General features: G+C 39.8%; 103 protein-coding genes (2 of these 103 running past the window's edge). 54 read left to right on the top strand and 49 right to left on the bottom strand.

The annotated features are described in order from the left end of the window. From QNI22_RS25740 to QNI22_RS25725, 4 genes are all read left to right on the top strand, one after another. Window positions 1-2,789, top strand: the 3' portion of a protein-coding gene (locus QNI22_RS25740) for an amidohydrolase family protein (RefSeq protein ID WP_314515048.1). The gene continues 274 nt to the left of window position 1, outside the view; the window shows 2,789 of its 3,063 coding nt (coding positions 275-3,063); its start codon lies off the left edge, out of view; it ends in the stop codon at window positions 2,787-2,789. Window positions 2,790-2,935: 146 nt separating this feature from the next. Further along, entirely contained in the window at window positions 2,936-3,754 is an 819-nt protein-coding gene (locus tag QNI22_RS25735) for a sterol desaturase family protein (RefSeq protein WP_314515045.1), read from the top strand. A gap of 26 nt (window positions 3,755-3,780) precedes the next feature. Then, window positions 3,781-4,296, top strand: a complete 516-nt coding sequence (locus QNI22_RS25730; protein ID WP_314515043.1) for an O-acetyl-ADP-ribose deacetylase — start codon at window positions 3,781-3,783, stop codon at window positions 4,294-4,296. 75 nt (window positions 4,297-4,371) lie between these two features. Continuing rightward, window positions 4,372-5,658, top strand: coding sequence for an amidohydrolase family protein (locus QNI22_RS25725; protein WP_314515041.1), 1,287 nt, complete (start codon window positions 4,372-4,374; stop codon window positions 5,656-5,658). Window positions 5,659-5,737: 79 nt separating this feature from the next. On the opposite strand, the gene QNI22_RS25720 is transcribed toward QNI22_RS25725, so the two are convergent. The 3 genes from QNI22_RS25720 to QNI22_RS25710 all read right to left on the bottom strand — a co-directional run bounded on the left by QNI22_RS25720 (window position 5,738) and on the right by QNI22_RS25710 (window position 11,173). Beyond that, a complete protein-coding gene (locus QNI22_RS25720; protein WP_314515038.1) occupies window positions 5,738-6,526 on the bottom strand; it encodes a proline and serine-rich protein 1 family protein in 789 nt (262 codons plus the stop codon). A 212-nt stretch (window positions 6,527-6,738) separates the two neighbouring features. Then, a complete protein-coding gene (locus QNI22_RS25715) occupies window positions 6,739-9,480 on the bottom strand; it encodes a non-ribosomal peptide synthetase (protein WP_314515037.1) in 2,742 nt (913 codons plus the stop codon). A 364-nt stretch (window positions 9,481-9,844) separates the two neighbouring features. Next, complete coding sequence (locus QNI22_RS25710; RefSeq protein WP_314515034.1) at window positions 9,845-11,173, bottom strand: glycoside hydrolase family 140 protein; 1,329 nt, start codon at window positions 11,171-11,173, stop codon at window positions 9,845-9,847. Window positions 11,174-11,391: 218 nt separating this feature from the next. Here QNI22_RS25710 and ispE point away from each other — a divergent pair, with 218 nt between their 5' ends. From ispE to recG, 5 genes are all read left to right on the top strand, one after another. After that, complete coding sequence (ispE, locus tag QNI22_RS25705; protein WP_314515032.1) at window positions 11,392-12,207, top strand: 4-(cytidine 5'-diphospho)-2-C-methyl-D-erythritol kinase; 816 nt, start codon at window positions 11,392-11,394, stop codon at window positions 12,205-12,207. A 144-nt stretch (window positions 12,208-12,351) separates the two neighbouring features. After that, the gene (gene lpxK, locus QNI22_RS25700) at window positions 12,352-13,419 is read left to right on the top strand and encodes a tetraacyldisaccharide 4'-kinase (protein WP_314515031.1); all 1,068 of its coding nucleotides are present in this window, start codon (window positions 12,352-12,354) and stop codon (window positions 13,417-13,419) included. 15 nt (window positions 13,420-13,434) lie between these two features. After that, window positions 13,435-14,331: a PhzF family phenazine biosynthesis protein gene (locus QNI22_RS25695; protein WP_314515028.1), complete on the top strand. Its 897-nt coding sequence runs from the start codon at window positions 13,435-13,437 to the stop codon at window positions 14,329-14,331. A gap of 43 nt (window positions 14,332-14,374) precedes the next feature. Next, window positions 14,375-15,439, top strand: coding sequence for a magnesium/cobalt transporter CorA (gene corA / locus QNI22_RS25690; RefSeq protein ID WP_314515026.1), 1,065 nt, complete (start codon window positions 14,375-14,377; stop codon window positions 15,437-15,439). A 321-nt stretch (window positions 15,440-15,760) separates the two neighbouring features. After that, on the top strand, window positions 15,761-17,905 hold the full coding sequence (gene recG, locus QNI22_RS25685) for an ATP-dependent DNA helicase RecG (RefSeq protein WP_314515023.1): 2,145 nt from the start codon (window positions 15,761-15,763) through the stop codon (window positions 17,903-17,905). 34 nt (window positions 17,906-17,939) lie between these two features. Here the strand turns inward: recG and QNI22_RS25680 are convergent, their stop codons facing one another. Then, window positions 17,940-18,941, bottom strand: a complete 1,002-nt coding sequence (locus tag QNI22_RS25680; protein WP_314515020.1) for a glycosyltransferase family 61 protein — start codon at window positions 18,939-18,941, stop codon at window positions 17,940-17,942. Between the two features lie 33 nt (window positions 18,942-18,974). Between QNI22_RS25680 and QNI22_RS25675 the strand changes: the two genes are divergently transcribed. Genes QNI22_RS25675 through QNI22_RS25665 form a run of 3 tightly spaced genes read left to right on the top strand, consistent with a single transcriptional unit; the run spans window position 18,975 to window position 22,286 of the window. Then, window positions 18,975-19,976: a glycosyltransferase family 2 protein gene (locus QNI22_RS25675; protein WP_314515019.1), complete on the top strand. Its 1,002-nt coding sequence runs from the start codon at window positions 18,975-18,977 to the stop codon at window positions 19,974-19,976. Further along, on the top strand, window positions 19,973-20,890 hold the full coding sequence (locus tag QNI22_RS25670) for a glycosyltransferase family 2 protein (protein WP_314515018.1): 918 nt from the start codon (window positions 19,973-19,975) through the stop codon (window positions 20,888-20,890). Before QNI22_RS25675 ends, QNI22_RS25670 begins: the two co-directional genes overlap by 4 nt. Then, window positions 20,865-22,286, top strand: coding sequence for a hypothetical protein (locus QNI22_RS25665; RefSeq protein ID WP_314515017.1), 1,422 nt, complete (start codon window positions 20,865-20,867; stop codon window positions 22,284-22,286). Before QNI22_RS25670 ends, QNI22_RS25665 begins: the two co-directional genes overlap by 26 nt. Window positions 22,287-22,299: 13 nt before the next feature. Here the strand turns inward: QNI22_RS25665 and QNI22_RS25660 are convergent, their stop codons facing one another. The 3 genes from QNI22_RS25660 to QNI22_RS25650 all read right to left on the bottom strand — a co-directional run bounded on the left by QNI22_RS25660 (window position 22,300) and on the right by QNI22_RS25650 (window position 24,837). Beyond that, complete coding sequence (locus QNI22_RS25660; RefSeq protein WP_314515016.1) at window positions 22,300-23,481, bottom strand: aspartate aminotransferase family protein; 1,182 nt, start codon at window positions 23,479-23,481, stop codon at window positions 22,300-22,302. 71 nt (window positions 23,482-23,552) lie between these two features. Next, window positions 23,553-24,314 carry a DUF6048 family protein gene (locus QNI22_RS25655; protein ID WP_314515015.1) on the bottom strand — a complete coding sequence of 254 codons (762 nt, stop codon included), beginning with the start codon at window positions 24,312-24,314 and terminating at the stop codon, window positions 23,553-23,555. Next, the gene (locus QNI22_RS25650; RefSeq protein WP_314515014.1) at window positions 24,262-24,837 is read right to left on the bottom strand and encodes a DUF6452 family protein; all 576 of its coding nucleotides are present in this window, start codon (window positions 24,835-24,837) and stop codon (window positions 24,262-24,264) included. Before QNI22_RS25650 ends, QNI22_RS25655 begins: the two co-directional genes overlap by 53 nt. Before the next feature lie 208 nt (window positions 24,838-25,045). Here QNI22_RS25650 and fbaA point away from each other — a divergent pair, with 208 nt between their 5' ends. The 4 genes from fbaA (at window position 25,046) to QNI22_RS25630 (ending at window position 29,260) form a co-directional block, all read left to right on the top strand. Next, window positions 25,046-26,119, top strand: coding sequence for a class II fructose-bisphosphate aldolase (fbaA, locus tag QNI22_RS25645; protein WP_313977024.1), 1,074 nt, complete (start codon window positions 25,046-25,048; stop codon window positions 26,117-26,119). Between the two features lie 208 nt (window positions 26,120-26,327). Next, entirely contained in the window at window positions 26,328-27,437 is a 1,110-nt protein-coding gene (locus QNI22_RS25640) for a sensor histidine kinase (RefSeq protein WP_314515011.1), read from the top strand. Between the two features lie 329 nt (window positions 27,438-27,766). Next, the gene (locus QNI22_RS25635; protein WP_314515007.1) at window positions 27,767-28,114 is read left to right on the top strand and encodes a hypothetical protein; all 348 of its coding nucleotides are present in this window, start codon (window positions 27,767-27,769) and stop codon (window positions 28,112-28,114) included. A 747-nt stretch (window positions 28,115-28,861) separates the two neighbouring features. Next, window positions 28,862-29,260 (top strand): nuclear transport factor 2 family protein, encoded by a 399-nt coding sequence (locus QNI22_RS25630; RefSeq protein WP_314515004.1) that lies wholly within the window; start codon window positions 28,862-28,864, stop codon window positions 29,258-29,260. 80 nt (window positions 29,261-29,340) lie between these two features. On the opposite strand, the gene QNI22_RS25625 is transcribed toward QNI22_RS25630, so the two are convergent. Both QNI22_RS25625 and QNI22_RS25620 read right to left on the bottom strand, forming a co-directional pair. Continuing rightward, window positions 29,341-29,730, bottom strand: coding sequence for a hypothetical protein (locus QNI22_RS25625; RefSeq protein ID WP_314515001.1), 390 nt, complete (start codon window positions 29,728-29,730; stop codon window positions 29,341-29,343). Window positions 29,731-29,752: 22 nt separating this feature from the next. Then, complete coding sequence (locus QNI22_RS25620; protein ID WP_314514998.1) at window positions 29,753-32,788, bottom strand: FAD-binding and (Fe-S)-binding domain-containing protein; 3,036 nt, start codon at window positions 32,786-32,788, stop codon at window positions 29,753-29,755. Between the two features lie 257 nt (window positions 32,789-33,045). On the opposite strand from QNI22_RS25620, the gene QNI22_RS25615 reads away from it, so the two are divergent. The 6 genes from QNI22_RS25615 to hemC all read left to right on the top strand — a co-directional run bounded on the left by QNI22_RS25615 (window position 33,046) and on the right by hemC (window position 39,854). Further along, window positions 33,046-33,693 carry a cysteine hydrolase family protein gene (locus QNI22_RS25615; protein WP_314514995.1) on the top strand — a complete coding sequence of 216 codons (648 nt, stop codon included), beginning with the start codon at window positions 33,046-33,048 and terminating at the stop codon, window positions 33,691-33,693. A 337-nt stretch (window positions 33,694-34,030) separates the two neighbouring features. Further along, window positions 34,031-35,206 carry a homogentisate 1,2-dioxygenase gene (locus QNI22_RS25610; RefSeq protein WP_314514993.1) on the top strand — a complete coding sequence of 392 codons (1,176 nt, stop codon included), beginning with the start codon at window positions 34,031-34,033 and terminating at the stop codon, window positions 35,204-35,206. 41 nt (window positions 35,207-35,247) lie between these two features. Continuing rightward, window positions 35,248-36,387 (top strand): 4-hydroxyphenylpyruvate dioxygenase, encoded by a 1,140-nt coding sequence (gene hppD / locus QNI22_RS25605; protein ID WP_314514991.1) that lies wholly within the window; start codon window positions 35,248-35,250, stop codon window positions 36,385-36,387. 193 nt (window positions 36,388-36,580) lie between these two features. Further along, window positions 36,581-37,819: a fumarylacetoacetase gene (gene fahA, locus QNI22_RS25600; RefSeq protein ID WP_314514989.1), complete on the top strand. Its 1,239-nt coding sequence runs from the start codon at window positions 36,581-36,583 to the stop codon at window positions 37,817-37,819. Between the two features lie 15 nt (window positions 37,820-37,834). Next, window positions 37,835-38,734 carry a flavin reductase family protein gene (locus QNI22_RS25595; protein ID WP_314514987.1) on the top strand — a complete coding sequence of 300 codons (900 nt, stop codon included), beginning with the start codon at window positions 37,835-37,837 and terminating at the stop codon, window positions 38,732-38,734. A 172-nt stretch (window positions 38,735-38,906) separates the two neighbouring features. Beyond that, on the top strand, window positions 38,907-39,854 hold the full coding sequence (hemC, locus tag QNI22_RS25590; RefSeq protein WP_314514986.1) for a hydroxymethylbilane synthase: 948 nt from the start codon (window positions 38,907-38,909) through the stop codon (window positions 39,852-39,854). Between the two features lie 48 nt (window positions 39,855-39,902). Here the strand turns inward: hemC and QNI22_RS25585 are convergent, their stop codons facing one another. The 4 genes from QNI22_RS25585 to QNI22_RS25570 form a co-directional block, all read right to left on the bottom strand. Then, window positions 39,903-40,379, bottom strand: coding sequence for a WbuC family cupin fold metalloprotein (locus QNI22_RS25585; RefSeq protein ID WP_314514985.1), 477 nt, complete (start codon window positions 40,377-40,379; stop codon window positions 39,903-39,905). 141 nt (window positions 40,380-40,520) lie between these two features. Further along, a complete protein-coding gene (gene alr, locus QNI22_RS25580) occupies window positions 40,521-42,911 on the bottom strand; it encodes an alanine racemase (RefSeq protein ID WP_314514982.1) in 2,391 nt (796 codons plus the stop codon). An 81-nt stretch (window positions 42,912-42,992) separates the two neighbouring features. Continuing rightward, on the bottom strand, window positions 42,993-44,735 hold the full coding sequence (locus tag QNI22_RS25575) for a M56 family metallopeptidase (RefSeq protein WP_314514979.1): 1,743 nt from the start codon (window positions 44,733-44,735) through the stop codon (window positions 42,993-42,995). A 36-nt stretch (window positions 44,736-44,771) separates the two neighbouring features. After that, window positions 44,772-45,131 carry a BlaI/MecI/CopY family transcriptional regulator gene (locus tag QNI22_RS25570; protein ID WP_314514976.1) on the bottom strand — a complete coding sequence of 120 codons (360 nt, stop codon included), beginning with the start codon at window positions 45,129-45,131 and terminating at the stop codon, window positions 44,772-44,774. Window positions 45,132-45,396: 265 nt separating this feature from the next. Here QNI22_RS25570 and QNI22_RS25565 point away from each other — a divergent pair, with 265 nt between their 5' ends. The 8 genes from QNI22_RS25565 (at window position 45,397) to QNI22_RS25530 (ending at window position 52,142) form a co-directional block, all read left to right on the top strand. Beyond that, entirely contained in the window at window positions 45,397-46,152 is a 756-nt protein-coding gene (locus QNI22_RS25565) for a TerC family protein (protein ID WP_314514973.1), read from the top strand. 168 nt (window positions 46,153-46,320) lie between these two features. After that, window positions 46,321-48,474: a TonB-dependent receptor gene (locus QNI22_RS25560; RefSeq protein ID WP_314514971.1), complete on the top strand. Its 2,154-nt coding sequence runs from the start codon at window positions 46,321-46,323 to the stop codon at window positions 48,472-48,474. Window positions 48,475-48,492: 18 nt separating this feature from the next. Continuing rightward, window positions 48,493-48,738: a hypothetical protein gene (locus QNI22_RS25555; protein ID WP_314514970.1), complete on the top strand. Its 246-nt coding sequence runs from the start codon at window positions 48,493-48,495 to the stop codon at window positions 48,736-48,738. A 44-nt stretch (window positions 48,739-48,782) separates the two neighbouring features. Beyond that, window positions 48,783-49,415: a hypothetical protein gene (locus QNI22_RS25550; protein WP_314514968.1), complete on the top strand. Its 633-nt coding sequence runs from the start codon at window positions 48,783-48,785 to the stop codon at window positions 49,413-49,415. A 33-nt stretch (window positions 49,416-49,448) separates the two neighbouring features. Then, window positions 49,449-49,658 carry a hypothetical protein gene (locus QNI22_RS25545; RefSeq protein WP_314514966.1) on the top strand — a complete coding sequence of 70 codons (210 nt, stop codon included), beginning with the start codon at window positions 49,449-49,451 and terminating at the stop codon, window positions 49,656-49,658. A 47-nt stretch (window positions 49,659-49,705) separates the two neighbouring features. After that, window positions 49,706-50,122 (top strand): hypothetical protein, encoded by a 417-nt coding sequence (locus QNI22_RS25540; protein WP_314514965.1) that lies wholly within the window; start codon window positions 49,706-49,708, stop codon window positions 50,120-50,122. Window positions 50,123-50,175: 53 nt separating this feature from the next. Further along, window positions 50,176-51,342 carry a sensor histidine kinase gene (locus tag QNI22_RS25535; protein ID WP_314514963.1) on the top strand — a complete coding sequence of 389 codons (1,167 nt, stop codon included), beginning with the start codon at window positions 50,176-50,178 and terminating at the stop codon, window positions 51,340-51,342. Between the two features lie 56 nt (window positions 51,343-51,398). Next, a complete protein-coding gene (locus QNI22_RS25530; RefSeq protein WP_314514959.1) occupies window positions 51,399-52,142 on the top strand; it encodes a LytR/AlgR family response regulator transcription factor in 744 nt (247 codons plus the stop codon). Between the two features lie 129 nt (window positions 52,143-52,271). Here the strand turns inward: QNI22_RS25530 and QNI22_RS25525 are convergent, their stop codons facing one another. The 18 genes from QNI22_RS25525 to QNI22_RS25440 all read right to left on the bottom strand — a co-directional run bounded on the left by QNI22_RS25525 (window position 52,272) and on the right by QNI22_RS25440 (window position 72,459). Further along, on the bottom strand, window positions 52,272-53,252 hold the full coding sequence (locus tag QNI22_RS25525) for a 3-oxoacyl-ACP synthase III family protein (RefSeq protein ID WP_314514958.1): 981 nt from the start codon (window positions 53,250-53,252) through the stop codon (window positions 52,272-52,274). A gap of 42 nt (window positions 53,253-53,294) precedes the next feature. Then, window positions 53,295-54,584, bottom strand: a complete 1,290-nt coding sequence (locus QNI22_RS25520) for a F390 synthetase-related protein (RefSeq protein ID WP_314514956.1) — start codon at window positions 54,582-54,584, stop codon at window positions 53,295-53,297. 20 nt (window positions 54,585-54,604) lie between these two features. Then, complete coding sequence (locus QNI22_RS25515; protein WP_314514954.1) at window positions 54,605-55,465, bottom strand: MBL fold metallo-hydrolase; 861 nt, start codon at window positions 55,463-55,465, stop codon at window positions 54,605-54,607. Next, entirely contained in the window at window positions 55,438-56,451 is a 1,014-nt protein-coding gene (locus QNI22_RS25510) for an NAD-dependent epimerase/dehydratase family protein (protein WP_314514952.1), read from the bottom strand. Before QNI22_RS25510 ends, QNI22_RS25515 begins: the two co-directional genes overlap by 28 nt. A gap of 114 nt (window positions 56,452-56,565) precedes the next feature. Beyond that, the gene (fbp, locus tag QNI22_RS25505) at window positions 56,566-57,591 is read right to left on the bottom strand and encodes a class 1 fructose-bisphosphatase (protein WP_314514950.1); all 1,026 of its coding nucleotides are present in this window, start codon (window positions 57,589-57,591) and stop codon (window positions 56,566-56,568) included. Window positions 57,592-57,827: 236 nt separating this feature from the next. Next, complete coding sequence (locus tag QNI22_RS25500; protein WP_313976765.1) at window positions 57,828-58,244, bottom strand: nuclear transport factor 2 family protein; 417 nt, start codon at window positions 58,242-58,244, stop codon at window positions 57,828-57,830. A gap of 45 nt (window positions 58,245-58,289) precedes the next feature. Continuing rightward, window positions 58,290-58,604, bottom strand: a complete 315-nt coding sequence (gene rhaM / locus QNI22_RS25495) for an L-rhamnose mutarotase (RefSeq protein ID WP_313976766.1) — start codon at window positions 58,602-58,604, stop codon at window positions 58,290-58,292. Window positions 58,605-58,627: 23 nt separating this feature from the next. Then, complete coding sequence (locus QNI22_RS25490; protein WP_314514949.1) at window positions 58,628-59,947, bottom strand: MFS transporter; 1,320 nt, start codon at window positions 59,945-59,947, stop codon at window positions 58,628-58,630. A 3-nt stretch (window positions 59,948-59,950) separates the two neighbouring features. Then, window positions 59,951-60,616: a beta/alpha barrel domain-containing protein gene (locus tag QNI22_RS25485; protein ID WP_314514948.1), complete on the bottom strand. Its 666-nt coding sequence runs from the start codon at window positions 60,614-60,616 to the stop codon at window positions 59,951-59,953. 144 nt (window positions 60,617-60,760) lie between these two features. Next, the gene (locus QNI22_RS25480) at window positions 60,761-61,771 is read right to left on the bottom strand and encodes a PfkB family carbohydrate kinase (protein WP_314514946.1); all 1,011 of its coding nucleotides are present in this window, start codon (window positions 61,769-61,771) and stop codon (window positions 60,761-60,763) included. 1 nt (window position 61,772) lies between these two features. Beyond that, complete coding sequence (gene uxaC / locus QNI22_RS25475; RefSeq protein ID WP_314514944.1) at window positions 61,773-63,173, bottom strand: glucuronate isomerase; 1,401 nt, start codon at window positions 63,171-63,173, stop codon at window positions 61,773-61,775. A 117-nt stretch (window positions 63,174-63,290) separates the two neighbouring features. After that, window positions 63,291-64,820 carry a tagaturonate reductase gene (locus tag QNI22_RS25470; protein ID WP_314514942.1) on the bottom strand — a complete coding sequence of 510 codons (1,530 nt, stop codon included), beginning with the start codon at window positions 64,818-64,820 and terminating at the stop codon, window positions 63,291-63,293. A gap of 12 nt (window positions 64,821-64,832) precedes the next feature. Then, on the bottom strand, window positions 64,833-65,918 hold the full coding sequence (locus QNI22_RS25465) for a pectinesterase family protein (protein ID WP_314514940.1): 1,086 nt from the start codon (window positions 65,916-65,918) through the stop codon (window positions 64,833-64,835). A 38-nt stretch (window positions 65,919-65,956) separates the two neighbouring features. Next, entirely contained in the window at window positions 65,957-67,876 is a 1,920-nt protein-coding gene (locus QNI22_RS25460) for a DUF4350 domain-containing protein (RefSeq protein WP_314514938.1), read from the bottom strand. 71 nt (window positions 67,877-67,947) lie between these two features. Then, window positions 67,948-68,295, bottom strand: a complete 348-nt coding sequence (locus QNI22_RS25455; protein WP_313999698.1) for a cupin domain-containing protein — start codon at window positions 68,293-68,295, stop codon at window positions 67,948-67,950. Window positions 68,296-68,319: 24 nt separating this feature from the next. Next, a complete protein-coding gene (locus tag QNI22_RS25450) occupies window positions 68,320-70,653 on the bottom strand; it encodes a glycosyl hydrolase family 28 protein (protein WP_314514936.1) in 2,334 nt (777 codons plus the stop codon). Between the two features lie 138 nt (window positions 70,654-70,791). Beyond that, window positions 70,792-71,622: a 5-dehydro-4-deoxy-D-glucuronate isomerase gene (gene kduI, locus QNI22_RS25445; protein WP_314514934.1), complete on the bottom strand. Its 831-nt coding sequence runs from the start codon at window positions 71,620-71,622 to the stop codon at window positions 70,792-70,794. A 66-nt stretch (window positions 71,623-71,688) separates the two neighbouring features. Continuing rightward, window positions 71,689-72,459: an SDR family NAD(P)-dependent oxidoreductase gene (locus tag QNI22_RS25440; protein WP_313999692.1), complete on the bottom strand. Its 771-nt coding sequence runs from the start codon at window positions 72,457-72,459 to the stop codon at window positions 71,689-71,691. A gap of 391 nt (window positions 72,460-72,850) precedes the next feature. On the opposite strand from QNI22_RS25440, the gene QNI22_RS25435 reads away from it, so the two are divergent. Together QNI22_RS25435 and QNI22_RS25430 are read left to right on the top strand one after the other, a co-directional pair. Further along, the gene (locus tag QNI22_RS25435) at window positions 72,851-73,858 is read left to right on the top strand and encodes a LacI family DNA-binding transcriptional regulator (protein WP_314514932.1); all 1,008 of its coding nucleotides are present in this window, start codon (window positions 72,851-72,853) and stop codon (window positions 73,856-73,858) included. A 251-nt stretch (window positions 73,859-74,109) separates the two neighbouring features. Beyond that, window positions 74,110-75,570 carry an amidohydrolase gene (locus QNI22_RS25430; RefSeq protein ID WP_314514930.1) on the top strand — a complete coding sequence of 487 codons (1,461 nt, stop codon included), beginning with the start codon at window positions 74,110-74,112 and terminating at the stop codon, window positions 75,568-75,570. Window positions 75,571-75,971: 401 nt separating this feature from the next. On the opposite strand, the gene QNI22_RS25425 is transcribed toward QNI22_RS25430, so the two are convergent. Beyond that, a complete protein-coding gene (locus QNI22_RS25425) occupies window positions 75,972-78,353 on the bottom strand; it encodes an ABC transporter permease (RefSeq protein WP_314514928.1) in 2,382 nt (793 codons plus the stop codon). Between the two features lie 295 nt (window positions 78,354-78,648). Here QNI22_RS25425 and QNI22_RS25420 point away from each other — a divergent pair, with 295 nt between their 5' ends. The 4 genes from QNI22_RS25420 to QNI22_RS25405 all read left to right on the top strand — a co-directional run bounded on the left by QNI22_RS25420 (window position 78,649) and on the right by QNI22_RS25405 (window position 80,604). Continuing rightward, window positions 78,649-78,972 carry an ArsR/SmtB family transcription factor gene (locus QNI22_RS25420; protein WP_314514926.1) on the top strand — a complete coding sequence of 108 codons (324 nt, stop codon included), beginning with the start codon at window positions 78,649-78,651 and terminating at the stop codon, window positions 78,970-78,972. 6 nt (window positions 78,973-78,978) lie between these two features. Beyond that, window positions 78,979-79,458 carry an SRPBCC family protein gene (locus tag QNI22_RS25415; RefSeq protein ID WP_314514924.1) on the top strand — a complete coding sequence of 160 codons (480 nt, stop codon included), beginning with the start codon at window positions 78,979-78,981 and terminating at the stop codon, window positions 79,456-79,458. Further along, complete coding sequence (locus QNI22_RS25410; protein WP_313999682.1) at window positions 79,455-79,838, top strand: DoxX family protein; 384 nt, start codon at window positions 79,455-79,457, stop codon at window positions 79,836-79,838. Before QNI22_RS25415 ends, QNI22_RS25410 begins: the two co-directional genes overlap by 4 nt. Window positions 79,839-80,028: 190 nt before the next feature. Continuing rightward, the gene (locus QNI22_RS25405; RefSeq protein ID WP_314514922.1) at window positions 80,029-80,604 is read left to right on the top strand and encodes a DUF4256 domain-containing protein; all 576 of its coding nucleotides are present in this window, start codon (window positions 80,029-80,031) and stop codon (window positions 80,602-80,604) included. 459 nt (window positions 80,605-81,063) lie between these two features. Here QNI22_RS25405 and QNI22_RS25400 read toward each other — a convergent pair whose 3' ends face one another. Continuing rightward, window positions 81,064-81,480, bottom strand: a complete 417-nt coding sequence (locus tag QNI22_RS25400) for a hypothetical protein (protein ID WP_314001267.1) — start codon at window positions 81,478-81,480, stop codon at window positions 81,064-81,066. A gap of 360 nt (window positions 81,481-81,840) precedes the next feature. Between QNI22_RS25400 and QNI22_RS25395 the strand changes: the two genes are divergently transcribed. The 3 genes from QNI22_RS25395 (at window position 81,841) to QNI22_RS25385 (ending at window position 83,866) form a co-directional block, all read left to right on the top strand. Further along, window positions 81,841-82,515 carry a hypothetical protein gene (locus QNI22_RS25395; RefSeq protein WP_314514920.1) on the top strand — a complete coding sequence of 225 codons (675 nt, stop codon included), beginning with the start codon at window positions 81,841-81,843 and terminating at the stop codon, window positions 82,513-82,515. An 18-nt stretch (window positions 82,516-82,533) separates the two neighbouring features. Then, window positions 82,534-83,130, top strand: a complete 597-nt coding sequence (locus QNI22_RS25390; protein WP_314514918.1) for a hypothetical protein — start codon at window positions 82,534-82,536, stop codon at window positions 83,128-83,130. 67 nt (window positions 83,131-83,197) lie between these two features. Continuing rightward, a complete protein-coding gene (locus QNI22_RS25385; protein ID WP_314514916.1) occupies window positions 83,198-83,866 on the top strand; it encodes a hypothetical protein in 669 nt (222 codons plus the stop codon). 66 nt (window positions 83,867-83,932) lie between these two features. On the opposite strand, the gene QNI22_RS25380 is transcribed toward QNI22_RS25385, so the two are convergent. Both QNI22_RS25380 and QNI22_RS25375 read right to left on the bottom strand, forming a co-directional pair. Next, window positions 83,933-84,316 carry an MmcQ/YjbR family DNA-binding protein gene (locus QNI22_RS25380; RefSeq protein WP_313976788.1) on the bottom strand — a complete coding sequence of 128 codons (384 nt, stop codon included), beginning with the start codon at window positions 84,314-84,316 and terminating at the stop codon, window positions 83,933-83,935. Continuing rightward, a complete protein-coding gene (locus tag QNI22_RS25375; protein ID WP_314514915.1) occupies window positions 84,316-84,711 on the bottom strand; it encodes a VOC family protein in 396 nt (131 codons plus the stop codon). The genes QNI22_RS25380 and QNI22_RS25375 overlap by 1 nt, the downstream gene beginning before the upstream one ends. Window positions 84,712-84,910: 199 nt before the next feature. Between QNI22_RS25375 and QNI22_RS25370 the strand changes: the two genes are divergently transcribed. The 5 genes from QNI22_RS25370 (at window position 84,911) to QNI22_RS25350 (ending at window position 89,327) form a co-directional block, all read left to right on the top strand. Continuing rightward, a complete protein-coding gene (locus QNI22_RS25370; protein ID WP_314514912.1) occupies window positions 84,911-85,933 on the top strand; it encodes a hypothetical protein in 1,023 nt (340 codons plus the stop codon). Window positions 85,934-85,948: 15 nt separating this feature from the next. After that, window positions 85,949-86,383 (top strand): SMI1/KNR4 family protein, encoded by a 435-nt coding sequence (locus QNI22_RS25365; protein WP_314514909.1) that lies wholly within the window; start codon window positions 85,949-85,951, stop codon window positions 86,381-86,383. A 554-nt stretch (window positions 86,384-86,937) separates the two neighbouring features. Further along, entirely contained in the window at window positions 86,938-87,426 is a 489-nt protein-coding gene (locus tag QNI22_RS25360) for a DUF4288 domain-containing protein (RefSeq protein WP_314514908.1), read from the top strand. A 160-nt stretch (window positions 87,427-87,586) separates the two neighbouring features. Next, window positions 87,587-88,465 (top strand): helix-turn-helix domain-containing protein, encoded by an 879-nt coding sequence (locus QNI22_RS25355; RefSeq protein WP_314514906.1) that lies wholly within the window; start codon window positions 87,587-87,589, stop codon window positions 88,463-88,465. A 124-nt stretch (window positions 88,466-88,589) separates the two neighbouring features. Further along, the gene (locus QNI22_RS25350; RefSeq protein ID WP_314514905.1) at window positions 88,590-89,327 is read left to right on the top strand and encodes an SDR family oxidoreductase; all 738 of its coding nucleotides are present in this window, start codon (window positions 88,590-88,592) and stop codon (window positions 89,325-89,327) included. Between the two features lie 366 nt (window positions 89,328-89,693). On the opposite strand, the gene QNI22_RS25345 is transcribed toward QNI22_RS25350, so the two are convergent. The 3 genes from QNI22_RS25345 to QNI22_RS25335 all read right to left on the bottom strand — a co-directional run bounded on the left by QNI22_RS25345 (window position 89,694) and on the right by QNI22_RS25335 (window position 92,669). Next, entirely contained in the window at window positions 89,694-90,659 is a 966-nt protein-coding gene (locus tag QNI22_RS25345) for an NAD-dependent epimerase/dehydratase family protein (protein WP_314514903.1), read from the bottom strand. Between the two features lie 76 nt (window positions 90,660-90,735). Then, entirely contained in the window at window positions 90,736-91,314 is a 579-nt protein-coding gene (locus tag QNI22_RS25340) for a Crp/Fnr family transcriptional regulator (protein ID WP_314514901.1), read from the bottom strand. 353 nt (window positions 91,315-91,667) lie between these two features. Beyond that, the gene (locus QNI22_RS25335; RefSeq protein ID WP_314514899.1) at window positions 91,668-92,669 is read right to left on the bottom strand and encodes a hypothetical protein; all 1,002 of its coding nucleotides are present in this window, start codon (window positions 92,667-92,669) and stop codon (window positions 91,668-91,670) included. Window positions 92,670-92,904: 235 nt separating this feature from the next. Between QNI22_RS25335 and QNI22_RS25330 the strand changes: the two genes are divergently transcribed. Continuing rightward, window positions 92,905-93,423 carry a hypothetical protein gene (locus tag QNI22_RS25330; protein WP_314514898.1) on the top strand — a complete coding sequence of 173 codons (519 nt, stop codon included), beginning with the start codon at window positions 92,905-92,907 and terminating at the stop codon, window positions 93,421-93,423. A 125-nt stretch (window positions 93,424-93,548) separates the two neighbouring features. On the opposite strand, the gene QNI22_RS25325 is transcribed toward QNI22_RS25330, so the two are convergent. The 5 genes from QNI22_RS25325 to QNI22_RS25305 all read right to left on the bottom strand — a co-directional run bounded on the left by QNI22_RS25325 (window position 93,549) and on the right by QNI22_RS25305 (window position 99,994). After that, window positions 93,549-93,794 carry a helix-turn-helix domain-containing protein gene (locus tag QNI22_RS25325; RefSeq protein ID WP_313976797.1) on the bottom strand — a complete coding sequence of 82 codons (246 nt, stop codon included), beginning with the start codon at window positions 93,792-93,794 and terminating at the stop codon, window positions 93,549-93,551. A 608-nt stretch (window positions 93,795-94,402) separates the two neighbouring features. Beyond that, window positions 94,403-95,560: an AAA family ATPase gene (locus QNI22_RS25320; protein WP_314514894.1), complete on the bottom strand. Its 1,158-nt coding sequence runs from the start codon at window positions 95,558-95,560 to the stop codon at window positions 94,403-94,405. A gap of 100 nt (window positions 95,561-95,660) precedes the next feature. Continuing rightward, complete coding sequence (locus QNI22_RS25315; RefSeq protein ID WP_314514892.1) at window positions 95,661-95,942, bottom strand: helix-turn-helix domain-containing protein; 282 nt, start codon at window positions 95,940-95,942, stop codon at window positions 95,661-95,663. A 2,064-nt stretch (window positions 95,943-98,006) separates the two neighbouring features. Continuing rightward, complete coding sequence (locus QNI22_RS25310; RefSeq protein WP_314514891.1) at window positions 98,007-99,398, bottom strand: alkaline phosphatase family protein; 1,392 nt, start codon at window positions 99,396-99,398, stop codon at window positions 98,007-98,009. Between the two features lie 107 nt (window positions 99,399-99,505). Continuing rightward, window positions 99,506-99,994: a hypothetical protein gene (locus QNI22_RS25305; protein WP_314514888.1), complete on the bottom strand. Its 489-nt coding sequence runs from the start codon at window positions 99,992-99,994 to the stop codon at window positions 99,506-99,508. Window positions 99,995-100,280: 286 nt separating this feature from the next. Between QNI22_RS25305 and QNI22_RS25300 the strand changes: the two genes are divergently transcribed. Both QNI22_RS25300 and QNI22_RS25295 read left to right on the top strand, forming a co-directional pair. Next, window positions 100,281-100,421, top strand: coding sequence for a hypothetical protein (locus QNI22_RS25300; RefSeq protein ID WP_314514885.1), 141 nt, complete (start codon window positions 100,281-100,283; stop codon window positions 100,419-100,421). 18 nt (window positions 100,422-100,439) lie between these two features. Next, window positions 100,440-100,718, top strand: coding sequence for a hypothetical protein (locus QNI22_RS25295; RefSeq protein ID WP_314514882.1), 279 nt, complete (start codon window positions 100,440-100,442; stop codon window positions 100,716-100,718). 372 nt (window positions 100,719-101,090) lie between these two features. Here QNI22_RS25295 and QNI22_RS25290 read toward each other — a convergent pair whose 3' ends face one another. Together QNI22_RS25290 and QNI22_RS25285 are read right to left on the bottom strand one after the other, a co-directional pair. After that, window positions 101,091-101,720, bottom strand: a complete 630-nt coding sequence (locus QNI22_RS25290) for a hypothetical protein (protein ID WP_314514880.1) — start codon at window positions 101,718-101,720, stop codon at window positions 101,091-101,093. Window positions 101,721-102,431: 711 nt separating this feature from the next. Further along, window positions 102,432-102,578 (bottom strand): hypothetical protein, encoded by a 147-nt coding sequence (locus QNI22_RS25285; protein ID WP_313977453.1) that lies wholly within the window; start codon window positions 102,576-102,578, stop codon window positions 102,432-102,434. Window positions 102,579-102,636: 58 nt separating this feature from the next. Here QNI22_RS25285 and QNI22_RS25280 point away from each other — a divergent pair, with 58 nt between their 5' ends. The 6 genes from QNI22_RS25280 to QNI22_RS25255 all read left to right on the top strand — a co-directional run bounded on the left by QNI22_RS25280 (window position 102,637) and on the right by QNI22_RS25255 (window position 111,135). Continuing rightward, the gene (locus QNI22_RS25280; RefSeq protein ID WP_336620947.1) at window positions 102,637-102,765 is read left to right on the top strand and encodes a hypothetical protein; all 129 of its coding nucleotides are present in this window, start codon (window positions 102,637-102,639) and stop codon (window positions 102,763-102,765) included. A 236-nt stretch (window positions 102,766-103,001) separates the two neighbouring features. After that, complete coding sequence (locus tag QNI22_RS25275) at window positions 103,002-104,111, top strand: sensor histidine kinase (protein WP_314514876.1); 1,110 nt, start codon at window positions 103,002-103,004, stop codon at window positions 104,109-104,111. Then, a complete protein-coding gene (locus QNI22_RS25270; protein ID WP_314032019.1) occupies window positions 104,108-104,872 on the top strand; it encodes a LytR/AlgR family response regulator transcription factor in 765 nt (254 codons plus the stop codon). Before QNI22_RS25275 ends, QNI22_RS25270 begins: the two co-directional genes overlap by 4 nt. A 129-nt stretch (window positions 104,873-105,001) precedes the next feature. Further along, entirely contained in the window at window positions 105,002-107,641 is a 2,640-nt protein-coding gene (locus QNI22_RS25265) for a TonB-dependent receptor (RefSeq protein WP_314514874.1), read from the top strand. Between the two features lie 196 nt (window positions 107,642-107,837). After that, the gene (locus tag QNI22_RS25260) at window positions 107,838-108,050 is read left to right on the top strand and encodes a hypothetical protein (protein WP_314001316.1); all 213 of its coding nucleotides are present in this window, start codon (window positions 107,838-107,840) and stop codon (window positions 108,048-108,050) included. Window positions 108,051-108,279: 229 nt separating this feature from the next. Then, entirely contained in the window at window positions 108,280-111,135 is a 2,856-nt protein-coding gene (locus tag QNI22_RS25255) for a PQQ-dependent sugar dehydrogenase (protein WP_314514872.1), read from the top strand. Window positions 111,136-111,229: 94 nt separating this feature from the next. Here QNI22_RS25255 and QNI22_RS25250 read toward each other — a convergent pair whose 3' ends face one another. From QNI22_RS25250 to QNI22_RS25240, 3 genes are all read right to left on the bottom strand, one after another. Then, window positions 111,230-112,198, bottom strand: a complete 969-nt coding sequence (locus QNI22_RS25250) for a 5-oxoprolinase subunit C family protein (RefSeq protein ID WP_314514870.1) — start codon at window positions 112,196-112,198, stop codon at window positions 111,230-111,232. Window positions 112,199-112,286: 88 nt separating this feature from the next. Further along, window positions 112,287-113,012: a 5-oxoprolinase subunit PxpB gene (gene pxpB / locus QNI22_RS25245; RefSeq protein ID WP_314514869.1), complete on the bottom strand. Its 726-nt coding sequence runs from the start codon at window positions 113,010-113,012 to the stop codon at window positions 112,287-112,289. 50 nt (window positions 113,013-113,062) lie between these two features. After that, the gene (locus tag QNI22_RS25240; protein ID WP_314514867.1) at window positions 113,063-113,830 is read right to left on the bottom strand and encodes a glycosyltransferase family 2 protein; all 768 of its coding nucleotides are present in this window, start codon (window positions 113,828-113,830) and stop codon (window positions 113,063-113,065) included. Between the two features lie 207 nt (window positions 113,831-114,037). Between QNI22_RS25240 and QNI22_RS25235 the strand changes: the two genes are divergently transcribed. After that, window positions 114,038-114,661, top strand: coding sequence for a hypothetical protein (locus QNI22_RS25235; RefSeq protein ID WP_314514865.1), 624 nt, complete (start codon window positions 114,038-114,040; stop codon window positions 114,659-114,661). A gap of 47 nt (window positions 114,662-114,708) precedes the next feature. On the opposite strand, the gene QNI22_RS25230 is transcribed toward QNI22_RS25235, so the two are convergent. Continuing rightward, on the bottom strand, window positions 114,709-115,343 hold the 3' portion of the coding sequence (locus tag QNI22_RS25230) for an amidase (protein ID WP_314514863.1). 1,042 nt of this gene lie beyond the right edge of the window; only the last 635 of its 1,677 coding nucleotides appear in the window; its start codon lies beyond the right edge, outside the window; the stop codon is at window positions 114,709-114,711.

Below are 115,343 nucleotides of genomic sequence, written 5' to 3'. Positions count from 1 at the left end.
TGGTTGATATTTACTCAGATTATGGAATGCCTGAAGTCAAAAAGGAAGGATTTAGTTGGGGTGCATTCTACCTTCGTCCACCTCAGTATGATTCTGGCAAAAAAGGAGCTTATAACTGGAATGAAGCGATAAGACCTGAAAATTCTGCTGCAGACATATTTGCCATAGATGCAAAGAAGGCAGAAGAATTGAGAAAGCTGGGTTTTGGTGCTGCTTTAATTCATAATCCCGATGGTATTGCCCGAGGAACAGGAGCTGTAGTACATCTGGGAGCAGGAAAAGAAAATGAGGTGTTATTAAAATCAAATGCATCAACCCATTTCTCTTTTGATAAAGGCTCTTCCAAACAAATTTATCCGGTTGCATTGATGGGATCTATTGCTTTGATTCGCCAAACGTATCTGGATGCAGACTGGTATAAAAAGGGTGGCAATAAAGTGGAAAGGAATTTGTCTCTGGATGCCTTTAACCAACAACGGGCTTTACCTGCTTTCTTTGAAGCTAATACACGACTCAATATTTTACGAGCCGATAAAATTGGAGATGAATTTGGTGTTCAATACATTATTAAAACAAAAGGTGATGAGTATGCCCGTCTGGATGAGGTAAAAGCAACGAATGCACCGTTGGTTGTTTCATTGGATTTTCCTAAACCATTTGATGTAGAAGATCCGCTGGATATGGTAATGGTCCCTTATGAAGATATGAAACATTGGGAACTTGCACCCTCCAATCCTGCAGCATTGGCAAAAGCAGGTATCCCTTTTGCTCTTACTGCCGCAGACCTGAAAAATAAAGCCGACTTCTGGGCCAATCTTCGAAAAGCTATAGAATATGGACTGGATGAAAAAATAGCATTAAAAGCTCTTACAATTACTCCAGCAACACTCCTGAAAATGGATAATCAGATCGGCTCTTTGAAAAAAGGAATGCTAGCTAACTTTCTGATTACTTCGGATAACTTGTTTGGCAAAACCACTATTATTTATGACAACTATATAGCAGGAAACCGTTATACAGTTACAGGTATGCCAGATGTTGATATTCGGGGTGAGTATAATCTGGCTGTAGGTGGTCAGAATTATAAAATGACCATTGCAGGCATGCCAGAGAAACCAGAAGTAAAAATTGGGGTAGCAGATACTGGTAAAGCTGTCGCAAAAGCCATACTAAACAATTCTCTGATTTCTATTTCTTTCAAAGCAGATAAAAAAGACAAAGCTGAAATCCGCCTTACTGGATGGCTTACAGGAAACAATCTGAAAGGTGAAGGGATGCTGACAGATGGTAAAGCTGTAAAATGGGTAGCCACCTACAGTGGAGCTGTAAAACCTGAAGCACCAAAAGAAAATAAGGCAGACACAAAGAGTGCTGTCGCTGATTTAGGAAAAGTAGTATATCCGTTTATTGCTTTTGGCGTAGAAAATAAGCTGAAGGCAGAGGATATGCTGATCAAAAATGCTACAGTGTGGACCAATGAGGCAGAAGGAAAACTGGAAAATGCAGATGTATTGATAAAAGGAGGTAAGATAGCTCAGGTTGGAAAAAACTTATCTGCCGCTGGAGTGAAGGTTATCGATGGTACAGGTAAACATTTGACGGCAGGGATCATTGATGAACACTCTCACATTGCTACAGAGTCAGTTAATGAACTTCAGGCAAGTACAGCAGAAGTACGTATTGGTGATAATGTAGATTCTGAAGATATTAATATTTATCGCCAATTGGCTGGTGGTGTTACTACTTCTCAAATCCTGCATGGATCTGCAAATCCTATTGGAGGGCAATCTGCTTTGATCAAGCTTAAGTGGGGAGAAGGTCCTGAAGAACTGAAGATTAAGAATGCTGATGGATTTATCAAATTTGCCTTGGGTGAAAATGTGAAGCAGTCTTCTTCTATGACATCCACTCGTTTCCCCCAAACACGTATGGGAGTTGAACAAGTGATGATGGATGCCTTTATACGTGCCAAAGAGTATGATCAGGCTCTGAAGAAATACAATCCAAAAGATCCAAATGCCGTACCGGTCCGCCGTGATCTGGAACTGGACGCACTAGCTGAAATTCTGAATCAAAAACGCTTCATTACCTGCCACAGTTATGTCCAGTCAGAAATCAATATGCTAATGCATGTAGCAGATTCTTTAGGGTTCAAAATCAATACATTTACTCATATTCTGGAGGGATATAAAGTTGCGGACAAGATGAAATCCCGTAATATCAATGCATCAACTTTTGCAGACTGGTGGGCATACAAGATGGAGGTGCAGGATGCCATTGCTTATAGTCCTACATTGATGAATAAGGTTGGTTTGAATGTAGGAATCAATTCTGATGATGCAGAGATGGCACGTCGACTGAATCAGGAAGCTGCTAAAACTGTAAAGTATGGTGGCACAACGGAAGAGGATGCTTTGAAAATGGTAACATTAAATCCTGCTAGAATGCTACATCTGGAAAATCGTATAGGAAGTATTAAAGCAGGTAAAGATGCCGATCTGGTGTTATGGAATGGCAATCCATTATCTATTTACTCCCGTCCAGAAAAAACCATTATTGAAGGTACAATTTACTATGACCTGGAGCGTGATATCAAAATGCGTGAAGAACTGCAGAAAGATAGAGCACGCATTGCAACCAAAATGCTTGCCGCTAAAGCAAGTAATCCACAAGGTGCCCAGATGCCAACACCTAAAGTAATGCGTCACTACCATTGTGATAGTTTATTCGGAAATGAAGGTACTTGTGGAAAGGCAAAAACATTTATGGAAGTGCATTTCTCAGAATAATAGAAACAGGCTAATGGCTATTAATTTATTCATTAGCCTGTTTTGCTTTTTTAGAAGTAAGTTCTACAGAAAATTAACTATTTAAAGATCGTTTTTTAGAATATTTTTGGGTTTTAAAATCACCACCGTTTTAAAAGATACCCAATATGGAAGTTAAATTATTATCGTACACAGTACCCTTATTTGCATTCTTTATTGTATTAGAAATGGTCATTAGTGCATGGCTAGGCTATCGGGCTTACCGCACCAAAGACACGATTGTGAATCTTGCCTGTACATCATTGAATTTTGGCTTTGATGTATTGATGAGAGGTGTTCAACTAGCAGTGCTTACGTTTGTGGCTATCTATTCTCCTTTTCACTGGCAAAAAAACTGGCAGTATTGGATATTGCTTTTTCTTGCAGAAGATCTGGCTTATTATACTTTGCATGTGGTAGACCATTATTGTCGGTTTTTCTGGGCTATTCATATTACCCATCATTCTTCAGAACAGTTTAACTTGACAGTAGCTATCCGTTCTTCTGTATTTCAGCCTTTGTATCGCTTTTTCTACTTTATCCCGTTAGCTCTGGTAGGTTTTGAGGCGTTGGATATATTATTTATGTATGCGGTGAGTCAGACATATGGCTTCTTCGTACATACGGAAATGGTTGGTAAACTGGGTATATTGGAATACATACTGGTTACCCCTTCACATCATCGGGTGCATCATGCTTCTAATGAAAAATACTTGGACAAAAATATGGGTATGGTATTGATTATTTGGGACAGGATTTTTGGGACATTCAGAGAAGAAGAAGAAAAGCCCGTTTATGGAATTACTACCAAAATGGAGTCAGATAATCTGTATGAGGTAGTCACCTATGAATGGAAACATATGTTGAAAGATCTACAACAGGATATTTCCTGGAAGCAAAAACTAAAATATATTTTTGGAAGACCCGGCTGGCGACATGATAAGTAATCAGATTAAACGATTCTAAATTTTATATGACTATCGAACTTCTCAAAGGTGATATTACAACAATACCTGTTGATGTCATTGTAAATGCTGCCAACAGTTCATTATTGGGAGGTGGAGGAGTAGATGGGGCTATTCATAGAAAAGGAGGCAAAGCTATTCTGGAAGAATGTATACAGATTCGGAATCGTCAGGGAGGCTGTGCTACAGGTGAAGCGGTATACACAACAGCAGGTAATCTTCCTGCAAGGTATGTCATTCATACGGTAGGACCTGTATGGAATGGTGGAAGCAATAACGAAAGCCTGTTATTGGAAAGCTGTTATCTTAATTCACTACGTATTGCCAATGAACTTACTCTAAAAAGCATTGCATTTCCTAACATCAGTACAGGAATCTATCATTATCCCAAACAACAGGCGGCAGAAATAGCTATACATGCCGTACAGACGTTTGGAGAAGAGGAAAGTTCTTTGGAACAAGTGTTCTTTGTGTGTTTTGACGACGAAAATTATCAAATATATCAAAAGATATTATCAAAATAGGGTTGTGTCGGAGATAGTCAGTCAACTAATATTATACATAATTGCCTAACCTAACATACTTAAACCAATACAATCATGAAGAAAATTTATCTTTTGCTTTGCTCTGGATTGTTGTGTGCTGCATCTCTTCAGGCACAGCCCCCTATTATCGCAAAACCACAATCTAAAGCTATTGCTTTGAAAGGAGCCACTATACACATAGGCAATGGTCAGGTTGTAGAGAATGGAGTTGTCGTGTTTGAGAATGGGAAAATTACAGCAGTTGGTAATGCACAGACAAGTACTGGAAGTGCAGAAGTGATAGATGCAGCAGGTAAACATATTTATCCGGGAGTGATAGCTCCCAATACCAATCTCGGCCTTGACGAAGTTAGTGCAGTGAAAGCAACTCAGGACAAAGTAGAAACAGGAATGCTGAATCCAAATGTACGTTCTTTGATTTCGTACAATACAGATTCTGAACATATTTATGTTACAAGAGATAATGGCGTCTTGATCGCTCAGACAGTACCTGAAGGCGGGGTGATCTCAGGGACATCTTCTGTAGTGCAGTTGGATGCCTGGAACTGGGAAGATGCTGCTTACCGCAAAGACGACGGAATCTGGATGACTTGGCCTGCCATGTTTTCGATGGGAGGACGACTTGAAGCGGGCACAGTCAAAAAAAATGATAAACGTGGAGAAGTTATGGGTGAGTTGGATCGTACATTTAAAGATGCTTATGGTTACTCACAGATTAAAAATCCAAGTCCTCTAAATCTGAAATTGGAAGCTATGAAGGGATTGTATGATGGTACAAAAACCTTATTTATTCATACTGATTATGCAAAAGAGATTGTTGAGGCTGTCAACTTTGCCAAATCTCATAATGTGAAGAAATATGTAATAGTAGGAGGAGATGACGCATACCTGATTATCGATTTTCTGAAAGAGAATAATGTACCTGTATTGTTAAATTCCCTTCATCGTTTGCCAGGTCGTACAGAAGAGGATGTAGATATGCCTTATAAATTACCAGCTATCTTGCACAAAGCAGGTATTCTGGTAGGGTTGGCTTACGAAGAAACACCTTACAACTACCGGAATGTACCTTTTATTGCTGGCCAGGCTGCCGGTCATGGACTTTCTAAAGAAGAAGCACTACAAATTGTGACACTTAACAATGCTAAAATTCTGGGGATAGACACTCGTACAGGTACTCTTGAAACAGGAAAGGATGCCAATATTGTTGTTTCTACTGGTGATTTACTGGATATGCGTACCAATAACGTAATACAGGCATTTATTCAGGGACGCCAGATAGTGCTGGATGATAAGCAAAAGCGTTTGTATAAACGCTTTAGTGAGAAATATGGGAAATAGTATTTGAGAATTCTATTCTAACAAAAGAGCCTACTTGTAATCCACAAGTAGGCTCTTTTGTTACATACAGATGCAAGTTCTATCTATACATCTGCAGATAACGTTGTAGTTCACGGGCATTAGAAGAGAAATCAAATGCAGAAGATACCATGTAATAGTTTTGCTTGTCACAGGTCCGTTCATATACACGTTTGGCAAATTTTAATCGGTTATGGTCAAAGCTTAGTAACCGCATCAAGTCTCTCACATCTACTGACATAATATTGGATCGCATAAGGGCAGTATGTATAATGGCAAGTTTGTCTTCATCAAAAGAAGTTTGCTGCACAGTTGTCTTTAGACGGGTAGCTTCCCCTGGAGATAGAACAGGGAAAGGGTTATTACAATCACAAACAATAGTTCCTGGACGAGGATAACCGTTTTGCGAAGGTTGTTGGTTATAATTTGGTTCCTGAGAATATCTTTGCTGTCCATACCGTTCTAGATTACGCAAACTCATCTCCTCATCTGTATAGGTTTGGTTGCGGGATATTGGTTGAGTTGTTATGATTTCTGTTTCGTTAGCCCAGTGGATCTGTGCTGTTTTATTGACAACAATGATAAAGTAACTTGTTTCTCTTTGGTTAAGCAAGGAGACATTACTCTGCATATTGTATACTTCTCCATTTATAGTAGCTGTAATGCGAACAGTATAGGTTCCTGCATTTAAGTTTACGAAGCGAACGTATTGCTCATCTTCCAAAGTCTGGTTATTAATAACAACTTTCAATTTATAACCAGCAGGTGCAGCGAAGGTTACATTCGCCTGACCAAAAGCAGTATAACCTGATACAAAAAATATACATAGGAAAGTAATAAAGAGTCTCATAGTTTATCAGATTTTATCGGTAGATTCTGATATAGATTAAATCAAAGCATATGCCAATTTGTATGAATGAAGACTCTTTTCCAGATATTAAATGCCTAAAATAGATGATTGTACACAAAATGTAGATCACCACTTACAATTCTTATATAAACAAAGAGTCTGTCTCACAAAGACAGACTCTGATAAAGCTGATCTATTTAGCTGGCAATAGCTTATGCCAGTTGTTTCGAATACGTATTTTCCTGAGTTTTTATACTATTATCGAGGTACTTCTGTACAATCTGCGCTGTCATCTTTGTTGTATGGTCATGCAGGAATAGATCAAAATGATCAGCAGGAACATCATGTATAGAAAGTTTCCCTTTTACCAGTTTATTCCAGCCAAAACTTACATTCTTTAACAAACGAGTCTCATTATTCAGTGAACGAAACAACACCAGATCACCTTTATAAGGTTGCATCCGATAATTATAATGAGCTACATAACAAGCTGTACGTATCTTGTCTTCTGTTTCTACCAGCTTTTCATTTAATTCGTCTGATTGCATGTGTTCAGCTTTCATTACTGTAACTGGCTGCTTATTCAGTTTTGCATCTACTTTCTTTTTTAACTCATGAGTAATTGAACCTATTTCTTCCTGCATTACCTTCCATTTGTTCGTGTCTTTATAATAGGTTTTATCTAATGGATTTGTAAGGAACAAAAGAGCATTTTTGGCCAGATATGGTAACTGTACACGTGAATTAAATGGAAATCTGGCAGGAGGATAAGTATCAAACATAAAGAGTTGGTTTACTTCATATCCACGAGCTGTTAAGATTTGAGCCATTGCATAGGCAACAGATCCTCCTGAAGAATATCCGGCAAGGTTATATGGTCCTTGTGGTTGCACTTCCAGAATCTGTTCAATAAAATATTCCGCCATTTCTTCATTTGAATTTAATGGCTCTGTTTTTCCATCCAGCCCTACTGCCTGCAAGCCATATACTGGCTGATCAGGGTCCAGATATTCTGCTAAACGATATACATATTCAATTCCTCCGGAATTGGGATGTGTACAATAGATGGGAATTTTGGAACCTTCTTTTCGAACAGGTACAAGACATTTCCACGCATCACTTAAACTCTGATTGAAAATGAGCTTCTTCAGATCTGCGATTGTTGGATGAGAGAATAAGATGGAGGTAGGCAGGCGATTACCTGTTTGACGCTCAATTTCTCCAATAACACGAGCCGCCAGCAGGGAATTGCCTCCTATCATAAAGAAGTTATCATGAATGCTAATGTGCTCCAGCTTCAATACACTTTTCCAGATTTCCCGAATTACATATCCAATAAAGGTTTTCGGCTCTACATGATTGCCTTCATGTGTAGTCAGTTCTTCTGCTGTTGGAGGTATGACTTTTCCATCAGCATCCAGTAATCCCAGTAGTGAAGGTAACAAGCGTCTCTGAACCTTGCCTGTAGGACCTTTAGGTATCTGATCAACAAAAATAACCCGTCCAGGCACTTTATAGTGAGCAAAATGCTGTGCAACAAAGGCTTTTACATCCATTGCTGTCAGTATTCTACCTTCTCTTTTTACAATAGCTACTGCAACATCTTCACCCAGTAATTCATGGGGGATTGAAAAGGCTGCAACTTCTGCCACACTTCCATGTGTGATTAACAAATCATCCAGTTCTCTGGGTGATACCTTTTCGCCTGCTCTGTTAATGATTTCCTTGATACGACCGGTGATAAAGAAATACCCATCTTCATCAAAATAACCCTGATCACCTGTTCTAAACCATCCATTGATAAATGCAGATGCATTTGCTTCAGGATTATCAGCATATCCTTTGGTTACATTTAATCCTTTTGCTACAATCTCTCCAGTTTGTCCGGCAGACAAAAAGTTTCCGTTTTCATCCATTATGGCCACTTCTGTACCTGCAGGAATCCCTACAGATCCTATCTTACGAGCCATTGGTGGCATAGGGTTAGAGAGAATATGTGAAGCCTCTGATAGTCCATATGATTCAATTAATGGGACTCTAAACGTACTTTCTATCGCATTTAAAACACTTGGACTTAGACTTGCAGAGGCTGAGCGAATAAATTTCAATGTATGATTTTTAACGATATCTGGGTACACACTAGCTCTCTCCAGAATAGCCTGGTGTACTGTTGGTCCTGCTGTATACCAGGTTGGATATGTATCACGCAGATACTCAAAGAATGTATCTACTTCAAATCCATTTGTACAGATAATTGTACCACCATGTACCAAAGTTGTAAACAGAACGCCAATTAGTCCATGTACGTGAAATAGCGGTAAGACATTTAATGATCTGTCTTCTGATGTAAGCTTCAGTGTTTGTGTTGTGTTCCAACCTGCCAGATAAATATTCCGGTGTGTTAAAGGTACGATCTTAGGACGAGAAGTAGTACCAGATGTATGTAGTACCATAGCCACATCTTCCAGACCTGCATAAGGAGCTGCTTCTGTTATCCAATCTATGTTTACAAAATCAAAGGCTCCGGCAGGTGCAGTTGAGTTAGCTTTAATCTCAATAATAGGAATATTTTTTTCCTGTGCTACCTGGCGAGCTACTGTATCAAAACCTTCATAGGTAAATAACGCCTTTACGTTGAGATCTGTGAAAAAGAACTCGAACTCTGAATACCTGTATGAAGGATTCATAGGGGCACAGGTTGCTACCATTGTTAATGCCAGGAAAGCCAGTTTGGTTTCTGGTGTTGTTGGCATAATCATAGCAACACGATCATTATGCCGGATTCCCAGGGAGTACAGAACATCCGCAGCTTTCCTGGAATGCAGATAAGCCTGCTGATATGTTAGTGACTCTCGATTACGTGCAAATAAAAAAACTTTGTTAGGTTGATAGCTTGCTTGATGTTTTAGCAGATTTTCTACAGACAATGCTGTCGCAACAGTTTCAGATTTCATAATCAAAGTTTAAGGGCGTTAGACGGGTGTGGTTACACAAATAAGTAACTTATCAAGAGTAAATCTATCTGTCTATTTAAGAGAAGCTAAGCTGGAAGTAGTAGTTAGAAACAATACATTTTCACTTTCTAGTGAATCCGCATTTTTGTCAGCGTAAAATCAATTCTGATGAAATAAGATCTTATATTATTTTTTTAGTAAACGCTTGAAAATTAAGTGTAAGAAATACCACTAATTAATATACTGAAGCTTGTTTAGGTAAACACTTTCGATGCAAAAAGTGAAAAGATCTTTGAAATCTTACATTGTTATTGTCTGGAATATAAAAATAGGTAGGTAATGACGTTTGTCTATCGTCTTCCAATCACAGTTTTATACCTGGTACTCCAAAACCTCTGGTATAATCATCAATTACCAATACCCAGTCATTACTTCTGAATAATTCTCCTGGGGCTTTGAACATTCTAAAGTTCTGGCCAAAAACTTTTCCAATAGAAGTCGCAATTCCTGTCTTGGGATTATACCACCAGGCAACTAATTGTTGGCTTGAAAGCCTGGTCATGTTCATCGTTATGGATTCACCATTCGGAACATACACAAAAGCAAAACTTCCATCTGAAGCCAAGGCGGCTTTTACGTGACCAATTTGTGAATCAATTAAACCAACAATTGTTTGGTCTGGTAGTAGTAATTGCCAGGGACGAGATTCAAATAGCTGACGCATATATCCTAGTTGAGAGGCACCTGGATGTTTTAATGCCTCATTCCATGACGTACGAGCTGCTGATATAGGTTTTCTATCTATCTGCCAGAATTGCCAGATATTGTGATTTCCATAAGTGTGTCCACATGCACCTGATAACATAGACCAGTAGGCTGCCTGTCGGATATCAAAGTCATCGAAATATCCATTCTCTATCCGCCAGTTTACAGGATGATCTTCATAACGGGGCTCTCCATCCAGTACAGGTTTTGTGGGTGTTTTGTGGTAATCATTTAGAGTAAACTTGTAGTTAGGAAGGTTTCTGGTAACATGGCCAGATTGAAACATATTAAAGTCGAGCCAAAGATCATTATGAAACACTTCGGAAGACGTATGATCGCCCATAGGATGAAAGGTCATAAGTTGTGTATTACCTGTTACACTGCGAATTCCTTCTGCCATTGCACAAATAACTTCTTTATGATTTTCAGTTTCTATAGGACGATCTCCACCAAGTATCCATATAATTGGATAATTTTTATAGCGATTGGCAATCCATATTCCGTATAACCGGGCATTCTCAACTGTAAATATTTCAGGTCCTGCACCCCATTTTTTATTCCATTTATCTCCCCAGGTAGGTAATAGTCCTGTAAACAAACCAAGTGAAGCTGCCTTCTGTATTATGTAGTCAACATGCTCAAAATATTTCTCGTTGACTTTTGTAGGATCTTTGTCAATTAATGGGAACTCTCCGTAGGGATTTGATACAGTAAGTCCATCCAATTCTGCCAAAGCAACTGCCTGTATAACTGTGAAACCTTTACTGGCACGATCTTGCAGATACAAATCTGCTTCATTTCTGGTTAATCTGTGAAACAGTTCCCATGCAGTGTCCCCAAGATAAAAAAATGGTTCACCGTTATCGTAAGTCAAAAAACGCTTGGTTGTATTAACTTTTAAACGCTGGGAGTTTTCTAAAAATGACATGTTTACTAAGGGATGATTATCTGAAATGGGATCAGAACAGATTGGCTCGGAATGGTATGAAACAAAATGATTTATCTGATGATAGAATGCAATTCATATAAATTTACCATTTTTCATAGCATTTGTTTCCTCAATCCATATTTTAGTTCTTTGTATGAATTATTTACTATCTTACTAAGATACCATTTTCTTGCCAATTAAGAATATACTATAATCTGATGTTATCTTTTCCAAATGCTAAAATTAATCTGGGTCTTCATATTACAGAAAAAAGACCTGATGGCTACCATAACCTTGAATCCTGTTTTTATTCTGTTGGATGGACAGATGTACTTGAGATCATAGAATCTGACAAGCTAACTTTTACCAGTTCCGGTATCTCAATTCCAGGCAACCCAGACAGCAACTTATGTTTAAAAGCTTATAATGCTCTGAAAAAAGACTTTGATTTGCCTTCTGTACATATTCACTTGCATAAAGTTATTCCAATTGGTGCCGGATTAGGGGGAGGGTCGGCAGATGCTGCGTTTACGATTAAACTGCTAAATGAAAAGTTTAATCTGAAGCTTAGCCCTTCACAAATGGAAGACTATATACGACCTATTGGAAGCGATTGTGCCTTCTTCATTCAGAACTATCCCCGTTATTGTTATAATAAAGGTGATCAGTTTGAAGATATATCAGTATCTATTAAAGGATATTATATAATATTAGTCTATCCTGCTATCCATGTATCTACCGGGGAAGCATATGCAGGTATAAAACCTCAAAAGCCCGTTATACCTTTAAAAGAAGTACTTGAACAACCAGTAAGTAGCTGGAAAGATACACTGGTTAATGATTTTGAGGATGGGGTTTTTGCCCGTTATCCTGTCTTAGCAACTTTAAAACAAACACTTTATGATAAAGGCGCCCTTTATGCAACTATGTCAGGTTCTGGCTCCACTGTTTTTGGCATCTTTGAAAAAGAAATCTCTGTTGAAGAAATATTTCCATCGGAATACCTCGTATGGAGCGGATTTCTTCAACAATAATCTATTCCAGAGTACGGAGTTTATTTAAGGTCTGGATTACTACTGATTACAATTGTAACTTAGATAAAATTTGTGAAGTATTTCAATGGATTTGAGAGGAATCAAAATGCATAATTTACTGATTATCTGTATCCATACAGCCTAATGAAAAAACTTTTTGTATTACTACGCTGGTTGTTATTTCCTGTAGCCTGTATCTATGCAACAGTCACAACACTTCGTAATTGGCTTTATTCCAAAGGAATATTCCGCTCCCATTCATTCCCTGTCCCTACTATTGTGGTTGGTAATTTAACAGTTGGTGGTACCGGAAAAACTCCTCACACAGAGTATTTAATCCGATTATTGAAGGATACTCATACATTAATAACTCTAAGCAGGGGATATGGGCGTAAAACAAAAGGATTCCTTATTGCAGATGAGAATACGAAACCACAGCAAATTGGTGATGAGCCCATGCAGTTTTTTCGCAAGTTTGGTAAAGAAATTACAGTGACAGTAGGAGAAGATCGGGTTGCGGCTATTGGAAAAATTTATCGCTGGATAAAGCAAACTGTTAGAAATACCCAACACAGGGTGCTGAATTCTCCACTTATTTTGCTGGATGATGCTTTTCAGCATAGACCTGTCAAACCGTCTTTCTCTATCCTGTTAACAGATTATAATCGCTTGTTTTATAATGATCTGTTATTGCCAACAGGTAATTTGCGAGAAACCCGAATAGGCGCACGCAGAGCTGATGTTGTAATTGTAAGCAAGTGTCCTCCTGATTTGCCCGATTCTGTCCGACAACAGATTTCCTCAAAAATCCGCAAATACACAAAGCTTACCACCCCTGTCTTTTTCTCCAGCATTCGTTATAGTGCTCCTCTGCCATTTTCAGAATTTATACAGAATACATTTTTGAATCAACTTATACTTGTATCAGGAATTGCCCAATCTCATATTCTTGAAGAGTACGTAAAACAGCATTTTGATTGTAGAGTGCATCTAGATTTTAAGGATCACCACGATTATACACAAGCAGATATCAAGACTATACAATCTGCTTGTCAGAAAGCGGGTGTTTCAACAGTATTGACAACAGAAAAGGATTTTGTCAAATTATCACAACTGGAGTTGCCACCTGAAATTTCCTTTTTCTATTTGCCTATTGAGATCTACTTTTTATTTGAAGAAAAAGAAACTTTCAATCAATTGATCATTAATTAAATATCCTGTCAGTTTATGCAAATCCCTTTTCACATTGTGGATGTATTTGCCGAAAAGAAATATGAAGGTAATCAGCTTGCTGTTTTTGAGCACGAAGGGCAACTCAACAAGATACAGATGCTTGCTATAGCAAAGGAAATCAACTTTGCTGAAACTACCTTTATCAATCGGGCAGCAGATAGTTCGTATGGCTTTGAAGTTAGAATATTTACACCTGATCAGGAGTTGCCATTTGCCGGACATCCTACGCTTGGTACCGCTTATATCATTCGCGAAGAAATTTTAAAGCAACCAGTGGCACAAATTATGTTATCCCTAAAGATAGGCGCTATTCCAGTTGATTTTACCGATAATGTGCTTTGGATGCAACAAATAAATCCCAGCTTTGGTCAGACTTATTCAAAAGATGAAGTAGCTGATTTTCTGGGTTTGACCCCTGATGATATTTTATCAGACTTTCCTGTAGAAGAAGTATCAACAGGAATCTTGTTTCAGATTGTACCATTGCGTAGTCTGGCAGCATTGAAATCTATTCAGGTCGATCTGGCAAAGTTTCTGAAATTTCTGCAACATTATAACCGTCACATGGGTTCTAGCAGAATGGGTTGTATGGTATTTACTCAGGAAACCTACGAACCAGATAATCATATTAGTAGCAGAATGTTTTACCCTATGAATAACAGCATGGTAGAGGATGCTGCTACAGGTAGTGCTAACGGTTGTTTATTAGCCTATTTACTTAAGAATCAAGTATTGAGTAATGATTCTCTGCAAATCCGTGTAGAACAGGGGTATGCTATGTCCCGACCATCTTTGCTTTACCATGATGGAAAACGATTGGGCAGAGACCAATATACTATTCGTATTGGGGGAAAAGTACAAAAAGTCTCACATGGATGGTGGGAGGTATGAGGTAAGAAGCAGTAGAATTTTTAAGATTTATCAAGTCACAACTATGTCACAGAAACTGCATCATAATACACAGTGGGTAGGAACTCCTCCGGGAACACTGATCTACATTGGGGATAAACCTGTAGGAAATGTTCGGATAAGTATACATACATATAATCAGGATCGTTTTCAGGTAACCGAAGTTACACATTTGGAGCAATGTTTTCCCAATCATGAAAAAGGGCTTGTGAAATGGGTAGATATGGATGGAATACAGAAAGTAGAGGTAGTAAAAGAAGTAGGAAATGCCTATGGTCTGCATAATCTGGTATTGGAAGATATTTTAAACTCCCAGCTTCGTCCTAAGATAGAGTTCTTTGATAATTACGTTTTTGTATTATGCAAAATGCTGTCTTATGATGATAAAAAGGGTGAAGTGCTTATTGAGCAGGTTAGTTTTGTATTAGGAGATCACTATGTGCTATCTCTACAGGAGGTACCAGGAGATGTCTTCGATCCCATACGGGAACGGATTAAATCCAATGGTAGTAGAATCCGTCGGGGAGGGGCTGATTTTTTACTGTATTCATTATTGGATGTAATCATTGATAATTATTTTCTGGTACTTGAAAAGATTGGTGAGAAGCTGGAAGGCCTGGAAGAAGAGATAAGCCAGTCTCCTTCACGTCAGAATCTGGCTATATTGTATCAGCTAAAACGAGAATTGATTTTTGTACGGAAGGCAGTATGGCCTATGCGTGAGATTATCAATACATTATATCAGGACGAAGGCCCTCTTATTGAGCAAGAGACAAGGAAGTATCTGCGTGATGCCTATGATCATACTATCCAGGTAATTGATACACTGGAATCGTATCGAGATATAGCTGCTGGTTTACTGGATGTTTATTTATCTGGTCTGAGTAATAAGACCAATGATACCATGAAGGTCCTGACTATTATCTCCACTATATTTATGCCTTTGACATTTATTGCAGGTGTATATGGAATGAACTTTGACAATATGCCTGAATTACACTTACGCTACGGCTATTTCTGGACTTTAGGTGTAATGTTTGTTTGCTGTCTTTGTATGATTGCCTGGTTTCGAAAGAAGAACTGGTTATAATAGAATGAGTTAATCCACTTTTCCGAATAACAATGATACTTTCATTGCATATACTTTGATGCCTGTTGTTTTTTACATCAATGTGTAACCTCCTATATATGATTAAGATGAATATAGCTAAAGACTGTTCTTGCTGTTAGGTGTGCATAGTAAACTAATCTATCCAAAATGCGTTTTAAGAGAAGTGAATGCCTGCACCATCTATTTAAAATAGTATGGGCAAAGTACTGGCATAAACTCTTCAGATAGTTATTCGTCTTTAGTTTTGAAAAGATATTAATTTTGTAGCGTGATACTATAAAGCGGTAATCTGAAAATGAAATGATGCAAACTGAAACCATACCCAGCCAGAATGTCAGACGAAGCTTCTTCGATACCAAAATCGAATTCCTTAAAGGTGTAGGTCCTCAAAAAGCTGCTATACTTAATACTGAACTGCGCATATTCACATATGGTGATGTCATTCAGTATTATCCCTTCAGACATGAAGATCGTACGAAATTCTATACAATTCGTGAGATGTATGAAGGAATGCCATATGTACAGATACGAGGCAAGGTTGATTACGTAGAGGAAACAGGAGAAGGAAGCAAAAAACGTTTGATCGCCTATTTTGTTGACAGTACAGGTGAGATAGAATTATTGTGGTTTCAGGGTATTCAGTGGCAAGCCAAAAATTTAAAAGTTAAACAGGAATATGTCATTTTTGGCAAACCTCAGTTTTTTAACGGGAAATATAGCGTTCTACATCCTGAGATGGAACTCTACGACCCTAAAGCTGTACAGCCAAGCGGAGGGCTGCAACCTGTCTACAATCTGACAGAGAAGTTGCGCAAGAAGTTTGTAGGAAGTAAGCAAATAGGGCAAATGGTGAGGCAGGTACTGGACCAGGCAGGTAATCACTTACGGGAAACTCTACCAGAGAATATAATTCAGCATCGCCAACTGATATCTAAGTTGGAAGCGATGGAGAGTATTCATTTTCCTAAGACGGTACATGCATTGGAACAAGCAAAGAACCGACTCAAATTTGAAGAACTTTTTTATATTCAGTTAAAGCTGTTAAAACAAAAGCTAATTCGCAAAGTTGAGTTTCCTGGACAAATATTCAAAAATTCACCAGAAGGGGATACATTCCTGAATGTCTTTTATCGCAAACATATTCCCTTTGATCTGACAGATGCACAGAAAAAAGTGATTCGTGAAATTTACAGGGATATGAGTTCTGGTAAGCAGATGAACCGCCTTTTACAGGGAGATGTAGGTAGTGGAAAAACCATTGTTGCCTTTATCTGTATGTTGATGGCAATAGATAATGGCGCCCAAGCCTGTATGATGGCACCAACGGAGATCTTAGCGGACCAGCATTATAATGGACTGAAACAGTTTGCAGATATGTTGGGTATTCGCATCGGTTGTCTGACAGGATCTACGCGTGCTGCTGCCCGACGTGATATTCATCAGCAGTTGCAGCTGGGAATGATGAAAATTCTTGTAGGAACTCATGCTTTGCTGGAAGATGTAGTACAATTTAAAAACCTTGGCCTTGCGGTTATTGATGAGCAACACCGTTTTGGTGTAGCCCAGCGTGCCCGTCTTTGGCAGAAAAATGACAGCACTCCGCCTCATGTACTGGTGATGACCGCAACGCCAATTCCCCGTACTCTGGCAATGACACTGTATGGAGATCTGGATGTTTCTGTGATAGATCAGCTTCCTGCCGGACGCAAGCCTATTAAGACTGTACATCGGTATGATGCACACCGCTTGCGGGTATTTGGGTTTATGCGGGAGCAATTACAACTGGGACGTCAAGTATACATTGTCTATCCATTGATTGAAGAGTCTGAGAAAATGTCATACAAGAATCTGATGGATGGATATGAGAGTATTGCAAGAGCTTTTCCAGAGTATCAGATTAGTATTGTACACGGAAGCATGAATTCTGGAGATAAAGACTATGAGATGCAACGCTTTCTAAAACATGAGACACACATCATGGTTGCAACTACTGTAATTGAAGTAGGAGTAAATGTGCCTAATGCCAGTGTAATGGTAATAGAAAGTGCAGAGAAATTTGGACTGGCACAATTGCATCAGCTTCGGGGACGTGTAGGTCGGGGAGCAGAGCAAAGTTATTGTGTATTGATGACTGACTATAAGTTAAGCAAAGAAGCACGTACCCGTATTGAAACCATGGTACGTACTACAGATGGCTTTGAGATTTCGGAAGTTGACCTTCAATTGAGAGGGCCTGGCGATCTTTCGGGGACACAGCAAAGTGGTGTGCTGGATTTATTAATTGCAGATTTAGCTAAGGATCAATATATCTTACAGGAAGCACGAGATGCAGCAACACAGGTATTAGAGGCTGATCCTGATCTTTCTTCACCTCAAAATCAACCTATCCGCCGCCATATTGAATCACTTCGCAAAGAAGAAACCAATTGGAGCAGAATAAGTTAAAAGCAGGAAGAGATCAATCTCTTCCTATATACTATCAAGCTAGGAGTGGTTGATATTTTTCCAGTTGTTTAATATCTACAATAATATCATCTGTGCCGCAATAGCTTTCTTTTCCGGTTCCCTTGCATTCTATGCGCAGATAGTCAACATTCATAGCATCAGCAAGATTATAGAAGGCATCCTGCTGATGTTCCTGATGAATAATATCTGTCAGTAAGGTTGCCTGAGAGGAATATAGAAGGTTGCTAAAGCCTGCTCCATGAATGCCTGCTATCTTAGAAGCATTAGTAAATAATTGTATTTGATCTTTTAGTGTAAGATCTTCCAGATATGTTTTTTCGTAACTTAGTTGCTCAAAAAACTCAAATACCTCTGCTTCATTGATAGCACGTCTGTACTTTGCTTTCTCCCTGCTGATGAATATTTTCTTTGTTGTCTTTTGAGGTTGTATTCCTGCCTGACTACGAATCCAGTGTCCTAGTTGTTTAACGACAGCTAATCGATGTGCAAGCCCTCGGGCTGTATGCATAGGTAGCCAAAGCTTTTTTGCCCATACAATCTCATCATCTTTTATTCGTACAATCTCACGAAAGGAAAAAAAACGAAGGTACTCGTCAATAAAACGTGGTGTTTTTTCGTGAATGAGTAAAGTAAGATTAGGTGCTTTTTCCCGAATACTAAATAAACGAGGCAATGCTTCTGTAGTCCAGTGATAATAATTGTCATAGTATGCGTTATGTGCAATCACACAATCTGCTGATACACGTTTGACCTTACCTAAGAGCAGCTTTTTATAAAAAGTAAGAGCATTCTTGTTTTGGGTAAACATAGAGTATACCGACTCCTGTATAATATGTCCATTTTTGAATGCAATCCCATAGGGAGAAATGAGTGTATTGTTCAATTCACATAAATAACAAATAGGTAGTGTTTCTTCCAATCGGATGAAAGGCTCCTCTGATTGTGAAATTTCTTTGTAATTTAGCGGTGAACGACGAGTAATGGTTTCAGCCTCGTATACTACTGTTTTTTTCAAGTCTCAAAACTTTAAATTTTATCTTCAAATACGTTGTCACTTCCGTCTATCAGTATTATTACACCATCCTATAATCAAGGCAATTACCTTGAACAGACTATAGAATCTGTTTTAAGTCAGGGCTATCCTAAGCTTGAATATATTATCATTGATGGTGGCAGTACAGACAACTCTGTCAAAATTATTAAAAAATATGAGAAGCACCTTGCTTTCTGGATTAGCGAAAAAGATAACGGGCAAAGTGATGCAATAAATAAGGGTCTGCAGAAAGCAACAGGAGAGGTTGTGAATTGGTTGAATTCTGACGATTACTATCAGCCTGATACCTTACAAAAAGTAGGTGTAGCTTTTATGAATCCTGATACGTTGGTGCTTAGTGGGCAAGGTAGAGTATTTGATGATTCTGGATTTACCCGTCATTATACAAAAGGAGTAGATGTATATAGTAACAATCTTGCGAAGACAATAGGGTGGGCCAGAATGGATCAGCCAGAAACCTTTTTCAGACACGATGTAATTCGGCATATAGGGCTGCTGGATACTCGCCTGCATTATCTGATGGATCGGGATTGGTGGATCAAGTATTTATTTAGTTATGGATTAAAGGGCATTGTTCAAATATCAGATGTGTTGGTCAATTTTCGTCTTCATCAGAATTCAAAAACTGTCTCACAAAATGCCGCCTTTCAGATAGAACATGATTCTTTTTTTTATGCTCTCGCCAATCAATTTGGATTTACAGATGAGAAGGAGCTAATAGAGAAATGTTTTTCGGTTAAGAAAGATTTTCAGATTCAGATTGTAGACAACTATAGCGCCGAACTTGTAAAACAAGCCTTGCAGTATTATCTTTTATTTAGGGCCGATGAGTCATATGCTGGATTCAGTAATGCGAAAGCCAGACTATTGTTGTCCAATGTAAATCATCAATTACTAACAGATACTGAAAGGGTACTCCTGCGCAAACTGAAACTTCGTACAACTGAACCGTTCGCTACTTTTTTATCTCTGATTCGTAAACTTCGTTCGTCTTGAAACTCAGTATAATTATACCAACAAAAGATCGGCCACAGCTTGTGATTGAAACACTGACTGCTGTTGTCAGAGCAGTGAAAAAAGTCGACAATGAAATTCTTGTAGTAAATGACTCAGAAAAGCCTCTTATTTTACCTGATGCCTTAACCAATGTAGTAACTGTTTTGCGTAATCCTAAGGCAGGAGTGGCATCTGCACGCAATTTTGGTGCAAAGAATGCTATAGGAGAGTTGTTGCTTTTTATTGATGATGATATGCTTATACAAGCAGAAGATATACAAACAACACTCGGTCTGCATCAGAAATATCAACGTTGCTGTATTAATCTGAACTGGATTTATCCGCCAGAGAGAAGTGCCCGGATCGCCCAAACATCTTTTGGCCGATACTTAATTCATTATGGATTTACTTCGTTAAAAGGTTGGAATCGTGGCAATGACTGGAATGATGAAGAAATTTTTGTGACTCATGGAATAACAAGCCAGTATCTTTCCATGACTAAGAAAGATTTTGAAGAGTCTGGAGGATACAATGAGATATTTCCTCATGCAGGCTTTGAAGATTATGAATTTGCAAAAAGACTTCAGGCTTTAGGTTTTATATTTTATATTTATCCAAAAAGCAGATTATTTCATAACGAATCAGATCGTCTGGATCTCAATGCATGGTTGGATAGACGCAGAAGGGGAGGAGCTACCCGAAAAGTAGCTGTAGGATTGGGTTATCAGGAAGTCGCTATTTATTATTCTTTTACCAAAAAAATAATTTTGAATGTATTATCCTTTTCTTCTCCTTTACTTCAATTTGTTGTTAGAATACTTCCCAATAAACCAGCTTTTGATTCAATACATTTCAGAATTGTAAATATTCTCCTTGCCGTTGCTATTTATGAAGGATATAATTCCAAAAAGTGATATCACGAAGATTTGTATTTGCCTTGTTTTACTTAAATGTCTGGTAATAATTTTTAGTGATTGTAATCAGTCAGGACCTAACTCTCCTTTTGCGGAATATCCATTTCAATATTCCCTTAATGTAAATCCAGATGAGATAGACATCGCAACTATAGCTAAAAATTATAACGATGGGTATGGGTTTGCAGCTAATAAGGGGTACTATGCCCGCAAAGATAAACAGATAACAGCATGGAGAACCAGTTTTCCAATATTTATACATATTATTTGCCAGAGAGCTTATACTGTTGCTTATCATAAAAATATAGAATTGACTCCTGCAGATCCCTATTTTAAGGCATATGCTGCTATGATACAGATAATTTCTATTCTATTTTTTGGAGCATCTGTATATTCATTTCATAGAATAGCTAGTTTATTCCTGCAAAATGAAAAGCTGGCCAGCCTTACTACAATTGTATATGGCTTACATCCTGTTGTTTTGTATTATGTAGGTTCTATGACATGCTATGAAAACATTGCATTACCAATTGTTATTATAGTTGTTGGAGTTTATTATAGATATATAAATTTCCAGGAAGACCCATCATTGCGTCTACTGATTGGGACATGTGTGTTGGCCTCATTTGCGACGTTGATTCGTCCTCATACAACCCTTATTTTTTATGGATTAGGAGGAATAGTAATCCTATCCGCTTTAAGTAAAAGAAAGAAAATAAGGTTTTATTTTAGCAATAAAGTTTTTCTTTATCTAGTCATAGGGACTTGGCTGTTAATGATTATAGTTCAGATTCCTATATTCTATAAAAACTACGCTTTATTTGGTAAAATCTTTATCTCTAATCAGGCAGGCTTTAATTTATTACTGGGACATAATGAATATGCAAGAGGATCGTGGTTAGGTAATTCTGGTGTAGGTACTTCCTGGGATGCTTATGTAGTACGACAGATACCCAACATTGCTGAGTTAAATGAATACCAGGAAGCACAGGCTCGGAAAAAAATTGCTTTGGATTGGATAGCTACTAATCCAACCAAGGAAATAGAACTTTCATTACGAAAGATCGCAATCTTCTTTTTGCCCGATAACTATTTACATCCTAAAGAGGTTAATCTTGCTATGACCTTTACAGGGTTAATACACGCTTTATTTTTTATAGGATTATTCATCTATTCATACAACTTGATAAGATCCCGATTTGGCTATGAAATACTCACACAGGTAATGCCTTTTCTTGTAGTTATAGTTACTCTTCTTTTCTCTATTATTTTCTTTGTGGATCATAGATGGCGCTATTATGCAGATCCTTTTATGTTATTAATTGCTATTCATACCTTATTTATCTTCAAGGCCAAGTTCCTGAATAAAGAAAAAGCAAAGTATAATAGTGTGTAATAGTATTATACTATTACTCTATACAATCTAATATAATCATACATGCTTGTTCAATTTGTTCTTCTGTAATGGTAAGAGGGGGGGCTATGCGCATAGAATTATCGCAATGTAAAAACCAATCTGTGATAACTCCGTTCTGGATTGCCTTATCAATAATAGGTTTTAAGACTTCAAACGATTCAAACTCAACAGCTATCATTAGTCCTTTGCTGCGAATACTGCGGATTTTATGATGGATAAGTAATTGTTTGAAGAGTTGTTCCTTCTTTGCAATACTTTCCAATAGGTTATCTTGCTCAATCACTTGTAATGTAGCCAGTGCTGCGGCACAGCTCACCGGATGTCCGCCAAAGGTAGTGAGATGTCCAAGGATAGGATTGTTAGCTAATGCGAACATTATTTCTTTGGATGAAATAAATGCACCAATCGGCATTCCTCCTCCCATGCCTTTGGCACATACAACAATATCAGGAACTACATTATATTGTTCAAATCCCCAGAAAGTGCCTGTACGTCCAAAGCCTGTCTGTATTTCATCCAGAATAAGGAGTGTGCCTGTTTCATTACATCGCTGGCGAAGTGACTTAAAATAGGTATCCTCTGCAATACGAATCCCTGCTTCCCCTTGAATAGTTTCAATAATAACCGCAGCTGTTTTATGCGTTATTTTCGTAAGATCAGATAGAGTATTATACTGAATATGATCTATTCCTGGTAATAAAGGACGATAGGCTTGTTTGAAAGATTCTGCACTGGATAAGGATAAGGCCCCCTGTGTAGATCCATGATAGGAGTTAAAGCAGGAAACTATTTCATGTCGTCCTGTATAACGTTTGGCTAACTTCATTGCACCTTCTATAGCTTCCGCACCTGAATTAGTAAAGTATGCACTTTTCAACGGTTCAGGTAATGTCTTTACTAATGCATCCGCAAGGAGCACTTGTGATGATTGTACAAATTCTCCATACACCATCAGGTGCATATGTTTCTCCAATTGTGCATGAATAGCTGCAATTACCTTTGGATGCCGATGTCCTACATTACTTACCCCAATTCCTGAGATGAGATCTATATATTGCTTTCCTTCTGGAGAGTACATATAAATCCCTTCTGCTTTTTCTATTTCAAGTAATAGTGGAAATTCTGATGTTTGAGCTACATGATCAAGAAATAGCTGCTGGCGATGAGTATACATGGCAATATTGTGTGTCTTTTACAATACTATTTGACACCTGGCAAATGGAAAAGACTTTTACAAATAAATTATTACTTTTTTGGAGGAGTTGCTGGTAATACAGGAGCAGCTTTTTTATCTTTTTTGACCTTCTTCTTTTTAGGGAATGTTGCCGGTTTTTTGAAAGGAATCCGATACGAGACATAATAATTGGCTCCAAATGCTGTAGACTTATCTGCTGCACCATAACCAGGAACAATTATCGGACCCAGATCCGCATTATAGCTTCCGCTGATTTTGAAACGAAAACGTAATGTAAAACCCAGATAAAAGTTTTTCCATACCAATCCTTTGATACCTCCAACGAGTTCTCCCCAATGCTGAGTTGCAGAGGTTTTAGGAATACTACCACTTGAACCACCCCAGATCGTATCAATAACATTATAGTAGCCATAAGAGTAAGTCATTTGACTTATACCATATCTAAGTCCCCAGAATACTACATCATCCCCACCCTTTAATAAGTTTCTTTCGACACCTACACGACCGTAAACGCCATTACTATTATAGTCATATACTTGGTCTTTGCTACTTTTAATATTGGCATAGCCTAACTCAGCTACTCCTAACCAACGCTGATACCCTATATCTGCACTTCCTTCTAATGAAAAGTTCTTCTGATCTTTCATGTAAAAGTTTGCTATCCTGCCTAAATCAAACCCTATACGTAAACCATTGGATAATATGGTATCAGAAGCGGATTTTTGTGAGTAAGCAGGGGTATAAAGTGCAGTAAGGTAACTACTCAGTACGATGGTTAAAAACGATATTAATATTGGGTTGTAAAGTTTCATCAGCAGTTGAGTTGGCGACTGTAACAGTTCTGATCTGTTGGGATGCAGAACTGGTAAAAGTTTCTTTGGTGATATCTATGCCTGTGTATTTGTAATTAAAACCACATCCTTCTGAGACAAAATAGGGTTGTGGCTTATACTTAATTTTTAGTGTATCTGTAAAAACAGATGTTTCATTCTGATTTGCTGCAAGACGTGCCGTATCCCATTTGATTACTAATGAGATACTATCTGCTATCTGTGACAAAGACGCGACAATATTTCCTGTCGGGGTTATTGTATCAATCTGACTTACCGGATAGGCAGAAGGGTTGCCTATACCAGTTACACTAATAATCCGTATAGTTGTATCTTTCTGAGTATAGGTAGTTGTTCCGTTTGAAACTCTTGCAACTCGCACCAGAAAGCGGATGCGCAAACGAGGATCCGTACTGACAGTACATTCTGACTCTGTGCAGGCACTAAGAAACCCACAAAACAGGATTCCTAAAAAAAGAAAGCGTTTAAGTTGTATATAAAACATGTAGACAGAAGTCAAGAAGGATCTGGCAAAAATAATAAACTGTTTCTATTATAGATACATTGAGTAGGATGTAGGTATAATTTCTCAACAAGAATTGTTCCGCAAAAGTAGGGACTTATCGAAAAAATGCGGATATTTTGGCCCTGATTTGCAGAGGAAAAGTTTTTTTCTGGAATTCGTCAAATAATACCTTTAAAATATACAAATAATGAATAACACACTAACTATAGCTCCTGGTGTTGTAACTGGTGAGCAGGTTACCGAACTTTTTCGGTATGCAAATGAAAATGATTTTGCTCTTCCTGCTGTCAATGTAGTAGGTACAAACTCTGTTAATGCAGTATTAGAGACAGCAAAAGCTGTAAACTCTCCTGTTATTATACAGTTTTCAAATGGTGGAGCTCAGTTTTATGCAGGTAAAAGTGTACCTAACGATAAACAACAGGCTACTATAGCAGGTGCTATCTCTGGAGCATTACATGTGCATCAAATGGCAGAACTGTATGGCATTCCTGTAATATTACATACAGATCATGCTGCTAAAAAATTACTCCCATGGATTGATGGATTGTTAGATGCAGGCGAAAAATTCTTTGCACAACATGGTAAGCCATTGTTTAGCTCACACATGATTGATCTTTCAGAAGAACCATTACATGAGAATATTGAGATTTGCGTGAAATATCTGGAACGTATGTCAAAAATAGGCATGACACTGGAGATTGAATTGGGTGTTACAGGTGGTGAAGAAGATGGCGTTGACAATTCAGATGTAGATAGCTCAAAATTGTATACACAACCAGCTGAGGTATCTTATGCCTATGAAGAGCTCTCTAAAGTAAGTCATCGTTTTACCATTGCTGCTGCTTTTGGTAATGTGCATGGTGTATACAAACCAGGTAACGTTAAATTATCTCCAATCATTCTGAAAAACTCTCAGGATTACATTCAGGAGAAATTCAAGACTGGCCCTAATCCTGTTAACTTTGTTTTCCACGGAGGTTCAGGATCATCCAGAGAAGAAATTCGGGAAGCTATTAAATATGGTGCGATTAAAATGAACATCGACACTGATATGCAATGGTCCACTTGGGAAGGTGTTAAAAATTATTATGAAGATAAGAAAGCCTATCTGCAAGGTCAGTTGGGTAATCCTGAAGGACCAGATTCTCCAAATAAAAAATACTACGATCCACGTGTATGGCTGCGCAAAGCAGAAGAATCTATGATCAAACGTTTGAAGGTTGCTTTTGAAGATTTGAATGCAATAAACAGACTGTAATATTTTACAAAGCCTCTCAATTATTGAGAGGCTTTATTTTTCCTATCCAGTGATTTATTTTATGTTGATAATGTGAGCATTTTTACCAAAAGTAAATTGTAAATACCTGTTAACCAAAAGAATAACCACTCGTAATCTAAGTTCTTTGATTTTTCATTACTGCTTGTGTAATTTTAACAGTTTGTTGATCTGTAAAACCATCAGCCTTGTGAATAAGAATAGATTGAATGATAACTGGCTCCGGATTGTTGGAGTTTTGCTGGTGTTTATTCTTAATGCCGTAATTGAGGTTAATTATGTTGAAGAGTGGAATCTCATTACGCTCCTTCGGGTTTTGATTCTTTTGGGAAGTATTACACTTTCCTGGGAGGCCTCCCGCTTCCTAATCATTTATTTCAGACGAAAATTTTCTTCAGGCAAACAGCTTCTTCAAAGGATTCTGGTTACTGCCCTGTCAGGTACGGTGAGTGTGGCACTTATAAGTTGGGTTGCAGGAATAAGTAAGTATATAGTCAAATATGGGACATTAAAAGGTTTTTTTGAATCTCCCGGACAAACGACTCATATTGGCCTTAATCACAAAACGTTATCTCTCAATATTTATAAGATCGATTTTTTGTTAGGGGCTTTCTCATTTATTCTGCTATTTATCGTATATGAACTGTGGTTTTTTATTCGACAGGCAAGTGGAGATACCAAACGACTTTATCTGGCAGAGCAGGAGAATGAAGAATTAAAAAAGATCAGTCTGCATAATCAGTTGGAAGCGTTAAAAAGCCGTGTAAATCCTCATTTCTTATTTAATAGTTTAAATTCTCTTTCTACTCTTATAGAAGAAGATCCACAACAAGCTGAACATTTTCTGAATGAGTTAAGCCAGGTTTACCGTTACCTGCTAAGAGCTAATGATCACGATCTTACCACTCTTTCTTCTGAACTGGATTTTATTCGATCCTATTACCATCTGTTAAAAATTCGGCATGGGAATGGATTGGATCTGATTATTAATATTCATGAAGATTACACCTTCTATCAAATTCCTCCTTTGACCTTGCAACTATTGGTTGAAAATGCAGTTAAACACAATGTGATTTTACATGATAAACGATTAATTATCAAATTAGAAACCAACCAGCAAGCACAATTGATTGTTAAGAATAACCTGCAACGCAAACAGACTCGTGTTTTGTCAAATCAGGTAGGACTTAGTACAATTATTACCAAGTATCGGATGTTAGATCAACCAGAGCCTTTAGTTGTTGATAATGGCTTGGAGTTTTCTGTTACATTGCCTTTATTATATCCTGGTGCCAACTAAAATAAATTACCATAGGAGCTGATATTGATTCTATCTTCTTTAATAAGGCCTAATAATCTCAAACGCAGATACAACAACACTTACCAACTTCGTAGCCATTAACTCATTTATATGGTATCTATATAAATAAGTGGAAATGTTAACCTTGGCCGTATAGTAAAATTGTTAGATAGAAGGATATAACACTTACTTTTAACAGAATTAAGTTATCAATATATAGTTAATGGTGAGAAGTCACCCAATATTTCCCAATGAGTAGATCCTATTTGCGTAAAGTTTGGTTGACAAGTGTTTTTATCAATCCTCTCATTTGTACTCTATTCTCTGCTATGCATAAAATAACTATCAGAGATATACTAAGAGGTCATCTTGGATTACTGGAAACTATTGAGTTTACAGCAACATTCTTTTTTGTTGCTATTGGTGGTTTTATTTTTTCTTTACCTCTACTTGGCATTTGCAAAATAGCTCAACGATACCTGACTCAACACACTTCTTCAGAAATTCTGATACGAATCTGGATCATTCTCATTATAGGATTTGGCCTGTTAGTTCTCTGTTATTCTCTGAGCAGAGAATTTCTGACTAGCATACGACTAACTTCTATGTTTTTAGTTAGTGTTGTCTTGGCAAGTATCTACCATAGTTTCAGAGATAAATTAAACAATTACGCATGAATACCTATTCTGAAAATTCTTACTACAATTTCCTCTGCAATGATAAAGCATGTAAAGGAGATATTTGTTGCAAAAGAAGATAAAAGAATAGTTCTAATTTTTGTGTATTTCTTGGTAAAGCTATTTATTCAGTCGTTACTTCACTATGTCAATATAGCATTTTACCTATCATTATCTATCTACCTTGTATTGACGACTATAGGAATATTTCTTACTTTTTTATTAGATTATTATCTATTATTTAAAACGAAGAATAGAACGCTGAGATGGATTGCTATACTTCCATGTATTTATCTGAATATGTGGGCAATATTTGATCTACAGGATATTCTCATTTACATGTGCATGATAATGCTAAAGATGGGAATTGTGAATGATCCAATCCTTAGGTTTTTTGGAGTAGCTGGACTTTCTGCATTATAAAAATCAACCATTGTTGATGAGGCTAATTAGTAGACTATTTTTTAAATCAAAGAATCATCTTCATACTCCGCTTGAACTTACACTATTCAGCCTAATTGCTTACAATCTTACAGTTATCGTGATGACGTAGCTAGTTTTACAGAGATTTATAAAATATATATAATTTCTGAAAGGGGAAACCTTGCTTTGTCGTAAAGCACCTCTATTTTGTCATAATTGCGTCCTGCCTGACTAATTCTTTTGATATACATTTGATTTATAGAATCCAATATTGGAAGTGTATAAGAGTGTATTTGTAGAAAATAGTTAAACAGAAGTTTCAAAATGAATACGAGTGACAACAAAAAGTTGATGCAGTATATATTTGATCAACTTTCGCAAGGGAACGATCAACCATTTATAGATAGCATGGCTGATACTATGCGTTGGACATGGATGGGATCTGGTCAATGGTCCAAAACATTCGATGGGAAACAAGCTGTGTTAGGCGAGTTATGGGCAGCTGTAAGAACTACCTTAAAACCACCTTATAAAGTTATTGCCACTCGTTTCATTGCAGATGATGAGTATGTGGTGGTAGAAGCCACAGGGCAAAACACTACTCCGGATGGTAAATTATACAATAATAAATATTGCTGGGTATGTCGCATTGCAGAAGGCAAGCTACAGGAGCTAAATGAGTATATGGATACTCAACTTGTTACTGAAACATTTCAAGGCTAAGCCCATTTTTGTCTGGATACCAGAAATCAATTGTTGATATAAATACTACTACTTTCAGTAGATACAAGAACGATTATCTACTATCGCAAATCCAGGCGGTCAGAGAACTTATAGGATTTGATCAGCTTGTCTATCTGGTCAATGGCTTGTTGCAGATAATGGTTGTTAAAGTTATGAATGACCTGTTTGTGTAGCAGATAGATGTAGCTTATGGGTAGGCTGATACTTACCTTCCTTCGGTTATTGAGATAGGACGTTTCTAGCTTGCGTATAAACTGATGATGTAGCCAATGCAGGTCCCGTAACATAGCAATTTCCGTATATGAACTCTTGGTGGCATAGTATTCATACCGATACTCTATGTTTATGTCCAGATTGTCGGCTACCTCTTTAATTGCATCTGTTAATGCCAGCAGCACATCATGCTCCAGGGTTAGTTTTAACTTATCTTCCTGAAAAAGGAATGGCATAGAGTTGATAATAAAATGGCTGTTATACTAAGGCCTCAAATAATACCTCAACCGGATGCAGTGCCTTGCGATGTGTACCATCATGAATCTGATGTCGGCAACTTGTACCTGGTGCGGCAATAATAACATCTTCTGGTTGTTGACGAATGGTTGGAAATAGCACCAGTTCACCAATCTTCATAGATACAGCATAGTGTTCTCTCTCATAGCCAAAGGATCCCGCCATACCACAGCAACCTGAAGGAATAAGCTGTACTTCATAGTTAGCTGGTAGCGATAACATTTTCTTTGTAGGGACAACAGAAGCCAGTGCTTTCTGATGGCAATGTCCATGCAATTTGATCAGGCGTTTTTCCTGGTTAAACTGCTCTTTCCGGATATTGCCTGCATTGATTTCCCGAACAAAAAACTCTTCGATCAGTAATGCATTCTCGGCGAGTTTTATGGCTGTTGGTTGTAAGGATTCGGGTACGAGATCAATGTATTCATCCCGAAAGCTCAAGATCGCAGAAGGTTCAATACCAATGAGAGGCGCCTCGGCTGTGATAAGATCTTTTAATAACTCTACGTTTTTAACTGCCAACGTTTGTGCATCCCGAACCATTCCCTTAGAAAGATAGGATCTGCCACTTTCATGGTGTTCCGGGATAATTACCGTATAACCCAGTTTTTCCAGTAAGAAAATGGTTTTCTTGCCAATTTCTACATCATTGAAGTTCGTAAACTCATCACAAAACAGATAGACAACTTTGGAAGAATTCGTTTTAACAGGATGATTTGCTTGTTCCAGTACTCTAGCATCATACCATTTCTTCAAAGGCGTTTTAGCCAGTAATGGCATTGTGCGGTCAGGATGAAAACCTGCAAATCGATTAGCGATTTTTCGGATGGCTGTTGTACCAAAGATGATATTATAAACCCAGGGAGTCATAGAAGCTACCTGCATCTGTTTGGCGAAGTTTCCAACCAGCCAACTTCGAAGCGGAATGCCGTTTACATCATGGTAATGTTGCAGGAATTCAGCCTTCAGCTTAGCTATATCTACATTGGATGGACATTCAGACTTACATCCTTTACAGCTCAGACACAAGTCCATTACTTCTTTTACTACCCTGGCCCGACGGGCTACACCCTGTCCCGCCTTATCCATAAAGGCTGCTTTGCCACCTTCTGATCCTGCATAGGAAGAGGGAAGTTTGGTTAAAAAGTCCCGCAGGCTATTGGCACGTGCACGTGTAGTATCTTTTTCGTCACGGGTTGCCATGTAGCTTGGACACATCGTACCTCCTGTAAGATGCGTTTTGCGGCAATCTCCGGAACCACTACACTTTTCTGTAAGACGAAGTACATTTTCCTGTCGGCTAAAACTAAAGACGGTATCTACATTGGCATATGAGTGATCGGGCTTATACCGCAGAAAGGCATTCATAGGAGGAGTATCTACAATTTTTCCTGCATTGAAAACGCCATTAGGGTCAAAGATCCGTTTTACTTCTTTAAAGAGTTGATATACTTTATCACCCATCATAAAAGGGATAAACTCTCCGCGTAAACGACCATCACCATGTTCACCACTTAGCGCGCCTCCATATTTTTTTACCAGAGCTGCTGTCTTAGCTAAAATCTCCCTGAAAAGTGAATTGCCTTCTGATGTCTTAAGGTTAATCATCGGTTCTACATGCAGTTCGCCTGCTCCTGCATGGGCATACATCGAATAGGTGAGATTATATTGCTGAAGAAGTTGTTCCAGTTCACGTATATAGGCTGGCAGATCCGTTACATCTACAGCACAATCTTCGATCAGATTTACAGGTTGGGTATCGCCCGGAAGATTTCGTATGAGTCCCAGGCCTGCTTTTCTCACATCCCAGACTTGTTTGGTAGGCTCTCCATAGATAACCGGATAGGCGTAACCTAATCCTGCCTGTTTCAAGTCTGCTACCAATTTCTCTGCTCTCTGTGCTACGGCTTCCTGAGTTTCCTCCATAAATTCTACCATCAGTATAGCCTGAGGATCTCCTTCAATAAAGAAACGGTTTTTATGATATTCCGGATGTCCGTTGGTAAAATCCAGTATATACTTATCTACCAGTTCAGAGGCCATAGGAGCATGGTACTGCATAGCAAGCTGATTCACGCGTAAGGCCTCATCAATGGAGTTTGCATGAATGCATACTATCGCTGTTTCTTTTGGTGGAAGGGGTAGGAGATTTAGTTTGATCTCAGTAAGGAACATCAGTGTGCCTTCCGATCCTGCAATGAGCTTTGAAAGATTAAATTTGTTTGGAGAACTTCCTTTATAATAAGGCAGAAATGCATCTAATGCATACCCGCTGTTTCTTCGCCGGATAGTAGGTTTAGGGAAATTATCGGTAATAGCGGTTTGGTTCTCCGTATTGGAAAGTAGCTGATCCAGTCGATTGTAAATACGGTGTTCAAACTTTCGGTTGGCAGGTATCTGTTCAATGAAGTTAGAAACACCAAAGTCGAGTGGATTGAATTTCTTCTGCTCAAACTCTTTGTCTGTCAGTTCCCGAAACTCCACTTCTGAACCGTCACTGAGGTATCCTTTTACTGCCAATAGGTGATCTCTGGTAGTGCCCCAGACAATAGAATGAAGTCCACAGGAGTTGTTCCCAACCATACCACCAATCATTGCCCTGCTGGCAGTAGATGTTTCCGGACCAAAAAATAAACCATATGGTAATAGTACTTTATTTAAATCGTCCCGAATAACACCTGGCTGTACACGTACCCATCGTCCCTTTTCGTTGATCTCCAGTATCTGGGTCATGTGTTTGGATATATCTACTACCAGTCCCTTGCCTACCACTTGTCCTGCCAGTGATGTTCCGGCAGCTCTCGGAATAAGAGTAATCTGATTTTCATCCGCAAAGCGAATGAGTGTTTGTATATCCTGATTGGTTTTAGGATGGGCCACTGCCAATGGGGTTTCCTGATATGCGGATGCATCTGTTGCATAAACGGTACGCATAACGTTATCCCAGTATAGTTCGCCACTTAATTTTTTAGCCAGTAGTTGAAAACGATCTTCCATGCAGGTAAACAATTTGTACAAATGTAATGACTACACTGATAAATTTTGACACAGGTACTACAGGTTTTTACAAAACTGATACTAGATATAAGTTTGTAACACTGTCATTCAGAAAGCAATAGAATACCTGACAAATAAAGAGATCTCCATTTATCGAGACAGTTTACAATAAATTAATACTATTTTTTATCAATTCTTTTCAACAAATAGGTAACTTAAAACGTTTTTGTTGTGTATTTAACTTAACCCTTACTGCTATGAATCTCACTCCTGAAAAAACCGCGGTTGTTCTAATCGAATTCCAAAATGATTTTACAAGTCCGGGCGGAAGTCTGCATGATGCTGTAAAAGGCGTGATGCAATCCACTAATATGTTGGCAAATACTGTTAATGTGGTAACGAAAGCCCGTGAAATGGGGGCACAGATCATGCATGTGCCTATTTCGTTTACAGATGGCTACCACGAATTACGTCGTCAACCCTATGGTATTCTGAAGGGTGTAGTAGATAGCAAGTCTTTCCGTAAAGGGACATGGGGAGTAGAAATTGTAGATGTGTTAAAGCCTCAGGCAGAAGATATAATCATTGAAGGAAAGCGTGGACTGGATGGATTTGTCAGCACCAATCTAGATTTTATTCTGCGTAGTCGGGGTATTCAAACCATCGCCCTGGCTGGATTTTTGACAAATTGCTGTGTAGAGTCTACTATGCGTACCGGATACGAACTGGGTTATGAAGTAATCACATTAACAGATTGCACCGCTACCTTAAGTGAAGAAGAACAAAAGATGGCTTGTGAGAAAGATTATCCTATGTTTTCACAACCTATGAAAGGAGTAGATTTTATTGGAGAGCTGGAAGGAAAGCTGGTGGTTGAATCTACAGGTGGAAGAGGGTATAATTAATATATCTATATCGCAACATGATCATCCCGAGTGTGGGATGTGATTTTTACCAGTACCTGTACTTTTAGAGAGTATAGGTACTGGTTCTGTTTTGATAAATCCATATTCCGTAGTTTGTTGTTCCAATCATCAATCTTCCACTGAGTCCCTACTTTTCCAGGTTCTCCCGTACTGAACTGCATCTAATCTACTAAAATTCTCTCTGTGGTATAATCTGGCCAGAAAAATAATATTCTCCCATAGAGGATATATTTATCTAAAAAAATAATTATTTTTGTTTTGAATTGAAATATTTTTAGAAGGATTCTTGAAGTTATTGCTTTTAACCAAAGATTCTATGCCTATTTATCACAAACTAGGAAAGCTACCCACCAAACGGCATACACAGTTTGAGAAGCCAGATGGAGGATTGTACTATGAAGAATTATTTGGGACTGTAGGGTTTGAAGGTATGTCTTCCTTGCTCTATCATCTGCATCGTCCCACACAGGTCAAACAGGTAGGAGAGTCAAAGGATATTACCCCTAAGGTGGCAGTGGACCGTAATATGAAAGCCCGTAAACTGATTGGATTTCAGGTGCCGCCTGCTGATGATTTCCTTGAGTCACGAGTACCACTGCTGGTAAATACGGATCTGATTTTTGGATTGGCCGCTCCCCGTAAATCGTTGCGTGATTATTTCTACAAGAATGCAGATTCCGATGAACTGTTATTCATCCACAAGGGAAGTGGAGTATTACGTACTATGCTTGGAAATATTTCTTTTGAATACGGTGACTATCTGATCATTCCCAGAGGAATGATTTACCAGATTGACTTTACTACAGAAGACAATCGGTTACTCTATCTTGAGAGTCATCATCCTATCTATACTCCCAAGAAATACCGGAACTGGTTTGGACAGCTACTGGAGCATTCCCCGTATTGTGAACGGGATTATAAGCTGCCTGAACAGCTGGAAACATATAATGAAAAGGGCGACTTTCTATTAAAAATAAAGAAACAAGGATATTTGCACGAACTGATGTATGGTTATCATCCGTTTGATGTGGTTGGATACGATGGATACAATTATCCCTGGGGCTTTTCGATCCATAATTTTGAACCTATTACAGGCAGAGTGCATCAGCCACCTCCTGTACATCTTACGTTTGAGACCAGTGCCTTTGTTGTATGTTCATTTTGTCCGAGATTATACGACTATCACCCCAAGGCAGTTCCTGCACCCTATAATCATAGCAATATTGATTCGGATGAAGTTTTGTATTACGTAGATGGGGATTTTATGAGTCGCAATGATATTGCTCAAGGTCATATTACGCTCCATCCGGGAGGGATTCCCCATGGGCCGCATCCAGGTGCGATGGAGCGTAGCCTTGGCAAAACACGTACCGAAGAACTGGCTGTGATGGTAGATACCTTTCGTCCATTGATGTTGACAGAAGAGGCATTAAAACTTGACGATGGTAAATATTACCTGTCGTGGCTTAGTGAGAATGAAGCAATCAACTGATTTTTATCAGACACTTATATCAACAAACTAATCATAATTGTATGGATGTTTCAGTAACTTCTCCTGATATTGAGAAGGTTTTTCCGGATGCGGAAGACTTTCTGCCTCTCAATGGTACCGACTATATTGAGCTGTATGTTAGCAACTCAAAGCAAGCTGCACATTTTTATAAAACGGCTTTTGGATTTCAGTCATTAGCGTATGCAGGCCTCTCTACCGGATCAAAAGACTGTGAGAGTTATGTAGTACAACAAGGAAAGATCCGATTAGTATTGACGTCTCCATTAAAACCCGGGACTCTTATAGGAAAACACATTGATGATCATGGAGATGGGGTAAAATCGGTGGCCTTATGGGTAGATGATGCCGAAAAGTCATTTCAGGAAACGGTGAAGCGGGGGGCTATACCTTATATAGAACCTGTTACTCAAAAAGACGAGTTTGGAGAGACAAAGAAGAGTGGCATTAAGGTGTTTGGCGATACAACCTATTTATTTATAGAAAGGAAAAACTATCAGGGTACTTTCTTGCCAGGTTTTGTCAAATGGGACTCAAACTATAATCCCTCTCCACTGGGACTAGAGTATGTAGACCATATGGTTTGCAATGTAGGCTGGAATGAAATGAATAAGTGGGTGGAGTTTTATGCCAAGGTGATGGGCTTTACACAGTTGGTCTCCTTTGACGACAAAGACATTTCTACCGAATACACAGCCTTGATGAGCAAAGTAATGAGTAATGGAAATGGACGGATTAAGTTTCCGGTAAATGAACCTGCTGAAGGAAAAAAGAAATCACAAGTAGAAGAGTACCTGGATTTTTATCATGGACCAGGCATCCAGCATATTGCAGTAGCTACAAATAATATCATTGAAACTGTAACCGCCCTGCAAAGCAGAGGAGTGGAGTTTCTATCAGTGCCTGCCAGCTACTATGAAGATCTGCTGGATCGGGTCGGGGAGATTGACGAAGACCTGAAACCAATTAAAGAACTGGGTATTCTGGTAGATCGTGATGATGAGGGGTATCTGTTGCAGATTTTTACAAAGCCAATAGAGCCACGACCAACATTATTTTTTGAGATCATTCAGCGGAAAGGTGCTAAGTCATTTGGTAAGGGAAACTTTAAAGCTTTGTTTGAAGCGATAGAACGCGAACAGGAGTTGAGAGGTACATTGTAGCAAGCCTATTATAAATAACATTGTCTGTTAGAGAAAAAAGGTATAAGAGAAAGATGTAATTTTTAGCGATAGACAACAACGGTGTGGCTTTGTATCTGTAGTATGCAAAGCCACACCGTTGTTGTTTCTTCATTGTGCTGTAGTTGAAAAATCCTCTACATTTAAACGAAAGACCAACAAACGAATACTAGTTATGAAAAAATCCTGGGTACCGATACCAGAAGGAAGCGACTTTCCATTAGAGAATCTGCCATATGGTATTTTTCAGATTAACCGACAACATCCTCGTGCAGGAGTAGCGATAGGAGATTACATTCTGGACCTTCATGCAGTGGCAGAGGTCGGCTTGCTGGAAGAGATACCCAATGCTGCTGAAGTTTTTGGTAGCTCATACTTAAATGCCTTTATAGCACTGGGGAAGCCTGTATGGCAAGTAGCCCGTCAAAAAATAACTGAATTGCTCTTGGAAAGCAATAAGGAGTTGCAACCCTATCGCGACCAGGTATTGATCAGGCAGGCGGATGCTACTTTACAGATGCCTGTTCAGATTGGTAACTATACAGACTTCTATTCCAGTATAGAACATGCAACTAACGTAGGGAAACAATTCCGACCGGATAATCCACTTTTGCCCAACTGGAAACATTTGCCCATAGCCTATCATGGGAGAGCGTCTTCGATTGTGGTATCAGGAACTGACATTCACCGACCTAAAGGACAACGAAAAGTGGCAGATGCTGATGTACCTACTTTTGGCCCATCCAAACGAATGGATTTTGAACTGGAGGTTGCCTTTGTCATAGGCAAGGAAACGGCTTTAGGACAAACTGTTTCTACTAGTCAGGCTGAAGAGCATATCTTTGGCTTTTTTTTATTTAACGACTGGTCTGCCCGTGACATTCAGGGATGGGAATACCAGCCTCTGGGACCATTTCTCGGAAAAAACTTTGCTTCTTCTGTGTCTCCCTGGATTGTGACTCTGGATGCACTGGAACCTTTCCGAACAGGTAGTCCGGTTCAGAATCCTACCGTATTGCCATACCTGCAATATGAAGGGGAGCACTCTTTTGATATTCAGCTTGAAGTAGCCATTCAGCCGGAAGGTACAACAGAGCAGATAGTTTGCCGATCCAACTTTAAGTATCTGTACTGGAACATTTGTCAGCAACTGGCACATCATACTGTCAATGGATGTAACCTTTGTATAGGGGATGTAATGGCATCTGGCACAATATCGGGTGAAAGTGCAGATAGCTGGGGATCATTACTGGAACTTACAGAGGGAGGACGAAAACCACTAATTTTTTTAGATGGGGTAGAAAGAAAGTTTTTGGAGGATAATGATACTGTTGTTATGAAGGGTTTTTGTGAAAAAGATGGATTGCGAATTGGTTTTGGGGAAGTACGTGGTAAATTACTGCCATCATTGTAACTACGGAATTATAGCATGATTCATACATTTGATTTTTCTAAACTTTCCATTATGGAAAGTCAGGGACTGCTGCAAAGTTTAGTTTGTCCTCGTCCTATTGCCTTTGCCAGTACAGTAGACGCTTTGGGCAATGTCAATTTGAGTCCTTTCAGCTTTTTCAACATGTTCAGTACCAATCCGCCTATTGTGGTGTTTTCGCCTTCCCGCAGAGGGAGGGATGCTACTACCAAACACACCTATGAAAATGTGCTGGAAGTACCGGAGGTAGTTATTAACATTGTAAATTATAGTATAGTAGAACAAACATCTCTGGCTAGTGTCGAATACGAGAAAGGCGTAAACGAATTTATCAAGGCTGGGCTTACACCAGTACCTTCCAAGAGTGTGAAGCCGCCACGGGTAGCTGAAAGCCCGGCTAGCCTGGAGTGTCGGGTAAATGAGATTATCCCGTTAGGAACGGGTGGGGGAGCTGGTACACTGGTTGTTTGTGAAGTATTGTTGGTTCATGTGAAGGAACAAGTGCTGGATGCATCCGGTAAAAGGGCAGATCCCAGAGCTTTGGATCTGGTTGCCAGAATGGGCGGAGATTACTATGCCCATATATCAAGCGAGTCTTTGTTTATAGTACCTAAGCCTAATCAGAAAAAAGGAATAGGAGTAGACCAGATTCCTTTTCGTATCCGTAACAGTCGGATTCTGACAGGAAATAATCTGGGAAGGTTAGGCAATACGGAAATCATACCAGATGAGGGTGCTGTGTCGGCCTTTGCAAACGACCCTCGCATTGCAGAGATCTTTGAACGGTTTTCGCACCATACAGAGTCATTGGAAGATCACCTGCATCAACTGGCAAAGGAGTTATTAGAAGCCGGACAGGTAGAAGACGCCTGGAAGACCTTACTACAGCTAAGATGATTATCTAAATCCTGGCAAAGTGTAAGTTTTCATAATAGGTAATTTCTTTATTGTATCTGCCAGAAAGACGTTATTCAAAGGTAACATCACTTTTATAAAGTGATTGAAATAAAGTTGATTGAATGAATACATGCCAATGAAATGGTGTGTAAATTTGAACAAAATTTATTGTATGAAAGACGTTATTCGAATTGGTACTCGTGGAAGTGCGTTAGCTTTATGGCAAGCTCATCATGTTGCAAATCTCTTGTCACAGGGAGGTGTATCCACAGAGATTATCGCAATTGAGACTCAGGGAGACAAGATTCTGGATCGTTCATTATCTAAGATTGGCAGTAAAGGTGTATTCACAGCAGAACTAGAAGATGCTCTTTATAATCATCGAATAGATATTGCTGTTCATAGTGCAAAAGATTTACCATCAGAACTACCCGCTGGATTGGAAATTATCGCATTCACAGAACGGGAAAGAGTAAATGATGTACTTGTTAGCTTTAATAAGAGTATTTCCCTTACAGATAATAAACCTTGGGTGATTGGAACTTCCTCTACACGTCGGATCGCCATGTTGCAGCACTATTATCCTTATTTGCGAACAACAGATATGAGAGGCAATCTGCAAACACGGATGAGAAAGCTTCAGGAAGGCCAGTGTGATGCATTGTTATTGGCTTATGCCGGAGTCCATCGTATGAATTATGATGAACATATTGTAGCCTATATGCCTACAGATACTTTTACTCCTGCGGTTGGACAGGGAAGTATTGCTATCGAAGCATCAGAAAGTTTGGAGGATACCAAACGGAGCAAAATTCGACAGCTGATTAATCATAAGACAACGGAAGTCGTTTTGCGGACAGAAAGAGCCTATCTGAATAGGTTGCAGGGAGGATGTAGTATTCCTTCTTTTGGGCTGGCAACCTTTTCTACTTCAGAAGATTTAGTTACACTACATGCTGGAATTATTAGTTTGGATGGCACACGTCTGGTTTCTAAAACTTTACAGCAATCATCTGCTAATGCTGAAATAATGGGATCTCAGATGGCTGATGAGGTTTTAAGTTCAGGTGGCGCTGAGATTTTACGGAAGATACGAGAACAGCAGGCCGTGAATAAATAGGCAATAATGTCAAGTCCTAGTGAGGTTATGACTCGATAGGACTTGACATTATTTTTGATTAAACCAATTTAGAAGGTTCTCCATATATGTTGTTGCTTCTGTAGTTCCTTCTTCCGGGGCCCAAGGGGCAAATTGCTTATCATCTGTAGGATTGTATGGTCCATCTTTAAGCTCATAAAGTACAGATCCTGTTTCTAATGCTATAAGGGTGTGATATGTACGTGGAGGAATTTCCAGACCAAAGTTTCCCAGGACAGGATTTAATTCTACATGATCTTTGATTTCCCCTTTTTCATCAAACGCCACTACCAGAATTCTACCCCGTAAGATTAAGAAAGCTTCCCTTTTATCGGGGTTCTCATGTTTGTGAGGTCTTACATATGTCCCAGGCTCCATAGCATTTAACATCCGGTTTAGCAGATCCGTTGGTGTCTGGTGAAAGTTGTGATTCATTCGTAGACGTGGTACAGTTCGTGCTTTCTCTGTAACTTGATCCAGTAAAGCCTGATTAATAGGTATGAACATTGAAAATGAATGATTTGATTTTTGTAAAGATACTATTTATTACAATATTCTTATCCTTTGAAGTTGTATGCCATAAGAGGAAAGGCATCAACAGTATTTTTTGAGTTATCTTTGCCTATCTTTCTCTTCTTTGATAATATCTTACTCAGTATAAAATACACGTTTAACCCGTTCGCTGATCCCTGTCATGAGCTCATATGGAATTGTACCTGCCCATTTTGCAAGTTGCTGAACAGGAAGTTGCTCTCCAAAGATAATCACTTCATCACCTTCCTGTGCTTCAATATCTGTGATATCTACCATACTCATATCCATACACACGCTACCTATTACAGGTGCAAGCTGACCATTAATCCATACACTGCCTGTGCCAACACTAAAACGTCTGTCAAATCCATCTGCATAACCAATCGCAATAGTTGCAGTAGTACTATCTCTGGTTACCTTGCCCCGGCGTCCATAACCAACAGTGTCACCAGGTTTTTCATGTTTGATTTGTGATATTGTGGTTTTAAGTGTTCCTACCGTCTTTAAATGTTCCTGTTCTGCTTCATTTGCTCCTACTCCATAAAGCCCTATACCTAAGCGTACCATATCAAATTGTCCTTCCGGATAGTGGGCAATTCCCGCAGAATTGACAATGTGCCGGATAGGTTCATAGCCCAGTGCTTCTATCAGCAGAGAAGAAATTTTGTCAAGCTGTGTAATTTGTTGAAGTGTATACTCTCTCTCCGCTGGATCATCAGATGCGGCCAAATGGCTAAAAATAGCTGCAACCTGTATACGATGATGATTTCGTTGAAGCTTGTCAATTAATTGAGGGATATGTTCTTCCTCAAAGCCCAAACGATGCATGCCTGTTTCAACCTTGAGATGAATCTTAGCCGATTGGTCATTGTTTTCCAGAAAATTGAGGAATTCCTGCAATATACGTGGACTGTAAATTTCTGGCTCCAACTGGTAATCAATTATTTGCTGAAAAGTTTCTTCTGATGGATTCATTACCATTATAGGAAGAGTAATACCATTTTCGCGAAGTATAACTCCTTCATCTGCATAGGCCACTGCCAGATAGTCTACCCGATGAAACTGGAGTAAGCTGGCCACTTCTGCGCTGCCACTGCCATAAGCAAAAGCCTTGACCATCGCCATAAGCTTGGTGTGCGGTTTGAGTTTACTACGGAAGTAATTGAGATTATGTACAATAGCATCCAGGTTTATTTCCAGCACGGTGCCATGTGTTTTTTGCTGAAGTTTCTGGATAATCCGTTCAAACCGGAAGGTTCGGGCTCCCTTTATAAGAATGAGTTCATTGGAGAATAATGTGCTTGCTTTTTTTAAAAAGTCTTCAGTAGTAGGAAACAAAAGTGTCGGGATGTCAAAACAATCTGCATTGCGTGATAGTATTTCTCCGATTCCAATAAGTCTGTCTATATTTTTGGAATGTAATAACTCTGCAATACGTGTGTAAAGCTGCTTTTCAGGTTCGCCTGACTCCAGTACATCAGATAATACAACTGTTTTTTTTGCTCGTTGTTGTTGGTTACTCAGAAAATCAAGTGCAATCTGTAAGCCAGCAAGATCATTGTTGTAGGTATCGTCAATCAGATAGCAGCCTCTGATGCCTTGTTTCAATTCAAGTCGCATCGATACCGGGTGTATCAGTTGTAATTGCGTTTCTATCTCTGGTTGGCTAATTCCCAGATGTTGCATTAAAGTAATACAATGCATAAGGTTTTCTCCTTCTCCTTTTCCCATAGATGTCAGCGAAGTATCTATCCTTTTCCAGGTCCATCGTTTTATGTGATTGGGCAAATGAGCAGAAAGGTATTTGTGAATTTCAGTGTGCTCTTCACAATAAACTACTGCATCACAATGTTCAAATAATTTTGCTTTCTCAGCAATCTTTTGTTGTCTGCTGATAAAGCCTTCATCGTGGGCAGTACCTATATTGGTAAATATGCCAATTGTTGGTTGTATAGTTTTTTCCAGATATATCATTTCATCTGGTTGTGAAATTCCAGCTTCAAAGATCCCCAACGTATGGGAGGCATTGATCTGCCAGACCGATAAGGGTACTCCTACCTGTGAGTTATAACTTCGTGGACTTTTAACAACCTGATACCTCTTGCTGAGTAAAGTAGCGAGCCATTCTTTGACAATAGTTTTCCCATTACTACCTGTTATTCCTATTATGGGAATAGCAAACTGGTTTCGATGCGATGCCGCTATTTGTTGAAGAGCTCTTACGCTATTAGGGACTATTGCTACAGATGCATCTTTTAAGTCTGTTATTGTTGAGATATAGGAATTATTTTCTTCAATAATGAATTGCCGAACCCCTTTTGCATAGAGATCTTTTACAAACTGGTGACCATCATGTCGTTCTCCATTGATAGCAAAAAATAAGGAAGTAGCCGGGGCAGTTAATCTGCGACTGTCAATCAACAAATGTTCAATAGGTGTAGATATTGCTGTAGCAGAAAGTATTTTTCCACTAGTAATTTCTAGAAGTTGGCTGAAATATAACATGCCACAAAGATAGGCTGTCAAAACAAAACCCCACAGGATTTTTAAAACCTTGTGGGGTATCACCAGACTACTTTCAGAAGATTATTTTTTCTTCAGATTAACTTCTACTACTCCATTTTTTCCTTTATCTCCATATTTTTTTGTCGCATTTTCATCTTTGAGTACATTAATGCTTTCTATAGTTTCAGGATCAATTTTCTTCATTTCTTCTTTTGTTATTTGTTTGCCATTCACAATATAAAGCGGAGGGTTCTTTTCATTCTGGTTTGACAGGTTAGATGGTTTGACTCGTATATCGATGCCAGAATCTTCTTTAGATCCATTTCCATGTTTGAGTGTAATGATTACAACACCATTTTTTCCCTCTTCCCCATAGTTGTCTATTGCTTTCTGCCCTTTCAATACATCAATAGCTTCGATTGTTGATTGGTCAATTTTCTTTACATCTGTTGAGGTGACCTTTTTACCATCTACAATGTAGAGGGGATCAGTTGAGATTGTAAATGTATTAGGGAATGATGTAGTTGGCCCATCTAGAGAGGCATCAGCAGAAATACTGAGAGCTGGCTTAATTTTCATCCAGATCGTTTTTTCTGTAGAAGATTGACCTGATAGAGTAATAGCTTGTGGAGGCATCTCCAAATAGTCAGGATGTTTGACAATCATCTGTACTTCGCTTTTTGGAATATTTAATGTAAAGCCTCCGTTTTTTGACGTTGTGGTACCATATGTTTCATCAACCGGATAAATAATGGCACCAACTATAGGTTTGCCTGTATCTGTATCTTTAACCCAACCTTTTAATAGGTGACCTGTTGAATGATTATTTTCTCCTTGTTTTACTGGTGTAGTTATATTATCTGAAGTCGAAGAAATGACCTGTTTAAGATCCGTAAGTGAAATGGGGATTACGGTTGTATTTCGGGCATGAACTAGTTGAAACAGAAAGAATAACCCTAATGTCAGAACTGGGAATACACTATATTTAGCATATACTCGAACGGAAGATTTTTTACGATTCATCATATGGATACGTGATTTTAGTGAAGAATGATGAAAATGACTTGTTAAAACAAAGTCAGATGTTTGCGAACTGATTTTTAGAAGACTTAACTGATAATCCTGGCTGCTGATACCTGTTTGAAGTACAGTTTGATCTGCAAGAAACTCCAGATTAAGACGCATCTGTTGTTTGTAGAACCAGGTAACAGGATTGAACCAAAAAAATATGGTATACAACTCTGCTAAAAGAATATCATATGTATGTCCCTGCCTTACATGTGCTGATTCATGTGCCAGGACTTGTTGTTTTAAATGTTGGTCCTTCAAAGAAGGAGGTAGAAGTATCCAGTTAAAAAAGGAGAACGGGCTTTCTACCTGGGTATGGATACCAGACTTATAACCATTTGCCTGCTGAAACCGACAGGATATGAGTAATCTTACTATTGCCCATACACGAATGGTGAACCATATAGCAAAAATTGCTGAGACGGCACTGTAAATGTAAATGACCCAGCTTACAAGTCCTGAAGTAGGATAATCTTCCACATATGTATTATTTCCTATATTTTTGATATGTTGTTTAACTAAAAGCCAGTAGTCCAGTGATGCACTTATGGCTGATGCACTCTTTGTTCCTGAGATTGATGCAAAGTGAAATAAATCCGTTTTTACTAAAGGAAGCAGTATGCTGAATACAAGGCCACTCAGTAAAACCCATCGTTTACTGTGATGAAATGTATCATGGCGTATTACTAGCCAATACAATCCAAAAAACATTCCTAAAAGGAAGCTGGATTTGACTAAAAAGAACAGAAAAATCATAGGTAATTCATTTAAATAAAACTGGTTTTCAGAATCTTATTGCTTTTTCTGAATCATATCCAATATTTCTTTCAATTCTTCAGCTGATATTTTATCCTGCCTGGCAAAAAACGACACCAGACTTTTGTAAGAGTTATCAAAATAACTGGCAATCATCTTACCTATAAAAGCCTGACGGTATTCTTCTTTACTTATCAGAGGATAGTATTCATAACTACCTCCATACTCTTTATGGGCGATATAACCTTTCTCTTCCAGATTGCGAATTATGGTAGAGAGTGTATTATAATGTGGCTTGGGTTCGGATATAATAGCCATAAAATCCTTGACAAATCCTTTACCTACCTGCCATACTACCTGCATAATCTCTTCTTCCTTTGCTGTTAACTTTTCCATAAAGTAAATGTAAAACTATTTTTATAGTTATCAAACTATTTTTATAGTTTTTAAACGGGATCTATAGTTTGAGTACCAAAAAAAACTGAATACCTTCTGGTCACAAACGACAGTGTAAGACAACATGGAAAAAAGTATTTTTTAAAACGCTGGTTATCTGTTTATTGCTAACACTATTTCTTTATTTTCTTTTGTCGATTTGTTTAGATGGGTTACATTTGATCAAACAGGCCATCAACACTGCAATCAACCATTAATCAATTTTATGGAGTCATTATTCACTACACAAGCAATTATTAGCATGTTTACCCTGACACTTTTGGAAATAGTGTTAGGGATTGATAACATTATTTTCGTTTCCATCATATCTAATAAGTTACCTCGGGCAAAACAAGCAAAGGCAAGAAATATAGGATTAATCCTGGCAGTGGTTATTCGAATACTGTTATTATTTGGCCTTTCCTGGATTATTGCATTACAAGATCCCTGGTTCACAATTTTTGAAAAAGATTTTACAGGTAAGGATCTGATTTTGCTGGTAGGAGGATTCTTTCTGATAGGAAAAAGTGTTTCAGAGATCCATGGTAAGCTGGAGGGAGAAGAAGAAGCACAAATGACTACTAAAGAAGCAAATGACGGCAATGCATTAGGTTGGGTAATCTTACAGATTACTGTTATTAACCTGGTGTTTTCATTTGACTCTATCCTGACTGCTATTGGTTTGGTCAAAGAAGTGCCTATCATGATCATTGCCGTGATTTTGTCATCTATTATTATGGCAATATTTGCGAAAGCAGTCAATGATTTTATCAACCGTCATCCAACATTCAAAATCCTGGCATTGTCCTTTCTGATTATGATTGGATTCTTGCTGGCAATGGAAGCATTCGGATTCCATATAGATAAAGGATATGTATATTTTGCAATGGCGTTTGCTGTATTAATTGAAATCATTAATATGCAGATCCGTAAACGAACAAAGCCTGTCAAACTGCGCAATCAGGAATTGAAAGATTATTGATAATAACTTTTCATATACATTTCCAATGCCATCAGCGAAAGTTGATGGCTTTTTTTACATCCCGAAATCCTGATTCTACTCCCTTATTTACCATAGTTCATCGGAAAGCAATGGCACAAGGAGTGAAGTGTTATTTTCTTTGTTACGCACTCAAAACAAACCGTAACTATGAAAACATTTTTTACTCTTTACTTTTTTTTGATGTCTACTAGTTGGATATGGGCTCAGACTATTATTTCAGGTAAAGTTACAGATGCTAAAAAGGAGGTGTTGGCGGGAGCTAGCGTCTATCTGAAGGGAACATACGATGGTGCCACTACTGATGGGCAGGGAAATTTTAAGCTCGCTACTGATGAGAAAGATACAGCTACCTTAATAGTAAGCTATATAGGATATGAAAATTCAGAGCAGAAGGTGCAACTAGGTAAGCCTATTACTTTAACTATCGTTTTAACTGAATCAAAAAATGCGACCTTAAATGAGGTAGTAATTACAGCAGGGGTTTTCGAAGCAAGCGATGAGAAGCGTACTACTATTCTAAAACCTCTTGATATTGTTACTACAGCTGGTGCAGGTGCAGACATATTTCGTGCTTTGCAATCATTGCCAGGTACTTCACAGGTGGGTGAACAGGAAGGTTTGTTTGTAAGAGGAGGATCTGGTACTGAGACAAAAGCTGTTATTGATGGTTTAATTGTACAGAATCCATTCTTTAGTAGCGTCCCAAATGTAGCGCAACGGGGCCGTTTCTCTCCCTTCCAGTTTAAAGGTACTGCTTTTAGTACGGGAGGCTATTCCGCACAATATGGACAGGCGTTATCCTCTGTACTGGTTTTAAATAGCAATGATCTTCCTGAGAAATCACAGATAAATGGCGGAATCAATTTTGCTAGTGTATACGGAGGATATACACAACGCTGGGAGAAAACGTCATTAGATTTTAACGGTAGCTATTTCAATGTTGGACCTATCTTGTTTAATCTTAACTCGCAAAATATAGAGTGGCACAAAGCACCACAAGGATATAGCTTCGCCTCTAATTTCCGCAAGCAGACCTCTGCGACAGGGATGTTGAAAGTATATGCAAACCTGGCAGGTAATACATTAGGTTTGACAGCACCCGATGAAACCACTGATTCAGGAAAATCTACTTTTGGACTAAAGAATCAGAATTTTTACTCGAATGTATCCTATACAGAGGCTTTTGACAAGGGAAAACTCTATATCGGATTTTCACAAAGCTTTAATAAGGATGATCTTAGACTTGATACAGCTGATGCAAGTCGTGGTGATAGTCGTACACAGGGACGCATTATGTTTACCCGCGATTTTACAAATGACGTGGCAGTCAGCGTAGGAACAGAGTTACACACCTATGAATACAAGAATCAGTTTGACGAGTACAAAACTTCCTTTCGGGATGTATACTGGGCCAACTTTCTGGAGACAGATGTACACATTACCCATAAGTTGGTAGGAAGAGCAGGTATCCGGAATGAGTATTCACAGGTTATTCATCGATGGAATGTTGCACCCAGATTATCATTGGCCTATAAGACGAGTGATTACAGCCAGATATCTTTAGCCTATGGACAGTTTTATCAAAATCCTAATCAACTCTACCTGTATATTAATAAGAAGCTGGACTTTGAAAAAGCAGAGCATTTTATTCTGAACTATCAGCGAATACGAAATGACCGCACTTTTCGGGTCGAAGCCTATTATAAGAGCTATTCTCAACTGGTCAGAGAGTTTGTGGATGAGCCATTTGATGCGAACGCCTTTCGGTTTCCATACGGGATAACAGATAACTCAGGTGGTGGCTATGCTCAGGGGTTTGATGTGTTCTTTAGAGATCGAAAAACCTTTAAAAACTCAGAATACTGGATCTCTTATTCTTATCTGGATACAAAGCGATTGTTTGCTAACTATCTGGCAAAGGTTATGCCTTCTTTCGCTTCTACGCACAATTTCAGTGTCTTGTATAAACGATATTTTTCAAAAATCAATCTGCAAGCCAATGCTTCCTATACCTATAGCAGTGGACGGCCTTACTATAATCCAAATGAGCAGGAATTTATGTCAGCCCATACTCCTGCTTATCACAACCTAAGTATGAGTTTCAACTATCTGACTAGTATTGGTGGAAACTTTACCGTGATTTATGCAGAAGTAAGCAATGTGCTGGGTACCCAGAATGTTTTTGGATATCGATATAGTGCTGATGGCAAAAATAGAATACCCACAAGCCCGCCTACTTATCGCTCAGTATTTCTGGGAGTGAATATAACAATTGATAAACTGAAAAAATCTAACTCCTAGGATCAATCCTTGACAACTATGAAAGCAGCCATTGAACGAAAAATTATCCGCTGGTTCCATATTCTGACAAGCATTCCCATTCTGGGTTATGTCTATGGACCAGTAGCCAATATACCAGAAGCAGCCAGAATGGTAAAGTGGGTTATTTTACCATTGGTTATCCTTTCCGGATGCTGGTTATGGCTGGGACATCTGGCAAGGAAATATTTCAAAGGAACTACTAGAACTTACCAGGTTTCAAGAACAAAAAGAAAAACAATCTGATAAACAACTTACACAATTATTCACTTAATCTTATAGGTACAATTATGAAAAAGACCCTTATAACTCTTTTTATTCTGATGGCAGGAATAGTAAGCACTTTCGCTGCTGATGAAAAATTTGTCAAAGCTGTTGAGGCGGCCCTCACTCAGATGAAGACAGCAAAATCGGTAGAAGACTTTCAGGCTGTTGCCAACAAATTTGAAATGATTGGTAAAAATTCAGCAGGAGAGTGGATGCCTAATTACTATGCTGCCTATTGTTATGCTAATATGTCGTTCATGGAAAATGATAGCCAGAAGAAAGATCAGTATGTAACCAAAGCAGAGAGCTTGTTATCAGAACTGAAAACAGACAATGATGAAACATATATCATGAAAGCGTATGTAGCAATGGCAAATATGTCTGTAGATGGACAAAACCGCTGGCAAACACAAGGAAAGATTTTTGAGGAGAATCTGCAAAAAGCAGAAAAAGTAAATTCAGAGAACCCCCGGATTTATTATCTGAGAGGAACAAGCCTGTTTTATACTCCTGAACCATTTGGCGGTGGTGCTAAAAATGCCTGTCCGCTTTTTCAGAAGGCAAAAACAAAATATGAAAGTTTTAAACCGACTTCTAACATTGCACCTGCGTGGGGAAAAGAATACAACGAAGAAATGCTGAAAAAATGCCAATAGAATTTTGTTAGTATCTATCTAAAACTTTTTCGGATGGACGTTTTAGTTTTTAAAACAAATGTAAAATCGAAAAACGCTCTAAGAGATATTCAGTTGCAATTGAGCCAGATCCCGGATATTCTGAAATGGAACCTGGATCTGGCTGATTGTGATAAAGTATTACGCATTGAAACCATTAGCTTATCTGCACAGAAAATTATTGATATTTTACATACATTAGGGTTTCAATGCGAAGAGCTATAACTGTGTGGATAACTTATTAATCAGATCTTAAAAATGGGGTATCAGCTATGAAAACACTGGAGGTCTCTGTTGGGCAAAAAGAAAAAATTGTGTGGGATACTAATCAGGATGCTGCTATTTCCGTTGGTGGAGGAAGTAGTGTTTTAGCAATTGTTAAATGTCCGGAGAATACTATAGAACTAAGTATAGTAGGAGGGAGCACCATAGAAATATATGGTGAATGCAAACATTTAATTGTTAAAAAAGCGACAGCCGGAAGTTATCTGAACCTAAATAGCTTTTTTTGTGAAGAAGCAACTATCGAACTGGCTGATTGGGGAGCAAGCCTGGAATTATCTGTGAGTCGCATCATTCATTCTGCATGTCTCAAGAGAGCAAGTATCCTGGTCTTTTCCGGTTCTCCACAAGTGTCAAATATCAATCTTTACGGAGGGTCTGTTATTGAACAAAGAGACAGTGATTGAATCAATTAACTAGTAGGGTATTACTAAACAACAAAACTAATCAATAGGTAGCTATGATAGCAAAGTGGTTATCAAAGGTGAAGGAGATTATAGTGCAATTCTTACTAATTCTTGCACTGGACCTGGCGTTTGGGGCTGTCACCTATTTTAGTGTCAAGAGTTTTTCGACGTTGATGGACGATCCCTCCATGGAGATAGATTTAAAGCACAGCTTTGCCTGGTTGATAACCAACAACAGTGCAGAAGCTATCATAATTTGTCTTACGCTTCAAGTATTCTCTCTTGTTGAAAAAAAAATTCGGTTTATATGGCTACGGCCCATACTGTTAGCTGTATGTATATTTGCTGTAGTGCATATGATACAGATAGCAATCTATCGGCCATACACATTTTTTCATTCTCTATTTCATTTCACCCCACTGAGTCTGATATTTGGAAGTAATATAATATTAGCTGGTTTATCAGTATATGCTTACGGAAACTATGAAAAAAGAAGAAGTCGCAAACTCAATGATCAACAATATCAGTTACTTGAACTGAAAGAACTGAAAACCAAAGCAGAACTTGAAGCATTACAAGCCAAGATAAATCCACATTTTTTGTATAACTCTCTGAATGCCATTGCTAGCCTAATCCATGAAGATCCTGACAAAGCAGAACAGATGGTTCTGTTGCTGGCAAAGTTCTTTCGCTATAGTACCAATGCAAAAAGCCAATATCTGACCAGATTAAGTGACGAAATTGAGATGGTTAAAACTTATCTGGAAGTGGAGAAGGTGCGTTTTGATGATCGACTGGAATATTTTTTATGGTTTGAGAAAGAAGAATTAAAAAACTGCCTGATTCCTCAGTTCTTATTACAGCCATTGGTAGAAAATGCAATCAAACATGGAATCTCCAAAGCAATGGGTAAAGGGATATTAGGTATAAAAGTTCTGGACAAACAGGATAAGCTAGTCATTGTCATTTTCGATAATGGAGTACCATTCCCAGAACAACTCATTACAGGATATGGATTGCGTAGCACACAGGATAAACTCAGACTGCTCATGGGAGAAGAGGCCCGAATGGAGATTATCAATGGCCGGAGTATATCTTCTCAGGGAGATGATTTTATCAATCAACCACACAAAGCCATAAAGATTACAGTTAAAAAACAATTTGGTACCTCTTATGAAAAAGAGGTAGAATCAGAGATTGTATTAACGAAAAGCAGATAAAGTCCTGTCAAATCAGTGACAAAGGAACGTTGTGAAAGATTTAATCAACAGCATACATGACTACTGTACTTATAGATGATGAAAAGCTGGCAATCAGTCGTTTGAAGCGATTGCTAGCCGAACATCAAAGCTTTATTGACATTGTTGGAGAAGCATACAATGGCATTGATGGGTTAAAAATGATAGAAGCTTTACAACCAGATCTGATATTTCTGGATATTGAAATGCCGGGTATGAACGGTTTTGAAATGCTGGCACAACTAACCTATTCACCTATGGTTGTATTTGCTACAGCCTTTGATGAGTATGCTATTCGGGCATTTGAAGAAAATTCCATTGATTATCTATTGAAACCAATTGAGAAGGAACGTCTGGAAATGACTATTCAGAAGCTACGCAAAACCTCTCCTTCGTTTGATAATCAACAGTTTTTAAAGCTGATTGAACAGATGCGTCCCAAGAAAGAAATGGTATCCATTTCTGTTAAAACGGGAGACCGTATTTTATTGCTGCGTCTGGAAGATATCAGCTATTTTGAAGCTGAAGACAAGTATACCTTTCTGATCACAACGGAAGGAAAAAAATATCTTACAGACTATACACTTACCAATCTAGAAGAAAAGCTACCCGATTCTTTTTTGCGTGTCAGCCGTTCATTTATTGTAAATTCCCGTTTGATCAAGGAAGTACAAAAACACTTTAGTGGTAAGTTTATTCTTTTTCTGGATGATCGCAATCAATCCAAAATAGAATCCGGGATAAAATATGCTGAATCTGTGAAAAGTTTGATTAACAACTAATTAAGTCTGAATAGATGAGTAAGGAAGTTGTCTGGCACCATTTGTAAAGGCTGCAAAGTATATCTTTTGCTTCTTTAAAATTGTATTAGACACCTTCAAGGTAAAACAGTTGAATAAAAGTTTACCCTATCAAAACTGTAGTGCAATAGCTCCGAGAGACAGACCTGCTGCAGACCCTGCCAATAACATTCTGGAACCTTTGACAAGCTGCTGATTATTCCATAATACCTCTAAGCCTAAAGGAATAGAAGCCGAAATACAATTACCATAGTGGGGTAACGTCAAAACTACTTTTTGGGGATCAAGATTGTAAGTGCGTATAAACAGTTCATTGCCTATCCGGCTGGTTTGGTGAGGAAGTACAAAATCATATTCTATCAGTTGTGTATGAGTCTGTTGGGAAAAATCATCCATAAAACCAGCCAGTTTCTCCAGTGTTAACTTAATCATGTGTTTTCCCTGCATCTGGAAATAGAACTCTTCAGGTACAGCGCTTATTCCCTGTTTTACTAACCCACCCGCATAGATTTTAGCATATTCAACTCCCTGCGTATAATTTTTGAAACTCGCTCCGATAGGCTGATACCCCTCAGTAGAAGAAGCTTCCAGAATTACAGCTATGGCAGCATCACCAAACAAAGAGTAGGTTTTAGGATCATTGGGATCAAGATTACGTGATGCGATTTCTGCATTAACAATTGCCACTCGCTTTAATCCTCTATATTGCAGATAGAGATGGGCAATATCCAGTGCATGCAGAAAGCTCAGACAGGTGGAATCTACATCAAAGCAGGGAGTATCGGCATATTCTGTATCAATTTGTTTTTTGATTAGTGCGGCATTGAAGGGAATCGGGTGGTCATAAGACGCCCCTGCCGCTATCAATAAGTCCAGCTCTGACAATTGCAACGAAGCTTTTGCTAAGGCTCGCTTTAATGCTTCAGCTCCTATCGAACCTACAGATTCGTAAGGATTTGCCCAGTTCCGTGTTAGTACTCCACTATTTTTTTCAATCCAGCCAGTTGGTAACTGCAAATGTTTTTCCAGATCTGTAGAATTAACCACAGATCCAGGCATGTATTTTTCTATTGCCTGTATTTTAATATTCATCCTATTGTCTATCCGGATATTCCCTCTGTTGTATTCGCTTTACTATAAGATTGCCCTGGTAACCTTTCGAAGCTTACTTCCGGGGCTAGTAGTTATTCCTTTTTGTAACTCAATTGTTATAGAGTAAACATGATTCGTCTGTAATAAATCCTCTATTCCTGCTTGTATTCTCTGTCCAACAGTATCAAAATCACCTGGGTCACAGTCTAATTCTATACGTACATGAGACTCGTCAGTCTGAACGATCCGATATGTCCGGAAGTCATTTGTCCTGCGTGCAATCATTCGACAAATTATATCCGGATAGAGTTTAACCTTACCTTCTGATGTAGTAAAAACGAGTACATCATCGGCCCGTCCTTCGATTCGCTCCAGACCCAGAAAAACAGATCCACAGGGACAGGGAGACTCTCTTTCAATCAAGATGTCGTCCAGTTCATAGCGTATTATGGGTTGTGTGCTACGTGTAAAGTCTGTAATAACAGGGTGAAATCTACGGCCTTCAATTGTTTTCTTCTCTATCAATAGGAAATCCTCATTCAGATGGATAGTCCCATGGGTGCAACTTACTCCCAGAAAACCTTCTGTACACTGATACACTTGTGTGATAGAAACGTTAAAAACAGATGAAATAAAGTGATTGTCTTCATCCTGTAGTACCTCTGCAAAAGAAATAATCTGCTTTGGAGATATATGTAGTAACCCTCTTTGCTGCCGATCTGCAATATCGGATAAAACAGAAGGTTGTGCTGCCAGAATATGCGGTTGATAGGCATTTAAATCTGCAAGTAGTTCATCAACAGGTTTGAAAATATCAAAATAGGCAAACTCAAAAAGAGATGATCGGATAGAACTGTATAGATTACTGTTTGCCCGAAGGAAGAATGCAATTTTTTGTTTTTTGAAAAAGATGGGTTTGATTACACGATTCATCACCAGTCCTACCCATTGGGCCCGTTCCTTTTCAGATACAACAAACAACCCTCGTTTTCCGCTTGTCCCTGTTGACAATCCTACAGTCAGCTTACCATATTCCGGAGAGAAGTTTCGACTTTCTTCGGCTTGCAAAGCTATTTCCATAGCTTGTTGTTTCTTGATTCCCTGCGTATTGATCTGATCAAACATCTCCATGAAAATCTGCTTGTTGATAATAGGAAAATCATCAAGCACTTTTCCTTCTTTTACAAATGTCGCATAGTAAGGCGATTGAGTTAATACCTTGGCAAAAAAAGACTGAAGCTTACGTTGCTGGTACTGTGTTAGCTCTTTTCTGGTTTTGGACTTTCTTTTGAATCGAAAGTAAAGCCAGTAATACACTATTTTTAGTTTCATGAATCTACACCTATAGCTACTTAGTTAATCTTAGCAGATTTGCCAGTAATAAAATTCATTGTTTGTGGGCAATGCGTAAATAATAGCCGTTCTTCAGGATGGTTCTTATGATATCTGTATAACTTTTCAGAACTGTCTACATAGTCTCCCCAACTATCAAAAAACAGCTTTACTCTCTGTCTGGGTAAAATCCTTTGCTGAAAAGTATCCAAACTCCAGTAGGCATCACTGGCAAATACAGTAATCCCATCTGTATGTTGTATCCGTATACCCAGCATGCCCCGGGCATGGCCAGGCAATTCTATCAGTTTTAGCATACCATCATTAAAAAGATCATACATCACCAGACCTGATGGGTGGTCAATCTCTTGCTGTGTGAGTTCTTCTATGAATTTAGTTCTGCTTACAAAGTCATCAGGCAACAAATCAGGTAATATGCCTTTTTTGACGGCAGACCATCCTTTCTTTGCTATCGCTTCTTCCATGCTTTTTCGGCTACAAATAAATTGTGAATAGGGAAAGTCTTTTACTCCTCCTATATGATCTGCATGAAAGTGTGAAAGGATAATAGTATCAATATCTTTTGCCGAAAGACCTATCTCTTTGAGTTGTTCGATGGCGGTGTCTTCTTTGTGTACAACTACTGGGGTTGCCCAGGCATATAAAGTATAGGGCATCCTTCGGGTTGCCGAATGGAAACGATCTGTGTATCCTGTGTCGAAAAGGATGTTGCCATGTACAGGATGCTGAATCAATAACCAAGTAGCATAAAAACGCACTTTTCCTCTTCTTACTTTCGGATTTACTACATGCCCATCTGACAGACAATAGCCTGACTGAAAAATCCGAAGCTTTATACCGTTTTCTGACTCTTGTACCATTCGATAAACTCATTTATTCCTTCCTGCGTCGTTTGTACAGGTTTATACCCTAAATTTTTTTTAGCCAATGAAATATCCATAGTCATAGATCTGGCCAGACTTCCAATGCCATGTTGTGTAATGGGAGGTTCTTCATCAGGTTTAAACCATTTGTATCGTTGTTCTGTGATCCAGGCAGCTGTCATCACTATCCAATACGGAAGTTTGCGCTTAATAGGCTCTAACTCCAGTTGTTGAAGTAGATTATTTAATACTTCCCATAATACTACAGGTTCGTCATTGCTAATATTGTATGCTTGTCCCATTGCCTGTTTTTGGGCATTTAATGCACAAATTATAGCCTCAATTACATTGAGTACACAGGTAATATCTCCTTTGTTGGTACCAGAACCAATGATAACCAGTTTGTTCTCCTGATAGGCTTTCAGGACCCGAGGGAAGATAACCGTATCTTCTGCCCCAATAATAGCTCTGGGGCGTAAAGCAAGTGTCTCCAGTATATCACTATTGGCAGCCAGCACCAATCGTTCAGCTTTTAGTTTGGTAGCTGCGTACTCATTGACCATTCGGTAAGGCAAAGGCTCCTGTTCAGAAATCTGGAAGCGATCGGTATAATTGAAGTAAATACTGGGTGTGGAAATAAAAACAAACCTACTCACTTTTTCTGCAATAGCAGCCTCCAGCAGATTTTGTGTTGCTATTACATTTGCCTTCTCAAAATCTTCTTTTTTGCCCCAGGGAGAAGATAAGGCAGCACAATGCACTATGGCATCCGCATCAGCCATAATCTGTCGGCAGAAAGCAACATCTGTCAGATCTCCTGGAATAAATATACATCCTGCCTGTTCCAACGCAGATTTCTTATCCGATTTACGAGATGTAGCGAGAATAGTAGCTCCGGTAAAAACAGTTGGCAAAAACTTGGCTACCCGGCTTCCCAGAAAACCGGATGTTCCAGTAACAACGATCTTTTTGTATTGCCTCACAAAAACAGACTATTGGTAAAAAGCTGTAAATGTAAGGGTTGAAGAATCTATTTACCTAAATTTGAAGAATAAAATATCCATCTGTGAGAATAGATATTTTATTCTTCTGTTATCCTATTGATGCCGGAACTGATTCTCCATCAGATATTGCCGCTCCATCTCTTTCACCATTACATCCGAACCAATAAACAAAGGACTTCGCTGATGTAAACTGGTAGGTATAACATCCAGAATTGCCTGACTGCCATTAATAGCTCTACCTCCTGCCTGCTCCACTAAAAAGGCTAACGGATAGCATTCATATAAGAGGCGCAGTTTTCCTTCTGGTTGGGTTGGAAGAGCAGGGTATAAATATATACCACCTTTCAACAGATTTCTATGAAAGTCCGCTACCAGTGATCCGATATAACGGCCACTATATCCCTGACGTTTGCATTGGTCCAGATACAACCGGACACATTCAGCATACTGATACCAGTACCCTTCATTGCAGGAAAATATGCTGCCTTGCTTCGGAATCTTCAGATCTGGGTGAGATAAGAAAAATTCACCCAGTGAGTTTTCGTAGGTAAAGCCAACTACACCATGACCTGTCGTGTACACCATCATAGTGGATGATCCGTAGAGAATATAACCTGCAGCTACCTGTTTACGTCCACCCTGTAAAAAATCTTCCATTACAGGTGCTTCACCAATAGGAGACACACGCCTGTAAATAGAGAATATAGTTCCAATCGAAACGTTGACATCAATATTGGAAGAACCATCAAGTGGATCTATAGCTACTATATATTTTCCATGTTCGTTGCCTGTCAGGATAATCTCATCGGTTTCTTCTGAAATAATGGCACAGGCTTCCCCGCCGTTTTTCAATGCCCGGATAAACCGGATATTGGCCACCACATCCAGTTTCTGTTGCTGTTCACCCTGAACATTCTGATTTCCAAAAGCACCTGTTATGTCAATAAGACCTGCTCTGTTCACTTCACGATTGATAATCTTGCCAGCCAGAGCGATATCTCTTAGTAATTGAGATAACTCACCGGAAGCAAATGGAAACTCGCTTTGTTTGCGTTTGATGTACCTGTCCAGTGTGATTCCTACCGGACTGGCAATAGCATTTTCATTTAATACTGTCATAGCATTAGAGGATTAAGAGTAGAATTACCAGATATAGTTAAATAACAGTAGGGTATCCGTTACGAAAAGCAAATACAAACCAGGGTCTTACCGATTTTGCAAGACAAGGCAATGAATTTATAGGGATAGGGTATCTAAGAAAAAATGCGGCTAATACGATGTGCTGAAGTTGCTTCTACTCTGACAGTTGCCAGTATAAGGGAAATGCAGACCTTATACTGACAGAAAAATATAACTTAGTTTTGAGGTGGCGGTAACTTGGTTGAAGTCCAGTTTACGAGTTGCCACTTTCCTTTGCGTTTCAGGTATACTACTGTATACATCAAGGTATTGGCATTTATTTTAACGCGGCCTGTCCCGATGGCTGTTGTACCAAAGGGCTGTACGTTCAATTCTTCCAGCGTTACTTTCTGGTATTCCCACTGCCCGGACAATACATGTTTAATGTAATCTGTCTTATTTTCGCGTAGTCCACTTGAATGAGTGTAGATAGCATCATCTGCATATATTTCGTTTAGTACAGCTTCTTTTTTATTGGTTTGAGCATCAAATCGTCTATTTTCCAGAGATGTAATTTCATCTTCTATTTTAGTCTGTGCCATCAGCAGTCCCACAGAAAAACATAGCAGAAAGGTCAGCAAAAAATGTTTCATACGTAGTTTATTTTAAAGTATAGTGTACATAATATGTCTGGAATTTTATTCCATATAAAAAACTTCTTCTAACGGTTTGGTTACAGGTGAGTTATCCGGATTTGTTTCCATAATATCTGCCATAAATGCCCACCATTTTTGCACAATGGGGTTACTTCCAAGCTGTTGAGAGGAGGCATTGCCGTCTATCTCCTGTACTCCGAATAAAGTATGTGTCTCTTCGTCCAGAAAAATAGAATAGTTGCTGATTCCAGTTTCCTGAAGTAGTTTCTTTAATTCAGGCCAGATAGCATCATGTCGTTTCTTATATTCTTCCTTATAACCCGGCTTCAGATACATTTTAAAGGAGACACGAGACATACACAACTATAGATTAAATGAGACTATATATTTACTTTTTCCATCTTAGGGGCAAAGAGGTGCATGAATCCCCAGGCTATCAGATAAGCGAGTCCACAGATTACAAAAAGGATATTGTAGCCAGTTGTAATGTTGCCTAATGCTTTATAATGATCCAATAGCTGGCCAATGATATAGGGGAATACGAAACCACCCAATGAACCTGCCATACCACCAATACCTACCACAGAGCTAACGGCTTTCTTCGGAAACATATCTGAAGCCGTTGTAAAGATGTTTGCACTCCATGCCTGGTGAGCAGCTGTAGCCAGACTTAATAAAGCCACTGCCTGCCAGATATTTGTTGTAAACTGAATCGCCATAATAGGAACTACGCACAAGGCAAAGAATAACATGGATGTCTTACGGGCTTTGAATACCAGCCAGCCTTTTTTAATCAGATAACCAGACAGGTATCCACCTCCTATACTTCCTATTGAAGCAAAGGTATAGAGTGTTGCCAGAGGCAATCCGCCCTTACTGATATCAATATTAAAAGAAGCATTGAAGTAGGCTGGCAACCAGTACAGATAAAACCACCAGATAGGGTCAGTAAGTAACTTTCCGAATACAAATGCCCAGGTCTGACGGATTCCAAACAGCTGAATCCACTTTACAGGTTGCTCATGCTCTGTTTGTCTCTCTTCTACATCTGAGTTAATATAGTCGTATTCTTCCTGGGTAAGTAGCTTGTGTTTGGAAGGTTGATAATACAAAAACCACCACAAGATAAACCACACAAATCCAATACCACCTGTGATGATAAAAGCTGCCTTCCAGCTATATACACCCAGTATCCAGGGAACCATAATGGGTGTAATCACCGCTCCAATATTAGCACCAGAGTTAAATAATCCAGTCGCAAAGGCTCTTTCTTTTTTGGGAAACCACTCAGCTACTGTTTTGATAGCAGCAGGAAAGTTTCCACCTTCACCGAGGCCCAGCAAGGCTCTGAATACACCAAAACCAAATGTACTGGTGGCTGTAGCAGTCAATACTCCGGCTAAGCTCCACCATATGACGGATACCGCATATCCGATTTTAGTTCCAATCTTATCAATGATGCGGCCAAATACCAGCAAGCCGGTTGCATACGCAGCTGTAAACGCCATTACCAGGTAGCTATAATCTGTTTCTGACCATGTAAACTCCTTCTCAAGGGTTGGCTTTAATAAGGCAAAAACCTGCCGATCCAGATAACTGATGGTTGTTGCAAAAAATAAAAGTGCCACAATAACCCATCGGAAATTTCCAACTTTGTTTTGCTTATTCAGGCTGCGTGGTTCGACTTGACTGGTTTTCATGGTTTATTTCCTGGATAAAGATTGAACAAAACTCATAATTTCTGCAATACGTTTACTCAGGTCATCACTGGACGAACTATCCGTTGTTGTAAATAACTGAGACCCCAAGCCTGCACAAAGAATACCTGAACTAAACCATTCCTGTAAATTCTTCTCATTGGGTTCCACCCCTCCTGTTACCATCAGATTGGCATCAGGCATTGGCCCTTTGACTGCTTTTATAAATCCTGGGCCCAGCACATTTCCTGGAAATATTTTTACCACAGCGGCACCCAATTCACGTGCATGAAAGATTTCGTTTAAAGTAGCCGCAGCAGGAAGCCATGGAATAGAGTGCTTATGGCATACGTCCGCTACTGCTGCTGTCGTAACAGGCTGCACAACAAAGTCAGCTCCAGCCTGAATGAAATATTCGGCGTCTTCTGGTTTATAAATCGTTCCAATCCCCAGTAACATACCCGGACATTGCTCTGCCACAAACTTTTTAAGTTCCGGAAATACTTCTCTTGCTTTTTCGCCTCTGTTGGTATATTCAAATGCTCTCATCCCTCCTTCATAACAAGATTTCAGGATGTTTTGTGTATACGCTAAATCTCCATGATAAAAGACAGGAACAAGAGGGTACTGTCTGAGTACGGCAATAATATCTGTTATAGACTGGGTTAACATCAGCTGTAAGAGTTTAATATTTTTCAAAGCCATTCTTCTACTCGAAACAAACTGAAGAAGTGCTAATGGATTTGTTTTGTATAGGTTTCTTTCTTTATTAGCTCAACAAGAGCCTCTTTTACCGGATAAATGGCATATAATTGCTTATCGTACCAGACGTCCTGAGGTATTACCTTTCATAATCTGCTCTATTTCAGGAACAGTTGCCAGATTTACATCTGCTTCAACTGTATGCTTCAATGCAGAGGCCGCTACTGCAAAGGTCAGTGCATCCTGCATGTTTGTATAATGTATGGAACCATAGATAAAGCCGGCCATAAATGCATCGCCACCACCAATACGATCTACAATTGGATTGATGTCATATACAGGCGTTTCCAGATACTCTTTCTGATCATAGGAAATGCCTTTCAGTTTATTGTAAGAGGCACTCAATGTTTCCCGACGGGTAGTAATAATCTGTTTGATATTCGGAAAACGTTTCATTACCTGACTGGCAATAGAAACAAAGCTATTTGCTTCGTTTGCATCAGGTACAATATCCAGAATATCTTCAGCATCCTGTTCTGCACATACAATCAGATCACAACCCGCAATCAGATCAGGCATTACCTCTTTCACTGTTTTGCCATATTGCCACAGGTTTCTCCGGTAATTTACATCGGCTGATACTTTCACCCCCAGTTTACGGGCTACCCGAATTGCATCCGCACAAGCCTGAGCAGCAGAAGCAGAAATCGCCGGTGTAATACCTGTCCAGTGAAACCACTGTGCATCCTTTAAAATTTCTTCCCAGTTAAACCATGCCGGATCTAAATTGGCAAATGCTGAGCCAGCCCGGTCATACACAATTTTGCTGGCACGCATAGACGCACCTACTTCCAGAAAGTAAAGCCCCAACCGATCTCCTTTAAATACCATATCTTTGGTATCTACACCATACTTCCTGTAAAATGCTGCTGCTGCGTATCCCAGGTCATTATCTGGAAAACAGGTAACGTGGCTTACCGGAATACCCAGGTGTGCTAACGATCCTACTACGTTGGCTTCCCCACCACCGTAGGTAATATTTAAGTGTCCTGCTTGAATAAACCGGCTATTTAACGGAGCCGATAACCGCATCATGATTTCTCCGAAGGTTACAACTTTTTTCATTTTAGAATTGGAAGTACTGTTTTGCATTATAATAACAGATATTCTGGATTATTTGGCCAATCCAAGGAATATCGTTTGGTAATTCGCCATTTTCGATGTCATTACCAAATATATTGCATAAAATTCTTCGGAAATACTCGTGACGCGGATAAGATAAAAAGCTACGTGAATCGGTGAGCATACCCACAAAACGACTCAGCAGTCCCATATTGGAAAGGGCATTCATTTGTTTTTCCATGCCATCTTTCTGATCCATAAACCACCAGCCTGACCCAAACTGGATTTTACCAGCTATAGAACCATCATTGAAATTACCAATCATGGTGGCAATCACTTCATTGTCTCTTGGATTGAGGTTATAGATGATCGTTTTAGCTAACTGATTTGCGGTATCCAGTGTATTCAGGAATTTAGCCATGGCACGGCCTTGTTCAAAATCACCAATAGAATCCCATCCGGTATCTGGTCCCAGGGTTTTCAGCATACGGGAATTGTTATTACGTAAAGCCCCAATGTGAAACTGCTGTGTCCAGCCTTTCTCCCAATCCCATTGGGCAAAATAAATCAACATAGCAGACTTAAACTTCAGCTTTTCTGTCTGGCTTAGCGTTTCTCCTTTTCGTAATCTTTCAAAATATCCGTTTATCTCAGAATCCGTGTAATCTTCTGCATAGATCTGTTCCAAACCATGATCCGACAATTTACATCCCATCTGACCAAAGAAGTCATGGCGTTTTTTCAAAGCATCTAAATACTCATCTAGCGTAGTAATAGAGGTATTGGATACAGCCTCTACTTTGGCAACATACTCATTAAAACTAGCTGTATTGTCTACATTCATAGCCTTGTCTGGTCTGAAAGTAGGCAACACCTTTACTTCAAAGCCACTCTTTGCAATTGCCTGATGGTACTCCAGCGAATCGGTTGGATCATCAGTAGTACAAAGTGCTTCTACATTCATCTTTGTCAGCAGGTTCCGAACAGAGTATTCCGGAGTAGGCAGCAGATCACTACAGGTTTTGTAAATAGAAGCTGCTGTAGTAGGGTTTAAAACTTCTTTGACACCAAAATATCGCTGCAATTCCAGATGAGTCCAGTGATACAATGGATTTCGCATTGTATACGGGACTGTCTCTGCCCACTTTTCAAATTTCTCGTAATCAGATTTATTCCCGGTGCAGTAACCCTCATCTACTCCATTGGTACGCATCGCTCTCCATTTGTAATGATCGCCATACAGCCATATCTGTGTAAGGTTTTCAAATTTCTTATCTATCGCTATTTCCTGAGGAGGCAAATGGTTATGATAGTCAATTATAGGCATTGACTTGGCAAAATCATGGTATAATTTACGTGCAGTAGCAGTTTGTAACAGAAAATCGTCGTCCAGGAAACTTTTCATATTAATCTAAACGGTGTATAGAATGCAAAAGACAATGATACACCTCTTTTTTTAGGAATAAAATTATTTCAACTATGTTGTGTACTTTTTTTATAAGCTGTAAAATATACCTGAGCATTATTGACTGGTCAGAACGTTTTTAGGAAAAAATGAAAATAAAACGCCTCTGACACCTTTTTCCTGCATCTGAATTAAAAATTCGGTTACTTTATCTGCAAACCCAGGCAGTGTAGTAAGATCTGTTTCCCAGAGATTGGTATTTTTCAAGACTGTGGTAACTAACTGTTCAGGGCTCGCATTTTTCCATACCTCATAGAAATAGGAAGCATGACTATCTTTAATAGGATAGAATGTACCATGTGCCTGTCCAAAATATGTATCGTTTTCTTCTTTTACTGGTTTGGTAAAGAGCAGATACGCTGCAAACCCCAGTGAAATATAAGGAGGGGGAGTGCCGAAGTTTTTGTAGTACTGTAACAAGACCGGAATATCCCGCATAATCATCTTGGACGTATATTCCATGGTAATGTTAATCCAGCGATGTTCGATAAATGGATTGCGGAAGCGATCCAGCACCTGCATGCCAAAACGCTGAATAGCTTTTTCAGAAATAGAATAAGGAATACTAGTTCCGATTTCTCCCAACATCAAATTGGAGATAAAAGCTGACATATTCTCGTCTGACATGGCTTCCTTTACTGTTGTAATGCCACTCAGAAAGGCCAGACCACAACTAAGTGTATGCGTTCCATTGAGCATACGAAGCTTTAATTCGCGAAACAGCTCAATATTCGGCTCTATAATCACGCCTTCATCTGCCTGATGAAAAGAGAGAACAGAACGAATATGTTCATTTCCTTCTATAGCCCATAACCGATATACTTCTGACATGGTAAGCAGATCATCCGTATAGCCTAGTTGCTGAGTTATCTGCTGGCGGGTTGCCTCATCCGGTTTTCCAGGGACGATACGGTCGACCAGAGAATTACAACAAAAGTTAGAGTTTTCCAGCCAGTCGAGAAACTCTGTTTCCAGATTATTCCGATGTGCTAGTTCAAACAATATAGACTCAAGCTTTTTACCATTGTTGGGAATCAGCTCGGTTGGGACAATCACCATTCCTTTGGCAGGATCTCCGGCAAAGGCATTAAATCTTTCATATAAAAATGCCAGTAGCTTACCGGGAAACGAAACAGGAGGTGATTGCCGGATATCATCTTGCACCAGCTGAATACCTACTTCTGTGGTATTGGATACAATCACCTGTAGTTCCGGGTTATGAGCACATTCCAGTATCTGCTGCCATTGTGTTTTTGCAGACAATACCCGACTGATAGCAGAGCAGACTGTATTGGTTTCGATCTGGGTTCCGTTATCTATACCTCTTACACAAAGCGTGTATAGGTTATTCTGCTCGTCAAAAGCAGTAGCATCACCCGAGTCGGTAGACTTTACAACCACAATCCGACCATTGAATATACCCTGGCGATTGGCTTTATCAATCAGGTAGTCAGTTAGACCCCGCAACAAAACGCCTGTTCCGAATTGAAGCACTTTTTCCGGTAGCTGAAGCATATCAGGAGTAGGAACAAGCACATTAGGGTTCTCTTCGAGCAGAGGCAGCAATTTTTCAGCTAAACGGTTCATGATTTACGGTTTTTAGTTCTTTTGCCTGGATTTATTTTTTAGAGGATTCCATTTTCCATCGAAGGTCCACTCCGGGGTAATCTGTTTGAGAGAAACAGAGGCGGTTTGCAGATTGTCTGCATGCCAGATAAAGTCTCCTCCTTTGCGGTGACAGTTATAATAGTAGACCCGCTTACCCCACTGTAACGGCTTGGGTGCGGAGGTTACCCAATAAATGTCTGCATCAGCCATTGTTTCTGCAAACTGGCAGTTGATCAGATAAAATTGTGCTTCTCTGTGAAATCGTCCGAGTTTAAATCCGGGATCACCTTCAAAGACACAATCTTTCAGTACTGTTTTGCAGGAGGCATTGCTGGAACCATCATGCCAGATAGCGGCATTCAGATTATGACAAATAAATCGACACTCCTCAGCATACGCCCAGCCACGGGGACAATAAAAGTCAACATCGCCTTCCATGGTACAATTCTGAAAATAGTACATTCCTGCTTCTACATCCCAGGGACTCACTGTATCTCCACCACCTGCCCGTAAGGTGCAGTTTTTGAAGACAAGGCGGATAGCTCCCGGAAATGACCGCATGGAAAACTGATGACCATTTTTACGAACTATCTTTGAACCTTCCGGTTCGTTCGCTTCACGAGGTAATGCATAGGCTTTTTTAGTACCACTATTTTGCCCGGATTCACCTACACAGTTTACAACAGTATCTTTGGTTGCTGTAAAACCGTATGTATTCAGTATGGTAAGGTTCTCAAAAGTCAGATCATGCCCTTTTACATTTACAGTGGCTGCACCCCAGTCATCCGGGTTGGCGCAACGCCAGACATCTCTAGGTAATGACGTTTGGATAATCACCCCTTTCTCGCTCTCCCCCTGTAAACGCACATAGGATCGGGTAATAAACAGCTTCTCATTATAGACACCATTCTTTATAAAAACTACGCGTTCTGTTTGAGAAAGTGTATCCAGACTGTTGATGGCGTCCTGGATATTTCGAAATTTACCGGAGCCATCCTGAGCAACCACTATCCGTTGTCCACTAGCACTACCCATTATCCCACATAAAAGCAATACCATGCATAAAAATCCTTTCATGAGTCGATCTTGTTTTGACGATGTGCAGAGGGCACTGCTTATTTTTTAGCTATAGAACTATTGCCAGACAACAGCCAGGCAGATAAATTTTTAGCCGCCTTAAAGTTTTCATATTCCATAGGGAGGCGTTTGCCATTCAGGTATTCATTGTAGATCCAGGGATCTCCCAATACGAAGACTTTCCCTTTTCCCACATTGGCAACTGCCATCACTACATCTCCTCCTTCTGACAAGATAGATTTAGCAGGAGCTTTTACAGACAAAGTCAGAAGTTCTTTGACAAAGATTTTTTTAGGATCTTTGAAGATGGGATGGTTGGCTGGGATATCAAATTTACCTTGCTCAAACACATCGTTTTTGACCATGTTGCGGCTTTTGCCTGTAAACTCGATCCCGAAAGCTTTGGTTAATGTATTAAAGTGTTTCCATTCTACATTCGCCGTATCATTGGCCAGAAGTACAAGCGTACCACCATTCTTTACCCAGGCGCTGATCGTATTTACATGCGAAGGCTGAATGTAGTTGGGATTGGCGGTTTCTTTGGGTGTATCAGGGTCTACAATAATATAGACATCTACATTTTTAAGATTAGCAGCAGAAGGTGCGTCTGGTATAGCAACGGTCTGGCTGCCGTACTCCTGGAATATGTTACCCCATAGCGAATAACCAGAATCTTTGGGATCATCCCAGGTATAGTGGAAACGTTCTGTTTTACCTTCTTTTGTTTTGCGGTATTCGTTATTGAAATAATAATCCAATGCTACTGTTTTGCCTTTGCCTACAGACAGATCTGGTGCAATTTCCATCTCGATACTTGCCATGATAAAAGGGCCAACACCTTTCAGATCATCTTTGCGTATGCGTTCGCTGAGGTAGTATTCGTAGCTTCCATCACGATATGGATCTCCACCTAGTCCACTTACAGATACAGTCTTCTCCAGGTGAATCATGCCTTTGTCATCTGTAGAAATGAAATTCTTCAGAATGCCTTCATATCCTTTGCGGGCATTAACCATAAACGAATCTTTCAAATAGCCCATCCGAACACCTTTAGCCAGAGCATAGACAAACATACAAGAGCCAGAAGCTTCCATGTAGTTTCCTTTGCCTGTAAGTTTATCTGTTACCTGATACCATGCCCCTTCTTTAGGGTCCTGGTATTTGATAACAGCAGTCATAAGGCGATCCAGAATAGGGATTAGTTCTTTACGGCGTGGATGATTGGCAGGGATATAGTCCAGTACATCTACTAATGCCATAGCATACCAGCCCATGGCACGGCTCCAGAAGTTAGGAGACTTTCCGGTTGCAGGATCTGCCCATTTCTGTTCCCGACTTTCATCCCATCCATGATACAGCAAACCTGTTTTCTCATCGCGGGCATTTTGTTCCATCCATACAAACTGATTGATGATGTCATTGAAATTGTCAGGCTCATCAAATAAAATGCTATATTCTGCATAGAAAGGCTCAGCCATATACAAGCCATCCAGCCACATCTGGTAAGGATACCGTTTTTTATGCCAGAATCCCCCTTCTTTGGTTCGTGGCTGGTTTTTTAGCTGCTGACGAAGTACCTGAGCAGCAAGTTTGTATTTTTCCTGACCAGTTTGCTGATACAACATCAGTAGAGATCGTCCCGGAGTGATATGATCACTGTTATACTCATCCATTTTATAGGTTCGGATGCTACCATCCTCCATCACAAACCCATCAATTATTTTCTTGATATAGCGATAGTAGGCGGCATCTCCTGTACGGAACCACACTCTTTCCACAGCTTTCAGAAATAAACCTTCTTCATAGTTCCAGTTAGCTCTTCCTCCGGGATAGGAAATCGAATCTTTATTGGCATCCATTATGCTGGTTGTCATTCGTTCTGACCAGGTGGGTGTCTGTGCCATTGCAGATACAAAAAATCCCAGCATGCAATAGCATATCAGAAGTTGTTTTTTCATGAGAAGGTCATTTATGGGTTTGTACTTTGTTTTTACAAACAAGAGTGGCTTATGTTAGAGGTTGTCTAAACTTATTTTATAAAGTCTTCCCGTAGCGGATTAAATACATCTACCAGTACACCCTCTTCCAGACAGAGTGCACCATGTATTACATCCGGGGGAATAAAATAGACATCTCCTTTCTTCAGGACCTGCTTTTCATCAGCAATGGTAATTTCGAAGGCACCACTTTCTACATAACTTATCTGGGTATGGTAGTGATGATGCAATGCACCCACGCCTCCTGTTTCAAAAGCAACTTTGACCATCATAAGATCCTGATTGTAGGCCATCACCTTACGTTTAACTCCTTGCCCTACAACTTCCCAGGCAATGTCCTGATCCTTAATAAATACGTTTGTCTGAATAGCGTCTGACATATCTGATTGTGTAAAGTCTGTCTTTTATTTTTTCTGAATTACTTTGGCGGATACTTTTTCGCCGAGTTCGATTTCCTTTTTGGCTTTGGTTCCATCCGTATTCAGCAATCGGATGTTTTTGGAGCGATCACCTGTAACCTTCACCAGAAGGTCTGTATTTTCTGGGTAACGGATATTATCCAGCACTACCTGCTGGCTATTCTGAATCTGCATAACTGTTTTCTCTTCTGGAAGCAGTACAATATTCTTTAGCTGAATATGACTGCCCTCAATACACACCAATCCCTTTTTACTCTGAATCATTGCATTTTCGATCAGAATATCTTTTACATTCATTTCAGGCAATCCCCGTACCATAATGGCTGTTTCGGCACCCTGACAAATGACATGATGTACATAGAAGTCTCTGAATTGTGGTGTACCTTCATTGACAGGTTTGGATTCTATTACAGGCAATTCGTTCTTGTCTCCCGGCTGAGGAACAGGATCTTTGGCGCTGTAATACATATCAAACAAGATAGCCTCTCCAGCAATGTTGGTCATTTGAATGTCTTTCACATAGATCTTTTCTACAATGCCTCCTCGTCCACGGGTAGTTTTAAAGCGTAGTCCGACATCGGTACCCATGAAAGTACAATTGGATACAAACAGGTTTCTGGCTCCTCCGGACATCTCACTGCCAATCACAAAGCCACCATGTGCATGATAGACAGTAGAGTTACGTATACTAATGTTTTCTGTAGGAACGCCACGTTTGCGACCTTCTTCATCACGACCGGATTTAATACAGATACCATCATCCCCTACATCAAACGTACAGTCTTCAATTACTCCATTCCTGCAGGATTCCAGATCTACACCATCCCCATTCTGCGCATACCACGGATTTTTTACATAGAGATTGCGCAAGGTAATATGCTCACACAGAAGTGGATGCAGACACCACGCCGGAGAGTTCTGAAAGGTAATACTCTCTAATAATACACGTTTGCAATTGGTCAGTACCAGCAGATTGGGACGTAGAAAATCTTTGATGGATGTGACATCTTTTTCTTTACCAGGCTCCAGTACTCCTGCTTTGGGTGTCAATGATCCTTTATAAGCCTTCTCAGAGGGATACCAGGTTTCTTTATTATCCGATAATACCCCGCCTGAAGTTGTCAGTTTTTGCCATTGTCCGGCTGTCAGTTTGCTTTTCTTTACAGGTCGCCAGGCATCTCCGGCTCCATCAATGATACCTGTACCTGTAATGGCTATATTCTCCAGATCTGTACCAGAAATTGGTTGCTGACAACGTACTGCAGGTAAGCCTTCCCAGTTGGTTTGTACCAGTGGATATTGATTAAAATCTGAGGAAAACTGTAGGATAGCACCTTTGACAAGATGCAGGTTGATATTGCTTTTTAATACGACAGGCCCTGTAACCCATAAGCCTTGTGGAATCAGTACTGTTCCACCACCAGCTTTGTTGCAGGCATCTATTGCCTCTGCAATAGCCTTCGTGTTTAGTGTGATACCATCTGCTTTGGCTCCATAGGTGACAATAGAGAAAGTATCTTTCCGAAATGCAGGTTCCTGTACTGCTGGTAACTCATACGTATATTTCTCAGGTGAGAACTTTTCCAGGTAAGAAGCCAGTGGAATATTTTGTGTCTTAATCGCATCTGCGACCAGAGAAGCCATTACAGAAGCGCCATATTTTGAAAAATGGGTGTCATCAATCTTCTTCTCCGGAAATTTAGGATAAACTTTTCCTTCCAGATGCATAAATAACTGCTTTGACCCCTCTACTCCATGATTTACTATTACCTTACGACTGGCTTCATGCAGATCAATTAAAGGGACATTCAGCTCTTTGGCAACCGCTTTTACCACTGCCGGATAGTCACCATGCTGATCTACAAAGTTTCCGTTCTCGTCAAACTTACGGCGCATAACGGGAGTAAGTAGTATAGGTGAAGCTCCTTTTGCCCGTGTTTCTTTGATATATCGAATCAGGTTTTGCTTATAGTCAGTCTGAGGTGCAGCATAGCGGGAGGTGTCACTTACTTTCTGGTCATTGTGTCCAAACTGAATCAATACCCAGTCTCCCTTCTGTAACTGATTGTGTACTTTGTCCCAATGCCCTAACGTCCGGAAGCTTTTGGTACTACGTCCATTTACTGCATGATTCTGTATTTCTACATCAGTTGTAAAGAACTCAGAAAATACCATTCCCCAACCTGTTTCAGGAGCATCTGAAGGGGCTTTATTGGCCATGGTAGAGTCTCCAATCAGAAATATCCTCGGTTTGGAGTCCAGAAATGAGAAGGCTGTAAGCAGCAGGAGGGCTGATGTATAAATCAGATATTTTTTCATAAGAAGATAACGACAGTTGAAAATCAGGAACAGGCAATATGCCTGCCCTGATTGCGTGAACTTGATACCCCTATTTATATAGGACTTGTTAAAAGTTTCTTTATAGAATCACTCTGATTATTCTATGTCTTACAATTTTTATCTCAGGTCAGAAACCTGTACTCCATCCATGTCTGTAAATACCTGATTTTCTCCTGCCATACCCCAGATAAATGAGTAGCTTGCCGTACCACAGCCGGAGTGAATAGACCAGGGTGGAGATATCAGTGCCTGATGGTTGGCAGTCCAGATATGACGTGTTTCAGCGGGATCTCCCATCAGGTGTAAAACACGCTGATTTTCGGGTATATCAAAGTAACAGTACACTTCCATACGACGGTCGTGTGTATGTGGTGGCATGGTATTCCATACACTACCCGAATAAAGTACCGTAAGCCCCATCACCAGCTGACAGCTTTGAATGCCATCCAGGTGAATGTATTTGTAAATAGTACGTTGATTCGCTGTTTCTGCCGCCCCCATGTTGGTGGGGTTAGCTTGTTCTTTAGTTAATAATTTTGTTGGATAGGTTTGATGTGCCGGAGAAGACAACCAGAAAAACTTTGCAGGATCTCCTGCCTCTAGACTCTTGAATTCTATAGATTTGACACCTTTGCCTGCATATACACAATCCATTTTGTTGACATCATACGAAGTCCCGTCTACAATAATTTGCCCTTTGCCTCCTACATTGATAATGCCTATCTCTCTTCTTTCCAGAAAGAAGTTGGCTTTTAAGCCCTCCGGATTGGGTAATGAGATGGTTTGGTTTACAGGAGCTGATCCACCTACAATTACTCTGTCATAGTGAGAGTATACAAAACTGATCTGATCTGCTTCAAACAGCTTTTCAATCAGAAAGGTGTCACGCAACTGTTGGGTATTGAATGTAGCTACTTCTTTGGGACTATTTTGATGTCTTATTTCCATACGAGTTCAGGAAAGCCTTTGTAAGGTAAGATTGTATGATTTGTTAAAAATGAGTATTGGTCTCTGTTATCTTCCCATCCAGCCACCATCTACTGTAAGGATAGTGCCATGTACATAATCTGAAGCTTTGGATGCCATAAAAACCGCTGGTCCTTTAAAGTCCTCAATCTCTCCCCAGCGAGCAGCCGGAATGCGATCCAGAATGGATTTGCTGCGTACAGGGTCATTGCGTAAAGCCTCTGTATTATCGGTAGCAATATACCCAGGCGCTATCGCATTTACATTTACACCCTTACTGGCCCATTCATTTGACAAGGCTTTCGTCAGACTAGCAATAGCCCCTTTGCTTGCTGCATATCCAGGTACATTGATTCCTCCCTGAAAACTAAGCAGAGAGGCCGTAAAGACAATCTTCCCACTTCCACGGGCTACCATATCCTTGCCTAGTTCTCGAGCCAGGATAAACTGAGCATCCAGATTGATGTCCAGTACTCTGTCCCAATATTCATCGGAGTGTTCTGCCGCTGGCTGACGCATGATAGTACCTGCATTATTAAACAAAATATCTATTTGGGGAAAGTCTGCCTTTACCTGATTGATAAACTGATAAACGGAACCGCGAACAGAGAAATCAGCCTGATAGGCCTTAAAATTTCTCCCGAGTGTACGCACTTCCTGCTCAATGGAACTATCTGTCAGTGGTATGGAACGAGATACTCCAATAATATCAGCTCCTGACTCTGCTAACGCAATTGCTATTCCTTTTCCAATTCCCTTATCACATCCGGTTACCAGTGCAATTTTACCTGTAAGATCAAAAAGAGAGTTGTTAGACATAAATGGTTACTCTGTGAAATAAATATGTAAGTTGAATTTTTTTGATAGCGCAGATCATTGGTAGTGATGGCGAAAAAACTTTCGGTCTATCAATGGTAAAAGAGGAGATATAAATAAACAAACAATTAATTTTATTTTTTTACGCAAACGTTCCCGATAACGATTGCAAATCTCCGACGGCAGAATAAATTTCAGTAAGATATGCGCTAATAGCGTTGATGGGATAGACTTAAACCCGTCGGAACTGTTATCAGATATAAATAAAGATTTGTACTTATTAAAGTTTACCCTACCTTTAACAGTAATTTTATCCCTTTGGGAATACCTGCCAACAGAGATAATAAACAGAACACCCTATTAACACCCTATAGCCTTTAAATTATTTATTCAGGTGCAGACAGTTACCATAAAAGATATTGCCAAAGCCTTAAATCTTTCAACCTCTACAGTGTCCAGAGCACTGAGAGGGAGTCATGAAATTAATACCGAAACCAAGCGGCTGGTATTGGAATATGCAGAGAAACTGAACTACAAACCAAATCCTATTGCACTTAGTTTAAAGGAAAACCGTAGCCGGGCGATTGGTGTGATTGTACCCGAAATTGCCAACAATTTCTTCTCACAAGCCATTAATGGTATTGAGGCAATTGCCTATAACAGAGGATATCATGTGATGATTTTTCAGAGTCAGGAATCGTATGAGCGGGAAGTGGTTAATGTGCAACACATGGTAGCCCGTAAGGTTGATGGCATACTGATATCTCTGTCAGGCTATACAACTGACATGTCTCATTTGCAGGAACCACATAACAATGGAATGCCTATTGTATTCTTTGATCGTTTCTCTGAACAGATTGATACACATACAGTGATCGCCGATAATTTTGATGGAGCCTTTAAGGCAACCGAACACCTGATTCTATCTGGAAGAAAACGAATTGCTTTACTGACTAGTCTGGAATGGCTTTCGATTACCCAGGAACGAATGGCTGGTTATAAAGCTGCCCTTAAAAAATATAATATTCCACTGGAAGATTCTTTGATCCGTCACTGTGGATTTGCAAACGAGGAACTGCTGGAAAATGTGGACCGTTTGCTGGCGTTAAGCCCTGCCCCGGATGCATTCTTTACTACCAGTGATCGTCTGGCTCTCAGTTGCCTGACTATTTTAAAAGACAAGAAGGTAAAAATACCGGAAGAGCTTTCCTTTGTTGGTTTTACCAATGTAAAAATTGCCCATTTGATAGATCCTCCATTGACAACGGTAGTACAGCCTGCCTTTGAAATCGGTCAGACAGCCGCCGAACTTCTGTTTGATCTGATTGAAGAGAAAAAGAAGAACCTTCCATTCCAGAAGGTAAAGCTAGCTACTACACTAGAAATACGTAATTCTTCCTGAAGTTTGATGTGTAGTATGAAATGAAATAAGATTGTAGCTATACTATAAAGTTCAGCAACTGGCCTATTTGATTGTATATATCCGCTCAACGTCAGTCTTGGTTTTTCCAAATATATATCCTATAAAAACAAGATGAAATACTATTAAAATCGGTATTTTGCCTTTATACCGGAATATTATTTGCTGAGGCGTTGTTCATTGCGTATCTTGTGTGGTGAAATCTAGTATGTTTTTCAAACCACACAATTCCCATGCGTTTTTACTCTCTCATTTTTCCATTTTATGTATGGTTAGTTACCTGTCAGCTAACTCATGCACAGAAGTCTTCCGGGACCAACAGCAAACTAAAGAGCCAGGCTATTCAGGATATACAGGCAAAGCATGATGCGTATAAGAAAATAGCTTTACAAATTTGGGGGTATGCAGAAGTAGGCTATAAAGAAAAAGAAAGCTCTGCATTATTACAGAAGACCCTTGCAGATAATGGATTTAAAGTAGAAGCAGGTGTAGCTGAAATCCCTACAGCCTTTGTGGCTACCTATGGAAGTGGCAAGCCTGTCATCGGCATTCTGGCCGAATTTGATGCACTACCCGGACTGGCTCAGGATTCTGTGCCTGAGAAGAAACCTATTGCAGGTAAGAATGCTGGTCACGGATGTGGACATCATTTATTTGGAACAGCCTCTGTAGCAACAAGCATTGAGTTAAAACAACTCATTGAACAAAAGAAATTTACAGGGACGATTAAAGTTTTTGGTACACCTGCCGAAGAAGGTGGGTCTGGTAAAGTGTATATGGTGCGGGCAGGTCTCTTTAATGATGTGGATGCGGTGATTCACTGGCATCCTGGAGCTGCCAATGCAGTTTCTATGGGTTCGTCTCTCTCAAACATCTCTGCCAAATTCCGTTTTACAGGCCTTTCGGCCCATGCAGCGGCTTCTCCGGAAAGAGGTCGTTCGGCATTGGATGGAGTAGAAGCAATGGATAATATGGTCAATATGATGCGGGAACATATTCCGTCTGCTACGCGTATCCACTATGTTATTACCAGTGGAGGCAAAGCCCCTAACGTAGTACCTGACTTTGCAGAGGTATATTACTATGTACGCCATCCAAACAGAGAGGTAGTGCGTGAGGTTTTTGAAAGAGTTGTAAAAGCTGCCAATGGAGCCGCCATGGGAACAGAAACCAAAGTGGAGTACGAAATTACCGGCGGTGTATATGAAATGCTGAGTAACAATGTGCTGGCTGATGTAATGTATAAAAATCTGAACACTGTGGGTGGTGTTGCCTATACAGCAAAAGAGGTTGAATTTGCCAAAAAGCTGCAAACCTCATTTACCTATACTGTTCCTCCTGTAGACCAGGCAGCTAAAGTTGAGCCTCTTACAGAAGACAAAGAAGGCATGGGTGGCTCTACAGATGTGGCGGATGTAAGCTGGACAGTGCCTACCATCGGTCTGTCAACGGCTACCTGGGTGCCGGGCACTCCTGCGCACAGCTGGCAGGCGGTGGCTTGTGGTGGTACAGATATTGGAGCTAAGGGGATGATCGTAGCAGCTAAAACAATGGCTCTTACGGCTATTGATCTGTTCACAACGCCTGCTCTGTTACAAAAGGCAAAAGACGAATTTGCAAAAGCCAGAGGAAGTAATTTCCAGTATACTCCACTGGTAGGAAATCGCAAGCCTGCTTTGAATTATCGGGATTAAGCAGATATATAAGTAAAGAATTAGACATGCCTCATCTCAATGTAAGTTTGTTTTACAAAATCAGTGCTTATCCTTCTAACAAGAATAGGCACTGATTTATTTTTGAAAGATCTCTCTTTCTTTATTTTTTCAGATTCTTTTTCATCACTCTTCTTGTAGCTTCTTCCTTTTTTGCTTGTCCAAAAAAGGACAACAAATGAGAATTTGTTGGGCCAGAATGTGTGCCAGCTGCAAAAAAGGGTACTTTTCTCCGATCCTTCCCCCCGCAGGCCAAAGGCCAACCTCGCGGAGAAAAGATTGCCTACACACCTATACTACCATCCACGATTGAAGGCATCATTACTCTCTTTGTAACTTCTTTTCCTCAAAGTTCAGAATAGCATTTCAGCTACAACTACGAACTATTCGGTTCGGAGGCTCTTTACAGGATTAGCTAGCGCAGCCTTGATGCTCTGGAAACTCACCGTGATTAATGAAATCAGTAGAGTTCCGATTCCTGTAGCTGCAAAGATCCACCAGGCTAATTCCGTTTTGTAAGTATAATGCTGCAGCCAGGTATCCATAAAATAATAGGCACCGGGCATGGCAATAAAGAATGAGAGACATACAAGCACTACAAACTCTTTGCTCAACAATGCCCATACATCCAACACAGAAGCACCCAGTACTTTCCGAACACCAATCTCTTTTATTCTTTGTTCAGCCATAAATGAGGTCATACCGAACAAGCCAATACACGAAATAAAGATGGCCAGTATAGCAAAGACGGTTGCCAGATTGCCTATCTGTTCTTCGGTACTAAATTTTTTCTGATACTCCTGATCCACAAAACTAAAACTGAAAGGAACAGCAGGTGCATAGGCTTTGCATAGTTTTTCAATCTTTGCAATGGACTCATGTGTGCTTGCTGCAGGGTTGATTCGTATGATCACGTTGTCAAAACCACGTCCTCCCAGATAATACAAAGTTGGTTTGGCAGGTTCATAAGGAGAACTCATTACCATATCTTTTACTACTCCGATTATAGTATTGGATCGTTTTCTGAACTGCAGAATATGCCCAATCGGATCTTCAAGGTTCATATATTTTAAGGCTGCTTCATTTATGATTACTGCATCTGAATCGGTAGGCATTTGCAGGTTAAAGTCACGTCCCTGTGCCACTTTCCAGCCTATGGTTTTACCATACTCGGCAGTAGTGCGTATACTACCAAATGTATATTTCTGAGAAGGATCTTTCTCTTTCCACTCCACATCATCCCGGTTATTGTTGATGCCATAGGTAGGACTTGAAGATTCTGCCATGGAGACAATTGCACCATTCTGCAACAATTCATCCTTAATAGCTTCAAAGTGAGAATGTAAATCTCCGGTTGAAGCTTCTATATTGATCAAGCCATTGCGTGAATACCCAACAGATCTGTCTTTTGCAAATTGTATCTGTTTAAAAACAACAATTGTACAGATAATCAATAACACAGATATAGCAAACTGTACTGTCACCAGTACTTTTCGGGGAGTAGTTGCCAGCTTACCCGCCTTAAATGTCCCTTTTAAGGCTTTGACAGGTTTAAAAGAGGATAAATACAATGCGGGATAAATCCCTGAAAGACCTCCTGTTACCAAGGTAAAGCCAATAACCCATACCCATAGTATCGGATTGTCCCAGGGAATAGCAATCTTCTTTGATGCCAGTACATTGAAGGCAGGAAGACTGATAAAGACGACGAACAAAGCAAATACCAATGCAGTGAAAGCCATACAAACAGATTCAAAGAAAAACAGCGTTACCAATTGTGAACGTAACGAACCAATGGCTTTGCGAACCCCTACTTCTTTGGCTCTTTTTTCGCTACGAGCAGTGCTTAGGTTCATAAAGTTGATGCAAGCCAGTAGCAATACAAATACGCCTATAATACCAAATAACCACACATATTCTATACCTCCACCAACGTTAACGCCATTTTCAAACTTGGAATACAAATGCCATTGGCCCATTGGATGCAGAAACAAAGCTGATTGCTGCTTTGCATCTGGCGGGCCATTCTGTTGTTTTGTGTTTTTGATCTTTTCGGATACTTTCTGCCTATCTGCGTTATCAGAAAGCTGTACATACAGAAAGAGTGAGTTGTCATTCCAGTCGTTGGGATCTCTTCCAATCCAATCTTTATTGCCTGCAAAAAATTTCCAGGGCGCCATAAATGCCACTTTGTGAAAAGTTGTATTTACTGGCAGGTCTTCATATACCCCAGCCACTTTGAAAATGGCTTTATTATCCATCTGTATCAGTTGGTTAACAGGCTCCGTATCTCCAAATAATGCTTTGGCAACTGATGAAGAGATAAGTATAGAAGAAGCATCCTGCAACGCGTTTCTTTGTCCCTTCTCCATCTTCAGCGATAACATCTCAGGGGCATCTTCCCCTATGAAATTGCCACTGAATAACACATTTTTACCAGATGCAGATAAAACATGCTGATCTGTGAACGAAGACATAACAATATATTTAAAGTCGTTCGGGTAGTCTTTACGCAATGCTGCCTCCAGTGGCCATGGAATTACCTTTGAGGTGTGGACTTCATTGTTATGAGCGCTATTTTCTATCACCTGTGCAATACGATCATACTTTTCGTGATAGGTATCAAAGGATAGTTCATCCCAGATCCATAAAGTGATCAACAGGGCTACCGCCATTCCTACAGACAAGCCTGTGATATTGATTAATGAATGCAATTTACTTTTAGCAATATTGCGTAGTGTACTTTTGAAATAGCTTTTTAACATAGGAAGGAAGTTTAGGTATGTATTTCAGACTAACAGGACACTCTCATTATACCAAATCTGACCTCAATACTTGTACCAATACTAAAATCGATGTCTGTAAGCTTTATTGAGGCATTGATACTCATAATTCGTGCGAAAGTGGACAGGGTGTTGTTCGAAAATGAATAGAAAACTGGTATAAAAGGCCCCCTTATTCTCTCATTTCACAAGGTGTTTTTCTCTAATACTAAAAAAATCAAAAAACACTTGTGTAGTCAAATGACTACATATATATTTGTAGTCAAATAGCTACACAATGAATTTAAGACGAGATGTATTCCAGGCCATAGCAGATCCGACACGAAGAGCCATTCTTCTGTTGGTTGCAACGCAAGCCATGACAGCGGGGGCAATAGCCTCAAACTTTGATACAGCGCGACCTACGGTTTCCAAGCACTTGCAAATACTTACAGAGTGCGAGTTGCTGAAACAGCAGCAAAACGGCAGAGAGATTTACTATCACTTAAACCCACAAAAGATGAAAGAGATCGCTGACTTTATCGAACCCTTCCGAAACATGTGGGATGACCGATTTAACAAATTGGAAGACCTAATGAAAAACTACAAACCTAAAGATTAAACAACTATGGAACGAAAAACAAAGGTTAATGCCGAAGAAGGCAAACAGGAACTGGTAATTACACGGGAATTTGAACTTCCAGTAGAACTCCTCTTTAAAGCCTATATAGAGCCTGAAATTGTGGAACAGTGGATGGGAACGAAAGTGCTGAAGCTGGAGAGCAAAAAGCATGGTAGTTGGCAATTCGAAACATCTGACCCTCAGGGAAACGTGGTACTAAAGACAAATGGAGTAATTCATGAATTTGTACCTAATGAGAAGATCACCCGGACATTTGAAATGGAAAATACACCATTTCCCGTACAGCTGGAGTTTCTGGAGTTTGAAAAGCTCACCAGCAACACCAGCAAACTGACTATGCATGTAATATATAAATCCGTCGAACTGAGAAATCAGATGCTGCGGATGCCTTTTGCACAAGGAATCAATATGGCACATAACCGATTACAGGACATTGTAAGCAAATTAAAAACAGTACACTCATGACAAAGAGAGATAAAATTATCTATTGGATTGCTACTATCTGGCTGGCATTGGGAATGTTATCAACCGGTATAGTGCAGTTATTGAAAGTGCAGAAAGATGTAGATGTTATCACAGGCCTGGGTTATCCGGTCTATTTTCTGACATTACTGGGCATTTGGAAAATTCTGGGAGTCATTGCCTTGTTTGTTCCCGCTTTTCCTGTGATAAAGGAATGGGCCTATGCAGGATTTTTCTTCGCTATGTCGGGAGCCGTATTTTCACATATCGCATCAGGTAATCCTGTGAACGAAATACTTCCTTCACTCCTTCTGCTGGTACTGACTGTGGTATCGTGGTACTTCAGACCTGCCAACAGAAAAGTCATTGCCATTAGCCAATAAAGGTAAAATGATTGAAAAACATTTCTATTCATTAGAAGAAATGCACCCTCCTCTCCTTTAAAAGGATCTTTTAACAAATAGATATGTCTGTGATCTTTGAGTGAATTGACAAGTGTAGAACCTGTCAAAGATTCATTTTAGGAAAGCAAGTTAGTTAGACACTCAATACACCTACTTTAACAAATAAGATATGAACAATGTACAGAGTGCTCAAAAAGAGTTGTTGGCAGAAGAAGCTGAACAACTCCTTAAAACACTGAAAACCCGTTTCGAGAAAAACATGGACCGCCATAAAGGTCTTGAATGGGCTAAGGTGCAGGAAAAGCTGGAGGCCAATCCGGATAAACTGTGGTCACTTGACAAAATGGAACTGACAGGTGGAGAACCGGATGTGGTAGGATATGATAAAAACACAGGTGAGTACATTTTTTATGATTGCTCCCCTGAAACGCCTAAAGGCCGCAGAAGTATCTGCTATGACCGGGAAGCACTGGAATCCAGAAAAGAACACAAACCAGCAGATAGTGCTATGGATGTGGCCGAATCGATGGGTATCGAAATGTTAACTGAACAAGAGTACCGGGAACTGCACAAATTTGGAAAGTTTGATGCAAAAACATCCAGCTGGGTAAAAACTCCTGATGATATTCGTGAACTTGGTGGAGCCCTCTTCTGCGATTACCGTTATGGCAAAGTGTTCCTATATCACAATGGAGCAGAGTCGTATTATGCAGCCAGAGGCTTCCGCGGATCACTGAGAGTCTAAGGGTTGCATAGTTGATAAGTAAGAAGGTATGTCTCGTCTTGAGAAATACATACTCCACTCGTCCTTCTGAAAGGAACTCTCCCTTCGGTGTTCGTCTGGAAAAAACACCCCCTCCCGTCCTTCTGGAAGAATCTTGTGACAAATAGAGCCTTGTTTGGTTTGTGAGAGAATTTACTCTCCAAACGGAAAGGCCGCTGGTCTTGCAACAGCCTGCCACGCCCACGCTAAATTGTGGCAGGCTTGGCGTGGGCGGGAAGATCCTTTCAGGAGGACAAAAAGGAAGAGAGGGCAAACGAAGGAGCACAGGAAGAAGAACTGTCCTTCCAGGAAGTGTGTTTCTGAGTGTTTTACTTAGCAGCAGTGAACCTCTTGGCTTTCCAGAAAAGCTACCTAAAACAAAAAGCCGTAGTCCAATAGACTACAGCTTTTCATATTCCACAAAACACTACCAGCTACGTATTAAGCTGCCAGTGTTGCTTTGTGATTGGTGATTGCCGACATAGAGCCATCTATCACTGACAGGCGTTGCTCAATCTCATCTAGTTCCGATTCGCGTAACACTACCGCTGTGGTACCATATTGCAGCTTACGTTGTTGGGCAGTAAACAACTTGTATTCCGCTTTTACTTTTCGTGTCTCCATCTCCGTTTTAGTTGTGCCTTCAGGCAGCACAGCGATGATCGCAGTCAAAGAGTCTACTTCAGCTTCTGCTGAGGCTAAGGTAGCCTCAATATCGCTTGCCCGGTCTGAGGCGTTATCACGGTTACGGGTAGTCGCGATTTGCTTGTATTCCAGATCGCTTTTCAGGTCGCTGAGTTGGTCAAGTACTTTGTCGCAGTCAGCTTTGGTTGTCAATAAGGTTAATGTTAAGGCCATATGAATGTATAATTACTTGTGTGTAACATAGAGTCACCAGTCAGTGTCCGGACTACTTGCTGATTGACTTTACAAATATCGGCATTAAATACATGCGATTTTGAGCGTTGTTTTGATTATCAGAACTGCGCTCAAATGGTACATTATACTTAATTATAGTTACTTTTATTCACCAGTGGTAGGTTTATATGCGTGGATTATCGGCAAATACTACATAGGAAAGAAAACAGTCGAAAGGAGAATTCTTTAAGAAAGGGTTATCTCTACTTTTGAAAGCAACTTTTTTACTGCTGAAGTCAGATTACTAATAAAAGCAGAGTGAAGCAATAACTTCAGGCTATAAGGACTGAATAGTTCATTGTGACAACACATAAAAACACACCAGATAAACGAATTACTATGGGATTATTTAAACGGATCTTCGGAAAAGGAGATGCAGAGCAGGACAAAAGGGTTAACAACGAAGTTGAGCAAATAAAGTCTGGCCAGATTACCAAAATCTATCCTATCCTGAAGCCGGGCGACTGGGTTGGTATACAGGCAGGTGCACTGAAACAAACGTTGTTAGGCACACAGGAACAGCCCGAACTGGTAGTTGCCTTTGGATATGATGCACCCACTAACTTTGTTTTTTTAATGCCTAATGACCTGGAAGGTAAAGATCCCGGTCAGGTACTGACTTCCGCCTACGAAAACCTGGAAGCGATAGAGTCGCCCTTCGAGTTTATTGGAAGTCTTGCTAACCAGGCATTGGCAGCCTCTGGCAATGACTTTTCAAGCGAAAAGATTCTTTGTCAGAGCCATATGCTTAAAGCACACAAACTGCTACAGGCAGAGGAACTACTGGTGTCTATTCCAAGACGTACCTGTATGACAATTATCTCCAGACAAGCTGACAGAGATTCATTAGCTAAATTTGCCGCTATACACAACTATACCTGGCAGGACGACTCTTATGGAAACGCCCCCATCATCAATGCGTTATTTATTGTCAAAGATGGATTGATTAGTGGTGTAATCTCTCTGGATAAGTAATCAAGGGAGATTTACATTATGCGACAAATACATGCCATTGTTATATGTTTTAATCTGCTTGTTATTGGGGTAGATCTTTACACAATTATAACCTATAAGCCTGAACCCTATAGTGGATTAGGTTTTATATATTTTACATTCTACTTTGGTTTACCCACATTCTTCCTCGACCTGTTTATTATTATTTATTACTCTTATACCAAACAACCTAAAAAGCGATTGGGATATGGTGCTTTTTTTGCTCTGGTGCTTATTCTTCCAGTTGTTGCCTTCTTTGTTATAGAAAGTAGAGAGGGATGGTTACCTATATTTGTCAAAAATACAACAGATTATCCTCTCGAAAAACTTGAACTGCTAGCCAGAAACCAACAATACTTTCAAAAGGAGAAGTTATATCCTTCTGATCAGATCGACTTTAATTGCAAATGCCTATATCCTAGCACAGAAGAAAGTGATACATTAGGTATTGAATTGTTTTACGAGATTGATGGTACAAAAAAAAGATTACTTCTGGAAGGTAAGGGAAGTGCTGTTTTTGCAGATAAACTTATGATTCAGATACTAGATAAAGATCATGCTACTGTGAATGGACAAGATGCGTTACTGTATCCCTAGTTATCTTTTCCTTAGGTCACTTTGCATCCATAAATACATTAAGTGATACAAAGTGTACCAGTACAAAATGAAGCGATATACCCTATTACTTACTTATAAAGCGACCTATTTTATCCAGTTGTTTTTAACAATCCTCCTTTCTATGCCTTTGGTGGTTGTGGTCCTGGCTTTACTCCGATTTTTGTTCAAATTGGATGAATGGGTGGCAATTGGCATTTATACGTTAGTAGTTTTTGCTATTCTGAAGTACACCAAATCATGGATTCATAGAAAAGCGGAGATTTCTTTGGATTCACATGAAATGACAATACAGATGGAGAAATACCTGTTCTTTTCTGAAAAAATAGTGACGTTCAGGTGGGAAGAACTGGCTGAATATAAATACCAGAATGATCAATACTTTGAGCTATTCAAACTAAAGTTCAAAAATGGTAAGACCCTTACCTTAACCAGAGAGACGGGTGAAAAAGATGACTTTGCGCATTTTCTGAAGAAATTTAAAAAGCTGATAGCTGCACATACTAATTACTTCCCGGAAAGAGAGCCAATACGTGCACAGAAAACTTTTTACGAAACCCGAGCTGGCCTTGTCTCTGCCTTTGTTCTGGCGTTCATTCTGCTTGCTATCCCTATTACCTCATGCTTTACCCAAAGATGGCCTGCAATAGGTAATATGCTTATCTTGTATAGTGGAAGTTTTGCTTTTATCCACAGGGTCTATACTGCACGAAGTTAAAACAGAGTGTTCCAGATATGGCAGTAAGTGGTAAGTAGTATACATCTCTACCAACCTAAACCCTTATCAGAGAGTAGCAGCTTTCTTTGCTTCATAGTCTTTTAACTGCTTTTTGGTGGCACGTCCTTTCCAGCTTATTTCCAGGATCTCAGTAAGGAGGGCTTTGTTGTAGTTGTGCAGCCACATTGCAATATAGGGATAAGCCTTAAAATGGTCGGGTAAGTGAAAAATCTCCGGGTGGCTGTCCAGGTATTTGTCTCTTTCCTCAAATCCGATCCGAATAGAGATAAACTCTCCACTATCATGAAGGCGACACATAAGTTTTCCGCGAACCGTTACCGAAGGTGTACCTTCATGAGAAATGCCTTCTTCTGTGTCAGGGAAGGTTAAGGCAACAGCCTTCACCGGATCAAAATCGGCATAGTTAAATTTTTGTCGCTGGTCTTTCATCAGTATGCGGGATGGGTTTGTGTACTTACTGCCCAGTAGTTGCCTGCTATGTCATAAAACGAACCACGGGTGTCCGGATCTCCTTCTTTATTGACAGGCTTCTCGATGATCTGACAACCATTGTCTATGGCTAACTGAAAGGTACTGAATACATCTGGCACATAGATATGCAGCATGGTTTTGTTAGCAGCATAGTTGTCTGTACTGTTGCTGATCATAAGCACGGTATCATCAAGACGCAGTTCTATATGAGCAATCTTGCCGTCTTCACGGTCAAAGCGTCTTAGAGTAGTGGCATCAAAGATTGTGGTAAGCTGATCTACCAGTTTTTGGGCATCATCAACAATGAGGTATGGAGCAAGAGAAGAGTACTTTTCAGGTTTGTAGGTGGTCATGTTGTGTGGTAAGTGCTGGTTGTGTGATTTCTACTAGTCTAGTGCTGAGCCTTTAACCAAAGATAGGTGCCTTGTGTAGGATTTGCAAGTGAGTAGTTTGTTTTGTTGGACCTGATACCCTGGGGATATAGTATCTTGTGTACATCCAATAGTTAGTATATTTACTGCCTCTGGTATATACACATATCCTTTAAAATTCATGAACAACAAGTTTGAGATCTTAGACAATCTGGCAATAATTACACAACCTGAAGTTTCAGTAAGTCAGCTGATGTTAAATGGTATCAGTCTTGGAGACGATGAGAGCCTGCTCAGTATAGAATTTGTAGAATCTCAATGGCAGGTTGACAAAATAACCAAGAACGTGAAAAGCCGGACAGGAGGAGGATATAAAATCAAAAATGGAAAGATTGTAGAGATTTATCTGACTGAAGAGTTAGTAGAAAATTTAGGCATTATATCAACAAAAGATATCATTCAGACTTTTGGCCCTACTAAGGCCATTGAAAAAAGTTATGGTCGACTCCATTTCCATTATGAATCCCGAAATATAATAGTACAGTGGTCTGAAACTGATAAAAAACTAACTAGAATTTTTTGGGGTGATGTAATCCCTTATCCAACTTTTCGTCGGGAGGACATTTTAAAACAATATCTCGACCTGCAAGGTCTTTCACCTGATGTATATGATTGGAGTATAGAATACTTCAGTGATAACCCTCCAAGACTATATCGCTATAAACAACTAGAAGCTTTATTCCAGGCATTTGGCATTGACCCAAAATACATCCAGTCATTTAATGCGGGAGAGTTCATCAAAGCAAGACCAGTAGCAGACTATAGTGAATGGCTCACTGATATAGAAGCCTATAGCCTCCCAATAGGCTTGGAAAGAGATAGAGACTTTAATAGGGATACTGTGAACCATAACAAATTGATACACATATTTGCTTACTTATTCAAATACCGTATGGTATTGGAAAGAACACTTCAGTATAATTCTGGCTGGCTGGAAGGTTACGGCGCTACATGGGTTAGATACATGATTGATAAGACCGAAGGTTTCCTCAATGAAGAAAACAGAGCTTATGTAAAGTATCTCGATAACTTATTATGTGTTGCCATAGATCCGTATCAGCAGCAATACAAGAAATATGAATTAATAGAAAAGTATGGGTATCCGGATGTAGATCTGAGAGATATTGATGCCGATTACTATTAAAATACAGCTTATTCTATGAAAGAAGAGGATTTCCAATTAATAGAAGAGAATCTACAAATAAAACTCCCTACATTTTATAGAGACTTTCAACTCAATTACCCAGAAGATTTACGGATTCTGGCAGTAATGGACTTGAAAAATACTGAAGATTTTCCACCATTAAGTTATTCATCAAAATGGGTTATTGAAACCAATAATACTTTATGGTGGGATCGTGAAGGCTGGCTGATTATTGGTGAAAATGGAAATATTATTTACTTTATTAAGCTGGATGGAGAAGATGAATCTGTTTATAGTTGGGACCCGGATGATGAACGATTCTATGGCATTGATGATTCAGATTATATTCCCCTACATGAGGCTGTAAGCAAGAAGGCAAGTTCTATGAACGAGTTTGTGGACATTCTTATTGAAGAAATTGTGGGGCCTTATCCGGACCACTTCTATTAGTAATCCAGCTGACTAAGAATATAGGTAGTTATCAATACTATTAATCTCAGTATATACGAATAAAACAGATGAAATAAATGCAGGAGAACGACTGACAACTTATCCTCTCATATATCCTTTTCAATTTTGAAGATTTTAGGGGAATTTTCTTTAGGATCTCACGCCCTTTTTTTGTCCTTCTGAAAGAATCTTGTGACAAGACCGGCGGCCTTTCCCTTTGGAGTACATTTTTCTCTCACAGAACTCAAGCATAGCACTATTTGTCAAAAGATTCTTCCAGAAGGACGGGAGAGTTTTTTTCCAGACAAGCAGATGGGGGAGTTTCTTTCAGAAGGACAGCAAGAGGGGTTGTTTTCCAAACGGACAGCAAAGGGAGAGATCCTTTCAAAAAGACAGTGAGGGGAGTCGTTCTTTAAGGAGAACAAAATATAGTAGGAAAGCGAAGATGAGATTTTCTCTCAGACACTGAAACTAAAAAAGAAATTAAGCAAGAAAAGACTTGTACTTCAGGCAACGAATGGTCGGATTTCGTAAACCAGATAAAACTATCCACTATGAAAAAAGAAGATATGAAATGGTATGGAGTAAAGCTTGTGTATGTGTTTACTATACAAGGCCTTCCTATTGTCGAATTGATAGACAAAAACTATATAGAAAATTATCGAGGATATGAAGAAAGCATTGTGATTATAAAAGCTCAGTCATTTGACGAAGCGTATGAATTAGCTGAAAAGGTAGCCAGAAAGAATGAATCAGACCATACGAATATATATGGACAAAGAGTAGAAAAAAGATATCTTGAGTCTTTGGATTGCTTCTGGATTTTTGAAGAAAGAATAAAGTCGGGTATGGAGGTATATTCCCAAATGATAGATTCTACTACTCAGGTAGAAACCGAGGATTTCCTGGACACTACTTTTCCTATGAACTCTTTGTCTGGTCAGCACTCTATGCTGCTGAATGTGGAGTTTAGTGGTAGAAAGGAGATAGTTGATAAATATACTAGTTTTGAGAAACATACTACCTCCGAAGATCCCCAATAGAAAAATAAGGCGTTACCTGAAAAGAAGTCAGAATGATCACTGTGCATGAAGAGCAATTTATGTGGAGAGCCTATAAGAAAATCAACTAGCTGGAAGAAGTAGCTCATTCTATCTGAGAATGTAATAGCAATTCAAAGTTTGATTTTGTTAACTTTGTAGAATGAGCAATGCAACGATAACCGAGCTTCCGGGATATATTACGGCAGATCTGCAACGGAAAGGATTTAAGGTTCACGAAATTTTAGAGACTGTAGATATCTCGCAATCCCATCGCAGACGGGATTATTACAAGATTGTGCTGGCAACAGGCAATATGACCATTTACTATGGGGATCAAGTTCTGGATATTAACGATACTTTCCTGTTTTTCAGTAATCCCCATATCCCTCATACGGTTGTGCATCATACAGAGCAGAAGAAGGGGTATGCCTGTATTTTTACGGAAGCGTTTATGGCTGGCAGGGATCGTGAAATCTTACAGAATTCCCCTTTGTTTCGGGTTGGCACAACGCCTCTCTTTTTCCTAACTAAAGACCAGACGGCCTTTCTGACAAGCATTTACCAAAAAATGCTTGCTGTACACAATAGTCCCTACGACTATAAAAATGAATTACTCAGAAACTGTATAGAACTGATCATTCACGAAGCGTTACAAATGCAGCCAGTGCCTAATGGACTAACACAACGAAATGCAGCGTCACGGATTGCCTGGCTATTTATGGAATTGCTCGAAAGGCAGTTTCCTATTGAAAGTCCCAAAGATCCGCTCCGCTTACGTACCGCTCAGGACTTTGCAGAATCGTTGTCTGTGCATATTAACTACCTCAATCGATTGGTGAAGGAAGTAACTGGCAAGCCTACTTCTGTACATATCGCCGAACGGATTGCCACAGAAGCTAAGGCGCTATTGCAACACAGCAACTGGAGTGTGGCAGACATCGCCTATGGACTGGGATTTGAGTATACTACTTATTTTAATAACTACTTCAAACGGGTAACAGGTGCTACGCCCAACTCTTTCCGGAAGAAAAAAGTTTGATTCTCATACTTTTTGGTTTGATTCTCTTTTAACAAAGACCCGCCAAACAGAGACCTTTGTATGTATAAATAATTGAAGAGGACGGTCACGAAGGCCACTCTGTTATACATTACATACGAAAACCATGAAAAAAGCATTGATTACCGGAGCCAATAAGAGTATTGGTTTTGAAGCTGCCCGTCAGTTATTACAACAAGGATATTATGTGTACCTGGGTAGCCGTAGTTTAGCAAATGGCCAGGAAGCTGTCGAGAAGCTGAAAGCCGAAGGATTACACGAAGTCGAAGCCATTCAGATAGATGTAAGTGATCCGGAATCCGTAAAGGCAGCCCGTGCCGCAGTGGGTGAAAAAACAGAGGTACTGGATGTGCTGATCAATAATGCAGGCATCAACGGAGGTCGGCCACAAAACGCTCTTACAGCAAGCCTGGAGCAATTTAAAGCAGTATATGATACCAATGTGTTTGGAGTAGTACTGGTAACTCAGGCATTTATAGATCTGTTGCAGAAGTCGCCTGAGCCTCGAATTGTGAATGTAACCTCAGGGATGGGTTCACTTACTCTTCACAATGATCCTACCTGGAAGTATTATCACAATAAGGGTGCAGTATATCACTCCTCAAAAGCGGCGCTGAACATGTATACGGTTGTGCTGGCATACGAACTACGTGATACAGCATTTAAAGTAAACATGGTTGATCCTGGCTTCACTGCTACTGATTTTAACCAACATCGGGGTACGGGTACGGTTGAGGAAGCAGGCAAACGTGTGGTAAAATACGCTGTCCTCGACGCCAACGGCCCAACCGGAAAGTTTGTTAGTGAAGAAAACAACCCTGAAACAGGAGAAATTCCGTGGTAAGCTTGGCTATTGGATGGTATTAATACATCCGTATAAGGCGGCTCTTTGAAGTAGAATACTCCGAAGAACCAACTCAGGAGAAACATTCTTTCTTTGTCCTCCAGAAAAGATCTTGTGACAAAACCGACGGCATTTGGATTAGAGAGTATTTTTTTCTCAGATACCAAACGCGTCACTATTTGTCACAAGGTTCTTTCAGAAGGACAGAAAGATAGTCTAGTCCTTAGGAGGGGGATAAAGCTTTTCCCGTCGTTGGTGTTATTCACCAACGAGTTGTTTCCCACCGTTCAGGTTGGTGATAATACCAACCTGGGGACATAATGGGAGGACTGGAAGAGAGAATAAGGCTCTTATTATACCTCCACACTACTTTCTCATGCTGTTTAACCCTTCCTCTATGGTTACAAATGTCTTGTAGCCAAGTTCTTGCCTTGCCCGTTTGTCGTTGGTGATAAACTCCAGGCCTAGTGTGTTCACAAGTCCTTTATAGAGAGGTGGATGGCCTTTCAGCCTGAAGGTTTTCCAGACAAATTCCATAACTGCTGCGATACGTTTTGCCGCTGCCAGAGAGACAGTTTTATCAGGAATGCTTACACCTTGTGTACCTACATAGCTTTGTATAAAGTCTTTGAAAACAGGAGTTTCTCCATCTGTCAGAAAATACGTTTTGCCACTTTGGTCTTTCTGATCTGCCAGCATCAAGGCGTGACATACATTGGTGACATGGCAGGTTACCAGGCGGTGATTGCCACCATTTATAAACTGCATTTGTCCTTTTTTTATAGCGTCTATAATGGCAGGCAATACATTAGGGTCGCCTTTGCCCCAGATCAAGGGTGGCCGGAGGGCTACAGTCTGAAAGTGGCGGGTGTTGGCTTGCAGAACCAGATTCTCGGCTTGCAGCTTGGTTCTTGAATAGCCGTCGATGATGTTATCAGAAACAAAACTCTCGTCTGCATGTACGATAGGCCGGCCATTCATGATAACAGAAGCGGCACTCAGATAGACAAATTTGTGCACACCTGCATTTTTAGCAGCTGACAACAACAGTTCTGTTGCCTCAACATGTAGTTTTCGTAGGTCTTTTTCTGAAGCGAAAAAGTCGACAGAGGCAGCCAGATGAAAGACCGTTTCACAGTCTTTCACTCCCTGTGCCAGTCGCTGAGCGTCGTTCAGATCACCTTTTATGGCAGTAGCACCTAGCTTTTCTACTTTTTGGATAGCCTGAGCCGAACGTGCCAGGGCTTTTACTGTATACCCTTGCTCTATGAGCATAGGAATAAGGTTTTGTCCCACAAAACCCGAACCTCCTGTTACAAATACCTGTTTCATATATCGATTGCGTAAGATTGCAATACAAAGATGCAGGCAACAGGAGGCACAAAACGTTTACAAAAGACAAGAAAGATCAGGCCTTCTCTAAAATTCGTTTCCGGATACGGCTCAGCGAAGTAGCGGTAATGCCCAGATAAGTAGCAAGCATATGCTGAGGTACCCTTTGCAGAATTTCAGGGTTTTGAGAGAGTAACTTTATATACCGTTCTTCCGGATTATCCAGAATAAATAGAGAAAGAGTCTGCTTAAACTGAATGAGTACACCTTCAAGTACCTTTCGTATGAACTCATTCATTAATGGTAATTGCTGATACAGCCTGTCCAGATCCGCTTTTTTCAGAACCAACAAGGTACAGGGTTCCAGGCACTCTATAATTTCTTCGCTTGGAATACCCATAACAATGCTATCGAATGCCCCTATAAACCCATTCTCTGTCATAATATAGGTAGTGATCTGTTCACCTTCTTTCACAAAATATTTCCGGATACAGCCTGTGAGAAGAAAATACAGTGCATCCGTTTGCTGATTATAAGAAACCAACTCTGTTTTTGCAGGGACCTGTGTAAGCGTCAGAGCAGACACAAGGAGATTTTTGTCTTGCTGGGTAAAGTTTACAAACCTGTCAGTATATCTAAAAAATGTGTCTGTCATGGGTAGGATACTGTCTGTATACAATGCAGTAAAGCTTAAATATACATAGGAAATGACAAGAAAGGCGAATTACCTAATACTACAAATTTTGGATTCGCCTATACTTTATTTCAATGGATACAGTGAGGTGGTAAAGTATGTTTTGAGAGGCATGTTTTGAGGAGGTTGAATCTGAAGTATTAAAAGCTGTTGTAAAATAATAAACAGATACTGGTTTTAAGTAACCATGCCTCAATTCACACTTCACACTAAAGGCAATACCGAATTTACTATGCGCTTAGAAATATAGTAAAACCCCGGTATCATTTATAATCTCCATCTTGTATTTTCCAGCCTTTACAGGATTGCTCAATTTACTGACAAGTTATATTGTAAGTAGTAGTAGTGATCCTGGTCTGGCCATTGGAGGTATATTTCTGAATCTTTTTGGTGGGATATCCCTGCTCATTGTATTCATACTCATATAGGTAGGACTCATACTCTTGTAGCGTATGAGTCGGATTACTATTATTATAATCGTTCTTATCATACGAAATCTGCTTGGTCATATTATGCACCTCTTCTCCGGATATGTTGGCAGGATGGCCTTTAGGAATAGGGTTTATCAGAGTTTCAATATCTTTCTTGGTATCATATTCATATACAGTGTAGGATTCAAGCAGATCAATATAATAGTTTTTAAGATTAATTAATTCTCCATCTGCATTATACTGATATACTATTTTATAGCCATCTTCCTTGGACTTAGACAACATACGACCTTTCTCATCTGTTTCCACCGTATAGTGGTAATTATAGTCACGTAACCCATCTCTTTGATAATACGCTAGGATTTCTGTTAGTTTTCTATCTGTATAACGATACAAAATTGAATCTTTATACCCAAGAACAGAGCCATCATTGGACAAGCTTTTTCCTTTCCATATCATAGATGTCATTTTACCATCTGTATTGTAATTGAATTCATTTGTATACTGATAAGAGGTTGATTCATATGTAGTATTGAATCTAGAAAGTTTACCTTGTATGTAAGTATATTTGACGATACCTTGACCAGGATTTGTACTCTCAGTAGTGGTTTTCTGTTCAGTTAAAAAACCTTCCGAATTATATATATTAGTTGTATAGATGATGATGCCTGAAGATATATTTTTTGTGCTGACCAGCAATCCTTGACTATTATATTCATAATGTATGGTAATCGTATCCCTGGAGTTGTCCGGGTAGAGCGTAATGGACTGGCTATCGGTTAATCTACAGGTTTTCTGAGGAGTGGGAGTTTCGTCATTGTCAGGTTTGCAGGCAGTAATCAATACGATTCCTGTTAACAGGAAAGGAAGTAATTGTTTAAACATAATGAAGTAGAAAGATGACAGAATTATTTTTACTAAGGAGCAAATATAAGTGGAAAGAAAACAAGCTCTTGGTGATGTTACTATTTTATTTGGTGACCTCTGGTTAGCTTAAAGAAATGAATAATTCAGAAGAGCAAAAGCCCGGCATTATTTATCAAACAAACCGTCCTGATACAAATAGTTACTTACTTTATAGGTTCAAAAACAGATTTACAAGTTCCCTGTTTACTTACTCATGAAAAAAATCCAGTTGAAACACTACCTGTTGGGAATAATCCTGATGCTGATCTCATTGTCTGCTTATTCGCAAAACTGGCATCTTGTAAGATTGGATAAAATAGGAACCCTTGAATTACCTGCCACCGAAACAGTCATGCGTACAGATACATTACAATATGTCTTTTGCCAGACTGAAAAAATGACGATTCGGATTGTGAATAGTACACTGCCTGGTAAGATAGAGCCAAATGTAGTAAAGATACCAGCAAAAAGAGCAAAAGAACTTCTGCAGGAATTTACGGAGCGTTATCTAAGAGGTGAAAACTATCAGATCTTATATCAGCTTGAAATAGATGTACAGAGTATGAAAGGAATGGATTTGGGATTCAAAGATCCTTCTGGAGAACTGATATATATGCGTATGCTTATTGTGAATAATCGTATCGTAATAATGGGGGTAAAAGCTAATAAGTCACATAAAGAAATAGCAGAGGTTAATAAAGATCGATTGTTTGAGTCCCTGACGTTATTTTAACAGAATACTCACCTGCTTATAGTGTAATTTGCAGGTGAAGAGATAAAGCACAAAACATTACTGCACTACATTATTGATACAGGCGTCACAGAGATAGTGACGCCTGTTTTAATATTTACTGCTTGTTACCCATTATCAGTTACAGGCTTGTTGTACATATTGCCGCATCCTGTCATCAGCCAGTTTAGGTTGATATCGTAGGTAATGTGCAAGCTAAACAGGAAAAAACAGCTGGGTAAAGTGTATCCTTTTTCCATTTGAGAAATATTGCTTTGTCCTAATCCCATGCGCTGCACAAATTCGCGTTGAGGCAGTTTAACAATCTCCGTGCGTATATAATGTATGCGTTGGCCTATCTTCTGTAAATTCATAGGTATTATCAGTTAAAGTGGTGAATTAGTAATAATGAGTTGAGTTATATTCAGGATGGCTGGTTGAATAGTATTTAGTTCAAACAATTGTAATGCGTTCATTTCAATGTATTATGGTGGCTGATGAGCCAGACTAAATTCTGGTTGGGTCAGATGGTTTTGCATAGAGTTATAGTTAAAATTTTTGTTGTGTATGATTGTGGCCAAGAATTTGTTTTGGGTTAAAGTATGCATACATATCTAAATCAGAGATAAAGTGTAGACCGTAGATTTTACTATTTCAAGCATAAGTTGAAGGTTGAACGATATGAGTATTTTGTACTATTAATGGTATGCACTGTATTTTGCTTATATTTTTTTAGTTCTTTTTAGTGCATCTACCGAACTAAAAAATGACCCAGAAAACACCACTTTTTTAGGTCATTTTAGTTTATTTCTGGCTCACCTGTTTTTTATCAAATATCATATAACAAACTATTTATCAATGCATTATCACGTATTTTTTGGTTCACTTTTTAGTGCATTTTTAGTTTGTTGATTAGTTTTTATTTTTTGGTTCACAGTTTCTCTCTCCTATAGGAGAGAGAAACTGTGAACCAAAAAAGTTGTCAGGGTATAGTAACAAGATGATAGATGGCTGCTTTTTTTCCACCACTAACTCTTACATATCCAAATTCAACAGCTTGAGCAATTAGACGTTTTACCTTACTTTCGTTTTCACCTGAGGCTTCCAGCATAAGTTTTTTAAACTCTACGGCTGGTATCTCAGTAGTCATTCGTTTGGTAAATATTTTTTCAATAAGCTGCTGTAGCTTAGGTGCATGATTAGGGTTAGGCTGAGAGGGAAGCATTATAGGGGCATCTATTGCTGTAAAGAAACGTCGCTCTTTATTCCAGGTAAAATATCTTTCAACTGAATCTGAGCTGTGAGAAAGTTTGCCTAAATCAAACTCAGATGTGAGCATTCGTAGTCCATTCATAGTGGGAACTTTCTTAAGCAGCAGAAATGCCCGGCTCCATCGATGCAGGAACGTCCCAAAGTGCCCGGCTGCTGTTTCACTGTTTTTGTTCGGATGCAAGGTGCAGATTGTAGCCAGGTTAAATTCGGCTGTTAGGGTACGTATCCAGCGGACAGCCTCAGGTGCTCCTTCTGGATCGTTCATGTTGGTGGTCAGGTCCAGACAGCCGTCCAGTATCAAATAGTCGTAAGGTTCTCCTTTATCAATAGCTTCCTGCAAAAACAGGCGAATGTCGTCGCGTCTTTCTTCCAGTGTTCCCAGTTCAATCTGGGAGCGAATCATCACATTGTAAAAATGGTTGTCCTTCAGCAGGTTTTCGTTCATGCCTGTTCGCCTGAAAATCCGGCCTACAGACTGGGCTACATCATCCGTGGATCGTTCAAAGTCAAATAGCACCATCCGGCTTTGTGGAGTAGCGGCTTCATAGTGAAAGCCAATCAGCGGATTGGGATACGGTGTATGCGTGATATGGGATACAAAACCCGCTACAATGTCTTCCACCAGGTTAGACTTACCTGCACCTGGGGCACCAATTACCGATAGTATTTCGCCTTTGCTAACCAGATCTACATCATTAATACGAATGGCAGGCTTACGGTTGCGAGCCTGATACGTGAAGTCAATATCTATACTCCGTTTACGCTCAGGTTTGGGTTGAGGCATAGAAAAATCTATCGGTCTCCCTTCTCTAAACTGATTGACCAGTTGATTAAATTCGTTACTGCTAGTATTATAATAGTTATTCATGGTGAGTTAAAAGTAGATTAGTAGTGTTTTTTCTGGCCCATAGGTATGTTGCAGAACTCTTTGAGCCTGATTGGTATTTGCCTGCAGTATGTCAGATTGGCTATGCCTCTATGTTCCGGATAACGTCCTGTTTTCCTTCGGTAATCCAGGCTTCCAGGTCAGTACGGCTGAAATACAACTTCTTGCCCCGCTTCATATAAGGGATGCGGTCTGCGGATACCAGATTGTAAATAGTAGATTGGGCTAGTCCTGTGATTTGCATCGCCAGTTCAATACCGCCCAGGTGTTTGATAACAGAAGGTTGCTGACTAGACTGAAGTTCAAGAACAAGAGCTTCCAAACGGATAAGCCGATTCTGAAGATCTTCAAATGGATTGTGCATGAATAAGTAGGTTTTGGTAAAAAGTAATTACACCAGAACCCATTATGAGGACAACCAGAGACAATACAGTTGAAAGATAGAAAGCAGAATGTATGCGGAGTAAATGTGCCAGCTCCCGTTTGTCTTTTCGACGAAAAAGCAGTTATGGATATTTACTTTTACTTACTTTTTGCTAAATTTGTAAAGCCTCGTTGCAAGTAGCTCAATAGATCTTATAAAGAAGATTCTGTATACTAAAGGCAACATAAGGTACTCTCATCTGCATTGTCTCTGATAAAAATAAAGCAGCCTTTCTGCAAAACAGAAGGTTGATTCTAAGTCCAACTGTAGTTCCGTCGCCAAACTTCGCTACACTGGCTCATGCTAGGAGTCTCTCATAAAGGGATTCCTTTTTTATTATATAAACATTTTGGTTTTTATGCTGTACCTGATAGCCCGTGGTGGCTGTGTAAGACTGGTATGTGAAAAATATGATTTGAGATGAATAAGGGCAAACTCAAAACCTGACGCGATAACTTTTAAAATCATGTAAATAAAAGTATTTAGTAACATTTTTCTAAGAATACCTGACTCCCTAAAAAACAGATAGGTAGGAGAGTATGTAAAAGTTTTTGCTTTTTTGAGCAACTTTGAGCTACTTTTTACTTTTCAAAAATAAAAAAAATAAGCTTTCCATACAAAGGTTATTTTGCCTGCATATACTATAACTTTTACCAGTACTCCTGGGTATTTTATGGAACTTACACCTTATTATATTTAGAGACTTTGTATTTTACTGAGAACCAGAATACTAGTCAGATACTCACAAAAGATGATCGTATTTTCCTTGCTACAGATATGGAGGGTGACGGAAAATATTTTTTTTATAGCACACCAATAAGTATACAGGTAGTGTAAGTAGTGGCCAGAGAAGGGAAAGTTTAAAATTTGGCTCCAGTGAATTTAAAGCCTCTCAGAGCCTCTATAAACCAAAATCACCTGCCAGTTCGACAAATGACTTTACCTTATGTCTTTTAGTGGCTCTAATGCGCTCTAAAAGCAAAATCAATTTTTGCCTGACTTTTTTAGAAATTCTATTTCTTACATTCTGAAACATGCTCTCTATGTGAAGAAATGTTCCGACAAATGAAGTTACCGGGCTTTCGGATAAAAAAATACAACTAATGACAAAGATTACTAAACATCTCAAAGTATGTGCTTGAGTATAAAAAAGGCTTGCCAGCAGTTTTTTTAGGTATCTTCATCTAAAAGTCTACTTTGTTGAAAGTAATAATTGAATTGAATACTACTAATTCATATATGTATAGTAACAATCAAAAAAAATGATTTATATGAAAATATTTTCACTTCACCTTGCTTTTTTTGCAATAAAGTCTGCCAATAGAACGCTGCAGGCATAAATGAACTTCTGCCTCTTATCAACCGACCTTCTGAAAGGATCGTTTTTTCTCTTCTATCTTCCCACCTTGTGTCCTCTTAGAAAGAATCTGTTTATTCTTCCCTTCGTCAAAGGAGCTACCCCTTTCTGTCCAACTGGAAACAATCCTCCCTCCGTATAAAAAAGCCCCCACCTCGTTGTCCTTCTGAAAGAAACTTTTGACAAATAGAGCTATGTCTGGTTTGTGAGTGAATTTATTCTCCAGTCGGAAAAGCCGCCGGTCTTGTCACAAGATTCTTTCAGAAGGACAATAAAGAAATATGAAAAAAAGAAATACACTCCCTTACCTTGACAGCATTGAGCGGACGCTGCTTTCAATATGGGCACGGGTGGACACCCGCGCCATAAAACTTTCTTTATTTTTAGAAAGATATGGGACACGATATGACTAGTGGTTATCCTGGTTTTGGTAGAAACCACGTTGGGGAAACTCGAAATGGTTGTCTGTTAAACCTAGACATTGCCTAAGGAAACAGGGCGACCGCCGTCGCCCCTACATTTCTCACTGTTTGTTTACAAATCTATTCCCTGACGAAACTGGGCATGCCTTTACACATGGCCAACCAGGCACAATCAATGAATGGTATCTTGTTCAAAACAAATAGACGTTCCAGTACACAGCACACCTATACTGCAACTTCCTTATGTGACTTCAGGTGAGCCAGAATTACATCAAATACTTCAGTGGGCTGAATATGTGACTGTCCAAGCAAGTCCTTGTTTTTGGTCATAATCAGCGGATACTCTTTCCTGGAATCGGGCATTCTGCCATGAGAGCCTTTTACCAGTGTAGGATCCAGTGGGATGATATCCATCAACATCCGGAAGCCTAGCTTCTTTTTCAAGACTTTAAAAGCCACCTTAGGCAGAAGGAATTTAATCTTAGGGTCTGCATGCAACTCTACAGGGTCAAAGCCAGGCTTTTTGTGAATCGCTACCAGACGTGCAAAATCAGGTGCTTTGGCATCGTCAAACCAGTAATAATAGCCAAACCAGGAGCGGGCATCTGCTATAGCTATTATTTCTCCTGCACGCGAGTGTGCCAGATGAAGTTGTTCCCGTTCTTTTCCTGCATATACCTTATCTACACCCGGAACAGCTTCGATCAACTTTTTAATCCTCGGAATATCGGCCTCATTCTTAACATAAATGTGAGCAATCTGGTGATCTGCTACAGCAAACGCATCACTGGCACCTGCATCCAGAAGTTCCAGTCCACGTTCTTCCCGAATGGCCAGCAATCCTTCTTTCCGAAGCACTCTGTTCAACATAATAGGACGGTCAACCTGAGTAATGCCATATTCCGAAAGTAAAATCACCTGTGCGCCCTTGCTTTCATAATACTCTACCAGCTGTTTGCACACCTTATCTATTTCCTGTAGATCTGTAGCAATTCTCGGATCTTCAGGGCCTATCCGTTGCAGGTTATAATCCAGATGAGGCAGGTAAATCAGGGTAAGCGTGGGATTATATTTCTGATCCACCTCAATAGAGGCATCCGCCAGCCATTGGGTAGATTTTATATTCGTATTGGGCCCCCAGTAAGTGAACAAGGGAAATGTACCAAATTTAGCTTGCAGGTAATCCCGCAAGTCGGCAGGTTGTGTATAGCAATCCGGAAACTTGCGGCCATCTTCCAGGTATTGAGGTCTGGGTGTCACGGAGTAGTCTACCGAAGAGTACATGTTAAACCACCAACCCATATTGGCACAGGTAAATGTAGGATCAAGCTCTTTGGCTACTTCCCATATCTTGGGAGCTTCAACCAGTTTATTGGACTGATGCCAGTTACGCACTTCGCATACGTCCCGGTAATACCAGCCATTGGCTACAATACCATGTTCATCAGGCCATTTGCCTGTATAATAAGTAGCATGTGCGGTACAGGTAACGGCTGGCATTACTGGTTGCACCGTTGCCTGACTGGCTTTTAATGACCACTCTTTAAGAAAAGGAGTATTTTCTCCGATTAGTCCGGTGGTTAAACCTACTACATCAATAACAACTGTTTTCTTCATGAAAGTCTGTTTTTAAATGACAAAGACGCCTGACATTCCCCTCATTCTACTAAGCTGCTAATTTATGTTATATTTCTCAAACCAACTTTTACTTTGTATGGGATCATTTACTTAAATCGTAAGGAATAGAAAGCAGCATCCATCAATTCTGCAAAACCTTCTTTTGTATCAGACAGATAAAATATGTACGCATCGGCATAATTTTCTTTATGTAATGCAACAACCATACAGTATTTATAACTCTGTCCAAACTCTTTGCCAACTTCCACGAAGGCAGTAGCTCCCCAGTCTGCATTAAATTCCTGCCTCACTGCTACTGAGTCAAACTGTGCTATATCTGGAAGTTGTCCACCTGAAATATTCAGGATAGTTACCTGTAGTAAAGAAGAATATAGTGTGTTTGGGTCAAGCATGATGTCACCTGGTTTTTTCTTTTTTTGCCAGGCTGTATAATCTTCCAGTAAATAGTCAAGAGGTCTGATAGCATACCGCACTTCAAAATTCTTATGAGTATACTTAACGGCATACTCATAATTCATTTGTCGGTTAGCAATAGTAGGAGTTTCCTGTACCCCGCCCGGTTTCTGAAAAATCATGTTAGCTCTGGTGAGCAACTGTGAGAATGCCCTAAATGGAGAATTCTGAGTAAAAGCTGTCTGAAAAGAGAATAAAAAACCGATAAGCAATACGTATAGGTCATGTATCAGGATGGAAATAGGATAACGATAGAAGATAGAGTAAAATGAAAGCTAAATAAATTTCGGAAAACTCTATGAATCCAAGATAACTTTGCTCAAAATAGTTGGATAGCAACCTCCAAACGAGCATTTGCTTTCTGAAAAAACATATAAATTGCACGCTTACAATGTGACCTAACTACTCATGAAACCAGCAGATGGATGGCCAATATGGAAAACCATCCAACTAGGAATCAATCAGGATACTGCACAGGAAATAATTGACAGTGATCCCTACAATCATGATGGACGATATATCGAAAAAGCCTCCCAACAAAGGTTTTAGATTGATCCTGATGCCAGTGTGGTAATCAAAAAGCCTGAATTTACACTAAGTGACACGATCAAAGATATACAGCTAGCCATAGTTACACTGAGTGCTCTCGGATTACAGGATGGTTGTCGCTATGCTGATATTTTTGCAGCAGCAGAAAAAGCAAGGCTCTCCCTTTGTCCGACAGAAACAGGTCTCCAGCTACGGTTACAATACATGGACCAACCCTATGAGGAAACGCTTGTGATTGCCATGCAGCCTATTGAGGACGAAGACGGGCTACCCTCTGTGTTTACAGTACATCACTGAGATTGGGGCATCGGACTGGGTATTGCCTGTTGTGGCAGAAGCAATATAGAAGATGACTGGCATGCGGATAGCGATTGGGTATTTGTGGTTTCAGAGTAAGGCGACAACCCATTCTAACTCCTTAGCGGCAAATTGGTATTCGTAAAACTGTCAGATCTTTTTTTCTGGATTCATTACAAGAAAAACTAATTCAGCGGTTGGATGAGACTAGTGAAAATTTCCATTAATGGATCTAGATAACTATTCTTTCCTTAGCTTGTGATTTAGCCAAGCTCTCAATTAACAACACAGATAAAGTTCCTATATATAAGAGACTATTCTTAGGCTTACACTAAATATCTTTATTCTATATTACAGTTAAATAATCTAAAATTACATTTTCCTCACTACTGATTTAAAGATACTCATTTGCCCTTTCTTGTTAAGAACACAATATATGGTAACGTATCGTTCCGGGCTTATCCGAGGTGTGTCGTTTTGTTGTTCTGCAGGAGAATTCTTTGATTTATTATCAATAAAATAAACAAAATTAAACCGCAACGTATCTACATCCTCATCATAATAACCTAGATAAAATTTACTACTCATACCAGGTTTGACCTTTTTGAACTCTACACCATAATGATAATCTATCATTATACTTTCATAAGGATCATAGCTATGGATTGCTTTAGTAGTATGATATTCGAAAGCACGAAGGGCAATTGTCGAGTCTCGTCCAGGAATAACAATATCCTGAGAAGATCCATTGCTCATAGTTAAAAAACAAAATTTGTTTAACTTTTTTATATTTCCTAAAAGCTTTACTCCAGAAGAAGGTTTAGCTAAGGGAATATCATTTTTTTCAGGTACTTCTATACTGTAACGAATACTATCGAACTTTACTAAAGAGGTATCCTCTTTTACAACTTGAGTTTGTTGAGTAGTATCAGCACTCTTTTCTTTTTGTCTAGAGGAGCAACTCAGAAAAAGACAAAAAAACAGGATGTTTATTGATTTCATTCTAAAACTATACACTATTTAATTATTTTTAACAATCTACATCTTTCCTTGATATTCCCATCCAAATTCAAAAAAATGAAGTGGTACCAACACCTAAAAGTGGGCAGGTAGGTTGTTCCCGCAAGAAAGGCAAACGACTAGTTACCTTGGCACGGGTGAGTATACTATAGTTCAAAATGCTAAAGTGCGTTGAATTTATTGCAAATAACAGGCTGGAAGGCCATTCACATTGTCTCTCTTGAGAAAAGTTTTTGCATAGAGCTAACCGCAAAATTGCTGCTGAGTGGAATTCACCGCAGAAATTTTTCATGCGTAAAATGTAGTTCAAGCATTTCTGCTGAATGAAATTACACGCAAGATGAATTTATTTCAAAGAATGTAGGGGCGACTGGCGGTCGCCCTGATTCCCACAGGTAATGTCTAGGTTTATCAGACAATCGTTTCACAACATCCCAGACAGGGTTTGCACCGACCAGGGCGACCAGCCAGTCTTATCGTGTCCCATATCTTTTCTAGAAATAAAGAAAATTTCTGGCGCAAGCGTCCGCTTGTGCCCATTTTGAGAGCAGCGTCCGCTACGTTGGTGGGTAAAACCTTGTTTGGGTACTATCACAAACCTGAACAAGGCTCAATTTGCCCCAACGCAACGGACGTTGCTTTCAATATAGGTCCGAACGGACGTTCGAACCAGCGTCTTTCTTTTTAAAACCTTCATTTCCAGAATAGATATGGGACACGATAAGGGCTTGCCCCTGCCCAGTCTGACCAGGTGCCATCCGGGTCTATATCCGAATATACCGATGGGAACGGTCGGGCAGGGGCAAGCCCTGCCCCTACAGTCTCTGCGGTGATTGGCACCTACAAATCATTGGTGTATAAAGAATGTTTGGCAATCTTCAAATCCAGAAACGAAACTATGGGCAAATTATGGCAGCGCAACTACCATGAACACATCATCCGCAATGCTCCTTCTCACCAGAAGATTGCCGAGTACATCATCAACAATCTATTACTATGGCAACAGGATATATTATTTGCTTTATAAGCTAGTCTCATTCCTCCCGTTCAACCATCTATACAACCTTCCGTCCTCAGAATTTCCGGTTCCGCAGACAAAAAACGGCATTCAGGAACATTCATTTTATTGAGCAACGATAGTAGCAGAAATTTGTAATGAGAAAAAATCTGTGGCAATATCTGTCATTTAGAAAGGTAAATCATTTCTTTTCATAAAGTAAAAAATCACCTTTGCTATAAGTTGTTTTTTACCAAAGAGCTATCATGGCCTATCGTTTAAATACAAAGCAGAAATGGCAGTTGGCTATCAGCCTGATGGTGATATACTATCCCATTTTTCTGTATATGTACCTTCCCATTTTTGGTGGCGACTGGCAGGGTATCAAGGCCTCTATTCCCTTTCTTGTTGTTGACGCATTTGCTATCCTGTTCTTTTACTTTATCTGGATGGGCGTCACAGAGTGGATATTGCATCAACTGGCCGAGCGCTTTGGAGAAGGATTTCTGCTGGAATTTAAATTTCCGGCCCAACTGGTTACTGTAGTTCTTTCGCTGGTGCTGGCGGTTAGCTTTGTAATGGTTTATCGACGGGTTGTGGGGCTGATGGACTTTGGCCTGCAGTACTTTACGGGAAAACACTTGTTTCAGCAGCCTCCTTCTTATATGACTCAGCGACTATGGTCTTTTGTGGATCGGTCCAGCATTGGCTATTTTCTGATGCTGATGCTATCCAGCTTTTACCTGATTGCCAACCGACGCGCCAATCAGCGAATGAAAGAGATTTACGGGAAGGCAGAACGCTTTGAAAAGGAGAATATACAGGCACAGTTTTCTGCTCTGAAAAATCAGGTAAACCCCCATTTTCTCTTCAATAGCCTCAGTATCTTATCCTCTTTGGTGCAGGTAGATGCAGAGCTGTCAGAAAAGTTTATTGACCAACTGTCCAGAGCCTATCGGTATATACTCGAACAAAAAGACAATGAGCAGGTCTCACTTAAGACGGAACTGGAATTTATTCAGTCTTATGTCTTTTTGCTCAAGATCCGGTTTGAGGATAAGTTTAATGTGGTGATTCAGGTGCCTGAGACATACTGGAACCAATACAGGATTGCGCCTTTGACATTGCAGCTGCTTGTAGAAAATGCTGTCAAACATAACCGTATGTCATCTGAGAAGCCACTACAGGTGTATATCCGGGCAGAGAATACGAATCTTATTGTAAAAAATAAAATCCAGCTTCGTACACAGTCCGATATCTCAACCGGTGTTGGGTTGCAGAATATTATCAACCGCTACCACCTGCTCACCGACAGACAGGTCTGGGTTGGTGAATCAGACGGAGCTTTCATTGTTAAAATTCCCCTACTTTCATGAAAGTACTTATTATAGAAGATGAAAATCTGACTGCCCGCCGACTGGAATCTTTACTCCTTAAGTATGATCCCAGTATTGAAGTTCTTGCCAAAATACCTTCTGTTGCTAAGGCTGTGCAATGGTTCCGGGAAAATCCTTCTCCAGATCTGGTGTTTATGGACATCCATCTCGACGATGATCTGGGCTTCCGTATCTTTGAACAGGTACAGCTACTGGTTCCTATTATCTTTACAACAGCTTATGACGAATACATGATACAGGCATTTAAGGTAAACAGCATTGATTACCTGTTAAAGCCTGTGAATTATGAGGAACTCGTGGCAGCCTTAAACAAATATCAGCTGTTGAAAAAACAGGCTCAGGCAGCCACTCCTGATCTGACCACCTTGCTCAACCTGCTTGGCAAACCCAAAGAAACAGACTACAAAGACCGTTTTATGGTTACTGTCGGGACAAAAATCCGTAGCATAGAGACTTCCGAAATTGCCTATTTCTTTCTGGAAGAAAAAGTTGCCTTTCTGGTTACTCAGGATGGTTTACATTTACCCGTAGATTATAGTCTGGATAAGCTAACACAGATACTCAATCCCCGGCAGTTTTTCCGTATCAGCCGTCAATACCTTGTGTCTCTGTCTGCAATTGAAACTATTCATACCTATTCGAGCAGCAAACTAAAGCTGGATCTGAAACCCAAGGCTCGCCATGAGGTATTCGTCAGCGGAGACCGGATAACTGATTTTAAGGAATGGCTGGGCAAATAAGTGAGATAATCGACAGACATTCAACAGGGAAAATCAGGGACTCATCCTACTAAAACAGGCACTCCGCAAGGTTGATTTTACCAGCAGAAAGAGGAGAAGTAATTTTGGCATATCTAATCTCCTAAGACTATGCGAAAATTACTTCTCCTCTTCACTTTTACTATCTGCCTGACAACTGCTTTTGCTCAGACAGCTTCTGCTCCAAAAGGGAACGGTAAGATCACAGGTGTGATTCTTGACTCTACCAATCGCCAGGCCGTTTCGTTTGCCAGTGTATCCCTTCTCAATCCGGCTACAAACAAACCTGTCGACGGAGTTGTCAGCGATGATAAAGGAAAGTTTACCCTTTCTAAAATAGCGGATGGGAAATATACTCTCTCCATATTTTTCGTTGGTTACCAGACTAAGGTTGTTCCAGGCATCACCATCAGTGATAAAAATGACAATATAGATCTGGGTACGATTGTGGTAAGCCCCAGTGTACAGTTGCTGAAGGAAGTGACCGTAGAGGCACAACGTAATATCATTGAGGAGAAAGTAGACCGCACGGTGTATAATGCTGAAAACGACGCTACCAATAAAGGAGGAGATGCCACCGATGTACTACGCAAAGTACCTATGCTGTCAGTAGATCTGGATGGAAACGTTTCATTGCGTGGTAGTCAGAATATCAAAGTATTAATCAACAACCGTCCTTCGACCATTACTGCCGGAAGTGTAGCCGATGCCTTGAAGCAAATTCCTTCGGATCTGATCAAATCAGTAGAAGTGATTACCTCTCCATCTGCCAAATACGATGCTGAAGGTTCAGGTGGTATCATCAATATTATTACCAAGAAAAATACACTTAGTGGTTTCTCCCTGAATACAGATGCCAGTGCAGGTACCAGAGGTAGCAACCTGGGTCTGCGGGGTAGCTACCGCAAAGGAAAAATGGGCTTCTCTCTGGGTGGATTTGGACGTTACGGATACAATGTAAACGGAAACTTTAACAGTACTCAGCAAACCTACGTAAATGGAGAGCCAAACTACCTGACAAAACAAAGTGCATACAACCGTAACAACTTCCTGTTTGGACATTACAACCTGGGTTGGGACTATGATATCAACGATAATAACTTCCTGAGTGCCTCTGTCCAGTATGGAGCCCGTAACCGGGACACCTATCAGGACGGATTATCGAGTCAGACTTTCGCAGCAGATACATTAAACAGTAGCAGTCTGCGGGATGTACACACCAAAGACTTATCTGGTACGGTGGATGTGAACCTGAACTTTACCCATAACTTTAAAAAGCCTCAACAGGAGTTTAGTATATTAACTCAGTATAGCCGTAATAACCAAACCAACGATTTTGTCAGTTCACTTCTTTCAGAAAGTGATGCAATTGAAAGCAGACGCAAAAACCTGAACAAAAGTTATAATGAGGAAATAACCATTCAGCTGGATTACCAGAATCCAATTGGAAAAAGCCAAATGCTGGAAGTAGGTGCCAAAGAGATCATCCGTAAAGTAACCAGTGACTATCAGTATCTCACAGCAACAGGAGCAACTGGTGCTTATGTTCTCAGCACTGACAATACATTGACTAACGTGTTTAGCTACAACCAGAAAATTACTTCAGGATATCTTTCCTATACGTATAATCTGCCTAAGAACTATAGCCTGAAAGCAGGTGCACGATATGAGTATACCACCATTGATGCAGCTATGCGCGCAGAGACAGAGGCTATCTCTATTCCATCGTATGGAGTATTGGTACCTAGCCTTAATTTGTCCAAAAAGCTTAAAAACGGAAATATGGTCAAAGCGGCCTATAACCGTCGCATTCAACGGCCTTCTTTACAATTTTTAAATCCTAATGTACAGTCTTCCAATCAGTTAAATATAACCGTAGGAAATCCTGATCTGAAGCCAGAGTATACAAACAACTTTGAGTTGTCTTATAGTACAAACATTAAAAGTACTTCGCTGAATTTTTCTACATTTATGCGAAATACTAATAATGTAATTGGCCCGTTAAGAAGTGCAAAGGGTGATACTATTATAACAACATACCAGAACGTAGGGACAGAAAATGCATATGGTTTTAGTGTGTTTGTCAATATTAATCTGTCAAACAGATTATCACTAAATGGTGGAACAGATACATACTATAGTTCACTAAACAATGGAACGTATAATAATCAGGGGTGGGTATATAACATTCGGGGATTTGGAAACTATACGCTAGGCAAAGGTTGGGGAATACAAGCTTTTGGATTCTACAGAGGACGTCAGGTGCAGTTACAAGGGTTTCAAAGCGGATTTGGTATCTATAGTCTGAGTATAAAGAAAGATTTTGCCAACAAAAGAGGCAGTATCGGATTTGGAGCTGAAAACTTTCTTACACCTGCCAACAGAATGCGTGTTAACCTGACTTCGGCAGATTTAGTGCAGTCCAGTGTAACAGAAATGCACAATATGAGTTTTAAAGTAAATGTCAGCTATCGGTTTGGAAAGATAAGTGCCAATGATGCTCCCCGCAGAAGTCGTAAGTCCATTAACAATGACGACCTGAAAGAAGGTGGAGATAACACTGGTGGTGCACAACAGCAAGGTGGTGGAGCCCCTCAGGGACAAGGCGGAGGTGCGCCTCTAGGACCGGGAGCAGGACCAGGAGGAGCAGGTAAACCATCCAATCAGTTGAAAGTGCCAGCTTTGCCTCAGCAAAAAACAGATTCAACCATGCAGAAAAAACCGTTGCCTGTATTGGAGCAAAAACAATAAGACAGCTAAGCGGTTTATATATAGTGTAGTAGGCTCAAAAGATATTCATATAGACTTTTAAAATTTATATAACCCGCTTCAAAATAAATTAAACTCTAGGCCCTGAAAATAGTCTATTCATTATCGATGTCGTTATGGACAAGCTATTTCAGGCCTTTATGTACTAATTATTAAATATTATACCAACTACAGAATTATGATGGTGCCCTGGCTTCATACCCCCTATCTGGACATCCGGCATGTATCGAAAATACTTTATGGAAGTTCGAGCAGACTTTATGTGTATCGTTTAAGACAGAAAATGAACGGTATCATACCATTTGAATCATGGGAACTCGATCAGTTAGAGACTATTAAAGTAGAACTGCTGCAACATATTCATGAAGGAAGTCCTTCCAGTGTTATCTGAAACTTAACTAACCAAACATCCTTTCATCCAGACCTCTCTGAACCTAGTGCCTAGAAAAAGAGAGGTCTTTTTTATTTTTCACAAAACATATAACTTTCCCAGTACAAAATATTTACTTTTATATAATACTATTGTAAGCCTCTAAGTAATACTTCAACATACTACTATAAGTCCCGACTTGTAGACTTATACTCCGATAGAAACTTGTTACTTTTTAACCCCTTACAGTATGATAACATCCAATTACTCACGAAAACGCATTTTTCCTGTTATGGGCATTCTGGCAGTAGTGGCTAGTCTGCTCTCTTTTTCCTCCGTAAAGCCAGCATCTTCTCCAGCAGATGAAAAACCTGACGAAAGCCGGTTTACGCCTGTAGTAGTAACAGAAGACCTCGACGAACCTATGGTGTTTGAAGTACTGAAGGATGGTACTGCCTTTATCATTGAACGCAAAGGAGGATTCAAGAAATACGATCCGGTAACCAACACGACCAGTGTCATCGCTACCATTCCTGTTAACACCAAATATACCAGTGCGGAAGGTCAGGTGCGTGAAGCTGAAGAAGGATTAATGGGCTTGTCGCTGGACCCCAATTTTGAGCAAAATCACTGGCTATATCTGTACTATGCTCATCCAACTGAAAAGAAGCACGTACTCAGTCGCTGGGAGTTTAAAGATGATGCTATAAAATCCGAAAAAGTGATGCTGGAAGTACCCACCCAACGGGAAGTTTGCTGTCACACAGGAGGTGGCATGACATGGGACAAGGCTGGAAACTTATACCTGACAGTAGGAAACAATACAGGTAACGGGCAGTTTGGACAAACAGACGAACGACCTGGCAGAAGTAGCTGGGACGATCAGCGGGGTTCTTCCAATACCAATGACCTTCGTGGAAAGATCTTACGCATACATCCGGAACCAGATGGCAGTTACACTATCCCTACAGGAAACCTGTTTCCCAAAGGCACTCCCAAAACCCGTCCCGAAATCTATACTATGGGACATCGGAATCCGTGGAGAATCTTTGTAGACAGCAAAACTGGCTATATCTATTGGGGAGAAGTAGGTCCAGATGCTACAGATGATACCCCAGACGGTCCTCGTGGATATGACGAACTAAATCAGGCCAAGAAACCGGGTTTCTATGGATGGCCTTATTTTATTGCAGATAATGTGGGCTATCCGTTTTATGATTATGTAGCGAAAAAAGGTGGAGATAAGAAAGACCCCGCCAAACCACTAAACAACTCTGTGAACAACACAGGCCTTACGGAATTACCTCCTGCCCAACCGGCCTTTATTTATTATCCTTATGGCGTATCCGAAAAGTTTCCGCTGGTAGGTTCTGGTTCCCGTAGTGCAACGGGTGGTCCGATTTATCATCGTTCAGACTTTAAAAATGCAAAACGTCCCTGGCCAGCCTATTACGAAGGCAAATGGATAGCTACCGACTTCTCCCGTGGCTGGATTATGGCAATCACCATGGATGAGAATAGCAATTATAAATCCATGGAGAGAATATTGCCAAACTATCGTCCGGTAGAACCTATTGACATGAAGTTTGGTCCCAATGGAGACCTTTACGTACTGGAATATGGCAGTAACTGGTTCCGTAAAAGTGACAACTCTGCTCTGGTTCGTATTGAATACAATGGGGGTAATCGTAAGCCATTGGTACATGCCTCGTCCAGCAAAACAGGAGGAACAGTACCTTTTCAGGCAACCTTATCCTCACAAGGTACCAAAGACTTTGATGGGGATGCACTGAAATACCAGTGGAAAGTAACTACTGTCGGAGGGGCACCCAAACTATTCACCACTGCCAATCCCGCTGTCACTTTTGATAAAGCAGGGGTATACACAGCTACGCTTACCGTAACAGATGTTAAAGGAGCAAGCAATAGCCAGTCTATCAAGATTATTGCTGGCAATGAACCTCCGGCAGTAACGGTAGATCTGGCTGGTAATAAAACATTTTACTTTACAGATCAGCCTCTGGCATATGATGTAACTGTCAGTGATAAGGAAGATGGTAGTCTGGCTAATGGAAAAATTACACCCGCTCAGGTAGCAATGAGTATAGACTATCTGTCTGAAGGATTTGACTATGCCGAAATCATTCAGGGACAACGCAGTGTAGACGCTTCCACTCAGTTTGCGGTAGCCAAGGTGCTGATGTCCAAGAGTGACTGCAATGTGTGCCATCAGCTCAAAACCAAGTCGGTAGGACCAATGTTTACTGAGATTGCCACCAAATACCAGGGTGATGCCAATGCGCCAAATTATCTGATTAACAAAATTCGCAATGGTGGTTCCGGTGTATGGGGAGAAGTCAATATGCCTGCCCATCCAGCTATGTCTGTCAATGATGCCAGTACCATTGTAAACTATATTCTGAACAGCACTACCAAAACGCTGAGTACACTACCTGTAAAAGGAACGTATACTGTAAAGCTTCCGGAAGGCGACAAAGGCAAAGGGTCTGTACTGATTCGGGCTGCCTATACTGACCGGGGTGTAAAAACCATTCCTGCCCAAACGGCAGAGAATAGCATTGTATTACGCAGTGCGGATGTCAGTGCGTCCAGTGCAGAAGTGATCAAAGGAGCTGAGATAAAGGCGAGAGGCATGGGAAGTGGCAGCAATGTAATACCTTTTGCCAATAGCTATATAGGTTTCAAAAAACTGGATTTAAGTGGCATTCAGGAGTTGGAACTGGCAGCTGCTGCACAGAAAAGAGATGGTAGTGTAGGTGGTACTATTGAAGTAAGGCTGGATTCTCCAACAGGGGACCTCATTGGTGAGGTAAAAGTAGAAAGAGCACCTGAACAGGATATTGCCAAGCTAATGGCTCAACTGGAATCCCAGAAGGCTGACAGCACTAAAGCAAAACCGGATGGAGCAGCTCCTAAACCCGCTCCTGCTAATCCCAATCCTTTTTATCGCCCTCCTGTAAAGGCATCGATCAGGGCAGTGAATGGCATACATGATGTGTACTTTGTATTCAAGAATGAGACAGCCCGTCCGATTGAACCACTGATGACACTCACCAGTATAAAGTTTCTGAATGAGAAGAAATAGTATAGATGGTTGATTTCCACTATCAGTAGTTAGAGTGTCTAATTGCTGATAGTGGTTTATAATACTTTAGAGGTGGGTACATACAAACAACCACTTACATTTTTTGATTAATGGCAAACCGTAGGATTTCAAATTCCTGGTGTTGAGTAAGTAGTAGTTCTTCGGCTTCTTCCACAGAAACAAGTGAAAAGTATATTTTGTCATGAGTAGACATCTGAGCTAGTCCCGAAAGATCTGCACCAATGACCGTAGCTATGCGGGGATAACCACCTGTAGTCTGATGATCTGCCATCAGAATAATTAACTGACCACTGGGCAGCAATTGAATAGTTCCCTGGGTCACAGCAGAGGATACCAGTTCTGTAGTGTATTCACGCTCCAGTGCCATTCCTTCCAGACGATAGCCCATTCTGTCACTAAAGGACGAGATCATAAACTCTTGAGAATGAACAATCTCTTTTGCCTCCTTGGTAAGCATATCCCATTCTGGTCCTGGAATGATGCGTACAGTGTCATTTCCATATAACTGTTGGAGAGTGTTGAAGGAAATCTTCCAGTGGGAGGGGTAAGTGAGTAGGGAAGAGGTGAAAGAACGCATTGCTTTAAATGGTATTCTGTCTGACTTTTGCAGGTTTCGGCCTTTGTATCCACCAATAGATGCTTTTAGATTGGTGCTTACACTGTCATGCCATTTTTCCAGTTGAAATCCGCCCTGTACAGCCATATACAAACGCACACCCTGAGGTTTGGCAGTAGCCTTGATGCGGGTTCCTTTGCTAAGGTAGTAAGGTTTCCAGTTTTCCAGTGGTTTGTCGTTTGCTTTCAAGCCAAAGTCTGCTCCTCCAAATGCAACAAGTGCATCTTCTTCAAGCTCTATTTCTCCCATTGGAAAATGAAACTCTATCACTCCTTCACTGGCATCATTGCCTACCAGATAGTTGACCAGGGTGGACGCTATAGTATCCATTACTCCGTTAGGATTGATGCCAAAACGGCGATAACCCTTGCGTCCTCTATCCTGGATCGTCGTCAGCAAGCCTGTTTGAAGAATATGTATACTCACAAAAAATAGATAAGTAGATGCTGAATAATTTTGTTGCAGACAGAGATGTTAGTGTAGAAGCTATATTGTATACAACTTCATAGAAAAATCAAACTTCTTTGGCAGAGTTCCATGTATAAAATGTATCTTCATCAATTTCATAAAACTGAACCTGATCACCTGCCTTTAATAAAACAGGTTTATTGGTAGTAGAGTCAAATAGTTTGACAGGTGTTTTGCCAATAATCTGCCAGCCTCCCGGAGAATCCAGTGGATATACACCCGTTTGTTCACCAGCTATGCCTACACTCCCTGCTTCGACTTTTAATCGTGGCTGTGACTTGCGGGGTGTGGCAATGCGGGAATCCATACCACCCAGATAAGGAAAACCTGGTAAAAATCCCATCATATACACCCGATATACGTTAGCTGTGTGTATTGCAATTACCTCTTCGCGTGCAATACCTGTATGCTCATATACTTCTTTCCAGTCCCATCCGAATACTTCGCTATAACAAACCGGAATTTTAACCAACATGTCTTTACCTGAATGAAAGGCAGACGGATCTGTTGTCATATAGTCAAGCAGTATTTTCCGGACCGTATGAGAGGCAGGAGCATGTGGAAATGCCTTTCGTACCGCAAAAATATCATAAAAGACTGTCAGCGAACTATAGGCTGGTAATACTTCCGTAAATCCAGGAAATGGATTGGCTTGTATGGCTTCTGCTAAAGCAAGTACTTGTGTATTGAGAGTCTGGTCAATAGCATTGCCAAACCCCAATACAATAGCAGACTCGCTAAGAGGGGAGATTTGAAAGTTTGTTGGTATCATACAAGAGAAATACCTGTAAACTACCTGTTATAATTTGTTACAAAACAGAGCTAATATCCTCTGCGTCGTTTTAGCACAAACAGTATTCCACGTAAGGTAATCCAAATATGATTAAAAATATTGGAAATCACACCAAAATGCTTTTGTAAAACCAGATATCGATCTTTTAGTGACTTACCATGGTTTTTGCGGGAAAATCCTCCTGTCAGATAACGTGATAATACAGCCTGTGTGTTGATAATTTCTTTAGAAGCCTTCAAACAACGGATTTCCCAATCAATATCAGAGCTGTAGGGATGTGACAAATCATACAGCGGAGCCAGGTCTCTTCGCATGATAAAAGATTGATGACATACTACCATACCATACCGAAACGATTTCCAGGTGAGCACTGACGGTAATGCATGGGGGGTTACTTCGCTGCGTAAGCCCAGATCATTATTGGCAGCATCATAAAATAACGCATCGCCATAGTAGATATCTGCATTTGCAGGGCTACTCTCTGCAATATAGGCAAGTGTATCCTTATCATAGATTTTATCTCCGGCATTCATAAACCATATATATTTTCCGCGAGCTGCTTTCAATCCTTTGTTCATAGCATCATATAATCCTTTATCCGGCTCAGAAATCCAGTAGGAGAGATGATGTTCGTACCGTCGTATGATGTTGAGTGTCTCATCCGTCGATCCGCCATCTATAATCAGATATTCATAGTTGGTAAATGTTTGATTAATAATGCTTTGTATAGTGGCTGTAAGTACAGCATCTGCATTATAGGTTACCGTAATAATGGATAGGAGAGGTTGTTCAGACAAGGTATATACAGATAAATAGTCACAAAATAGGTGGTAACAAAAATATACTTTTCCCTCCTTTTGTTTACCTATCCAAGCCTTTTATTATTAAACCATCGCAGGTGTACTAATAAGAGTGACAGAATAAGCGACAAACTACGATGCTGCGAAGAAAGAGTTTGTTGTTATCTGGGATAAAGTATTTTGGGGATTAATCCGATATTAGCTATGAAACGGATTTTATGTGTGGTGCTCCTTTCAGGTGCCCTTATCGTTGTCTTTTTTGCCTTTAACAAAGAGAATGCAACAGCTTCTGCTACCAAAGTTGCTGGTTCACTAAACCCTCCTTTATGGGAACAATCCATAAGTAAGGAACGTGCTGCCCGCGTAAAGCGTGGAGATACCATGGCCTTGCCTGGTAAAGAATTACTACGGTTATTGCCCAACTGCATTGCAAGCTATCAACCGTCTGGTAATTCCGGAAGTTCACTGATTAGTCTGATGGGAAGTAAATACCGGGTGGCAGAACAGACATATAAAAAAGATAAGAAAACACTGAAAGTGTCAATTACCGACTATAATGCTGCCTATACTCTGTATAATGTGGCTACAGCTACTTTTGCATCAGGTGTTGCTATTGATAATAATGAACAGATTGTCAAGCCTATTGCTTTACCTTCTAAAGAAGCAAAAGGATGGGAAACATTTGATAAGCAGTCTAACAAAGCTACTGTATTTGTAGGGATAGGAGATAGGTTTCTGATTACAATAGAGGCAACAGACCAGCCCAATCCTCAAGATCTGGAAAAGATTGTGGAAGGGCTTGACCTGGGGGTATTTTCCGGAAAATAAATACTAGAAAAGAGAGAGTTTGTTTCTCTTTTCTAGTATTTAGTCAGTTATAAAGCTAGTTTGGGGTGTTGCTGATGAAATGGAGTAGCATCCTGATAAAGTTTGGCGATTGCCAGCAATTTGGCTTCATCTAATAACTTTCCCATAAATGTAATACTAACAGGGAGTCCTTTGTCATTAAATCCATTGGGTACTACTACACAGGGATGTCCTGTCAGATTGGTCAGTGAAAGGTTTCCACCCATATAGGTAGGAGTGATATAGGCATCCAGCCCTTTGAGTTTCTCATTCATCTGTTCAATCAGCAATGTACGTATCCGGTTAGCCTGCAGATATTCAACTGCGGGGACAAAGCGTGCTGCGCGAAATACATTAGGCCATGCATTTTTGCCCTGACGGACCATCTGATCATCTTTGTTGGAGAGGGTTAGCTCATCAAAGGCAGCAGCGCCTTCTACAGAGATAATCATAGTAGCATCCTGATAGGGAAGTTCTGGCAATTGAACTGGAATTAACTCTGCTCCCAGTTCTTTTACTTTTTGTAAAGTAGCCTGGTCAAAAGACTGGTTGGGATAGGTACTTTCAAAAGCCGTTTTCAGATAACCAATTTTTAATCCCTTTAAGGAAGAAAGAGGCGTATAATTGAAAGAAGCATCTATGACACTATGATCCAGTCCATCAG

It is taken from the genome of Xanthocytophaga agilis, from assembly GCF_030068605.1.
GTDB lineage: Bacteria > Bacteroidota > Bacteroidia > Cytophagales > 172606-1 > Xanthocytophaga > Xanthocytophaga agilis.
Note: the sequence above shows the minus strand (reverse complement) of the source record. Positions and strands in the feature narration are given on the sequence as shown.

Excerpts from the sequence above, each read along its gene's own strand:
- QNI22_RS25735 (WP_314515045.1), top strand. The coding sequence starts at position 2,936 with ATGGAAGTTAAATTATTATCGTACACAGTACCCTTATTTGCATTCTTT.
- QNI22_RS25730 (WP_314515043.1), top strand. The coding sequence starts at position 3,781 with ATGACTATCGAACTTCTCAAAGGTGATATTACAACAATACCTGTTGAT.
- QNI22_RS25725 (WP_314515041.1), top strand. The coding sequence starts at position 4,372 with ATGAAGAAAATTTATCTTTTGCTTTGCTCTGGATTGTTGTGTGCTGCA.
- QNI22_RS25720 (WP_314515038.1), bottom strand. The coding sequence starts at position 6,526 with ATGAGACTCTTTATTACTTTCCTATGTATATTTTTTGTATCAGGTTAT.
- QNI22_RS25715 (WP_314515037.1), bottom strand. The coding sequence starts at position 9,480 with ATGAAATCTGAAACTGTTGCGACAGCATTGTCTGTAGAAAATCTGCTA.
- QNI22_RS25710 (WP_314515034.1), bottom strand. The coding sequence starts at position 11,173 with ATGTCATTTTTAGAAAACTCCCAGCGTTTAAAAGTTAATACAACCAAG.
- ispE (WP_314515032.1), top strand. The coding sequence starts at position 11,392 with ATGTTATCTTTTCCAAATGCTAAAATTAATCTGGGTCTTCATATTACA.
- lpxK (WP_314515031.1), top strand. The coding sequence starts at position 12,352 with ATGAAAAAACTTTTTGTATTACTACGCTGGTTGTTATTTCCTGTAGCC.
- QNI22_RS25695 (WP_314515028.1), top strand. The coding sequence starts at position 13,435 with ATGCAAATCCCTTTTCACATTGTGGATGTATTTGCCGAAAAGAAATAT.
- corA (WP_314515026.1), top strand. The coding sequence starts at position 14,375 with ATGTCACAGAAACTGCATCATAATACACAGTGGGTAGGAACTCCTCCG.
- recG (WP_314515023.1), top strand. The coding sequence starts at position 15,761 with ATGATGCAAACTGAAACCATACCCAGCCAGAATGTCAGACGAAGCTTC.
- QNI22_RS25665 (WP_314515017.1), top strand. The coding sequence starts at position 20,865 with ATGAAGGATATAATTCCAAAAAGTGATATCACGAAGATTTGTATTTGC.
- QNI22_RS25660 (WP_314515016.1), bottom strand. The coding sequence starts at position 23,481 with ATGTATACTCATCGCCAGCAGCTATTTCTTGATCATGTAGCTCAAACA.
- QNI22_RS25655 (WP_314515015.1), bottom strand. The coding sequence starts at position 24,314 with ATGAAACTTTACAACCCAATATTAATATCGTTTTTAACCATCGTACTG.
- QNI22_RS25650 (WP_314515014.1), bottom strand. The coding sequence starts at position 24,837 with ATGTTTTATATACAACTTAAACGCTTTCTTTTTTTAGGAATCCTGTTT.
- fbaA (WP_313977024.1), top strand. The coding sequence starts at position 25,046 with ATGAATAACACACTAACTATAGCTCCTGGTGTTGTAACTGGTGAGCAG.
- QNI22_RS25635 (WP_314515007.1), top strand. The coding sequence starts at position 27,767 with ATGCATAAAATAACTATCAGAGATATACTAAGAGGTCATCTTGGATTA.
- QNI22_RS25630 (WP_314515004.1), top strand. The coding sequence starts at position 28,862 with ATGAATACGAGTGACAACAAAAAGTTGATGCAGTATATATTTGATCAA.
- QNI22_RS25625 (WP_314515001.1), bottom strand. The coding sequence starts at position 29,730 with ATGCCATTCCTTTTTCAGGAAGATAAGTTAAAACTAACCCTGGAGCAT.
- QNI22_RS25620 (WP_314514998.1), bottom strand. The coding sequence starts at position 32,788 with ATGGAAGATCGTTTTCAACTACTGGCTAAAAAATTAAGTGGCGAACTA.
- QNI22_RS25615 (WP_314514995.1), top strand. The coding sequence starts at position 33,046 with ATGAATCTCACTCCTGAAAAAACCGCGGTTGTTCTAATCGAATTCCAA.
- QNI22_RS25610 (WP_314514993.1), top strand. The coding sequence starts at position 34,031 with ATGCCTATTTATCACAAACTAGGAAAGCTACCCACCAAACGGCATACA.
- hppD (WP_314514991.1), top strand. The coding sequence starts at position 35,248 with ATGGATGTTTCAGTAACTTCTCCTGATATTGAGAAGGTTTTTCCGGAT.
- fahA (WP_314514989.1), top strand. The coding sequence starts at position 36,581 with ATGAAAAAATCCTGGGTACCGATACCAGAAGGAAGCGACTTTCCATTA.
- QNI22_RS25595 (WP_314514987.1), top strand. The coding sequence starts at position 37,835 with ATGATTCATACATTTGATTTTTCTAAACTTTCCATTATGGAAAGTCAG.
- hemC (WP_314514986.1), top strand. The coding sequence starts at position 38,907 with ATGAAAGACGTTATTCGAATTGGTACTCGTGGAAGTGCGTTAGCTTTA.
- QNI22_RS25585 (WP_314514985.1), bottom strand. The coding sequence starts at position 40,379 with ATGTTCATACCTATTAATCAGGCTTTACTGGATCAAGTTACAGAGAAA.
- alr (WP_314514982.1), bottom strand. The coding sequence starts at position 42,911 with ATGTTATATTTCAGCCAACTTCTAGAAATTACTAGTGGAAAAATACTT.
- QNI22_RS25575 (WP_314514979.1), bottom strand. The coding sequence starts at position 44,735 with ATGATTTTTCTGTTCTTTTTAGTCAAATCCAGCTTCCTTTTAGGAATG.
- QNI22_RS25570 (WP_314514976.1), bottom strand. The coding sequence starts at position 45,131 with ATGGAAAAGTTAACAGCAAAGGAAGAAGAGATTATGCAGGTAGTATGG.
- QNI22_RS25565 (WP_314514973.1), top strand. The coding sequence starts at position 45,397 with ATGGAGTCATTATTCACTACACAAGCAATTATTAGCATGTTTACCCTG.
- QNI22_RS25560 (WP_314514971.1), top strand. The coding sequence starts at position 46,321 with ATGAAAACATTTTTTACTCTTTACTTTTTTTTGATGTCTACTAGTTGG.
- QNI22_RS25555 (WP_314514970.1), top strand. The coding sequence starts at position 48,493 with ATGAAAGCAGCCATTGAACGAAAAATTATCCGCTGGTTCCATATTCTG.
- QNI22_RS25550 (WP_314514968.1), top strand. The coding sequence starts at position 48,783 with ATGAAAAAGACCCTTATAACTCTTTTTATTCTGATGGCAGGAATAGTA.
- QNI22_RS25545 (WP_314514966.1), top strand. The coding sequence starts at position 49,449 with ATGGACGTTTTAGTTTTTAAAACAAATGTAAAATCGAAAAACGCTCTA.
- QNI22_RS25540 (WP_314514965.1), top strand. The coding sequence starts at position 49,706 with ATGAAAACACTGGAGGTCTCTGTTGGGCAAAAAGAAAAAATTGTGTGG.
- QNI22_RS25535 (WP_314514963.1), top strand. The coding sequence starts at position 50,176 with ATGATAGCAAAGTGGTTATCAAAGGTGAAGGAGATTATAGTGCAATTC.
- QNI22_RS25530 (WP_314514959.1), top strand. The coding sequence starts at position 51,399 with ATGACTACTGTACTTATAGATGATGAAAAGCTGGCAATCAGTCGTTTG.
- QNI22_RS25525 (WP_314514958.1), bottom strand. The coding sequence starts at position 53,252 with ATGAATATTAAAATACAGGCAATAGAAAAATACATGCCTGGATCTGTG.
- QNI22_RS25520 (WP_314514956.1), bottom strand. The coding sequence starts at position 54,584 with ATGAAACTAAAAATAGTGTATTACTGGCTTTACTTTCGATTCAAAAGA.
- QNI22_RS25515 (WP_314514954.1), bottom strand. The coding sequence starts at position 55,465 with ATGGTACAAGAGTCAGAAAACGGTATAAAGCTTCGGATTTTTCAGTCA.
- fbp (WP_314514950.1), bottom strand. The coding sequence starts at position 57,591 with ATGACAGTATTAAATGAAAATGCTATTGCCAGTCCGGTAGGAATCACA.
- QNI22_RS25500 (WP_313976765.1), bottom strand. The coding sequence starts at position 58,244 with ATGAAACATTTTTTGCTGACCTTTCTGCTATGTTTTTCTGTGGGACTG.
- rhaM (WP_313976766.1), bottom strand. The coding sequence starts at position 58,604 with ATGTCTCGTGTCTCCTTTAAAATGTATCTGAAGCCGGGTTATAAGGAA.
- QNI22_RS25490 (WP_314514949.1), bottom strand. The coding sequence starts at position 59,947 with ATGAAAACCAGTCAAGTCGAACCACGCAGCCTGAATAAGCAAAACAAA.
- QNI22_RS25485 (WP_314514948.1), bottom strand. The coding sequence starts at position 60,616 with ATGTTAACCCAGTCTATAACAGATATTATTGCCGTACTCAGACAGTAC.
- QNI22_RS25480 (WP_314514946.1), bottom strand. The coding sequence starts at position 61,771 with ATGAAAAAAGTTGTAACCTTCGGAGAAATCATGATGCGGTTATCGGCT.
- uxaC (WP_314514944.1), bottom strand. The coding sequence starts at position 63,173 with ATGAAAAGTTTCCTGGACGACGATTTTCTGTTACAAACTGCTACTGCA.
- QNI22_RS25470 (WP_314514942.1), bottom strand. The coding sequence starts at position 64,820 with ATGAACCGTTTAGCTGAAAAATTGCTGCCTCTGCTCGAAGAGAACCCT.
- QNI22_RS25465 (WP_314514940.1), bottom strand. The coding sequence starts at position 65,918 with ATGAAAGGATTTTTATGCATGGTATTGCTTTTATGTGGGATAATGGGT.
- QNI22_RS25460 (WP_314514938.1), bottom strand. The coding sequence starts at position 67,876 with ATGAAAAAACAACTTCTGATATGCTATTGCATGCTGGGATTTTTTGTA.
- QNI22_RS25455 (WP_313999698.1), bottom strand. The coding sequence starts at position 68,295 with ATGTCAGACGCTATTCAGACAAACGTATTTATTAAGGATCAGGACATT.
- QNI22_RS25450 (WP_314514936.1), bottom strand. The coding sequence starts at position 70,653 with ATGAAAAAATATCTGATTTATACATCAGCCCTCCTGCTGCTTACAGCC.
- kduI (WP_314514934.1), bottom strand. The coding sequence starts at position 71,622 with ATGGAAATAAGACATCAAAATAGTCCCAAAGAAGTAGCTACATTCAAT.
- QNI22_RS25440 (WP_313999692.1), bottom strand. The coding sequence starts at position 72,459 with ATGTCTAACAACTCTCTTTTTGATCTTACAGGTAAAATTGCACTGGTA.
- QNI22_RS25430 (WP_314514930.1), top strand. The coding sequence starts at position 74,110 with ATGCGTTTTTACTCTCTCATTTTTCCATTTTATGTATGGTTAGTTACC.
- QNI22_RS25425 (WP_314514928.1), bottom strand. The coding sequence starts at position 78,353 with ATGTTAAAAAGCTATTTCAAAAGTACACTACGCAATATTGCTAAAAGT.
- QNI22_RS25420 (WP_314514926.1), top strand. The coding sequence starts at position 78,649 with ATGAATTTAAGACGAGATGTATTCCAGGCCATAGCAGATCCGACACGA.
- QNI22_RS25415 (WP_314514924.1), top strand. The coding sequence starts at position 78,979 with ATGGAACGAAAAACAAAGGTTAATGCCGAAGAAGGCAAACAGGAACTG.
- QNI22_RS25410 (WP_313999682.1), top strand. The coding sequence starts at position 79,455 with ATGACAAAGAGAGATAAAATTATCTATTGGATTGCTACTATCTGGCTG.
- QNI22_RS25405 (WP_314514922.1), top strand. The coding sequence starts at position 80,029 with ATGAACAATGTACAGAGTGCTCAAAAAGAGTTGTTGGCAGAAGAAGCT.
- QNI22_RS25400 (WP_314001267.1), bottom strand. The coding sequence starts at position 81,480 with ATGGCCTTAACATTAACCTTATTGACAACCAAAGCTGACTGCGACAAA.
- QNI22_RS25390 (WP_314514918.1), top strand. The coding sequence starts at position 82,534 with ATGCGACAAATACATGCCATTGTTATATGTTTTAATCTGCTTGTTATT.
- QNI22_RS25385 (WP_314514916.1), top strand. The coding sequence starts at position 83,198 with ATGAAGCGATATACCCTATTACTTACTTATAAAGCGACCTATTTTATC.
- QNI22_RS25380 (WP_313976788.1), bottom strand. The coding sequence starts at position 84,316 with ATGAAAGACCAGCGACAAAAATTTAACTATGCCGATTTTGATCCGGTG.
- QNI22_RS25375 (WP_314514915.1), bottom strand. The coding sequence starts at position 84,711 with ATGACCACCTACAAACCTGAAAAGTACTCTTCTCTTGCTCCATACCTC.
- QNI22_RS25370 (WP_314514912.1), top strand. The coding sequence starts at position 84,911 with ATGAACAACAAGTTTGAGATCTTAGACAATCTGGCAATAATTACACAA.
- QNI22_RS25365 (WP_314514909.1), top strand. The coding sequence starts at position 85,949 with ATGAAAGAAGAGGATTTCCAATTAATAGAAGAGAATCTACAAATAAAA.
- QNI22_RS25360 (WP_314514908.1), top strand. The coding sequence starts at position 86,938 with ATGAAAAAAGAAGATATGAAATGGTATGGAGTAAAGCTTGTGTATGTG.
- QNI22_RS25355 (WP_314514906.1), top strand. The coding sequence starts at position 87,587 with ATGAGCAATGCAACGATAACCGAGCTTCCGGGATATATTACGGCAGAT.
- QNI22_RS25350 (WP_314514905.1), top strand. The coding sequence starts at position 88,590 with ATGAAAAAAGCATTGATTACCGGAGCCAATAAGAGTATTGGTTTTGAA.
- QNI22_RS25345 (WP_314514903.1), bottom strand. The coding sequence starts at position 90,659 with ATGAAACAGGTATTTGTAACAGGAGGTTCGGGTTTTGTGGGACAAAAC.
- QNI22_RS25340 (WP_314514901.1), bottom strand. The coding sequence starts at position 91,314 with ATGACAGACACATTTTTTAGATATACTGACAGGTTTGTAAACTTTACC.
- QNI22_RS25335 (WP_314514899.1), bottom strand. The coding sequence starts at position 92,669 with ATGTTTAAACAATTACTTCCTTTCCTGTTAACAGGAATCGTATTGATT.
- QNI22_RS25330 (WP_314514898.1), top strand. The coding sequence starts at position 92,905 with ATGAAAAAAATCCAGTTGAAACACTACCTGTTGGGAATAATCCTGATG.
- QNI22_RS25325 (WP_313976797.1), bottom strand. The coding sequence starts at position 93,794 with ATGAATTTACAGAAGATAGGCCAACGCATACATTATATACGCACGGAG.
- QNI22_RS25320 (WP_314514894.1), bottom strand. The coding sequence starts at position 95,560 with ATGAATAACTATTATAATACTAGCAGTAACGAATTTAATCAACTGGTC.
- QNI22_RS25315 (WP_314514892.1), bottom strand. The coding sequence starts at position 95,942 with ATGCACAATCCATTTGAAGATCTTCAGAATCGGCTTATCCGTTTGGAA.
- QNI22_RS25310 (WP_314514891.1), bottom strand. The coding sequence starts at position 99,398 with ATGAAGAAAACAGTTGTTATTGATGTAGTAGGTTTAACCACCGGACTA.
- QNI22_RS25305 (WP_314514888.1), bottom strand. The coding sequence starts at position 99,994 with ATGATTTTTCAGAAACCGGGCGGGGTACAGGAAACTCCTACTATTGCT.
- QNI22_RS25300 (WP_314514885.1), top strand. The coding sequence starts at position 100,281 with ATGAAACCAGCAGATGGATGGCCAATATGGAAAACCATCCAACTAGGA.
- QNI22_RS25290 (WP_314514880.1), bottom strand. The coding sequence starts at position 101,720 with ATGAAATCAATAAACATCCTGTTTTTTTGTCTTTTTCTGAGTTGCTCC.
- QNI22_RS25280 (WP_336620947.1), top strand. The coding sequence starts at position 102,637 with ATGGGCAAATTATGGCAGCGCAACTACCATGAACACATCATCCGCAAT.
- QNI22_RS25275 (WP_314514876.1), top strand. The coding sequence starts at position 103,002 with ATGGCCTATCGTTTAAATACAAAGCAGAAATGGCAGTTGGCTATCAGC.
- QNI22_RS25270 (WP_314032019.1), top strand. The coding sequence starts at position 104,108 with ATGAAAGTACTTATTATAGAAGATGAAAATCTGACTGCCCGCCGACTG.
- QNI22_RS25265 (WP_314514874.1), top strand. The coding sequence starts at position 105,002 with ATGCGAAAATTACTTCTCCTCTTCACTTTTACTATCTGCCTGACAACT.
- QNI22_RS25260 (WP_314001316.1), top strand. The coding sequence starts at position 107,838 with ATGATGGTGCCCTGGCTTCATACCCCCTATCTGGACATCCGGCATGTA.
- QNI22_RS25255 (WP_314514872.1), top strand. The coding sequence starts at position 108,280 with ATGATAACATCCAATTACTCACGAAAACGCATTTTTCCTGTTATGGGC.
- pxpB (WP_314514869.1), bottom strand. The coding sequence starts at position 113,012 with ATGATACCAACAAACTTTCAAATCTCCCCTCTTAGCGAGTCTGCTATT.
- QNI22_RS25235 (WP_314514865.1), top strand. The coding sequence starts at position 114,038 with ATGAAACGGATTTTATGTGTGGTGCTCCTTTCAGGTGCCCTTATCGTT.